We start from the raw sequence: 112,522 nt of genomic DNA, 5'->3' as shown, positions 1-112,522 counted from the left end.
GCCAGAGGCTTCCAGCACCAGCTTGCCCGCGTTCATGGCCACGGCCTCTTTCAGGGTCGGCGTGTCCATGTTGTCCAGCAGGACCACATCTGCGCCGCCGATTTCCAGCACTTGGGACAGTTGCTCTAGCGTGTCCACTTCGATCTCGACCCGCATCATGTGGCTGGCCTGCGCCTTGACGGCCTCAAGCACGGGCGCGATGCCGCCAGCGGCTGCGATGTGGTTGTCCTTGATCAGAATGGCGTCCGACAGGCTAAAGCGATGGTTGAACCCACCTCCGTGCAGAACCGCCTGCTTTTCCACCAGACGCAGACCGGGTGTGGTCTTGCGGGTGCAGGTGACGCGGCAATTGGTGCCTTTGGTCTCGGCCACATAGGTCGCGGTCATGGTGGCGATGCCGGTCAGGCGACCGGCAAAGTTCAGCGCTACACGCTCGCCCGACAGGATGCTGGCCGCGCTGCCTTCAATGGTCATCAGAACATCGCCCTTGGCGCAGGGCTGGCCATCCGCGATCAAGGTTTCGATCTTTAGCGACGGGTCCACCAAATGGAATGCGATGCGGGCGATCTGCATCCCCGACACCACGCCAGCTTCACGGGCATTCAGTCGCGCGGTGTAGGTCACATCGGCGGGGATCACCGTGCGGGTGGTGATGTCGCCATAGGTGCCAAGGTCTTCGGCAAGCGCGTTGCGGATCACAGGTTCCAGAACCAGATCGGGCAGGGGGGAATACATCGCTTACTCCTTGGCGTAGCGGGCGCGGATATCAAGAGCCTCGGCCAGCGTCATCTCTGTGCGCTCGCCGGTGGGGGCCGTTTGGGGAAAGTCCGAGCGGAAATGGGCGCCGCGGCTTTCTTCGCGTTTCAGGGCAGCGGCGGCGATCAGGGTCGCTGTGGCCGTCATGTTGGCCAGTGCGTCGCACTTGGGCTGGCTGAATTCGATCAGATAAATGCGGGCCAGCGCATCCTTCAGATCAGCGCCGTTGCGGACCACACCCACTTTGTCGGTCATGATCCGGCGCAGGTCCGCCACAAGATCTTCGCGCGGTGCGGCGATGGTGCCATTGTCTGCCAGATGCACCTCGGGTGCCAGAGCCGCCTTGCCAAGACCTGCCATGATCGAGATCGCGGCACGGCGGGCATAGACCAGCGCCTCGAGCAGCCCGTTCGAGGCCAGACGGTTCGCCCCGTGCAATCCGGTCGAGGCACATTCCCCGCAGCACCACAGTCCGTCCAGGGACGCACGCCCATGATCATCCACCTTGATGCCGCCCATGTGGTAGTGGGCCGCTGCGGCGACGGGGATGGGGTCCTTCACGGGATCGATGCCAGCGCGGGCGCAGGCCTCGGCCACGGCGGGGAAAAGGGTCAGGATTTCGGGGCCGATGGCCTCGCGCGTATCCAGCATAGGACGATAGCCCGCTTGGGTCTGCGCATAGATGCCACGGGCAACGATATCACGGGGCGCCAGCTCTGCGTCAGGGTGCAGACCTTGCATGAACCGCTTGCCGTCCTTGTTGATCAGGATCGCCCCTTCGCCGCGCAGGGCCTCGGTGGCCAAGGGGGCAGGGTCTTCGCCGCAGGCAATAGCTGTAGGGTGAAACTGCACAAACTCTGGGTCCGCGATCACCGCACCGGCGCGGGCCGCCATACCAATGACCTGACCGCGAATGCGGGGCGGGTTGGTTGTCAGGGCATAAAGCCCGCCCGAGCCGCCGCCCGCCATCAGATGCGCCGCGCCTTTGACCAGCACAGGCGCGCTGCGATCATCGCCCGATCCGGCAATCCAGACACCGACAACGCGGCCGTCTTCGACCTCAAGGCCCGTCGCCATATGGCGTTCCATGACCTGAACCGAGGGCGTTTCGCGGACTTGGGCCACCAGCGCTTTCATGATCTCGGCACCGGCCTGATCGCCGCGCACGCGCACAACGCGGGCAAAGCTGTGGGCGGCCTCACGACTCATGACGTATTGGCCGTCTTTGGTCCGGTCAAAGGGCGTGCCCAGAGAGGTCAGGGTCAGGATGTGATCGCGGGCCTCTTTGCAGACCGCTTGCGCCACACCCGCATCAACCGTGCCAGCGCCTGCAATCACCGTGTCACGGGCGTGGTCTTCGGGGGTGTCGCGGTCATCCATGGCCGCTGCGACACCGCCTTGGGCCCATGCGGAACTGGCCCCTTCACCAAGGTTCTCGGGCGAGATCATCAGCACGGGATGGGGCGCCAGACTGAGCGCCGCATAAAGCGCGCCAAGGCCAGCGCCGACGATCACCACACGATCGGTGGTCACAGCTGTCATGATAGGATCAGAGCCCCAGTTTCTTGGACATGTCGATCATGCGCTGCACTGCTACCCGCGCGCCTTCGGCAACGGCGGGATCCACCTCGATCTGGGTGGTCATGGTGTGCAGGCTGTACAGCACCTTTTCCAAAGTGATTTTCTTCATGTAAGGGCACATGTTGCAGGGGCCGACAAAGTCCACCTCTGGCAGTGCATCCGCGATATTCGACGCCATCGAGCATTCGGTGACCAGCATCGCCTTTTCAGGCTTGTTGTCGGTCACATACTTGATGATCCCGCTGGTCGAGCCGCTGAAGTCCGATGCCTCAACCACAGAGGGCGGGCATTCGGGGTGGGCGATGACGACAGTGCCGGGGTTCCATTCGCGGAACTCGTTGATGTCCTGCGCGGTGTATTGTTCATGCACGATGCACGAGCCTTCCCACCAGACGATGCGCTTGTTCTTGACGCGCTGCGCGACGTTCTGTGCCAGATACTGGTCGGGGGTCATGATGACGGTGTCCGCCTCCAAGGCCTCGACGATCTGCACCGCGTTCGAACTGGTGCAGCAGATATCGGATGCGGCTTTTACCTCGGCGGTGGTGTTCACATAGGTGACCACGGGCGCACCGGGGAACTTGCGGCGCATCTCTTCGATGCCGGCAGGGGTGATGCTTTCGGCCAGCGAACAGCCAGCTTCCATGTCGGGCATCAGAACAATCTTGTCGGGCGACAGGATCTTGCTGGTTTCGGCCATGAAATGCACGCCGCCCTGAACGATGACGTCGGCTTCGACCTTCGCGGCCTCGATCGCCAGTTGTAGGCTGTCGCCTACCACATCGGAGATGCCGTGAAAGATATCGGGCGTCATGTAGTTATGCGCCAGAATGACCGCGTTGCGCTCTTTCTTCAGCTGGTTGATGGCGCGGATATAAGGCGCAGCCATCAGAAAATCAGGCGGTGTCACCACGCGGTTCATCCGCGCGTAGATGTCCTGCATGCTATCGGCAAGGTCAGCCGAGGGCGTCAGGTCATAGGCTTCGGAAAGCTCCGAGCGCATCGCGTTCATATCCAGCACGAGTCGTGTCCTCCACAAGGATCCGGCCCGCGCCCCCGTTTTCGGGCTGGATGTCACAGGACATCTGGCGGGCATGAAAACCGATGTCCTTTTCTACAGGTCTTAAGGGCAGGGTCAACGGCGTCCAAAGGTCTAAAAGCGCCAGATCGTTGAACAATCGGTCAAGAAACGTCGATTTTCTGCCGAAATCCGGCCGCTTGTTTCCGATGATAGGCGCGAATGCGCGGGGTGTTGCATTCAGGGCAGGGTTGCGCAAATTCCCGTGTCCCTTGGTTCAGGCACTGGAAAATCCGGTACGGAAAGGGTTAACAGGGCGCCACCCTAGAAACTTTGCCGAAAGACCCAAGGCCGCGCCCGTGCAAATCCGTCTGGAAAAGGTCAATCATATACGCCGTCAGCGCAGCTATTGCGTGATCACCATGGGGCAGACGCTCTTTGGGGAATGGTTCGTGCGGCGCGAGTGGGGCCGGATCGGCACCCACGGGAAGTATTCGGTCATGTATCTGGGGACCTGTCAAGAAGCGCTGGAAACCTCCGAGGCGTTGAAGCTAGCGGTCTGCCGCAAGGGCTATGCACCGATACCGGTGCAGTTGCCCCTGTTCTGATAACAGAAGGTCAGTGCGCAAAGCGGCGGCGCGGGCTGATCCGCTGGGACCGAAGCGCCTTGATCTGCCGCAGGGCAACGGTGGGGCCGACAGTCGCGAACATATCCGCCAGCATGTTCATATCCGCCAGCGCACCGCGCAGCCGCCCCAGCTTTTGCCATTTGGGCGTGCTTTCCACCGCAGGCCATTCCACCACCGAAAGCCGCAGGTTCTGCTGGATCCAAAGCGTGTTCAGAAACACCTCTAGCCCGAAGCCCCGCAAATTTCGGATGGTTTCCGTATGGGCCGACAGCAGGGCGCGGGGCATGATCCGCTCGCCCGAGATATAATCGACCCCAAGCCAATGCCACAGACGCGGCGCGTTGCGGCGCAGGGACAGGGAAACATCCGCATCGCCTTCGGTGACGGGTTTTATCAGCGCGCTGATCTCTTGCAGGCCCAAGCCCTTCAGGTCGCTATCCAGAAACAGCAGCAGATCGCCTGTGGCCTCTTCGATGCCAGTGGCGATGGCGCTGGATTTGCCGCTGTTGCTCTCATGCCGGACCAATTGGAAATGACCATACAGCGCGCTGGTCTCTAGCGCCTGCGCGACGGTGCTATCGGTCGAGCCGTCATCGACCATGATGATCTCGGACAAGGAAGGGTGGTCCAATGCGACCTTCAGCACCTCGGCAATGCGGTTGGCTTCGTTGTAGGCGGGGATAATGCAGGTGATCCTCATAGGTCCTCTAGCGACATAGACGCGGCCCGCGCAGCCGCCACAGCAGCGCAAGGCCAATTGCGATGACAACGCCGACCGAGGCCCAAGAGATCCATTGATCAATGCGGGCATAGGCATTGCCCATGCCGTACCCCAGCCCCATGAACAAAGCGGTCTTGATCAAGGTCAGTGCGGTGTTGATCCATAGAAAGCGGCCAAGGGCCATGCGCCCCATCCCAGCGGCCAGCAAAACAGCGCCGCCCGCCGCGTGGGTCAGTTTCCCAAAGGCCAGCGTGCGTGCGCCCGCGTGATGGAAACGACGGGACAGTAGCCGTAGATGACCTTCGCGCAGGCCAAGCAGCCGCATCACCCGTTGCGCGACCCGTGCCGCGCCCCAGCGGCCCAGACCATAGAACGCCAGATCGCCCGCCAGATCGGCCAGCACCAGAACGACATAGAGCGCCAGCGGATCAAGCAGCCCGCCAAACGCCATCCATGCCGAGATCACGGTGATGATCGGCCCTTCCAGAAGGGCAATCGGGGCGATGATCAGCAGGCCGTATTGGGCGATCAGGGGTTCGATTGTGGTTAGATCTATCATGGGTGCGGGGCCTCTGGCCCTGCGGTGACGGCATTGCCGCGCCACTCGAATGACTTGCGGGCCCAAGTGCTGGCCCAGATCACCGGTGTCAGTACATCGCGCACCACATAGGCCACCACGTCGCGGGGTGACGCAGGCCAACCGGCGATGCAGGCCAAGGTCCACTCGGTCCCGTACCAAAGCGCCAGCAACGCGGGCAGGGTCCACGCGGGCCAAGCGCCGGTCAAGATTGCGGTAAGGGTCAGCAGAACGGGCACCAGCGGGCCTTGTGCGATCTCGGCCAGAAACAGGGGCAGAAAGCCGTCGCGGCGGATTTGCGACCAACGCATCTGCCGTCCCCACATGGCACTAAGGCTGCGGAGCCCGATGGGCTGCGCATATAGGCGCGGAGGCAGTTTGACCTTGAGGTCTTGGGCGCGGACCAGATGGGTCAGGGCCGCGTCCTCTGCCAGAAGGCGGCCAAGGGCAGGCAGGCCGCCACCCGCCTCTAAGGTTTGGCGTGCGATGAACAGGGTCTTGCCTTGGGCAAAGCCGTAGCCCACCTGATCGGCGGCCAGCTGCCAGCGCCCTTGCAGGGTGTTCAGGAAGGCGCACTCGACCGAAGCCCAGAAGTTGTCTGGCCGGATGCCTGCTGCCGGACCCGACACAGCGCCGATGCCATCGCGCCATTGGCCCATGAGTTCCGTCACATATGAGCGGGGCAGTAGCAGGTTGCTGTCGGTCATCAAGATCAGATCTGACGCGGCGGCGTGGTAGCCTTTGGCCAGATTGTTGACCTTGGGATTGCCGGTAATCAGGTCCTCGCCGATCAGCAGCGTCGCGGGCGCTTCGGGATGCTGCTGCATCAGGCGCTGGACCACGGCAACCGCCGGATCGTTTTTGTGGGCGGCACAAAAGATGATCTCGTGATCGCGGTAGTCTTGGCCGAAGGATGACGCCAGCGTTTCCGCATCAAACGGGTCTGCCCCGCACACGGGCCGCAGTAGCGATACCTTGGGGCCGCGGGCCACAGGCTGCGCCCGAGAGGGGAACAAATAGCGCCAAGCGGCCAGAGCACATGTCGCAACATGTAGCAGAACGGCGACAGCAAGGATGATCAGCAGGACGGTCATCAGGAAATCGCCTCGGGCAAGGGAGTGTCAGAACTTGCGGCGCGTCTTTCGGCCCGCGCGGCCTCGGCGACGGCGGTGAAATCCAACAGCCGCAGAGTGCCGCAGGTGTCCTCGATCAGGGCGGTCATTCCGTCTACCCAGTCGCCGCAATTGGCAAACAGCATCCCGTCATGGCTGCGCATCACGGGCCGGTGCGAGTGGCCACAGATCACGCCGTCCGCATCCTTTTCCCGCGCCAGCGCCAAGGCGCGGCGTTCGAAGGTGTAGCCCATGCAAAGCATCTTGTTGAAACTGCTTAGCAGGATCTCAACGGGGGTACGGCGGCTGTCGGGCAGGGCAAAGCGATCACGCCACCCCGCATCCAGCCAGCGCAGTAAACAGTCCATCCGGCTGCCAAGTCGGGTCATGAAGTGCTGACGCAGGATGCGCCCGTCGCATTGGTCGCCGTGGATCACAAGGAACTGCTGGCCGCTTGCAGTAGTGTGCAGGGCCTCATCAACCTGATGCCAGCCGATCTTGGGGGCATCGGCGCCTGTGCGCATGGGGGCGTCATGGTTGCCGGGCAGGTAGACCAGATTGCGCCCCCGACGCAGAAGCTGGCGTAGGGCGTTCAGCAAGGCATCGTGATCCTCGGACCAATGGATCTGCCCCCCATGCCAGAAATCAAGAATGTCCCCGACCAGATAGACGGTCTCAGCCTCGACCATCTGGAGCATCCTTGTCACCGCGTCGGGACGGGCCCCGCGTGCGCCAAGATGAATGTCAGAAAGGAAAAGACTGCGGCAATGGATACGTTGCTCGGGAGCGACAGCGACAAACGGGGTCATCTAAATTCCGGCCATTCTGCGAGTGCGAAAAGGTTGGCCGAGTTGTGTCGCTGTTACGTTTCGGAATTGTGACGAATGGCGCGGCGGCGGCTGGTGGATCGTCTTAATTCTGATTTATAAATTATTATCAGGTTGTTAACTTGTGTGAAGTTTTCGTAACGCCTGCCGGTTTTTGGCTGGGATCGCCGGTGGTGAAGCTCTTTCCGGCGATCCCTGTACTTGCGCTAGAGACGGGTCCAGCGGGCGTCATCCGCGCTAGAGCGGACAGAGGCCGCGATGAACCGCATGCCCTTCAGCCCGTCCTGCAAGGAGGGCAGGTGATCGGGGACGGACCCTGCAAGGATCGCATCGGCCGCATCGCTGTAGATCTGGGCAAAGGCCTCAAGGTAGCCTTCGGGGTGACCTGCGGGCACGCGGGTCTGTCCCTGAAAGCCTGCGCCGCCTGTGGTCAGGATGCGCGGGGCTTCGCCCAGCGGGGCAAAGCGCAGCTCATTGCAGCGGGTTTGGCACCAGTCCACGCTGGCCTTGTCACCGATGACCCGCACACGGATATCATTCTCATGGCCTGGTGCGACCTGTGACGCCCAAAGCATCCCCTTGGCCCCGCCCGACAGACGCAGCAGCATCTGCGCGTCATCATCCACCTTGCGTCCCTCGACGAAGGTGCTCAGCTGCGCGGCCACGGCCTCGATCTCAAGGCCCGAGGTGTAGCGGGCCAGATGGGCGGCGTGGCTGCCGATATCCCCGATGGCACCGCCGCCCGATTGGGCAGGGTCCACGCGCCAGTCCGCCTGCTTGCCAGTCACGGGCTCGGACAACCAATCTTGCACGTATTCCACATGTACCATGCGGATTTTGCCAAGCGCGCCTTCGGCCACCAGACGCCGCGCCTCGCGGACCATATGATAGCCCGCGTAGGTGTGTGTCAGAACAAACAGGGCTTTAGAGCCAGCGGCGATCTGCACCAGTTCTTCGGCCTCAGCCAAGGTGGCGGTCATCGGCTTGTCGCAGATGACGTGGATGCCCGCTTCAAGAAAGGCCTTGGCCATAGGCAGGTGCATGTTGTTCGGCGTCACGATGGACACCGCCTGAATGCCATCCTCGCGGGCGGCCTCGGCCAGCGCCATATCCCGATAGTCGCTATAGCTGCGGCTCAGGCCGATCTCATCGGCCGAGGCCTGCGCCCGCGCGGCGTTTGATGACAGCGCCCCTGCGACTAGATCGAACCGGTCATCCAGCCGCGCCGCCATGCGATGCACGGCGCCGATGAATGCGCCTTGCCCGCCGCCGACCATGCCTAGTCTGATCCGGTTCATGCGGTGATCCCCAGCATCCGGCGCACTGCGTCCCGATCCGTGCCTGCACCTGCGAAGTCGTCAAATGCATGGGGCGTGGGCTCGATGATGTGGCGGGCGATAAAGGGCGCGCCTTCAGCAGCTCCTTGGGCAGGGGATTTGATAGCGCATTCCCACTCCAGCACGGCCCAACCGTCATAGCCGTATTGGGTCAGCTTGCTGAAGATACCCGCAAAGTCCACCTGACCATCCCCAAGGCTGCGGAAGCGGCCCGCGCGGTTCGCCCAAGTTTCAAAGCCCGAATAGACCCCTTGGCGGGCGGTCGGGTTAAACTCGGCATCCTTCACGTGAAAGGCTTTGATCCGGTCATGGTAGAGGTCGATGAACCCCAGATAGTCCAGTTGCTGCAGGACAAAATGCGAGGGGTCGTAATTGATGCAGGCCCGTGCGTGGCTGTCCACCGCATCGACGAAGCGTTCAAAGCTGGCACCGTCCATGAGGTCTTCGCCCGGATGGATTTCGTAGGCGTAGTCCACGCCCTGATCCTCGTGCGCGTCCAGAATGGGTTTCCAGCGGCGGCCGAGTTCGGCAAAGGCCTCTTCCACCAGACCCGCAGGGCGCTGGGGCCACGGGTAAAGGTAGGGCCATGCCAATGCGCCCGAGAACCCGACCTGCACATCCAGCCCCATGTTGCGCGAGGCTTTGGCGGCCTTGACGCATTCGCCTGCGGCCCAAGCAGCCTGTTCCAGCGGCTTGCCGCGCAGCGCTTCTGGGGCGAACCCGTCGAACTGGGGGGCAAAGGCGGGGTGAACGGCCACTAACTGGCCTTGGATGTGGGTGGACAGTTCTGTGATTTCGACGCCTTTGTCGGCGCAGAGGCCCTTTAGTTCGTCACAATAGTCTTTGCTGCTGGCTGCGCGATCCAGATCGATAAAGCGGGGGTCGCAGGGCACCTGAATGCCCTTATATCCCAGACCTGCCGCCCATCCGGCGATGTTTTCCAGCGTGTCGAAGGGTGCGTCCGTCCCCGCGAATTGGGCCAGAAAGATCGCCGGTCCTTTGATCATTCCCATCAGACGGTTTCCTCTTGTTTCATCAGGGCGCGGGCGGCGTCCGGTGTCAGGGCCTCGGGGCGCTCGCACGTGGTGGTCATGGGCACGAAGGTGCCAGTTTCGCCGGATGTCAGGATGCCGGTCATCACCTCAACCACATGCAGGGCAAAGGCATCGTTGCAGCGGTGGGGGCGGCCCTCGGCAATCGCCAGCGCCATGTCTGCCAGACCCGCAGTTCGATAGTCGGCCACCTTGCCCCACGGAACCTCGCGGTTGGCGGGGCCCATAGGGTGATCCCATGCGGGCAGATCGGCGGGCTCTTTGCGGTTGGTCACGCGGACCTCTCCGTCAAAGAAGTTCGGATCGGGCACGTGGATGGTGCCTTCGGTACCGTACAGCGCCATCGGTTGCAGATCGTGCTGCCAGACATCCCAGCTAGAGACAAAGGTGATCACCGCGCCATTGGCGAACTCCAGCAGGGCGTGGATGGTGGTCGGGGTTTCCACGGGGATTTCCTCGCCCCGGCGGGGTTCCGAGCCGATGGTACGGGTGGGCGACGGGATCGACGACAGCGCCCCGACGCGGGCCACGGGACCCAGCAGTTGCACGAGGTTCGCGATGTAGTACGGACCTAGGTCCAGAACCGGCCCGCCGCCCTTCAGGAAGAAGAAGTCGGGGTTCGGGTGCCAGTCTTCCATCCCGTGGGACATGACCGCACAGGTGCCCGAAGTGATGCGCCCGACCATGCCGCTGTCGATGATGTGACGCGCCAACTGGTGCGAGGTGCCAAGGATCGTGTCCGGCGCAGAGCCTAGACGCAGACCTTTTTCGGTGGCCAAAGCCGCCAGTTCACGGCCCTCTTCCAAAGACAGGACGTAGGGCTTTTCCGAATAGACGTGCTTGCCTGCCTCTAGTGCGGCTTTGGTCACGGCAAAGTGGGCGGCGGGGATGGTCAGGTTCAGGACCAGATCGACTTCGGGGTCGGCCAGTAGCTCATCAACTGATAGGGCACGGACGCCGAACTCATCCGCCCGCGCTTTGGCCGCATCAAGGTTCAGGTCTGCAACGGCCACGTATTTCAGCCCGCGAAAGGCGGCTTCGCGTGACAGGTAAGAGCCAGAGATATTGCCCGCGCCTATGACGCCGATATTCAAGGGTTTGGTCATGCTCAGAGGCTCCGGTAATGGGCGATGGCCTGCTTGGCAAAGCGGTCCAGATCGCTGGGGTTGTCATGTTCTGCCACCAATACGGCGCAGCGGGTCTTTTCACGCAGGGCGGTCAGGATGGCGGGCCAGTCCACGGTGCCGGTGCCCGGATCGGCCCAACCGTCCTCATCGGTCTTTTCGCCTGCGGGGGCGATGTCCTTGAAGTGGGCGGCGGTGATGCGATCACCGTATTTGTTGATCCACGCGATAGGATCGGCACCGCCACGGACCACCCAAGCCACGTCCATCTCCCAATCGATCATGGGCGCGCGGGTTAGCAGGATGTCCATGGGCACGCCGCCGTCGGCCAGTGTCACCATCTCAAAGTCGTGGTTATGCCAGCCAAGGGGAATGCCGAACTCGGCCATCGCCGCGTGACAGGCAGCCAGACGGTCGGCCAGCGCCTCCCATTCGGCGCTGGTTTTGCCGCGCTGTTCGGGGGCGATCCACGGGGCGTAAACCGCCGTTGTCCCAAGTTTTGCAGCCAGTTTCGCCACACCTTCTGCATCCTCTTCCAGCATTTGCAGGGGAACGTGCAGCGTGGGCATAGTCAGGCCAGCGGCATCCAGCGCCGCGCGGGTTTCATCACCCTCGGCGAAGTTGCCTAAAAAGCCCTCGGCGGCGTCATAGCCATAGTCTCCCAGACGGGCGATGACATCCGTATAGGGCGTGAAGTTACGGGCCGAGAACAGTTGCAACGATAGTTTCATGGTGAGCTTTCCTTAAATACGCTGTTCGCTCTGGGCATCGAACAGGGATGCACAGTCGATATCGAAACCGATGGGCAAGGTCTGCCCCTCGTGAATAGTGGTTTGTCCGTCCAGACGGATGCGGAATTCGTCGCCGCCGATACGCGTCCACAGCAGGGTGTCGGCGCCCATCGGCTCGACCACCTCAATGGTGACCTCGGTCTGGCAGGCGCAGTGGCGGGCGTCATCGCCGATCTTCACGTGCTCGGGGCGAATGCCGAAGACGGTGTCGCCGCTGGTCCAAGGACCTTCGGACCACCCGTAGCCGGTCAGAGGCATACGGACAGGGCCCACAAACTCGCTGCCTTCAATCCGGCCTCGGATAAAGTTCATGGGCGGCGCGCCGATAAAGCCTGCCACATAGAGGTTCGCTGGGCGGTTGTAGATTTCCAGAGGCTGGGCAAGCTGCTGGATGACACCGCCGCGCATGATGGCGATGCGGTCCGCAAGGGTCATTGCTTCGATCTGGTCATGGGTAACGTAGATCATGGTGTTCGCAAGGCTCTGGTGCAGACGCTTGAGTTCCACCCGCAATTCGGCCCGCAGTTTGGCGTCTAGGTTCGACAGAGGCTCGTCAAAGAGGAACACGTCCACGTCCCGCACCAAGGCACGGCCGATGGCCACCCGCTGGCGCTGACCGCCCGACAAAGCGGCGGGCTTGCGGTCCAGTAGGGGCTGTAGGTGCAAGAGTTCAGCGGCACGGGTGACGCGGCGCTCGATCTCGTCCTTGGGAACGCGGGCGTTCTTTAGGCCGAACGAGAGGTTCCCTTTTACGGTCATCTGCGGGTAGAGGGCATAGGACTGGAACACCATACCGATGCCCCGTTCGGACGGTTCGGCCCAAGTGACGTTCTGCCCTTCGATAAAGATCTGCCCGCCGGTGGGCTCCAAGAGGCCCGCGATACAGTTCAGCAGGGTAGACTTGCCACAGCCAGAGGCGCCAAGCAGCACCAGAAACTCACCCTTGGCGATATCAAGGTTCAGGTCTTGCAGCACGTTCACCGCGCCAAAACTGAGTTGCAGATCACGGATCGAGACTGAAATCCCGTCCAGAGCGGTTTGGGTTTGGTCAAGCATAAGAGGGGTTCCTTTCCTCAGCCCTTCACCGCGCCGGCTGCGATGCCGCGGACGAAAAGCTTGCCAGAGAGCAGATAGATGGACAGGGGGACAAGGCCGGTGATCAGGGTGGCGGCCATGTTGACGTTGTATTCCTTCACGCCCTGCACCGAGTTGACGATGTTGTTCAGCTGAACGGTCATCGGGTAGGCCTCGGGCTTGGTGTAGATGACGCCAAAGAGAAAGTCGTTCCAGATGCCGGTGACCTGTAGGATCATCGCGACGGTAAAGATCGGCAGGGACATGGGGACCAGAACCCGAAAGAAGATTCCCCAGAAGCCTGCACCATCCACACGGGCGGCTTTGAATAGCTCTTCCGGTAGAGACGCAAAGTAGTTACGGAACAACAGGGTTAGGATCGGCATGCCAAAGATCGTATGGACCAGCACCAGACCCCAGACATCGCCCATCAGGCCCAGTTCGCGCAGGATGATCACGATGGGGTAGATCATCACCTGATAGGGAATGAACGCCCCGAACAGCAGGATGCCGAAGAAGATCTCGGACCCTTTGAATTTCCAGTTCACCAGAGCATAGCCGTTCACCGAAGCCACAATGATCGACAGGATCACCGAAGGCACCGTGATCTTGACCGAGTTCCAAAAGCCGCGGCTTAGACCGTCACAGTTCAGACCGGTGCAAGCCTCGGCCCAGGCTTTAATCCACGGCTGGAAGGTGACCTCAACGGGTGGGGCAAAGATATTACCGACGCGCACCTCAGGCATGCCCTTTAGCGAGGTCATCACCATCACCCACAGGGGAAGGATGTAGTAGAGGCTGATCAGGCACAGGATGCCGTAAATCATGATGCGGTTGCCCGACAGGCGGCGTTTGGGTTTGGCGCCCTCGGCACCTGCCAGACGGCGGGGGGCGGTGTAGGTTTGCGAGAGATCAACCACGCTTTTTCCCTCCGAATTCAAAGATGGCCCAAGGAATGAGGATCAGCAGAACCGACACCAGCATCATGGTTGAGGCTGCAAATCCCTGCCCAAGGTTCTGTTTGTTGAACATGGCGTCATAGACGTATTTGGCGGGCATCTCCGATGCGATGCCGGGGCCGCCGTTGGTCAGCGCCACCACCAGATCGTAAAGCTTCACGATGCCGGTTGCGATCAGCACGGTCGCTGTCATGAAGGCTGGGCGCAGGATCGGGATGACCACAAAGATATAGGTCTTCCACGCAGGCACACCGTCCACGCGGCTGGCCTTCCAGATGTCTTCGTCCACGCCGCGCAGGGCAGCAAGCAGGATAACCGCGACCAGACCGGTGCCTTGCCACAGACCTGCCATTAGCATTGCTGCCAGCACGGTGTCGGGGTTGTGCAGGGGGTCGAAGGTAAAGCTTTCCCAACCCCAGCCACGTACGATGCCTTGGACGCCGAAATCTGGGTTCAGGATCCACTGCCACACAAGGCCGGTGACGATGAACGACAGGGAATAGGGAAACAGGATGATTGTCCGGAAGGCGCCTTCGGCGCGAACCTTCTGGTCCATCAGGGCCGCGATCACGAACCCCAATACCAGCGAGAACACCAGCGCAACCACGCCGTAGATCGCAATATTCTCGACCGAGGCCAGCCAGCGCCTTGTGCCCCAAAGGCGTTCATATTGGTCAAAGCCCACAAACTGGGTGCTGGGCAGCAGCTTGGATTTGGTGAAACTGTGCACCACCGTCCAAAGAGAGCAGCCGATGAAGATGACCAAAGCGGTCATGATCATGGGGAGGGCGGCAATCTTGGCCATCGGGTTCGATATCAGCCGCCGCGGCCGCCGGGCGGGCGCACGGGCGTGGTCTGTCACAGACATGGCAGGTCTCCGGAAAATCGTGTCCGTCGGTCCGCCGCCATAAGCGGCAGCGGACCTTGGGGGAGGATCACTCGTCGTTCAGAATGATCTCGACGAAGGCCGCGTGGGCGTCTTCGGTGCTCATGTCGCTGCCGAAGAACTCGGCCATCAGATCCTGGATCTGACCAACGGCGTCGGGGGTGATCAGCTGGTCGGTGCCAGTGATGACCTTGCCAGCGGCCAGCGTTTCCAGACCCTTCTGCATGCAGGGACCGGCGGCTGCCAGATCCACGTCACCACGGACAGGCAGCGAGCCCTTTTTCAGGTTGAAGGCCACTTGGCTTTCGGGGCTGATCAGTACCTTTGCCAGCTCTTTCTGGGCGGCAGTGGTGTCTGCGTTGTCGATCAGGGGGAAGTAGAAGGCATCACCGCCGGTCGAGATGCTGGGTTCGCCGCCCATGCCGATCAGACAGTTGTAATCCTCGCCAGCTTTCTGGCCCGCCAGTGCGAATTCGCCCTGCGCCCAATCGCCCATGACCTGCGCGGCGGCTTCGCCGTTGATCACTTTTGCGGTGGCAAGGTTCCAGTCCTGCACATTGCCACCGGCGTACATGTCGCGGGCTGCGTTCAGTTCTTCGAAGACAGCTTTGACCGCATCGCTGTTCAGAGTGTCTTCGTCCTTGTCGCGGTAAACCGCGTAATACAGGTCCTCAGAGGTGCCCGACAGGAAGTTGTGGACCAGATAGGCCTCTTGCCAACCCTGCGCGCCCATGGCTAGCGGCAGAATACCAGCTTCGCGCAGCTTGGGTGCGGCGGCTTTCAGTTCTTCCCAGTTGTTGACGGGATCAATCCCGGCTTTCTCGAACGCGGCGTTCGAGGTCCACATCCATTGGATCGAGTGGATGTTCAGGGGCACACAGTACACGCGGCCATCGACGGTGCAGGCGTCCAGCAGGGACTTGGGCTGGATGATCTCGGCCCAGTTGCCTTCTTCTGCGATGTCGGTGAGGTCCAGCATCAGACCGGCCTCGATCAGTTCCTGCGCCTGCTTGCCGTGGTTCAGCTGGGTCGCGGCCATCGGGTCACCACCGATAATGCGGCTGATGATGACGGGGCGGGCGGTGTTGCCCGAGCCTGCAATCGCGCCGTCCACCCATTTGTGGTCGGTCTTGGCTTCAAAGGCTTTCGCCAGTTCCTGCACGGCATTCGCTTCGCCGCCCGAGGTCCACCAATGGGTGACTTCAAGGTCTGCGGCGTTTGCTGCGATGGGCATAGCGAGGGCGGCTGCGCCCGCCATGAGGCGGCGCATGATCTGTGTCTTCATAAGTGGTTCCTCCCGGTTTGACGCGACGCCCAAAGGTGCGCCGCAAAGCTGCGCAAACGATTCCGCAAACTCCTCTTTTGCGTGTTGTAATCGTTTACATCGCTAAGGGTGTCACAAGCTGCAGCATTTGGTCAATATAAAAATGTAATCCTTTACATTTGGGCGACAGAGGGTCAATTTGGCAAGGAAGAGGAAGGACCCATGTCAGTCAGCATCAAGGATATCGCGCGGATCTCCGGCGTCTCGACCGCCACGGTCAGTCGGGCGTTGTCAGACCCCGAACGCGTCAGCGAAAAAGCCCGCAAGGCGGTGATGGAGGCGGTGCAGACCCACGGCTACCGCGTGAACAGTCATGCGAGGTCTTTGCGCCGTCAGCGGGCGGATGCGGTATTGGCGGTGGTCCCGCATTTGGGCAACCCGTTCTTTTCCACGATCCTTTCCGGCGTCGAGTTTGAATTGCAGCAGGCCGGTGTTGATCTGCTGGTCGCCGACAGTCGTGCCAGTGATCGCGGGGGACGGTCTGTCTTTGCGCACCTGCATGCGTCGCGGGTGGACGGGTTGATATGTCTGGATGGCAACCTGCCAGCCTGCGCGCAGCAAGAGTTGTCGCAACCCGACGTGGCCGAGCGCGTGGTCTTTGCCTGTGAATGGATGCCCGATGCGAATTTCCCATCTGTGCGCAGCGACAATCGGGCAGGGGGCCGCCTTGCGGTCGAACACCTGCTGGAACTGGGTCATCGGGACTTTGTGTTCATGGCCGGTCCCCGCGAAAATATCCTGACAGCAGAGCGCCTTGCCGGTGTGCAAGAGGCTATGGTCAAAGCGGGTCTTTCCTTGCCTGATGACCGGATCAAAGGCCAGGATTTCACGCTGGAAGAGGGCTTTGCCGCCGCCGAATGGCTGGCCGCCCTAAGCCCGCGCCCGACGGCTGTGGTTTGCGCCTCTGACCAGATCGCGATTGGCCTGATGGCAGGGCTGGCGCAGCAGGGGCTGTCGGTGCCCAATGATGTCTCGGTCGTGGGTTTTGACGATATCGCCATTGCCGCCTACGCCAATCCATCCCTGACCACGATCCGGCAGGACCGCATCGGCCTTGGGCGATCTGCAGCGCGAATGCTGCTGGCGCGGATTGACGGGACGGCCCCTGAACATAAGGGCCTGTGCACCCTGCCGGTGACGCTGATGAAACGCGCCTCGACCGGCGCGGTGCCTGCATAACGGGGTCAACCTTGCTTGCCACAAAGGTTCTGGTGTAAGGGGCGCATCAAACGCTGCCCCTTTGACGGCTTTGCCTCGGGGCGTTTCATCAGCCGGAGAAGTCCCAGTGCCGCCCATCGACACCGCGCAAGTCGCCGCGTCCCGCCGCCTATCGGTCGCCCCCATGATGGATTGGACCGACCGTCACTGCCGTTTCTTCCATCGGCAGATCAGCCAGAACGCGTTGCTTTACACGGAAATGGTCACCGCGCCTGCGCTGGTGCGGGGTGGTGCGCTGCATCTGTTGGACTATGACACCGCCGAGCATCCGGTGGTCTTGCAGCTTGGTGGCTCTGATCCTGCCGAGTTGCGGCAGGCGGCGCGGATCGGGGCAGAGCATGGCTATGACCAGATCAACCTGAATGTGGGGTGCCCCTCGGATCGGGTTCAGTCGGGCTGTTTTGGCGCGGTACTGATGACGAAGCCCGAATTGGTGGCGGAATGTGTGGCGGAAATGCAGGCGGATTGCGCGGTGCCTGTGACCGTGAAATGCCGCATCGGCGTGGATGAACAAGAACCCCACGACGTGCTGCCCGCCTTTATTGAGACCGTCCGCGCCGCTGGCGTGACCGAGTTCATCATTCACGCGCGCAAGGCGTGGCTTCAGGGGCTGAGCCCGAAAGAGAACCGCGATATTCCGCCTCTCGATTATCCTTTGGTGCTGCAAATGAAGCAGCAGTTCCCCGATCTGATGATCAGTATCAACGGCGGGATTGATACGATTGCTGCGGCGAAGCCCTTTCTGGATCAAGGTCTGGACGGGGTGATGATCGGCCGTGCGGCCTATCACCAGCCCTATGATGTGCTTGCATTGGCAGAGGCCGAGATCTTTGGCCAAACCGCGCCCGACCGTGCCGAGGTGATTGATCGGATGCTGCCCTATATCGCCTGTCATCTGGAAAGCGGCGGCAAGCTGCACCAGATCACCCGCCACATGCTGGGTCTTTTCGCGGGCGTTCCTGGGGCCCGCCAGTGGCGCCGCTACCTGTCCGAGAACGCCCCCGCAGCCGATGCAGGCGTCCATACGGTGGAAGAGGCTGCAAAACGGGTCTTTGCATCCGCCTGATGGAAAGCCGCGCGGTCACCGCTTGCGCCACAGCAATGGGACCGCTACCCGTTAGCCAAAGAAAACGGGAGGGGCGCATATGGATGCCGGTTTGATTTTCTCGATGGTGGCGCTGCTGATGGTGATCGGCGGTTTTGCTGGCGTTTTGGCGGGGCTTCTGGGCGTTGGCGGCGGCATCGTGCTGGTGCCTGCCTTCTATTACGCCTTCGCGGGTCTTGGCTATGACAGCCCCGAGTTAATGCGTATCTGTCTGGCGACCTCGCTGGCGACGATTATTGTGACCTCGGCCCGTTCGGTGGCCAGCCACAACAAGAAGGGCGCAGTGGAATGGTCGATCCTCAAGACATGGGCGCCGGGCATTGCCGTGGGCGCGATCATCGGTGTGATGGCCGTGGCGCAACTGCGCTCTAGCGTGTTGCAGGGGATTTTCGGCGTCTTGGGCCTGTTCATCGGCCTTTATATGGCCTTCGGTAAAAACACGTGGCGCATTGGCGAGACGATGCCCACGGGCGTCATCCGCGCGACGTTGTCGCCGATGGTGGGCTTTCTGTCGGTGCTGATGGGCATTGGTGGGGGCAGCTTCGGCGTGCCCCTGATGACTCTGTTCGGTGTGCCGATCCATCGGGCGGTGGCAACCGCGGCAGGCTTTGGTGCGCTGATCGCGGTGCCTTCGGTGGTCGCCTTCCTGTTTGTCCCGATCACTGAGGCCGTGCGTCCGCCCTTTACCTTCGGGGCGGTGAACTTTGGTGCCTTTGCCATCGTGGTTTGCATGACCCTGTTCACTGCGCCGCTTGGGGTGAAGCTGGCCCACGCAATGGACCCCAAACCGCTGAAGCGCGTCTTTGCCTTCTTCCTTCTTGTGGTTGCGGGCAACATGCTGCGCAAGTCGTTGGGTCTGTGATCCGCTGATTTCACGGCCAAGAATGCGATAAGGGCGCCCCGATGTGAGGCGCCCTTTTTTATGTCTCAGACCAAGTTTTCAGACAAAGTCGAAGTGCTTGTTCAGGGGCAATTCGCGCACCCGCTTGCCGGTCAGATCGAACAGAGCGTTTGCCAGCGCCGCCGCCGCAGGAGGCGTTCCGGGCTCACCCACGCCAGCGATACGGCCACCGGCTTCGACGATCTGCACCGCGATTTGCGGCACATTGTGCATCCGCACGGCGTCGTAGTCGGGGAAGTTCCACTGATCCACTTCGCCCCCGTCGAAGGTGATTTCGCCCATGATCGCGGCCGAGAGCCCATAGATCAGACCGCCGCTCATTTGCGCTTCGATGTTGCGCGGATCAAGGGCGATGCCCGGGTCACAGGCGATCCATGCGTTGCTGATGCGGATCAACCCGCTCTCATCGCGTACTTCGATGACCTGCGCGACCGGAGTGCCGAAGGACATGCAGAAGGCCACGCCGCGCCCGACGCCATCGGGCGTTTTGCCGGTCCAGCCTGACATATCGCGTACAGTCTCGATCACGCGGGCTGAGGGAGCGTGCTCTTCTCGGGCCATCGCCAGTCGGAACTCTAGCGGGTCAGTGCCCGCGGCTTGGGCCATCTCATCCAGAAAGCAGTCGAACTGGAACCCGTTGTGGCTGGCCCCGACCGAGCGCCAGAACCCCACGGGCACCGACATATCCGACAGGTAGCCACGGATGCGGTAATTCGGAATGGCGTAGGGTTGGTCGGCGGCACCTTCCAGCATGGCGGTGTCAGGGCCACCCATCGCAATGCCGGTCATCCGCGCCATCGCTTGATGGGCGCAGGAAATCCCTGCGATCTTGCCGTCGACCATCACCGCTTTGCCGTCCTGCACTGCACCGCGATAGCGGGCGATGGTGGCGGGGCGGTAGAAGTCATGGCGCATGTCTTCTTCGCGGGTCCATGTCATCTTGACCGGCACACCTGGCATGGCCGCTGCGATCTTGGCGGCATAGACTGGCACGTCAATCTCACCGCGCCGCCCGAAGGCGCCGCCCATGATGGTGGTGTGGATGGTGACTTTCTCGCTGTCGATGCCGATCGCCGCTGCGGCCATGTCTCGTGCCGCGATCGGTGCCTGATGGCCGACCCAAATCACCAGAGTGCCGTCCTTGTAGATGGCCGTGGCGTTCATCGGCTCCATCGCTGCGTGGGCAAGGAAGGGGGCGCGGTATTCGGCCTCTAGCACGGTTGCGCCTGCGGGCAGGCTGTCCACGTCACCATCTTCGCGGCCCGTGGCGTTGGCGTCGGTGTCGAACGCGGCTTCAAGCCCCTGCCAGATCTGGTCCTGCTGGGGCGGGAAGGTGGCGTCCTCCCACGTGATCTGCACCGCATCGGCGGCTTGGAATGCCAGCCAAGTGTTGCTGGCCACGACGGCGATGCCGTCCTCAAGCGGGATGATCTTTTCCACGCCAGCCATCTTGGCAGCGGCGCTGTCATCGTATGAGGTCATCTTGCCTCCAAGGCGCGGATTGATCCGCACGGTGGCAAAACGCATCCCGTCCAGCTTGGTGTCGATCCCGAACCGGGCCGAGCCATTGGCCTTGGCTGGTTGATCCAGACGCGGCACCGATTTGCCGATATAGCGCCACTGGTCAGGGGTGCGCAGCGCAGGCTTGGCGGGCGAGACCTCTGCCGCGGCGACCGCCAGATCGGTGTAGGGCAGGCGAGTGGCATCGGGCGCAATCACCGCGCCGTTTTCGGTTTTGAGGTCCGATGCGCTTACCCCAAGCTGCTTGGCCGCCGCCTCTTTCAACGCCTCACGCGCCGTCGCGCCAGCCATACGGAAACGGTCCCAAGCATCCACGGTGCTGGTCGAACCACCGGTCACCTGAAGGTTCAGCAGCTTGCCTGCATGGCCTACCACATCACGGATGGTGTTTTGCAGGTCCGAGGCCGCATAGGCGTGGATCGGCAGGGCGTTCTTGAGCAATGCGCTGTTGTAATAGGCTTTGGCGGGCGGGCCGTGTTCGATGCGGATGTCCTGCCAGTCCAGATCCATCTCTTCGGCGACCAGCATGGCCAGCATGGAATGGACACCTTGGCCCATCTCGGCGCGGGGGGTGATGATGGTGACGCCGCGCTGGTCGATCAGCACAAAGGGGTTCAGGGTCGCGCCTTCCTCAGGGTGTAGCGGGTTTGGCGCGGGTCGGCTGACCACATAGCCCCCGATGGCGATGCCGCCGACAATCGCGGCAGAGCCGATCAGAAAGGCGCGGCGGGTTGTTTTTCCGATACCCATCAGGCTTCTCCCAATTTGGTGGCCGCGTCATGGATCGCGGCGCGGATGCGGGGATAGGTGCCGCAGCGGCAAAGGTTGCCTTGCATGGCCTCATCAATCTGGGCGTCAGTCGGGTAGGGCGTGGTGGCCAGAAGGTCTGCCGCCTGCATGATCTGGCCGGACTGGCAGTAGCCGCACTGGGCCACCTGATGATCGACCCACGCCGCTTGCAGCGCCGCCAGAGCCGGTTCGGGGCGCGAGGTGTCGATAGTGGTCACAGGCCCATTCACATCCCCCAGCGCCACCTGACAGCTGCGCTGCGCCACGCCATCAATATGCACGGTGCACGCGCCGCAGGCCGCAACGCCGCAGCCGAATTTGGTGCCGGTCAGGCCAATTTCATCCCGTAGCACCCACAGCAAAGGCACGTCGGGCGGCAGGTCAATCTCATGGCGGGTGCCATTTACAATCAGGGTGGTTGTCATCTTGGTCTCTCGATTCTGGCACAATGAAGGGGCTGGAATGAACTTTGTGACAAAGTGTATCCAAAATGTCAGCGTGTCAATTGACAGAATTGAGAGGTCGTGCAATCTGAGGTTCATGAAACACTCTGATCCCACGCCACCCATTCGCGAAATGCAAATCCTTGATGCTGCGATTGCTGCCTTTGCAAGCTATGGGTACCGACGTACCTCGATGGAGGATATTGCGAACGGGGCAGGGATGTCGCGGTCGGCGCTTTACCTGCATTACAAGAACAAAGAGGCGATCTTTCAGGCCATCGTCTCGGGCTATCTGTCCTCGGCGGCAGAGGGCATCAAGGCGGCGATGACCGGCTCTGGTTCGGTCCATGGCCAATTGCACGCAGCCTTTGTGGCCAAAGACGGGCCGGTGATGGCGCAGCTTTTCGACTCGCCTCACGGGGCCGAGTTGATGGACGCAGGGTTTGCCATAGGCACCGAATTGTTCGAGCAGTTCTCGGACCGGATGACCCAAGTGATCGCCGGTTGGATTTCCGCAGGTGTCGAGGATCAGCGGATGCGGTGTGACGGCTGCCCGCCCGATGTAATGGCCCACACGATACTGGCTGCATTGGTAGGCCAGAAGAAAGAGGCGACCTGCTATGAGGACTACGTGCAGCGCCGTGATTGTCTGGCGCGGATGTTCGCGGCGGCCCTGACGCAATAAGTCTGGCGTATCGCACTGTTCCCAAAAGGAAAAGCCGCACCCGAAGGGCGCGGCTTTGCTGTTTACGTGATTTTGGCGCTTACCAGAACGGGCGGATATCCTCGATCCGGCGGTAGTACTGGCTGACGTTCAGGGGCGTGTCGCATTTCGCGCCGCCCAGAGCAAAAGCCTGCGCCTGTGCCTTTTCCGCGCCGCCGATCATCACGGTAAAGCGCGATGCGGCCAGCAGTCCGTCGCCGCAGAAGGCACCGCTTGGGATTTCGCCGCGCGACACGTTCGAGACATAGACCGCCCCAAGACCCGTGGCCGCCCCGTTGCGGGGGCTGTCAAAGACCTCAAAGTTGACGCCTTCGCCGCCAGTGTCGGTGACCGACATGCCGCGCTCTTGTCCAAGGGTGCGGCCATTGGCATGGGCGGGCTGGATGCCGTCAAAGGCAGGCGCACCGGGGGTCAGGACATGCAGGTCCATATCCACTGGCTGTTCCCAGACCAGTGCAAGGCGCAGGGTGCTGGCAGCTTCCGGCCAGCGCACGCTGTGTTCGGTGCCGTCAGGGGCGGTGATTGTGGCATCCGCCTCCATCAAGGGAACCTGAACCGAGGCGTTGCCGGACGCGTCCGCCAGAGCCGAGAACGCGGTGTTCTGGTAGGTCAGCGACAGTTTTTCGCCAGTGGTGCAGCCGGTGAATCCCGCGGTCAGGATGCCGCCCGCCACTTGCGGTATGAAGCTGGCCGCGCAGCCGCTGGCGGCGACTTCGGGAACATCGGGGCGCAGGGGCACGACCGAGGCAATACGGGTGTCCGCCGCGCCGCAGGGGTTTTCCACCCGCTCCAGATGGATGTTCAGGGGCGAGAAGCCGATGATCACATTGGCGTGGGTGAATTGGCGTCCGCACGGCATGTCCACGCGCAGGGCGTTGTCCACGATCTGAGCGTTCGGGCGGGTCATGCCACCGTCGGCGGCCTTCAGTGTCACGCGAGCCTTGTCGCACACGGGGCTGAAAACCAACTGGACGCCCTCTGCGGTTTTGTCGAACCGATGGGACAAGGGCGCTTCGCAGGTGGCGGGGTCCAGCGGTTTGCGAGGCGAGGCATCGGCATTCACGCCCACAGGCATGATAGCCGTGCCCCGCGCGACGGCATTGTCGCTGAACCCCAGATCGCCGTTGGCAGCCGTCCCGTTTGCCGCTGGTGCGGCGGGGCTGGCAGGTGCGGCCAGAGCGTTCGATCCGGCGGCCCCCGCCGGATCAGTTTGTTGACTGTGGGCGGCGATGGGGGCCGCGCCCATCAGGAGGGCCGCCGCCAGCGCCCAAGCGCCAGCCGTGCGGGGGTTTTGCATGCGGATCATTGGGTCACCCATACTTCGACGCGGCGGTTCTTGTCGTAGCCGCTAGGATCGTTACAGGCGACAGGCGCCTCTTCGCTGCCCGAGGTCACCTGAATGCCCGCATTGCCGGGAACCAGCAGGTTCAGTTGGTCTGCGACCTGCTGCGCACGGGCTTGGGCGATATTACGGTTGGCCTCATAGCCGCCGGTGTTATCGGCGAAACCCACCAACAGAACTTTGCGGCTCGCGTTTTCGGGCTGCTTCATCCACGCGACCAGACGTTCCAAGTCATCTTCGGAACGGGCGTCCAGATTGGATTTGCCGGAAATGAAATGGAAGGTCGCGCTAAGACGCTGCTTGTCGCGGATATTCAGCATGTAGTCCCGCAGGGTGGCCGCGTCCTGGAAGGGCATGAACTGGATATTTGCCAGCGCATCTACCGCGTCCCAACCGGCGCGCACGTCCAGGTTCAGGTCCACAAAGCCCTCGCTGGCAACGATCGCCTGACCGTCGGTGCTGGCGTATTGCAGGAAGTCCTCGGTGTCCGCGTCGGTCTTGTTCGGCGCGGTGTACATGTAAAGGCGACGGGCCAACGGGTATTCTTCGGTCTTCACCGCAAAGGGGGTGGGCTGGTGGACGGCGTCACAGACCCGCAGGGCCAGCGGCTTGCTGTTGCGTACATAGCCAAGGCCGGTAAAGCCGATGGCGTTCACATCGCCGCGCACTGCGTCCGACAGGTTCGCGTTCGATTCAAAGCGCTGCGCGGCGCTGGCCAGCTGGGTCTCGCCAAGCGCAAGGCTCTGGAAAGTGTCGAAGGTGCCTGAGGCATCGTCGCGGGCATAGATGGTGATAGGCGCGTTCGGGCCACCAACCTGTGCCCAGTTGTTGATCTGACCCGAGAAGATCTGCTGCACCTGAACCATGGTCAGCTCGCGCAGGGGGTTTTCGGGATGGACGATGATCGCGATGCCGTCCAGCGCAACGATATGCTCGCCATTCGCGCCTTCTGCCAGCGGATCGCCAAGGCCCTTGTCGGCCATCGCCACCTGCTCGGAGGGTTTGATGGGGCGCGAGGCCATGGCGATATCGCTGTCACCGGCCAGCAGAGCTTTGAAACCGGTCGAGCTGCCGTGCGCGGCCAGCGTGATTTCCGAACGACCACCGGGCAGGGCAGCGTCCAGCGCGGCGGCGCGTTCATTCGGCTCGCCCAATTGCCATGCGGGGGCGCCCATGCCCTTAGCGCCTAGCCAACCTTGCAGCATCGCGGGTGCCAGACCTGCACCGATGGTGTTCGAGCCTGCCAGACGCAGCGCGGTCGGTGCGGGTTCGGGCTCGACCAGAGCGGCGACCACATCGGTCTGTTCTTCGGCGGGCGCTTCAACAGGGGCTTCTGCGACTTCTGCGGGGGCAGCAGCGGCGACTTCACCGGCGCAACCTTCGACGGGGCAGAGTTCTGCGATGAAGGTCAGCGGGTAGATGACGGGGCCGTATTTCGTCGCGACCTCGTACTTGCCGGTGTCGATTTCGACGATGCGACCGGTCTGATAGGTGCCGTCGTTCAGACGCAGGCGGGCCTCGACCGCGGCGCGGGTGCGGAAGTCATCCGAGCGGTCGGGGATGATGCTGATGTCGATACGCTCGCGCACCAGACGATCAAGGCTGCCATCGGCGCGGGCGGCTTCCAATGCGGTGTTGAAAGCCTCTAGCATCTCGGCGCCACCGGCCTCTTTGTGCGACACGATCAGGTGCAGGGTACGCTGTGCGATGTCAAAGGCACTTTCGCGGACCGTGCTGATGTCGAAATCGGCAAAGTTCATGACAAAGGCTGCTTCGCTCTGGTCCGAGAGAACCGCGAAGACCTCTCCGTCGACCAGCGACTGGAAACAGGCGTTCATATCGGGGGCGCTGATGCGGGTGAATTCGCCCTGTTCCTCACGCAGACGCAGCGAGGTGGCAAAGTCGTAGCCTGCAGGATAGCACAGGGTTTCGCCCTTCAGCCCGTCCAGCGAGGTCAGCTGTTCGCCGCTGGTGTAAACCCGTTCACCCACGGCCAGAACTGCATCCGAGTATTGAAAGTCCAGCGTGCGCTCGATGGTATAGTAATAGGGGAAAGCGCCGGTGAATTCATTGCTGCGGGCACCGCCTTCGGCATCGCTCCATTGGGCAGTGAAAATGACATCTGCAGGGATGCCTGCCGCCTTGAACAGATGTTCAAAGACCAAAGTTGCCAATCCGCGATCAGGCAACTGGCTGCCGGACAGCAGGCCATAAGGTTCACTGGTGGCAAAGGTCTTGGTGGCTTGGGCAACGGCCGCGACGGGCGTCAGGGAAGCACAGGCCAGAAGGCCAAGAAGAAGAGTTTTTCGCAATTGCATGATCGGGCAAGCCTTGTGGTCCGGATGGCTCCGGAAACTGTTAGTTGTAAAAAGAAGTCTGGACACTTGCTGTCCGCAAGCTGAGCGGCAGGTTCGCGCTATAGGTGAATTGAAAGAATGTCGGTCTCATCAATCGTTTTTCAAATGGCAACAATACGTACAGGTGTGTAAGCCCTTCGATCAAGGCAACATGGTTAATGAAATGCAACCATTAAGTGCATCACCGAAGTTTTGTGCATGATATGCAGGCAAATTGTGAAACTATCGTAACATGTCACAGGTTTGTGAGTTTTGCATCGCAATTTTGCAAGAAATCCTCGGGATTTCTGAACCTTAACCATGACCTGTCCACTTACATGAATTCAGCCACCGCAAGGGTGCGGACGGTCATTTCAGCTGACGAGACGCGACAAAATTAACACGGGGCAAGGGGGCAGGTTTACTGGGCGCTTCGTGGTCGCCCGAGTTATCCACAGAGTGATTCTAAGACCGATAGCGGAAACAAGAGCAAGTCCGGTTTCCTGCGAAGGCGGATTTTCGCGTTCAACCTTTTGGGGTAGTTCCGAAGCCGCAAGGGCGGGTCGTCGGTTGCTGCACAAAAAGAAACACACCGCGACCCATGCGGGTCGGGTGTGCGCTGTCTTTTGAAGAAAGTGTTGATTACGCGTTCTTGGCAGCTTTCGCCGCGTCGCGCTCAAGGCGACCTGTGCGCCCACCGCGGCGCATGGTCAGCAGGGACTGGCGCTCGGGCAGGGTGGCCATGACTTCGCGCCGTGCCTCGGGGGTCATGCGGGACCACGCGGTGATCTCGTCGATCGAGCGGTAGCAGCCGGTGCAGATCCGTGCCTCGGGGTGAACGACGCAGAGCTTAACGCAGGGGCTCTCGATCTCGTCCCGTTTCCAGATGGTGTCCGTCATTCCTCGCGCCCCATATGCCCCATGCGATCCAGCACACCTTGCAGAATATATCCGGCTGCCACGTGGTCGATGACCTCGGCGCGACGTCTGCGAGACGTATCCGCCTCCAACAGCGCTCTTTCGGCGGCTACGGTGGACAAACGTTCATCCCAGAAGGTGATCGGCAGGTCGGTCAAACGGCTTAGGTTGCGGGCAAAGGCGCGGGTGGATTGGCAGCGCGGTCCTTCGGTGCCGTCCATGTTGCGGGGCAGACCAAGCACCAACCCGCCCACATTGCGCTGGTTCACGATGGCCAACAGGCTTTCCGCATCCACCCCGAATTTCTTGCGGCGGATGGTTTCAAGCGGCGTTGCCACGCTGCGGAACGTGTCCGAGACCGCGACCCCGATGGTTTTGTCCCCAAGGTCCAGCCCGGCCAAGGCCCGCATCGAGGGCAGGGCGGCGACAAAGTCTTTCAGGTCTTCGTAAATCATTCAGCCACCCCAGCGGCTTGCGCGCCCTGACGGACAGTTGCCAGATCGTCGGGACGGTCAGCGAAACGCCCTTGGGCTTCGGTCCAGATCGCGCGGGCGCGGTCGGTTTCGCCCAGAACGCCATAGGCACTGATCAGCCGCGACCATTCGGCAGCGCTGCCGCCTTCGCTGGCCAGACGCTCTGACAGTTGCTCGACCATGCCGCGGATCATCGCCTGACGGTCTTCGTCGGTCATTTCGGCAGCGTTCGCCATATCCTCGGCGCTGGGGCCGCGCAGGGCGGGGGCAGCGGCCTCGGGCATGGTAAAGTCCACGCCGGCGGCCTCGGCCACTTGGGTAATCTGCGCACGGATGGGGGCGATCCACGGCGCATCGGCAGGGCCTTTGCGCAGCAGGTTGTTCCAGATGTTGAACGCCTGATCGGGTCGGTCGTTCTGGGTCAGCATCAGGCCCCAGTAGTACAGCGCCGTGCCGTTCTGACGGTCACGGCTGAGAGCGCCGCGCAGGGCCTCTTCGGCCTCGGGGCTGACGTAGCCGCCAGCGGCAAGGATCAGCATATCGGCCAGATCGGCGTAATCGGTGGCGCTGGCCTCATCGCCTTTGATCTCGATCACCCGCTTTTGGGCTGCATAGGCTTGGGTGAAGTTCCCCAGAACGGCTTCATTGCGGACCAAGAGTGCCTGACCTTGCAGATCGTCAGGACGCTGCGCCACAGCTGCGCGCAGCTTGCCCACCAGTTCGGTGAACTGGCTGTCAGCGCGGGGCATTTCCGGTATCGGCGGTGCGGCGGCCTCGCCCTCGGCCTGCGAGGGACGGGTTGCGCGGCGCTCTTCGGCCATCGCGATGCGGTCTTTCAGGGCCAGATCACCATAGCCGGGTGCCCCAAGGCGCCAGTAGGTGTAAAGCCCGCCACCAGCGAGGATCGCCACAACGATCACCGCCATCAGCGCCGTCGCCGCGCGGGGTTGCCCGCCGGTCTCAATCTCGGTCTTCATGGCGGTATCGGCGGCCAGAATGCGGCGGCCAACCTCGGCCTTCAGGCGCTCGGCCTCGTCAGGGCCGATGACCCCGCGTGCCGCGTCGCGTTCAACCTCTTTCAGCTGGGTGCGGTACACCTCAAGGTCATAGGCCGCAGGCGACACGTCCCCCGGTTTTCCCCGCAAAAGAGCAATCGCCAAAAGCGCGGCAACCAGAACGGCAAGGCCAAGTGTGATGATCCAGAAAAGCATGATCTCTCCCATTGTTGATCGCTATTTAGGCGTTGCCGCGCCGTTTCAAAACCCGAAATCTGCGATGCTGGGGCTTATGTCGCAATCGTGCGGGGTCACATGTCGCAGATGCGATGAATTGTGACGCTGTCAGTCGCGGTCTAAACTTGCGACAGGTCCATGACGGATAAGAACGGCCACACGTACGGATTCGAGGCTCATGAAACGTTATTCTGCCTTTGCCATTGCCCGCGAAGCGGCACGCCACCACACCGGATGGGAGCGCGCATGGCGCTCGCCCGAGCCCAAGAAAAGCTACGATGCGATCATCGTCGGCGCGGGCGGTCACGGGCTGGCGACTGCCTATTACCTTGGGAAGAACTTCGGCATCACCAATGTTGCCGTGCTGGAAAAAGGGTGGCTCGGGGGCGGGAACACCGGCCGGAACACCACGATTATCCGCTCGAACTACCTGCAAGACCCTTCGGCGGCGATCTATGAGAAAGCCCGCGATCTCTATGAAACGCTCAGTCAGGACCTGAACTACAACGTGATGTTCAGCCCCCGCGGCGTGATCATGCTGGCCCAGACCCACCATGAGGTGCGCGGTTATCAGCGCACCGCCCACGCAAACGCGCTGCAAGGGGTGAAAACCGAATTCATCGGCCCCGAGAAGGTCAAAGAGATCGTCCCGATCATCAATATCGACGGTCCGCGCTATCCCGTGCTGGGTGGCCTGTGGCAGCCTCGCGGTGGTACCGCCCGTCACGATGCGGTGGCATGGGGCTACGCCCGCGCCTGTTCCGACATGGGCATGGACATCATCCAGAAGTGCGAAGTCACCGGCGTGCGCCGCATCGCGGGCCGCGTTGTCGGGGTCGAGACCACCAAGGGCAGCATTGACTGCAACAAGCTTGGCATCGTCGTCGCGGGTCATTCGGGTGTGCTGGCCGATATGGCGGGATTCCGTCTGCCGATCGAAAGCCTTGCGCTTCAGGCGCTGGTGTCGGAACCCATCAAACCCTGCATGGACGTGGTCGTCATGGCGAACACCGTGCACGGTTATATGTCCCAGTCCGACAAAGGCGAGATGGTCATCGGTGGTGGCACCGACGGGTTCAATAACTACACCCAGCGCGGCAGCTTCCATCACATCGAGGAAACCGTCCGCGCCCTGATCGAGACCTTCCCGATGATCAGCCGCCTCAAGATGCTGCGTCAGTGGGGCGGGATCGTGGATATGACCGGCGACCGCTCGCCCATCATTTCGAAAACCCCGCTGGAGAACTGCTTTGTGAACTGCGGCTGGGGTACCGGCGGCTTCAAGGCCATTCCGGGCTCGGGTTGGGCGATGGCGGAACTGATGGCAAAGGGCTATTCGCCGCTGGCCAACGAATTCAGCACGGACCGCTTCAAAGAAGGCCGCTTCATCGACGAAAGCGTTGCGGCTGGGGTTGCACACTGATGCGGAACCTTTTTCCGATAGCCAGCGTTACCTGTGTGACTGACACACATACAGGAGCACTTCCATGGCTGCCCATGACAGCAACACCGGATCAACCGGCAACTCGAACAGCGTCCTCGCCTTCATCGTCGGCGCGCTCGTGGTGGCGGTCGTCGTGCTGGGGTTCGCGCTCTACCAAGGGTTCGAGTTCGGCTCGAATGACGACATCAACATCAGCATCGAAGGCGCAGGCCCCGCAGCTGAGCAAGCTGGCGAAGCCATCGAAGGCGCAGCAAACGCGATCGACGACGCTACCCGCGCAAACTAATACCGACTTGCCTTTCGGCCGGTCGTTCCAAGACGTGACGGCCGAAGCATACCGTCGCCGCTTTTCCATCATCGACTTACCTCGGAAAAGCGGCGGCGTGCCTACTCTTCGCACTTCGCACAACCGCACGAATGTCCGCCTGAATTGCAGCGACGGACCCCTTGCAATGCCCTTGATGTCCAAAGACATCGGGCACGCTGACCTATGTGCGCATCCCTCTCTCATTTCCAAAATACAGCAGGGCAAAATCCACGCCCTCGCCACGTCAATCGGAGGCCAATCATGCTGACACTCCAGTGCCCCTATTGCGGCGTCATGGCCGAGGAAACAGAACTTTCCGCAGGCGGCGAAGCGCATCTGAAACGCTTTGGCCCCGGCTCCTCTGATGCGGATTTCGAAACCTATATGTTCATGCGCGAAAACCCCAAGGGCGTGCATTTCGAACGCTGGCGGCATTCCAACGGCTGCGGCAAGTGGTTCCACGCAGCCCGCTGTACCGTGACGCTAGAGGTCTTCGGCACTTATACCGCACAAACCTCTACGCCGCCTGCGGACCTGCTGGACAAGATCCGCGCCGCACGCCCAGGCTTTAAATGGAGAGAGTTCGAATGAGCCTTCTTCTTGATCTAAATACTCAAATGATCCGGGTTTCCGGCAAAGACGAGGTCTGAGAATATGAGCACCAGACTTTCCAAAGGCGGTCGCCTTGTCGACACCTCCTCGACCGTTGCATTCCAGTTCAATGGCAAGACCCTGACCGGCCATGCGGGCGATACGCTGGCCTCGGCGCTGCTGGCCAATGACCAGATGCTGGTGGGCCGCTCGTTCAAATACCACCGCCCGCGCGGCATCGTGGCCTCGGGCGCGGAAGAGCCGAACGCACTGGTCAACCTTGGCCAGAACGGCAAGTTCGAGCCCAACCAGCGCGCCACCACGACTGAACTTTTCGACGGTCTGTCGGCGACCAGCCAGAACCACTGGCCCTCGCTGGAATTTGATGTGGGCGCGGTGAACCAGTATTTCACGCCCTTCCTGACCGCTGGTTTCTACTACAAAATGTTCATGCACCCGCGCCCTCTGTGGAAGCACGTATATGAGCCTTTCATCCGTCAGTCCGCAGGCCTTGGCAAAGCGCCCAAGGAAAAGGACGCGGACCGCTATGAACACTTCTACGCCTACGTCGATGTCACCGTGATCGGTGGCGGCGTTGCGGGCCTGCAGGCGGCTTTGGCCGCGGGCGAGGCTGGCGCGAAGGTTCTGGTGATGGAGCAGACCGCTGCTTGGGGTGGCCGCGCAGTTGTGGATGGCGGCACCATTGATGGCATGTCGGCGGAGACTTGGGTTGCCTCGGCACTGGCCCGTCTGGAAGAGATGCCCAACGTCACCCTGCGCCGCCGCATGATGGGGGCAGGGGTTTATGACCACGGCTACCTTCTGGGGTATGAGCGTCTGACCGACCACGCGCCCGATCAGGACGGTCCCCGTCATCGTCTGTGGCGCATCCGGACCAAGCAGATCGTCACCGCAACCGGCGCGATTGAACGGCCCATCAGCTTTGCAGGCAACGACATCCCCGGCGTGATGCTGGCCAGTGCGGTCCGTGACTACGCGGTTAACTACGGCGTGGCTGTGGGCAAGCGCACCGTTGTCGTCACCAATAACGATGACGGTTACCGCACCGCGATTGCCATGGTTGAGGCGGGTCAAGAAGTGCCCGCAATCATCGATGCCCGCGGCCAAGGCGCAGGCGATCTTGGCGAGAAGGCCCGTAAACTGGGCATCCGCGTGGCCCTTGGCATGGCGATCAGCAAGGTCAAAGGTGGCAAGCGCGTCGAAGGCGTTGAGCTGTGCCGGATGGAAGGCAACGGCGGCGCGATCCTAGAGACGATCAAATGTGATGCGGTTGCCATGTCGGGCGGCTGGTCTCCGGTCGTGCACCTGTGGTCGCACTGTGGTGGTAAGCTGCTTTGGGATGAGGTGGAGAACCACTTCAAACCTGATGCGACCCGCGCCCCCACCGGCGCTGATGGCAAGCCCTTCGTTTTGACCGCAGGCAGCGCAAGCGGCCCCTTGGGTCTTGGCGATGTGCTGGCTGACGCCGATGCCGCCGGCAAGATGGCGGCTGAGGCCGCAGGTTACGCGCCCGCGACCACACCCGCGCCCGCAGGCGATGCGCGGGATGAAAACCAGATGAAGCCCGTCTGGATGATGCCCGCCAATCCGGTCTATGAGCTGCGCATGAAAATGTGGTTGGACTACCAGAACGACGTCAAGGTCAGCGACGTTCAACTGGCGGCCCGCGAAGGCTTTGAAAGCGTCGAACACACCAAGCGTTACACCACGCTGGGTATGGCCACTGATCAGGGTAAGCTAAGTAACATCAACGGCTTGGCGGTTCTTGCTGATAGTTTGGGTGAAAAGATCCCGCAGGTAGGTACCACCACCTTCCGCCCCCCTTACACGCCCATCTCTATGGGTGCGATTGGCGGCGCGGCGCGGGACGATGTCTTCCAGCCGATCCGCAAAACCCCGATCCAGCAATGGCATGAGGATCAGGGCGCCTATATGGAGCCTGTCGGTCAGTGGCGCCGTCCCTACACCTTCCCGCGCGGCAATGAGAGCCACGCGCAGGCAGTCAGCCGCGAGATCACCAACACCCGCACCAATGTGGGTCTGCTGGATGCCTCGACGCTGGGGAAAATCATCGTGAAGGGTCCCGATGCAGGCAAGTTCCTGGATCTGCTCTACACCAACATGATGAGCACCCTGAAGCCCGGAAAATGCCGCTATGGCCTGATGTGCAACGAAAACGGCTTCCTGATGGATGACGGCGTTGTTGCCCGTCTGGATGAAGAGACCTTCCTTGTGCACACCACCTCGGGTGGCGCGGCGCATACCCACGCCCACATGGAAGAGTGGCTGCAAACCGAGTGGTGGGACTTCAAGGTCTACACCGCCGATGTGACCGAGCAATACGCCCAGATCGCCGTGGTTGGCCCCAAGGCCCGCATGGTTCTGGAAAAGCTGGGTGGCATGGATGTGTCGAAAGCCGCGCTTGGGTTCATGGACTGGACCCAAGGCAAACTGGGCGGCTTTGATGCGCGCATCTTCCGCATCAGCTTTTCGGGCGAGCTGTCCTACGAAATCGCGGTTCCGGCCAGCCAAGGCCGCGCCTTCTGGGATGCGCTGATGGCGGCGGGCGAAGAGTTCGGCATGATGCCCTATGGCACCGAATGTCTGCACGTCATGCGCGCCGAAAAGGGCTTTATCATGATCGGGGACGAAACCGATGGCACCGTGATCCCGCAGGATCTGGGGCTGCATTGGGCGATCTCGAAAAAGAAAGAGGACTTTATCGGCAAACGCGGCCAGCAGCGCACCTTCCTTGCCAGCGAGGAACGTTGGCAGTTGGTGGGTCTGGAAACCGTGGACGGCAGTGTGCTGCCTGACGGGGCCTATGCGGTTGTTCACGGCCACAACGAAAATGGCCAGCGCAACATGATCGGGCGCGTGACCTCGACCTACTATTCGCCCACTCTGGGCCGCGGCATCGCGATGGGTCTGATCAAGCACGGCCCCCAGCGCATGGGCGAGCTGGTAGAATTCGGCAAGGTGGATGGAACCACCGTGATGGCAAAGATCGTCGATCCTGTCTGGTACGACAAAGAAGGGGAAAAGCAGAATGTCTGAGGCAATCAGCGCACTGGCTGGTGCGAATAACCCCAACGGCTTTGCCGCAGTTGCAGAACTGGGCCTGCACGGAATGATCACCGTGCGGGGCGATCAGGCGGATGCTGGATTTGCCAAGGCGGTCTGCACTGTCGCTGGCGTCGAGGCACTGCCTGAGGTCCGCAAATGCGTCGGCACCCTTGAAGGCGGTGTTGCGTGGATGTCACCCGATGAGTTGATGGTTTTCGTGCCGTACAGCCTTGTGGTCGAAAAGCTGGAAGAGCTGAACGCGGCGCTGGATGGCAGCCATTTCCTTGCGGTGAACGTCTCGGACGCCCGTGCGGTCTTTGGCATCACCGGCCCTAAGGCACGCGAAGTCATCGCCAAGCTGGCCCCCGTAGACCTGTCGCCCGAAGCGTTCGGTGTGGGCGACCTGCGCCGCACCCGTCTGGCGCAAATCGCGGCGGCCTTCTGGATGAACAGCGAAGACAGCTTCCGTCTGGTCTGCTTCCGCTCGGTCGCGGAATACGCCTACAACCTGCTGGCTATGTCGGCCTCTGCAGGCAGTGAGGTGGATTACTTCTGACATTCCATGTCATGAGCATTTCAAGCAGAACCCGCCCTTTCAAAAGAAAGGGGCGGGTTTTTCTTTGGTGCGTTCTGGCTGGAAAACCTTACTGGTCCCATTCGGGCAAGGGGAACAGCCGGTCGTAGCCCCAGTTAAAGGCATAGGCGTAGAGCACGTAGAATATCCCTGTGGCCACGTCCATCGCGGCGGCCTCAGTCCATGAGACATCCAGATAGAACTTGATGAACGGGACCAGCACCAGCAGCAGGCCGCCTTCAAACAGCACTGCATGCAGGGCGCGGATACGTTGGGATTTCAGGGTGGTCCCATATCGGCGCATCATCGCGTGATCGAAAAGATGGTTGTAGACCATGTTCCAAAGGGCGGCGATGGCCGCACTGACCGCGCCGACGATACCTACTTGATGGACGGGCAGGGTAAAGACCCAAGCCCCCACAGGGGCAATGATCATCAGGGCGATGATTTCGAACAAAAGCGCGTGGCGCAAACGGTCCAGAGGCGTACGCATGGGGTGTCCCCGTGAAAGACAACGGGTCGTCCCGCCAAATCGCTTTTTCAAGAGGTCGTCCTCTAGCCTCATGGTGGCACCGCGAGTGGAAAGAGGCAAGGTGGCCCATCATTCGGACAGACTGCGCCACCGATGCGCGAAATCTGACTATTTTTGACAGCTTTGCGGGAACAACCGGACCCAAACCGCGTTGATCCGGTGTATTAGTAAAGAGAATCCAATGCTGGCACTTGACGTAAGCGCGGTGGCGGATCACCTAAGACGTATCTTTTTTTCACACGAATAATGGGGGCTACTATGGCTTTCGAACTTCCCGCACTTCCCTATGCTCACGACGCACTGGCCGATCTGGGCATGTCGAAGGAAACGCTGGAGTTTCACCACGACATCCACCACAAAGCCTACGTCGACAACGGCAACAAGCTGATCGACGGCACCGAGTGGGCGGACAAGTCGCTGGAAGAGATCATCAAAGGCACCTACAACGCTGGCGCAGTTGCTCAGAACGGCATCTTCAACAACGCATCGCAGCACTGGAACCACAACCAGTTCTGGGAAATGATGGGCCCCAAAGGCGCAGCTATGCCGTCGGAACTGGAAGCACGCATCGTTGACGCGTTCGGCTCGGTCGAGCAGTTCAAGACCGATTTCGCCGCAGCAGGTGCAGGCCAGTTTGGTTCGGGTTGGTGCTGGCTGGTGGTTGACACCGACGGCACCCTGAAGGTCACCAAGACCGAGAACGGCGTGAACCCCCTGTGCTTTAACCAGACCGCTCTGCTGGGTTGCGACGTGTGGGAGCACAGCTACTACATCGATTTCCGCAACAAGCGCCCTGTGTACCTGACCAACTTCCTGGACAAACTGGTGAACTGGGAAAACGTGGCAGAGCGTCTGTCGAACGCCTAAGTCATCGCGCCCTTTACGGGACGGATGTGGCGCCCTGCGGTTCTCCGCGGGGCGTTTTCTTTTGGCCGGTCTCTTTCCGTAGGATGGAAAAGTGCTGAATTCAGGGGCAAATTCCCCCGTGGTCCATTGCAAATTGCCGCCTCCGGCGCGAGGGTCCCAAGATTGGCAACCAGCCGGAACACCCCATGACCGAGACCACCCGCGGCGTCGCCGCCATGATCGCCGCCTGCACCGTCTGGGGCCTGTCGTCGCTGTATTACAAAATGCTGGCGGACGTTCCCCCGATCACCGTTTTGGCGCATCGGACCATCTGGTCGGCGGTCTTTTTTGCTTTGGTTCTGATGGTGCAGGGCCGGTTCCGCGTTCTGATGCAGGCTTTGGGGCAGGGGCGTCAGGTGGCCCATATCGGGTTGGCGGCGCTGATGATCTCGACCAATTGGTTCTTCTTTATCTATTCGATCAGCGTGGGCCATGCGACGCAGGCCAGCCTTGGCTATTACATCTTTCCGCTGGTTGCGGTTCTTTTAGGGTTCGTCTTCTTCAAGGAACGTCTGGGCCTTTGGCAACAGATCGCTGTGGCATTGGCCGCGCTGGCCGTGACCACCCTGACCATCGGTCTTGGGGTCGCGCCTTATATCTCGCTGGTGCTGGCGTTCAGCTTTGGCTTTTATGGAGTATTGAAAAAATCACTCAGCCTTGGCCCCGTGGTCAGTGTCACTGCCGAAGTGACGCTGCTGGTTCCTATTGCCATTGTGGTGTTAAGCATTGGCGGTTTGCATGTGACCGACCCAGCACATCTGGCATTGATGATCGGATCGGGGCCGCTGACGGGGCTGCCGCTGATCCTGTTCAGCTATGCCAGCCGCCGCATCCCCATGAGCACCGTCGGGTTGCTGCAATACCTGAACCCGACGCTCCAATTTCTGGTGGCCACGCTGGTCTTCCAAGAGCCCTTCGGCATCTGGTACGCCATCGCCTTTGCGATGATCTGGACCGCGCTGGCGATTTATTCGACAGCCACCTTGCGGGCCGCTTCGCGCAAGAAAGCCTCGGCCTGATCGACGGTCTCCACCACTGTGATATAGTCGAGGGTGTTCTGACCGGCGAAGCCTTCGGCAACCACATGGGTCATCAAGTCCATCAGCGGCTGCCAATAGCCATCGGTGCTGATCAGAATGATAGGCTTTTCATGCAGGCCAAGCTGGCGCCACGTCAGCACTTCAAAGAATTCGTCCAGTGAGCCCGCGCCGCCGGGCAGCACCACAATCGCGTCCGAGTTCATATACATGACCTTCTTACGTTCATGCATGTTCTCGGTGGCGATGAACTGACTGAGATCGCGCTTGCCGACCTCCATCTTCATCAGATGCAAAGGGATCACCCCAAGGGTTTCTGCCCCGTGTTTCTGTGCAGAACGGGCGGTGGTGCCCATCAAACCCACGTCGCCGGCCCCATAAACCAGGCGCCAACCATTGGTTGCAATCATCCGGCCTGCATCATCCGCACATTGGGTGTAGCTGGGTTTTGTGCCTGAACGTGCGCCACAAAAGACACAAACAGAAAACTTGGACATATGTCTCCCCTTCGGCGGCGGGTATTCGCCTAGACCTGCCTTATCCCCAACTGATAGCTTTCATCAACAGTCATAAGGCCACAGGCTTTGACTGGCAGGAGGAAGAAACAAAACGATGACACAAAATCGTAAAGTCGCGCTGGGTCTGAGTTCGGGTGTCGCAATTGCGGCGGTCATCGCGTGGATTTTGTCCCAGAACCTGCCCAAAAAGCCTGACACTGAGACCACCTCTGCCACTGACACAACTGCCGTCGCGCCCGTTCCAGAGGTCATGAGCGCGGCCCCCGATGCGACATCCCCTTCCAGCGAAGCGGCCGATGCCGCACCCGCAGATCAAATCGCCGTCGATCCCGACGCGCCGGAGGTTGATGAGGCACTGTCCTTTGATGTGGTGCGGGTCGAGCCGAACGGCAGCACGTTGATTGCCGGCAAAGCGCCAGCAAACAGCGATGTGTCGATCCTCGTAGACGGCAAAAGCCTGGGCAAGGCCAAGGCCGGATCGGACGGGAAATTCGCCAGCTTTCTGGACCTACCGCCCGAAGGCCGCGCCCGCGTCCTGACACTTGCAAGACTGGATGCCAATGAGGTGATCGAGGCGCAGGGCAGCCAGCGCGTGATCCTTGCGCCCCAGCGTGCGCCGCAACCGAAAACACCCGTTGCCGAAGCGCCGATCACTGACGCCGCCTTGCCTGATGATGGCGCAGCTGCGGTTCCGACCATGCAGGCCAATGCCCCGGCGCAGCCCGATACCACAGTTACCTCTGACACGTCTGACGCCGCACCTGCCAGCGCCGAGGTTGCAAGCCTTTCGCCCGATACCACGCCCGCCGTGCCGATCGCCTCGGACCTGCCCGGTGCGCCGACGGTTCTGCTGGCGGATGACAAGGGCCTGCGCGTCCTGCAACCCGGTGGCCACGCGCCCGAGGTTATGGACCAAGTCGCATTGGACGCCATCAGTTATGACGACGCCGGTGAAGTGCAACTGACAGGCCGCGCGCCCGCGGAAGGGTTTGTCCGCGTCTACGTCGACAATCGTCCCATCGCCACCGTGCCAGTTGGCGCGGACGGCGGCTGGCAATCCCCGCTGCCTGCAGTCCGCGCAGGCGATTACACCCTACGTCTGGATCAGATCGGCGCGGACGGCTCTGTCACCTCGCGTCTGGAAACCCCGTTCCGCAAGGAAACGGCTGATGCATTGGAAGGCGCCCCCCGTGACGCCAGCGGCGCAATCACCGCAACCGTTGTGCCGGGCTCGACCCTTTGGGGGATCGCGCAGGGCAAATACGGCCATGGCATCGAATATGTGCGGGTTTTCGAGGCAAACCGCGACAAGATCCGCAATCCGGACCTGATTTATCCGGGGCAGGTCTTCGATCTTCCCGAACAGTAGTCTGGTCATTGCCAAGCCCGCGCTCTAGGTTGCACCTCAGCCATCTTCCGTAGCCGGAGCGCCAATGCCCCCTGAAACCCGTGACAGCACCCCTTCCGCAGGCCACGCCAGCGGTCTTCAAACCCTGCGCCGCGTGGTGCCCTACCTGTGGCCCGAACAGCCCAAGTGGGTGCGCACCCGCGTGGTGTGGGCCTTGATCTCGCTCTTGGTGGCCAAGCTGATCGCAGTCGGCTCGCCCTATCTTTACAAAATGGCCGTTGATGCGCTGGCCCCCGAAGGGGAACTGCCGACGCTGGCAGGTATGGCAATCGGTGCGGTTGGCCTGACGATCCTTTACGCTCTGGCGCGGGTGCTAACCGTTGGCCTGCAACAGCTGCGCGATGTGTTCTTTGCCCCCGTCGGCCAACGGGCCGTGCGCCTTCTGGCGCTTGAGACCTTCAAGCACATCCACGCCCTCTCGCTGCGCTATCACCTGACCCGCAAAACCGGCGGCCTTAGCCGGATTATCGAGCGCGGGATCAAGGGCGTTGAATTCCTGTTGCGCTTCACACTGCTGTCGATCGGCCCCCTCACGCTGGAACTGCTGCTGATCTCGGTCGTGCTGATGTTCCTTTTTGATGTCTGGTACCTGCTGATCGTTCTTGCCACGGTCGCGGCCTATGTCGCCTTTACCTTCACGGTCACCGAATGGCGCGTGAAGCTTCGGCGCGAGATGAACAAGCAGGATACCGATGCCAACCAGAAGGCCATCGACAGCCTCTTGAACTTTGAAACCGTCAAGTATTTCAACGCCGAAGAGCGAGAGGCCGAACGCTACGACAGCTCGATGGCAGCCTATCAGCAAGCGGCGCTTAAGACCTCATACTCGCTGGCTTTCCTGAACGCGGGCCAGTCGTTCTTTATCTCCTGCGGTCTGGCAGGGGTGATGATCCTTGCGGCTCTTGGGGTGGCGGATGGGTCGCTGACCGTGGGCGATTTCGTCATGGTCAACGCCTACATGATCCAGATCACCAGCCCGCTTAACTTCCTTGGAACGGTCTACCGCGAAATCCGCCAGAGCCTTGTGGACATGGGAGAGATGTTCCACCTGCTTGGCCAACCTTCCGAGGTGCAGGACAAGCCCGACGCCTCTGGTCTGAAGGTGACAGAAGGCCTGATCGAGTTGGACAACGTCCGCTTCTCCTACGATCCAGAGCGGGAAGTTTTGAAGGGCATCTCGCTAAGCGTGCCGGCGGGACAAACCTTGGCGATCGTCGGGGCCTCGGGCTCGGGCAAGTCCACAATCGGACGGCTTCTGTTCCGGTTCTACGACGTCACCCAAGGGGCGATCCGTATTGACGGGCAGGATATCCGCGATGTGACGCAATCCTCACTGCATGCGTCGATCGGCGTGGTCCCTCAGGACACAGTGCTGTTCAACGACACCATTCGTTACAATATTGCCTACGGAAATCAGGATGCGACTGAAGCGCAGATCTACGCCGCCGCCCAGGCCGCCCAGATCCACGACTTCATCATGTCCCTGCCCAAAGGCTACGACACCCAAGTGGGTGAACGGGGCCTGAAGCTGTCGGGCGGCGAAAAGCAGCGGGTCGGCATCGCTCGGACCCTTTTGAAGGACCCGCCGCTGCTGATCCTTGATGAGGCCACCAGCGCCTTGGATACGGGTACCGAGCAAGGCATCCAAGAAGCCCTGTCCCGCGCCGCCGAAGGCCGCACTGTTGTCACCATCGCCCACCGACTATCGACTATCGCAGATGCCGATCAGATCGTGGTGCTGGAGGCAGGTGAGGTTATGGAAACCGGTACTCACGCAGAACTGCTTGCATTGGATGGGCGCTACGCCAGCCTGTGGCGCCGCCAAGCGGCAGAACGCCTTAACGACCACTGAGGGTTCAAGAGCTTCTCGCGTTGAGCGGTGAGTATTTAGGCAATAAGGAAGTCAGACTGTATACTTCTTTATTGCACTAAATACTCACTACTCGGTCAGCGACGTGCCGCAGTGTTATTCAGCGGCGCGCAGAGCGTTTTGGTCAGTCGTATCGGGACGGCTGCTGTCTTCGATCGTCCAGATGATCTCAGGCGCTTTGACCTTGCGGGCTTCGCGGGCGAGAATCCAGTCGCGGGCGGCGCGGCTGCCAGAACCGAAAGAGGCACGCTCGAGAGCGCGGGCGATCCAGCGCGCATAAGTGCCAAGCCAGATGCGCAGCGAGAGCAGCGACGGGGTTAGCACCAGCGTCAGGACCGTGGCGATGCCAAGTCCGAAGACCACCGCTGTTGCCAGCTGTTTCCACCACAGCGCCGTTGGACTGTCGATGGAATAGCCGCCGTTTATGAAGTCGAGGCTGAGGCCGAACATCATAGGGGCAAGGCCTGCCATCGTCGTGATGGTGGTCAACAGAACCGGCCGGATGCGGTCTTCGGCTGTGCGGGTGACAGCCTCGATCTGGGGCATATAGCGGGCGTATTCCTGGAAGGTGTCGATAAGAACGATGTTGTTGTTCACAACGATCCCCGCCAGCGCCACGATGCCCGTGCCGGTCATGATGATCGAGAAGGCTTGATCCATCACCAGCATCCCGATCAGAACGCCTGTGGTGGACAGGACCACCGCCAAGAGCACTAGCACCGAGTTATAGAAGCTGTTGAACTGAGCCAGAAGGATGATGAACATCAGACCTAGAGCGCCAGCAAATGCGTTCATCAGGAACGCGCCGCTTTCTTCCTGATCTTCTTGGTCGCCGGTCCATTCGGTCTCCATCCCGGCGGGCAGGTCGAAGTCCGCGAGGAACTGGTTCAGGATCTCGATCCGTTCGTTGCCGTTGACGGGCATCAGGTTTCCGCCATTGGTGAAGGCATCTGATATGGTTTGGTCGGTTTGCCCTTCGGCGCGCCAGTAGGTCTGGTACAGGTTCTCGCCCAACTGCAGCGCTTTGTCGTCCGAGCGTTCTGCCATCGGAATGTCCGAGGTCAGTTGCACGATCCCAAGGGTTTCACCGTTCTGGATCAGCTTGAACAGGCCCGGTGCCACATCTGCCTTGATGTCGAAATGACGCTTTTGTTCAACGCGGTTGATTTCGGCCAGCTGCGCGACGGGTTTGCGGGTGATGAAGTTGGCCAGCGGGACCAGACCGTCTGCGGTGCGCACCTTGAGCGTATCAAGAGTGGCCAGAACGCGATCTTCTTCGGGCAGGCGGACGCGGATGTCGATCTCTTCGTCGCTGCTGTCCACACGCATGGTATCCAGCAGCAAGCCATTGGTGACCAGTTGCACCATCGCGCCGACGGCGGCAACGTTCGCGCCGTAGCGGCCTGCTTTGGCCACGTCCACGTCGATCTGCCAGTCGATGCCGGGCAGGGGAAGGGTGTCTTCGAACTGGATGAGGCCTGGCGTTTCTTCAAACGCGGCGCGGATCTCCTGAGTGGTGGAGACCAGTTGGTCCCAGTTATCGCCTTTGATCCGCAGATGCACAGGCTTGCCAGAGGCGGGGCCCATGGCCAGATCGCGGACTTCGGTCTGGATGCCGGGGATCTGGTCCAGTTGCGCTTGCAGCTCTTCCAGAACCACGTTGCCGTCCAGATCGGGGCGGTCGGTACGCTCTTCCCACGGGATGGTTTCGAACTGGACCTGACCGATGGTGTCCGCAGGGGCCTGCGCGCCGCCGTTGTTTGTGTTCAGGCCACCTTGACCGGCAAAGGCAAAGACCGAGCGCACGCCGGGGTGGGCGATGATCGTGTCTTCGACTTGGGCGACGATGGCGTCTTGTTCTTCAAGGCTCATGTTGCCGCGGGCGCGGATGTAGACCTGTGCCTGTTCGGGCTCTGATTCCACGAAGAATTCCACGCCATTGTTGTTGGCGCCAAAGATCGCGAAGGTGGTGGCCACGAACCAGATCACGACGCCAATGACCACCAGCGGCATGATCGGGTTGCCTGCAATCATGTGGATGAACCAGCCGAAGGGCGAACGGCGATAGCCGCCGCGAATACGTTTTTGGCGATGCTCCAGCTTGACGCTATCCAGCGTGATGGTGGTGAAGGTCGCGCCCATCAGGAAAAGGATCGTACCGATGATGCGGGGACCCCACCCTGCGGCCTCGGGGCCCATCAGGTAGGCGGGGTTCAACAGCTGCATCAAGCCGATGAAGATCAGATAGATCGAGGGCAGCACCAGCAGCGCCCGTAGCCAGTAGGGGGCCATACGGCGCAGCCCGTCGCCCGAGCGGTGGAAGGTCCGTGCAATACGGCCCGAGACGCCGCCAAGCACTGGCAGGTAGATCAGCGCCACCACCAGCGAGGCCGACAGAACGTAGATCAGGGTGACCGGTAGCATCCCCATGAATTCCCCCGGAACACCGGGCCAGAACAGCATGGGCAGGAAAGCGCAAAGGGTCGTCGCGGTGGAACTGACGATGGGCCAGAACATGCGCTTTGCTGCCTCGACATAGGCGTGCATGGGGCCGACGCCTTCGCTGATGCGTTTGTCGGCGTATTCCACCACAACGATCGCGCCATCCACCAGCATGCCCACGGCCAGAATGAGGCCGAACATCACGATGTTCGAAATGGCGATGCCAGAGGCACCGAGGATCGCAAAACACAGCAGGAACGACGTGGGGATCGAAAAACCCACCAGCAGCGCAGGGCGGATCCCCAGCGAGGCCAGCACCACGATCATCACCAGTGCAATCGCCGTCAGGACCGAGCCTTCCAACTGGCTGACCATGCTTGCCACGGTGCGCGACTGGTCGTTTGATGTGCCGACGGATACGGCGGCTTTCATCTCGGCGGGCCATTCGGCGCGGGCGGCGGCGACAACCTGTTTCACTTCGGTGGCGGTGTCGATCAGGTTGAAGCCTTTGCGCTTAACCACCTGAAGGGCCACGGTTTTCTCGCCGTTAAAGCGGGCGGTGCCACGGCGGTCTTCAAAAGTCAGGCGGATGTCAGCGATATCGCCAAGGGTCACGACGCGGTCGCCGTTGGTCTTGACGGGCAGGTCATACACATCGCGCGGCTCATCGAAGGATGAGGGGATCTTGACGCCGAATGCGCCTTGGTCAGAGGTCACTTCGCCCGCCGCGATCAGTTGGTTGTTGTTGCGCACAACGCTGATCAGCTCGTCTGCGGTGACGTTGTAGCTTTCCAGTTTGAGGGGGTCGATGACCACCTCTAGCATCTCGTCGCGGTTGCCTGCGATGCCTGCTTCCAGCACCGCGTCCAGCTTTTCAAGCTGGTCTTGCAGGTCTTTGGCGACACGGTTCATGGTGCGTTCGGGCACGTCACCGGTCAGGTTCACGATGATGATCGGGAATTCGGAAAAGTTGATCTCGTTGATCGAGTACTTTTCGGCCCCTTCAGGGAAATTTGCTTCGGCGGTGTTCATCGCATCGCGCACATCGGCAAGAGTGCGGGATTTGTCCCAACCGAACTCGAATTCCAGCGCGATGCCCGCGTAGCCTTCGGATGCGGTGGCCGACATGGATTTCAGACCGTCCAGATCGGACAGTTCCGTCTCCATCGGTTTGACCAGCAGGGTTTCACTGTCCGCCGCCGAGATGCCCTGAAACGGCACCGAGACGAACAGGGCAGGAATTTCAATATCGGGCTCGCCCTCTTTAGGAAGGCCCACGTAAGAGAAGGTGCCAATCGCCAGCGATAAGGCGATAAAGGCCAGAATCATGCGGGCGCGGCTGGCGGCCCAATCAACGATGCCGGTCATTTGCTGGCCTCACGGTAGCTGGGGTTGATCGGAACGCCATCGGTGACAAACTCTTGCCCGACGACGATGACATCGCTTTCGGTGGGCAGGCCGCTGACCCAGACGCCGTTGATCGTGTCACGCAGCACATCCACCGGCATAAAACGGGTGATGTTGCCCGCGCCCACCACACGCACGCCCAAAGCGCCGTCATCATTCAGGGTCAGGGCGGACTGGGGCAGCAGGTGGGCCAAGGCCCCTTGGGCACCGATGGCGACCTCTGCAGTCTGGCCGTCGCGGATGGTCAGTTCGGGGTTTGCCACCTCAATCTCGACGCGGAAGGTGCGGGTGGTTTCATCGGCCGAGCGGGAAAGGAACACAACCTTGCCGGTGACCTCTTGGCCCGTGGTCAGGCGTGCGCCTGCGCGGGCGCCAAGCTGGATACGGTTCACTTCGGTTTCAGGGACAAAGCCCACCACCTTGATCGGGTCCAGCTGAATAACTGTGCCGCAGATTGACCCTGTTTGCATCAGGCTGCCGATCTCGGCGGTGTCGCTTTCCAGAACGCCATCGAAAGGGGCGGTGATGGTCAGGCGGTCGATTTCCTTTTCGGCCATGGCAACACCGGCGCGGGCGCTTTCGATGCTGGCGGCAACGGTGGCCAGACCACCTTGCGCGGCCTGCACGGCGGCCTTGGCGCTTTCTACCGAGGACTCAGAGCTTGCCAGACGGGTTTCGGACGCATAGCCGCCCTTGTTCAATTCGCGCGCCGCACGTGCGTTGATCTCGGCTTCATGCAGAACGGCCTGAGCCTCAGAGACGCGGGCCTCAGCCTCGGGGTGGGCAGCCTCGGCCTGAGCCAGACCCGCGCGGGCTTCGGCCAGTGATGCATCACGGGTGCCCGGATCAAGGCGGCACATCTCGGTGCCTTTGGTGACGAAGGCCCCTTTGCGCAGGGGTTCGGAAATCACCTGACCGTTGGTCTCGGCCCGCAGTTCAACCTGACGGTCGGCCTCGGTCTGACCCCGCAGGATGACGGCGCTACCAATTTCTTGTGCGGTGTAACGCTGCGCCAGAACAGCAATCGCTGTGCTTTCTTCTTCGGCAACGGCCTCTGCCGTATCGCCGTCATTGCCGTTGGCCCCCGCAAAAGCCATCAGTTCTTCGCGCTCAAATACCAGCATGTAGAGAAAGCCCGACACGATCAGTGCGGTCAAAATTTGCAGCAGTCTCATAATATCCCCGTTTTCCTTGTGCGATCGGGCCAAATGCGGCTGCCCAAGCGACTGAGGCCGACAGAATCAGCCTTGTTATTCCACATTTAATCTACAGGTTCTGAACCGTAGAGTTTAGATAAATAAATTGACCATTCGTGACACAGGCATGACCTCTGGTCTCATAAGTGGTGTGGCAAGGGCGGCTGGCAAGTTGCAGTACTTGGCAACCGGTTAGGCTTAGGGTTAGAGAAGAACAAAGAGTTACGGGGACATCATGAGCAATACCGACAGTTTTATTGACGAGGTAACCGAAGACCTGCGTCGTGACCGCCTTTTCGGCTATGTGCGCCGCTACGGCTGGATTGCAGCGTTGGCTGTTGTTGCTCTTGTCGGCGGTGCCGCTTGGACCGAATGGCAAAAGGCGCAGACCACGGCAGCCGCTCAGGCGGCAGGGGACGCGGTGATTGATGCCTCGACCGGCGAAGATGCAGCGGCCCGCGCAGCGGCGCTGGCTTCGATCACAGCGGCGGACCCGAAACTGGCGGCAGTGCTGAAGCAACTGCAAGCGGTTGAACTGCTGGATGCGGATCAGCGCGCTGATGCGGTGGCTGTCCTTCAGACCATCGCGCAGGACGGTGGCTTGCCCCGCGTCTACCGTGATCTGGCCGCCCTGAAGGCGCTGACACTTGCCCCCGAACAGGATCTGGACAGCCAGCGTCTGGGATATGAGGCACTGGCACAGCCCGGCGCGCCCTTCCGCCTGCTGGCTATGGAGCAACTGGCCTATCTTGAGGCTGGTGCCGGAAACACCGAGGCCGCCCGTGACGGTCTGCAACGCATCGTCGAAGATGCTGAAACCACCGCAAGCCAACGCCAGCGGATTGCCGACGCGCTGACCGCTCTGGGGGCCGTGCTGCCCGCAGATGGCGCGCAGTAAGCGCTGTTCTGGAACCCAATGCCGCGAAGGATGACACGATGACGATCTGCCGCCGCTCTGCACTGATTGCAGTTCTTGCCACGACCACGCTGCTGACCGCTTGCGCCGAACCCGAGATCATCCTGCCGGGCGATCGCCTGACGCTGGACGGCGAAGTGCCGCAGCTGGTCTTTGACGATCAGCCCCGCGCCGCAGCGATGCCCGCGGCACAGAACCTGAGCGCATGGCCCCAGGCCCATGTGAACGCCCGCAATAACCCCGGCAACCTCAGCGTCTCGTTCCCGCTGACGCAAGTGATGGCGGTGAATATCGGCCAGTCCGAAGATCGCGCCCACCGCATCACCGCCGAGCCGGTGGTTGCCGATGGCCGCATCTTTACCATCGACGCGCAGGCGACCGTTCAAGCGACCTCGACCAGTGGCGCGGTGCTGTGGACCCATGATCTGACCCCCATGCGCGATGACACCAAGCAGGGATCGGGCGGTGGTCTGGCCGTGGATGGCAATGTTGTCTTTGCTGCCAGCAGCTTTGGCGCGATCACCGCGCTGGATACCGCCACTGGTGCGGTTCTATGGCAGCAAGAGCTGGAGTCTGGTGCTTCGGGCACGCCCACGGTTTATGGCGATCTGCTGTATTTCGTGTCGGGCGCGAACCGCGCTTGGGCAATCGATAAATCCAATGGCCGCGTGCGCTGGCAGCTGGACGGCGTGGGCAGTGGTGCCTCGGTCGTTGGCGGTCCGGCCCCTGCGGTGACCGATCAACTGGTGATCTTCCCCTTCAGCAATGGCGATGTAATGGCGGCCTTCCGTCAGGGTGGCGTGCGCCGCTGGGATGCATCGGTTGCTGGCACCCGCAACGGTCTGGCCCTAAGCCAAATCAGTGCAATCACCGGCGATCCGGTGGTCGACGGCAACAAGGTCTATATCTCGAACCAGTCGGGCAGCCTTGTCGCGCTGGAACTGGATACGGGCAATCGCGTCTGGAGCGCACCTGAAGGGGCCTTGGGTCCTGTCGCTGTGACCTCGGATTCGGTTTACCTGATCTCTGACCGGAACGAGTTGATGCGTCTGGATGCCACCGATGGCACCCGCATCTGGGGGACCGAGCTGCCGAACTATCAGGCCAAGCGTCCGCGTCGCCGTGATGCGGTATTCGCGCACTACGGGCCGCTGCTGGTGGATGGTCAGATTGTGATCACCTCTAGCGACGGGTATCTGCGCAGCTACAACGCTGAAAGCGGTGCCCTGACCAGCGAAGTCGCGATCAACGGCGGTGCCGCTACCCCCCCTGTGGTGGTGAATGGCACGGTCTACGTTGTCTCGCGCAAAGGCCAACTCCTCGCTTTCCGTTGACGCAGCTTTGCTGTAAGGGAGGCGACTTGATCTGACGGAGTCGCACAATGACATTCTCGCTGGCCATCGTGGGCCGCCCCAACGTGGGCAAGTCCACGCTGTTCAATCGCCTTGTTGGGAAACGACTGGCGCTGGTGGATGACCAGCCCGGCGTAACGCGCGATTTGCGCGAAGGGGACGCACGCCTTGCGGACCTGCGCTTTACCGTGATCGACACCGCAGGTCTGGAAGACGCAACTGACGACAGCCTTCAAGGCCGGATGCGCCGCCTGACAGAACGTGCCGTGGACATGGCAGACATCTGTCTGTTCATGATCGACGCGCGGGTCGGCGTGACCCCCGTGGACGAAATATTTGCCGAAATCCTGCGCAAGCGGGCCAAGCACGTCATTCTGGCGGCGAACAAGGGCGAAGGCTCGGCTGCGGATGCGGGTGTGCTTGAGGCTTGGGGTCTGGGATTGGGTGAGCCGATCCGCCTTTCTGCCGAACACGGCGAAGGCATGAACGATCTTTACGTGCAGCTGCTGCCTCTGTCCGAGGAATTCGAAAAGCGCGCCGAAGAAGAAGCCCCCGAGACCGAGGTCGAAGTGGGCGACGATGAGGACGACTTTGACGCCGAGGCGGATGAAAAGGCCTTCCGTCCGACGGTTAACAAGCCGCTTCAGGTGGCCGTTGTTGGCCGACCGAACGCCGGTAAGTCTACGCTGATCAACAAAATTTTGGGCGAGGATCGTCTGCTGACGGGGCCGGAAGCGGGCATCACCCGTGACGCGATTGCCCTGCGCATTGACTGGAACGGCTTGCCCGTTCGGATCTTTGATACTGCCGGTATGCGCAAGCGCGCCAAGGTGCAGGACAAGGTTGAGAAGCTGTCGGTGTCCGACGGTCTGCGGGCGGTGAAGTTCGCCGAGGTTGTGGTGGTGCTGCTGGACGCGGCGATCCCCTTTGAACAACAAGATTTGCGCATCGCCGATCTGGCCGAACGCGAAGGCCGTGCGGTGGTTGTTGCGGTGAACAAGTGGGACATCGAGGATGAGAAGCAGGACAAGCTGAAGGAGTTGAAAGAATCCTTCGAGCGTCTGCTACCCCAGCTGCGCGGCGCACCGCTGATCACCGTTTCGGCCAAGACCGGCCGCGGGTTGGAGCGTCTGCGGGCGGCGATCGAACGCGCCCACGATGTGTGGAACCGCCGCGTCAGCACCGCGAAGCTGAACCGCTGGCTGGAAGGTATGGTTGCGGCGCACCCGCCGCCGGCACCCAACGGTCGCCGGATCAAGCTGCGCTATATGACGCAAGCCAAGACCCGTCCGCCGGGATTTGTGGTCATGTGCTCGCACCCTGATAAGATGCCCGAAAGCTATTCCCGATATCTTATCAATGGCTTGCGCGAGGACTTTGATATGCCCGGCACGCCGATCCGCCTTTATATGCGCGGGCAAGGGGACCGGAACCCCTATCAGAACAAGAAGAAGGCGCAGCCTTCGAAGCTGAAAAAGCACCTTGGCAAAGGACCGAAGACGTAAGGCCGGTTCGCCAGTGGTGTCCGCCGGGGGCTGTCTGCCCCCGGACCCCCGAAGGTATTTTAACCAAGATGAAAGGCGCGGGCGCGAGCTTGGCGCCTTTTTGTTTGGGCAGATTTAGGAAGGCAGTCGGATTAGCAGGAAGACCGCTGCGCGCACTGCGGGGATCAATCGCGTATCGAAGGTGAAACCTGCGAAGGCGCATGCGCTGAACTGCAGGGCGACGGTGAGTTCTTGTCAGAATGTGCTGGCCAGTGCGGAGGTCGCGCCGAAGCTGATGTAGGCGCCAGCGATAAGTGTGAGGGTCAGGGGAGCGATCAGCACCGAGGTCTGATCAGGGGCCAATAGGTGCAGCGGAACGCTGATCAGAAATAGGATCGCGCCGGTGCCAGCCGCTGATACAGGGCTCTTGAAGTGCCGGTTCAGTGATTTGCCGTTCGGGCGCATTATGTTCTTGCGAATTGAAAACGCCCGCCTTTTGCGAGGCGGGCGTCTTGTTGATCAGATCAGGGTGCCTTCGGCGGTCAGGGTGGTTTTCCCGCCCAAGTAGGGGTGCAGGACCTCTGGCAGGGTGATGCTGCCGTCTGCTTGCTGGCCGTTCTCTAGTACTGCGATGAGGCAGCGACCTACAGCGAGGCCCGAGCCGTTGAGGGTGTGCAGGAATTCGGGCTTGCCGCCGCCTGTGGGCTTGAAGCGGGCGTTCATGCGGCGGGCTTGGAAGTCACCGCAGACCGAGACCGAGCTGATCTCGCGGTATTTGTTCTGACCAGGCAGCCAGACTTCGATGTCATGGGTGCGGCGCGCACCAAAGCCCATGTCGCCGGTGCAGAGCGCAACGGTACGGTAGGGCAGGCCGAGGCGTTCAAGGATGCCTTCGGCGCAGGCGGTCATCCGGTCCAGTTCCCCGCGGCTGTCTTCGGGTTTGGTGATCGAGACCATTTCGACTTTTTCGAACTGGTGCTGCCGCAGCATGCCCGAGGTGTCACGGCCTGCGCTGCCGGCTTCCGAGCGGAAGCACTGGGTGTGGGCCACGTAGCGGCGGGGCAGGGTTGCCTCTTCGATGGTCTCGCCATTGACGAAGTTGGTCAGGGTGACCTCGGCGGTGGGCACCATCCACCAGCCGTTGGTGGTCTGATAGCTGTCTTCGCCGAACTTCGGCAGCTGGCCGGTGCCGTACATCATCTCTTCGCGGACCAGAACGGGGGTCCAAGCTTCGGTCAGGCCGTTTTCGTCCACATGGGTGTTCACCATGAACTGGGCCAGAGCGCGGTGGATGCGGGCGATGGAGCCGGTTAGCACCACAAAGCGCGAGCCGGACAGCTTGCCTGCGGTGGCAAAGTCCATACCGGGCACGACGCCTGCGATTTCAAAGTGTTCTTTGGCGTCAAAATCGATCTCGCGCGGGGTGCCCCAGCGTTTGATCTCGACGTTGTCTTCCTCATCGGCGCCGTCCGGCACATCGTCGAAGGGCAGGTTGGGGATGCCCATCAGCATCTCGGCCAGCTTGGCGTCTTCGGCTTTGGCCTCATCGTTCAGGCGGGCCACTTCGGCCTTTTTGTCGGCCACGAGGGTACGCAGGCGCTGGAATTCATCCTCATCGCCGCGGGCCTTGGCTGCGCCCACTTCCTTGCTGGCCTTGTTCTGTTCAGCCTGCGCGGTTTCGGCGGCCAGGATCTTTTCGCGGCGCGCGGTGTCAACGGCCAGGATCGAGGGCGAGACAGGCTCCATGCCCCGGCGGGCAAGTGCGGCGTCGAAAGCTGCTGCGTTCTCGCGGATGTAGCGGATGTCATGCATGGGTTTTGTCTCCTGAGTCGTCGCGGGTCTTATGCCCCAGATTTTCGCCAAGGTGTACCCAAGGCGTAAGGAGTTTGACCGTTCGCCTTTTGCGGTGTTGCGATTCGGTGCTTGCAGGGCGGGTGACGCAGGTGTCAGGCGCGAAATGCGGCAGCTTTCTGGCGGTCGTCCGGCAGATTACGGGACGTAAAGTGGGTCATTTTCTGGCATTTACCAAGTTTTCACCTTTTGAAGACGCAGGTTTTCTGAAATTTCGTTTAAAATCAGTTATTTGAGTGATACCTTTGGGGGGCCTCGCCATTTCTGGCTAGTCCAGAAAATCCTTTGGATATTTCAGTAATTTGTTAGCTCTGATTGCAGATATAAGATGTTTGCACGTGAGGATAGTAACCAATGCTTTTGTTAATGCTTTTCAGCATGTTGGGAATGGCTGGTGTCTACTCGTCAATTACCGGTGAGGGCATGTTCGGCGCCGAAGACGAGAACCTTGAGGGGTCCGAGGACAATGACGTTCTTGCGGGCTCGAAAGGCGATGACCTGATCAGAGGTGGCGGCGGGGAAGATTTGATCCTGTCGGGCGCCGGCGATGACACGATCGAAGGGGGCGACGGCGATGACATGCTGATCGGTGGCGAATTCCCTGATGTGGACACCAAGAACCTTGAAGGTAACGCGACCGCCGCGGCCGCGCTGGCGGATGCCATTGTCGGGGACATCATGGGGGTGATCACCGGGGGCTCTACCTCGATTGCCGATGGCACCGACTATTATGACGGTGGCGCTGGCGATGACATCATTCTGGATGGTCTTGCCGATGAGAATGACCAAGACACGCTGATCGGTGGCGACGGCGTTGATTTGCTGATGGACTTTGACGGCAGCTCGACCCTGCTGGGGGGCAGCGGCGATGACATGCTAATCGCGATGGAGACGCTGGACCGGACATTTGACGGTCAGGATATTCTGGATGGCGGTGACGGCAATGACACGCTGATCGGGGATCACGGCGATACTTTGATCGGCGGCGCGGGCGATGACTTTTTCTACACGGTCTACACCGGCGACGAAGATGTGCTGGAAATCGACGACTATGAAAGCGGCGAAATTATTTACATCGATTATGATGACTCTGACGTCATTTCTGCCTCGCGGGCGAATGTGTCCATCAGTATCCGCGATACCGCCGAGGGCGCGATGCTGTCGTACAATGGCGATGATCTGATGCTGGTGCGTGATGTTCTGGCGTCTCAGTTGTCGGGGAATGTCTACGCGACAGCGGGCGTCTGACCGCGATCTGCGCAAACTATCAGGACGAATGGGCAGGGTGCATGGGAAATGCGCCCCGCCGTGCCTTGCAAAGCATGCTTGCCGCGCATAGTTTCCGCCCGACACGCGGGAAAACCCGCCTACTTTGACAAGGAAGACCTCCAATGGAAGCATTCGCGCAGTTTGTGCCCCTCATCCTGATCTTCGCGATCATGTATTTCCTGCTGATCCGTCCCCAGCAGAAAAAGATGAAAGAACATCAGAATATGGTTCAGAACCTGCGTCGCGGCGATCAGGTTGTCACCCAAGGCGGCGTGATCGGTAAGGTTTCGAAAGTCAAAGACGACAACGAAGTGGAACTGGAAATCGCCGAAGGCGTCAAAGTTCGCGTCGTCAAGTCGACCATTGCGCAGGTTTTGAGCAAGACCGAACCGGCGAAGTCCGAGTAATTATTTCACCCAGACTTAAAGGGGCAGCGGATGCTTCAGATTGAGTTGTGGAAGCGCGTGCTGATCTGGGGCCTTGTGGCCATCGGTTTGGCACTGGCGCTGCCCAATGCGTTTTACAGCCGCGTCGAGCAGTCCAATGACGCTCAGGCGGCGATTGAAAAAGGCGCAGATACGCCGGAAAATCAGGAAAAGGCCGGTCTCTGGCCGTCGTTCCTGCCTTCCAGCATTGTGAACCTTGGTCTTGACCTGCGGGGCGGTGCCCATCTGCTGGCCGAAGTCCGGGTGGAAGATGTTTATGTCCAGCGCATGGAGGCCCTCTGGCCCGAGGTGCGCGATGCTCTGCGGGGCGAGCGTGCCGCCGTCGGTACCATTCGGCTTCAGGAAACAGACGCTGCTGACCAGCTGCGTGTGCGTATCAGCCAGCCCGAAGGCATCGACCGCGCGGTCGAGGTTGTTAGCGGTCTGGCCCGTCCTGTGACCTCGCTGACCGGTGCGGGTGCGAGCGATCTGGATGTGATCGCTCAAGGGGCCGACGTCATCATCACCTTGTCTGAGGCTGAAAAGCTGGCGACCGATGAGCGGACCTTGCGTCAGGCGCTGGAAATTATCCGTCGCCGTATCGACGAAGTTGGCACCCGTGAACCGACCATTCAGCGTCAGGGCACTGACCGGATCCTGATTCAGGTGCCCGGTATCGGGAGCGCCGCTGAGCTGAAGGCCATCATCGGCACCACCGCGCAATTGACCTTCCAGCCCGTCGTAAGCCGTGCCAACAGCGCCGATGCTGCCCCTGGTGTGGGCAACGAAGTGCTGCCGTCGCTGGACGAAAAAGATGTCTACTACATCCTAGAGCAAGCGCCGGTTGTCACTGGCGAGCAGCTGGTGGATGCGCAGCCGTCCTTTGACCAGAATGGCCGCCCTGCGGTCAGCTTCCGCTTTAATCCCCAAGGCGCGCGCAAGTTCGGGGACTACACCGCCGAGAATATCGGCAGCCCCTTTGCCATCGTTCTGGACGGCGAAGTCGTCAGCGCGCCGGTAATCCAAAGCCACATTCCGGGCGGGTCGGGCATCATCACCGGTAACTTTACCGTTGAGGAAAGCACCAATCTGGCGGTCCTTCTGCGGGCGGGCGCTTTGCCTGCCGGTCTGGATTTCCTTGAAGAGCGGACCATTGGCCCCGAACTGGGGCAGGACAGCATTGATGCCGGCAAGCTTGCGTCGGTCGTCGCGTCGCTTGCGGTGGTCGGCTTCATGGTGGCCAGCTACGGTCTCTTTGGCATCTTTGCCAACATCGCACTGGTGATCAACGTGGCGCTGATCTTTGGCCTCTTGTCGCTGATGGGGGCCACGCTGACCCTGCCGGGGATCGCGGGCATCGTTCTGACCATCGGTATGGCAGTGGACGCCAACGTGCTGGTGTTCGAGCGTATCCGCGAGGAACTGCGCACTGCAAAAGGTCCGGCCCGTGCGATCTCGCTTGGCTATGAAAAGGCTCTTAGCGCGATTGTGGATGCTAACCTGACCACCTTCCTGACGGCTGTGATCTTGTTCGTGATGGGATCGGGTCCGGTGCGGGGCTTTGCCGTGACACTGGGTCTGGGGATCGTTACCTCGGTCTTCACCGCCGTTTATGTCACCCGTCTGCTGGTTGTCCTGTGGTTCGACCGCAAGCGCCCCAAAACCATCGAGGTCTGAGATGCGTTTGAGATTTGTACCCGATGACACCAAGTTCGATTTCTTTGGCCGCGCAAAGCTATGGCTGGGGATTTCGATGGTCATGATCGTTCTGGCTTTTGGCAGCTTTATGCTGCGGGGCCTGAACTACGGGATCGACTTTCGTGGCGGCACGACGATCCGGACCGAAAGCGCACAGCCGGTGGATATCGGCGGCTATCGCAATGCGCTTGCGGGGCTGGCGCTTGGCGATGTGACCATCACCGAGGTCTTCGACCCCGGTTTCGGTCCTGACAAGAACGTCAGCATGATCCGCATTCAGGCGCAGAACGAAGAGGAATCCATCAGCGCCGAGATGATTGCCACCGTTGAGGCCGCACTGGCGGCTGATGTGCCTGACATCAAGTTCATCTCGGTCGAAAGCGTGGGGCCGAAGGTCTCGGGCGAGTTGATCCAGACGGCAGCTCTGGCGGTGATCGTGGCGATTGCCGTGGTGCTGGTCTACATCTGGATGCGCTTTGAATGGCAGTTCGCCGTAGGCGCGGTTGTGGCCCTGATCCACGACGTGATCCTGACGATCGGCGTCTTTTCGGAACTTCAGATCCGTTTCGATCTGGCGATCATCGCGGCGCTGCTGACCATCGTCGGCTATTCGCTGAACGATACGGTGGTTGTGTTTGACCGGGTTCGCGAGAACCTGCGCAAATACAAGAAGATGGAACTGAAAGAGCTGCTGAACCTCTCGATCAACGAGACCCTGAGCCGGACGTTCATGACCTCGTTCACCACGTTGATCGCGCTGATTGCGCTGCTGGTGCTGGGGGGCGATGTGATCCGAGGCTTCGTCTTTGCGATGACTTGGGGGATCGTGGTCGGTACCTACAGTTCGATCTTTGTGGCCTCGACCATCCTGTTGCAGTTGGGCGTCAAGCGCGACTGGTCCAAGGACAAGGACGGGCCAACAGGCAATCAGTTCGCCAACATCGACAGTTGATGCTAGAAAGCGCGGAACATGGTTTCCGCGCTTTTTTCTTTGTAGGAGCGCGCAGTTGAAAGGATCACACCCATGCGTATGAACGAGGTGGTTTTCACATCGGCCGTTCCTGTGGATGGCTACGGGCCGGGGTTCTTCCGCATTGGCGGACAAGTGGTCGAGGGCTCGGTTCTGATCAGTGATACCGGCGTTCGGGGCTGGGGCGGCTATGACGACGCCGAGCCGCTGCTGGCGCTGGTGGGGCAGGTGGATGTTCTGTTTATCGGCACCGGCGAAGAGGTGGCCCATATCCCCACCGGTCTGCGCAACCAGCTGGAAGAGGCGGGCCTTGGTGTCGAATCGATGACCTCGCCCGCGGCTTGCCGGACCTACAACGTGCTGCTTTCCGAAGGGCGCCGGATTGCCGCCGCCTTGCTGGCTGTTTGAGCGCGTGCGTTTGATGAATGGCGTGCAGGTGAGTATTTATTCGATAAAGAAGTCGAGGATTGGCTTCGCTGCCTGCGGCGGAATGTGCAGGCACGGGCGCTTTTCCTTTGCGGTGGGCTAGGATAGGTCTTTGACCATGGATCTGGTTCTGAACGATGTGACTGTGGCCCGTGGCGGCTTGCCGGTGCTGGAGGGGATTTCCTTCCGGTTGTCCGAGGGGCAAGCGATTGTCCTGCGCGGGCCGAACGGGGCGGGAAAAACCACGCTGCTGCGGACGGTGGCAGGATTGCAGCCTCCGATGGCGGGCTCGGTCGAAGGCGCCGAGGATCGTGTCGCCTATGCAGCCCATGCGGACGGGATCAAACAGGTTTTGACGGTGTCCGAAAACCTGCGCCTTTGGGCGGCAGTTTTCGGCGTGGCATCCATTGAAGCGGCGTTGGTGGCGTTCAATCTGGTAGAACTGGCGGATCGTCCAGCGGGATCATTGTCGGCGGGACAAAAGCGCCGCCTCGGGCTGGCGCGCCTCATGGTGACCGGACGCCCGATCTGGGTTCTGGATGAGCCAACTGTGTCGTTGGACGTGGCCTCGGTCGCGCTGTTTGCCGATGCGGTTCGGGGGCATCTGGCGGGCGGGGGCATGGCCCTGATGGCGACCCATATCGATTTGGGTCTGGAGGCGCAGGTCTTTGACGTGACCGGCTACAAAGCCAAGCTGCCCGCGGTCGATGATTTTGACGGAGGCTTCCTATGAAGGCGCTGCTGTTGCGCGATTTGAAGCTGGCCGTAAGGGCGGGCGGCGGTTTTGGTCTGGGTCTGGCCTTTTTCCTGATCGTGGTGGTGCTGGTTCCTTTCGGGGTTGGCCCTGAAAGCGGGTTGCTCTCGCGTATCGCCCCGGGCGTTCTGTGGATCGGCGCGCTGTTGGCCTGCCTTCTGTCTCTGGACCGGATTTTTGCGCTGGACTGGGAAGATGGCAGTCTGGACCTTCTGGCAACCGCGCCGGTCCCCCTTGAGGGGATTGTGACGATGAAGGCCTTGGCCCATTGGTTAACCACAGGTCTGCCTCTGGTGCTGGCCGCGCCTGCACTGGCCATTCTGCTGAATCTGCCTACCGAAGGGTTTGTCTGGCTGGTAGTCTCGCTTGGCGCCGGGACACCGGCGCTCAGCGTGATCGGGACCTTTGGTGCGGCCCTCACTGTCGGCATCAAGCGGGGGGGGTTGCTGCTGTCGCTGCTGGTGCTGCCGCTTTATGTGCCGACCCTGATTTTTGGCGCCGAAGTCGCGCGGCGCGGCGCTGAAGGCATGGCCACTCAGGTACCCGTGCTGATGCTGGCAGGGATCACATTTGCCGCAGTTGCGCTTTTGCCATTCGCTAGCGCCGCCGTTCTGCGTATAAACCTGCGTTAAGCAGCAAGAGCCACTGATCCGAAAGGAAAATCGCCCCATGTCGATTTGGGAATACGCGAACCCTAAGAAATTCATGGACACCACCGGACCGGTTTTGCCGTGGATCGGCGCATTGGCGGCGGTCCTTCTGGTCGTCGGCTTGTTCTGGGGGTTCTTCCTGACGCCTGACGACTACCGGCAGGGCTCGACCGTCAAGATCATCTATCTGCATGTGCCTTCGGCTTTTCTGGCCATCAACGCGTGGTTCATGATGCTGGTCGCCTCGCTGATCTGGCTGATCCGTCGCCATCACGTCAGCGCTCTTGCCGCCAAGGCCGCCGCGCCGGTGGGCGCCACGATGACTGTCATCGCACTGGTCACTGGCGCGATCTGGGGCCAACCCATGTGGGGCACCTGGTGGGAGTGGGACCCGCGCCTGACCTCATTCCTTGTTCTGTTTCTCTTCTACCTCGGTTACATGGCCCTCTGGGGCGCGATCGAGAATGATGACACCGCCGCCGACTTGACCAGTATCCTGTGCCTTGTGGGCTCGGTCTTCGCGATCCTTTCGCGCTATGCGGTAAACTTCTGGAACCAAGGCCTGCATCAGGGCGCATCGCTGAGCATGGATAAGGAAGAGAACGTGGCCGACGTCTTCTGGGTCCCGCTGCTGGTCTGCATGGGTGCCTTTGTGCTGCTGTTCCTCTATCTGGTGCTGACAGGCACCCATACGGAAATCAGAGCGCGCCGGACGCGGGCGCTTTTGGCACGGGAGCGCATGTCATGATCCCCGATCTCGGTAAATACGCAGATACGGTTCTGTCGGCCTACGCCGCCTCGCTGGTGCTAATGGCCGCACTGGTGGTGTTCTATATCTACCGCTCGCGCAAATCCCGCCGCGCACTGGAACAGATCGAACAAAGGATGCGCCGCGATGGCTAAAGTCTCACCGCTGATGATCCTGCCGCCGGTGATCTTCGCCGCATTGGCAGGCATGTTCTACGTGGGCATGTACAAGCAGGACAAAGAGCAACTGCCAACGGCTTTCGCCGGTCGCGAAGCGCCAGTCGTGGCCGTGACACCGCTTGCGGATAAGCCCATTTTTGATGATGCCACACTGCGTGACGGCCAGATCAAACTGGTGAACTTCTGGGCCAGCTGGTGCGCTCCTTGCCGGGTCGAGCATCCAAGCCTTACGCAACTCGCCGGCGAAGGCATCCCGATCTACGGTGTGAACTATAAGGACAAACCCGAAGCAGCCCTTAAATTCTTGGGCGAGCTTGGCGACCCTTACACCGCAATTGGCGCGGATGAGGCAGGGCGCATGGCGCTGGAATGGGGCGTTTACGGCGTGCCTGAAACCTATCTGGTGGACGGTGAAGGTAAGATCATCCTGCGGATTGCCGGTCCTGTCATCCAGCGCAATATCGAAGATACCCTGCGTCCCGCTCTTGAACAGCTGAAAGACAAGTGACCCGATCAAGGCTTCTTCTTGATCCAAGTACTCATGTCGGGGGCGCAAATCCCGTGCAAACTGCAAACTTCTTTATTGCATAAATACTCAAAAAACAGCGCGGCGCCTCCATCAAGAGACGCTGCTAAGTGTTTAAAAAGCCGAAAAAATCAGCCCTTGGCCAGATTGCGCAGCACATAGTGCAGAACGCCGCCGTTCTCGATGTATTCGATCTCGGGAGCCGTATCGATCCGGCATTTCAAGGTGATTGTCTTGGTCTCGCCAGAGCCATAGGTGATGTGGCACGGCACTTCGGCCAAGGGCTTCACCGTATCCAGACCTTCGATGCTGACGGTCTCATCACCCTTCAGCCCCAAGGTCTTGCGGGTGTCGCCGCCGGTGAACTCGAACGGGATCACCCCCATGCCCACTAGGTTTGACCGGTGGATACGCTCGAAATTCTCGGCGATCACGGCCTTCACGCCAAGCAGCGCGGTACCCTTCGCGGCCCAGTCGCGGGACGAGCCCGCACCATATTGCTCGCCGCCAAAAATCACCAAAGGCGTGCCCTGATCCTGATAGGCCATCGAGGCCTCATAGATCGTGGTCTGCGCCCCGTCCGGCCCTTTGGTGTAGCCGCCCTCAATCCCCTCCAGCATCTCGTTCTTGATGCGGATATTGGCGAAGGTGCCACGCATCATGACCTCATGGTTGCCTCGGCGCGAGCCATAGCTGTTGAACTCGCGCACGGGCACCTGATGGTCGCGCAGATACTGACCGGCAGGGGTGCTTTCCTTGAACGATCCCGCGGGCGAGATGTGGTCGGTCGTGACCATATCCCCAAGGATTGCCAGAACGCGGGCCCCTTCGATATTGCTGATGCTGCCTTTTTCGGGCGACATGCCTTGAAAGTAGGGCGGGTTCTGAATGTAGGTCGAACTCGGCGGCCAGTCGTAGGTCTCGCCACCCGAGACTTCGACCGCCTGCCATTTTTCATCGCCTTTAAAGACATCGGCGTATTTCGATTGAAAGCTCTCGCGGGTGACGGTCTTTTGCACCAGCTCGGCAATTTCGGCGTTCGAAGGCCAGATGTCTTTCAGGTAGACATCATTGCCGTTCTTGTCCTTGCCAAGCGGATCGGTGGCGATGTTCACATTCATATCGCCCACCAGCGCATAGGCCACCACCAGCGGCGGCGAGGCCAGATAGTTCGCCCGCACGTCGGGGCTGATCCGACCCTCAAAGTTGCGGTTCCCCGACAGGACCGAGGTCGCGATCAGATCATAATCGTTGATCGCCTTTGAGATCGGCGCATCCAGCGGGCCAGAGTTGCCGATACAGGTGGTGCAGCCATAGCCCACAAGGTTAAAGCCAATGGCGTCCAGATCCTCTTGCAGACCTGCCGCCTGCAAATAGTCCGAAACCACCTGCGATCCGGGTGCCAGCGATGTCTTGACCCAAGGTTTGCGGTCCAGCCCCAGCGCGCGCGCCTTGCGGGCCACCAGACCGGCCCCGATCATCACATATGGGTTCGAGGTGTTGGTGCAGGAGGTGATCGACGCGATCACAATCGAGCCGTCATGCAGCTGATATGCGCCGTCGTCGGTCTTGTACCAACCCTTCTTATGATGGCCGGTGTCGCCGGGGATATCGCGCGGCTCGGGTGCGCCGCCTTCACCTTCCCAGCGGACCTCTTCCTTGGCGCTGGCGTCTCTCCCGTCGCGAATCCCTTTCACAAACTGACCAAAGGCGCTGCCCGCGTCGGTCAGCGGGATGTAATCCTGCGGCCGCTTCGGCCCCGAGATCGCGGGCACGATGGTTCCCATATCCAGCGAGAGGGTCGAACTGTAGATCGGCGCATAATCCGCGCCGCGCCACATGCCGTTAGCCTTGGCATAGGCCTCGACCAGCGCGATGCGGTCCTTGTCGCGGCCGGTCTGCTGCATATAGCGCAGGGTCTCGGCGTCAATCGGGAAGAAACCACAGGTCGCACCATATTCAGGGGCCATATTGGCGATGGTGGCCCGCTGTGCAAGCGGCAGGTTGTCTAGACCCGCGCCATAGAACTCGACGAATTTATTCACCACGCCGTGGGCCCGCAGCATCTCGACGACCTTCAGAACAAGGTCGGTGCCGGTGGTGCCCTCGACCATCTCGCCGGTCAGCTCAAAGCCCACCACTTCGGGGATCAGCATCGAGATTGGCTGCCCCAGCATTGCCGCCTCAGCTTCGATCCCGCCAACGCCCCAGCCAAGAACAGCCGCGCCGTTTACCATCGTGGTGTGACTGTCAGTGCCCACCAGCGTATCGGGGTAGGCCACGATGTTCCCGTTCTGATCCGTGTCGGTCCAGACGGTCTGCGCCAGATATTCCAAGTTCACCTGGTGACAAATACCTGTTCCCGGTGGCACAACGCGGAAATTCTCGAACGCGGTTTGCCCCCATTTCAGGAACTGATACCGCTCCATGTTCCGCTCATATTCGCGGTCCACATTCATCTGGAAAGCCCGTGGGTTGCCGAATTCATCGATCATGACCGAGTGATCGATGACCAGATCCACAGGGTTCAAAGGGTTGATCTTCTGTGCGTCGCCGCCAAGAGCCTTGATCCCGTCGCGCATCGCTGCCAGATCGACCACCGCCGGAACGCCGGTGAAATCCTGCATCAGCACGCGGGCAGGGCGGTAGGCAATCTCGCGCGGGTTCTGGCCCCCTTGTGCGGCCCAGTCGGAAAACGCTTTGATGTCATCGACCGAGACCGAGAAGCCGTCGTCTTCAAACCGCAGCAGGTTTTCCAGCACCACCTTCAATGCTGCAGGCAGTTTCGAGAAATCGCCAAGCCCTGCGTCTTGTGCGGCGGAAATCGAATAGTAGGAAACAGACTGATCCCCGACGCTCAAAGTACTGCGGGTTTTTGCGGTGTCTGTGCCGGTCTGAATGGTCATTCTGGCCTGCCTTTCAAATGGTGGGGGTAAAGCTGGAAACATTATGTCTTGGACTTAAAACGCGGTTCGGCCTTTACAAGTTCCGCTGTATGCAAATGTATACGAAACTTGTTTCACGATGCTGTGTGCTGTAAAATCTCTCGCAATTCGTTGATTGGTTTTCACTTGGAAAATGGCGTAACACAGTTTGACGCATCAAGGATGAAGGGTTGGAATGAAACGGATCGGCGCGCTTTTCTCGGTCTTGGCCTGTTTTGCAGCAGCTCCGCAGGGGGCACAGGCGGAACCCGATCCGATCGTTATTGAACTGTTCACGTCGCAAGGATGCTCGTCCTGCCCGTCGGCGGATGCACTCTTAGCCAAGCTGGCCAGTCGCGATGACGTTTTGGCCCTGTCGCTGCACGTGGATTACTGGGATTACATCGGCTGGCCCGATGAATTTGCGATGCCGCAATTTACCAAGCGCCAAAAGGGCTATGCCCGCGCTATGGGCGAGCGGATGATCTACACCCCCCAGATGATCTTGGAAGGTCAGACTCATGTGGTTGGAAACCGCCCGATGGATGTGGCCGACGCGCTGATGCGCGTGTCTGAGACGCGGGGGGGATCGGACATGACCGCCAGCCTTGCGGGCGATCAGTTGACAGTCAGTGTCTACCAGATGCCCGCTGCGAAAGAGCCGATGTTGCTGCAACTGGTGTCTTACACCCCGAGCGAGACCGTGAAAATCGGCAGGGGCGAGAATGCGGGCAAAGAAGTGACTTACGTAAACGTCGTCACATCGTGGCAGGTGCTGACGGAATGGGATGGGCAGGGCACCCTGTCCATGACCTTGCCTGAGACGCCCGCTAATCAGCCTTTGGCGCTGATCCTTCAGCACCCCCGTCAGGGTGCAATCGAGGCTGCGGCCCTTCTGCGCTGACGTTCCTGTCGCCCCGGTTTCCAGCGGCGATGGACCCAGAACCACTGTTCCGGATGACGCTGGATTCGCGCTTCAAGCGTTTGTGTCATCGCAACGGTTTGCGCGACGGCATCCCCTGCGGTTAAGGGCGCATCGAATTCCGCTTTGAAGCCAAGGCCGTCCGGCTGGCGGATGCCAAAGAACGGCACCAGCAGCGCATCGGTTTTGGCCGCGATCTCTGCCGCCGACGTGAGGGTCGGCGCAGGTTTCCCAAGGAAATCAACAGGCACGCCGCCACTGTCGTAGATGTCGAATAGCAGAACAGCCATGCCGCCTTGCCGCATGTGCCGGACTAGACCCATCGTGCCGCGACGCCCCTGTTCAAACACCGGCCCGCACAGATCATGCATGTTCTGCGCGTAATGCTGGTTGAAATAGGGGTTCGACAGGGGGCGATAGAGCCCGCCAATCTGAAAACCCTGTTTGACCAGCGCGGCGCGGGGCGCTTCGAAGTTGCCGAAGTGACCGGTGACAAACAGCACCGGCCGTCCTTCGGCTTTGGCTTTGTGGATCGCGTCCAGCCCGTCACCGCTAAGCGTTGTACTGTCGGCCCGTTTGAACAGATCCTTGAGCGAATAATTCTCGATCGTGGTGCGGCCGAAGTTGTTGCAGCACCCTTCGGCAATCTGGCGCTTTTCGTCCTGATCCATTTCGGGCCAGACATAGTCCAGATTGCTGATCGCCCGATCCAGATACCCAGCACGGGGCGCGATCCAGCGCTGGACCACATGCCCCATCAGGGCCACGCGCTGTGCGTAGGGCAGCGCCAGCGCCGTGCGGATCAAGCCGCGCAAGGCACGGTCCTGAGCCCATTCGCTCCAAGTGCCTGTGATCTCGGTGCGCGCTGCGCTGTCGGTCATCGGCTTTGATCCATTCCGTCCTGTGTGACCCATTCACATAAAGAGCGATGGGTTTGTTCACAAGGCTGACCGGATGGTTAATTCTGGCGAACCCCTTGGCCGGGGACCAGCAGAGTAATCTCTCCTTCGTTTTGCAAGCGGCGCAGGGTCTTGATCGCCTGCGCCATCGCGTTTTCGGTCTGTGCGGTGTCGGGGGGCGTGATCTCGCGGGCGGTTTCGCGCAACTGGTCCGCAAGACGCTTTGACATGTTTTCCAGCAGGAAGTCACAGGCATCGCGATCCTGCCCTTCGTCTGTCCCTGCGATGATTGTGGCCATCATTTCATCCCCGACTTCGCGGGCAAGGGTGGGGGCATCCAAGGGTTTCAAACGCTCTGGCAGGTCAGAGAAGGTCAGAATTGCGCGACGCAGGGCCTGAGCGAAGTCCGCGTCATTCTCTTCAATGCCAGTCAGCACCTCTTCACGGGTCGAGGATTTCGAGACATCCAAAATCTCGCCCAAACGTTTCGCAGGAGGCGCCTCAAAGGCCCGTTGGGGGCTGCGGTCGATCTGGGTCGCAAGCGCCAGACCGATTCGATAGACCGCCTCAGGCGTCACTTTTTCGGTCTGTGAGACCGCATAGGCGATGCGCCGCGCCTCAGTCCCCGGCATCAGGCTTAGCAGGGTCGCGGCCTTGTCCACGGGCAGTTTAGAGATCGCGACCGCCGCGACCTCGGTGCTTTCGCGGCCAATGAGTTCCAGCAAGGCGTCATTTTCTAGGCCCGCGACACGGGCCCAAGGATCGCCTTTCTGGCGCACGCCTGCCTCACGCCGCAGGCGGGCCGAGGTTTCCGGACTAAGGCAGCCGTCCAGTTCATCCAAAGCGCCCGCAAGCCCGTCCGGGAAGGACAGACCCACAGCCTCAAGCTCTTCGGTGAATTCGGTGACCACCCCTGTCAGCGTTGTCTGATCGATCAGGCGTAATTGTCCCATGGCCTGTGTCAGGGCCTGTTGCAGATGTTCGGGCAATTCGGAAATCGGGATATCCGCCCCTTCGGACATCAGAAAACGCACGATGATTGCCGCCTTATGGCGACGGGTCAAAACCGCCGGAGCGCGGCTGGCATTGGGTGCGATTTGAGCCAGATCTTGGGTCATTGGGGCCTCGTCTTATACGTGGCCACCTTAGCTGGGGGTTCGTGAAGAAACCCTTACCGGAAAACAGATAATTCCGATCAGATCACAGTTGCAGGATCGGCGTGCGCGCGTCCAACTGTTCAAAGGCGCTGCGGTGTTGCAGGACGGTCAGGGCGTGACGGGTCAATTGGGACACAGACATCCGGCCATCCAGATGGGCCACGGGCAGGCCCATTTTCTTGATCCATCTCAGATGGTTCTTGCGGCTGCGCCCATCGAAACGCGGATTGTCGTAACGGCTGGCCCAACCCATGAAACATTCGTGGGTCAGATACATGTCGCCGCCTTCGCGGATGCGGTCGCCGTAGCGGGCAATCTCGCGCTCTTTCAGACGTTTCATGCGCAGGGCCGCAGGGGTGTAGACGAACAGCAGAAGATCGGCGTCCTCGACCAGCTCCTCGCCCCAACCCATGAGCGAGCCGGATATGATCCAGTCGCGGCCTTCGCAAGCTTGACGCATCGCGATCAGGCGCTCAGGCACGGTGGTTTTCTCGGAGTAGGGGACCGGAGTTTGTTTCCAGTAAAAATCGTCTGTGTCCAGAAGCTGCACATTTAGAGCCTCGGACAACGCTCGGCCCAGAGTCGTAACACCAGACCCGGCGGCACCTAAAATGTGGATTCTGCGAGACATAACATGACTCTCCACTTCGGATTTCAACGCGAGGCTAGACCTTTGGGGTCAAACCCTACCCGAAAGGTTACTTTGCAGGTGCAGCATAAAGCAACAATTTCTTAATCTTTGAGTAACAGTTTCTTTTAACCTTCTGGTCAAAGAAAAACCGCCGCGCTCAGGGTGAGCGCGGCGGCTAATGTCAGTCGGCTTCAGGCGAAACTCAGGCTTCGCCGAAGACGCGCTTGAAGATCGTGTCCACGTGTTTGGTGTGGTAGTCCATGTCAAACTTGGCGTTGATGCCGTCTTCGCCCAGAGCGGCGACAACTTCGGCATCGGCCAGCAGCATTTCACGGAAATCGACGCGATCTTCCCAGACTTTCAGGGCGTTGCGCTGCACCATCGAGTAGGCGTCTTCACGCGACACACCCGCTTGGGTCAGAGCCAGAAGCACGCGCTGTGACATGACCAGACCGGGGAATTTGTTCATGTTGTCCAGCATGTTCTGCGGGAACACCAACATCTTGTCGATCACACCGGTCAGACGGGCCAGCGCGAAATCAAGGGTGATGGTGACGTCGGGACCAATCGCGCGCTCAACCGAGCTGTGGCTGATGTCACGCTCGTGCCAAAGGGCGACGTTTTCCATCGCGGGGACAACGGCCATGCGCACCAGACGGGCCAGACCGGTCAGGTTCTCGGTCAGAACGGGGTTCTTCTTGTGGGGCATCGCCGACGAGCCTTTCTGGCCCATCGAGAAGAATTCCGCGCCTTCCAGCACTTCGGTCCGCTGCATGTGGCGGATTTCAATCGCGACGTTCTCGATCGACGAGGCGATCACACCCAGCACGGCAAAGAACATGGCGTGACGGTCGCGGGGGATAACCTGTGTGCTGATCGGTTCGGGGCTCAGACCCAGCTTTTCGCAAACATGCTCTTCGACGCGGGGGTCAATGTTGGCGAAGGTGCCAACCGCGCCCGAGATCGCGCCGGTGGCGATTTCTTCACGAGCGGCCTTCAGACGCGCAAGGTTGCGGTCCATTTCCGCGTAGAAGCGGGCAAAGGTCAGACCCATGGTGGTGGGCTCGGCGTGGATGCCGTGGCTGCGGCCGACGCGGACGGTGTTCTTATGCTCCATCGCGCGCTTTTTCAGGGCGGCCAGCAGGCCTTCCATGTCTTTGATCAGGATGTCGGAGGCGCGGACCAGCTGCACGTTCAGGCAGGTGTCCAGCACGTCCGACGAGGTCATGCCCTGATGCACAAAGCGGGCTTCTTCGCTGCCCACATGCTCGGCCAGGTGGGTCAGGAACGCGATGACGTCGTGCTTGGTGACGGCTTCGATCTCGTCGATGCGGGCCACGTCGAATTCCACGTCCTTGGCTTTCCAGACCGCGTCCGCGTTCTCTTGCGGGATCACACCCAGCGCGGCTTGTGCGTCACAGGCGTGGGCTTCGATCTCGTACCAGATCTTGAACTTGGTTGCGGGTTCCCAGATCTGGGTCATTTCGGGACGGGAGTAACGGGGGATCATCGGCTGGCCCTTCCTTGCGTTTAGCGTTGCGCGCGTCATAGACCTTGAAAGCCATATGAACAAGCGGAGGCGGGCGATGGGACCGCAGGCACTGACAGATTTCGCCGGAAACTGGCGTATTATGCGCGAGATTGCCGACCAGAAGGCGGGCCAAGTGGGCCGTTTGACCGGCGAGGCACGGTTTACGGCTGACGCCGAGGGGCTGGCCTATCACGAAAACGGATGGCTTGAGATGGGCGGTGGCCGGATGCAGGCGACCCGCGATTACCTGTGGCGGGAAGGTGCAGGGCGCGTGGATGTGCTGTTCGGCGATGGCCGGTATTTCCATTCGTTCGATCTGGGGCAGGCCGCGCCCGAGGCTGCCCATTGGTGCGATCCGGATCAGTATGACGTGACCTATGATTTCTCGGACTGGCCGCGCTGGCGGTCGGTCTGGATCGTCAAGGGCCCGCGTAAGGATTACCGGATGGAGACCCAGTTTAGCCCGCTGTGATCAGTCGATAAACTCGACTTCGGTGTTGATCGCAGCGCATCCTTCTAGAGTTTTATGAACTGGGCATTTATCTGCGATTTCAATCAGTTTGTTGCGAATGTTCATGTCGTTTGGAACGCCGAAAAGGCGGATCACGCGGGTAAAGCTGTCGATCCGTTCGCCAATTGGCAGGCCCGCGTCCTGCGCGTGAACCTTGTCGTGATTTACGGCAACTTCCACGTGGCGCAGGTCTACGCCGCGCTTGCGGGCGTACATGCGGATGGTCATCGATGTGCAGGCACCTAGACCGGCCGACAGGAACCCATAGGGCGATAACCCCTGATCTGTGCCGCCGTAGGCCTCTGGCTCATCCGCCAGAAGGTGGTGATTGGGGCCGGATTGGATGTCTTGCAAGAAACCTTCTGGATCGGCCTCGGCCACTTGAATGATGCCCTCAGGCGCACCGGGGGGCGGTGCTGGCGGGGTCAGATGCAGGTAACGGGTTGCCCAAGCCGCGATCATCGAGGCCGCGTATTCCGCGTCATGCTGGTCCGACAACAGGTGGTCCGAGCTATCCAGTGTCACAAAGCTTTTCGGATGCTTGGCGCGGGTGAAAATCTGGGTGGCATTCTGGATGCTGACCACTTCGTCTTTGGGGGCATGCAGAACCAACAGCGCTGCGCCTAGATGTTCGATGGCGTTTCGGGTGCGCGATTCGTCCAGCGATTCGACGAATTCTTTGCCGATCCGCAGGGTGCTGTCGCCGATCACAACCTCGGCGCTGCCTGTGGCTGTGATCTCGGGCAGGGCGGGTTCGAAATGGCGGGTCACATGGGCGGGGTCATAGGGCGCGCCGATGGTGGCGACCGCCTGAATGCCGGGAATGTCCGGTGCAACTGTCAGCACCGCGCTGCCGCCCAACGAATGGCCGACCAGCAGGCTTGGGGCCATGTCGCGCTGGGTCAGATAGGTTGCGGCGGCTTTCAGATCCTCAAGGTTCGTGGTCAGGGTTGTCGCCCCGAAATCCCCCTCGGATTGGCCAAGGCCGGTGAAGTCGAACCGTAGCACCGCAATGCCAGCGGCTGCCAGACGGCGGGAAATGCGGCTGGCGGCCAGCGAATCCTTGGTGCAGGCAAAACAATGGGCGAAAAGCGCGGTCGCCAGATGGGGACCTTTCGGCTGTTCAAGTCGCGCAGACAGCGTATAGCCCGCGTGTCCCGTGAAGGTCACTTTTTCCAGTGGCATGCGTTTCCCCGAAGTGGTTTCTTTACTAGCTGTTGCAAACGGCGCGCTTGGGCAAGAGGATTGAAACAAGAATGCCGATGAGGTGATCACTTTGCGGTGTTTCACCGGAATAAAAATAGAAGTGCCCGATGCAAGACCAACCGATCCTTCACAAATCTATCCCCTTTGAAGCGCAACCGAGCCTGCCCGGTATCCAGCCGTTGAAAGACGGTGACTGGTTGTGGGTGGACGAGGTTTATGCAGCCCAGATGGCTTTGCGGGACCAGTTGATCGCAAATCAGCCTGAGGCGGTTCACCACATGTCCGATGAGGCCAGCGAAGCGGCGCGGGAACTGCTGGCACTGGCACTGGATGAGCTGCGGAAGAAAGACGGTTTTATCGTTGCGGAGGAACAGGTTACGCGCCCTGATGGACGCAAGATTTCACTGGATTGGTCAGTGCCTTTGCTGACACTCGGGCAAATCTCGCAGGCTGATTACTGCATCCTGCAAAAGCCCGAAAGTTCGGACGAACACATTCTGACAGCCGCGATTCTGTGCTTTCCTTCCAGTTGGATGCTCAGTGAAAAGGCGGGTCGCCCGTTGACCGACATCCACATTCCGGTGCCTCAGTATGATGCGGAACTGGCCAAGCGTGTGCAGCGCCTGTTTGACGGGGTGCAGGTGGGGCGGCCCCTGTGGCGGGCCAATACCCTATGGCACAGCAATCCGACGCTGCATCAACCCAAGAGCAAGCTGAAGCCCCGCCGTCCCGAAGACGCGGGCGCAGCCTATCGCCGATCCGAGCGGCAGGTGATCTTTCGCTTGCCGGAAAGCGGCGCGGTTGTGTTCTCGATCCATACTTTCCAGATCGCCAACCCCGCTGGCTAAAGGGGGTTACCCCTGAATCTGGGCGGCCATGATGGCGATGGCCTTCTGGTAGACGCCTGCCGCGTTCCATTCCTGAATCACACGGAAATTCGGCTGGCCTTCCTGAAAGCCAGCCCCCCGCTGCCAGCCTTTTTGCGCAAGAAAGTTCGCGGTCGAGGCCATAGCGTCCGAGAGATTGTAGAAATCGATGCGCCCGTTGCGGTCCGAATCCACCCCGTAGCGAAGGGCGTTACCGGGTAGGAACTGGGTGTGTCCCAACTCTCCATGTTTGGCGCCTTTGGTTGCGCCGCTGATAGAACCGCGATCCACCAATTGCAGCGCGGCCAGCGCATGAGGCGCGAAGAAATCACTGCGGCGACAGTCAAAGGCCAAAGTCACAATGGCCGAAACCACCGGCGTGTCACCCATAAAGCCGCCAAAACCGGTTTCCATCCCGTGCAGTGCGATCAGGACACCTCCTGGCACTCCGTAGATCCGCTCTAACGCGTCATAGAAGGCCCGATCACGGGCCAGACGCTTGCGTCCCTGACTGACGATGGTGGTGGCGCCGCGGACCTGCATGAACTTCTCAAGGCTGTACTTGAAGCTTTTCTGGTTCCGGTCGGCCGAGATCGTTCCCGTGGAATAGCGCGCCTGCGCCAGTGCATCCAAACCGGCCTGACCCACACCGTTGCGAATGGCCAAGCGGGCAAAGTCAGCCTTCCACCCATCAAACCCCGCCGAGGTGTTGCTACAGGGCGCCGCAAAGGCGGGGGCGGTGCCAAGGGTCAGGATCAGGCCAAGGGCAGACAACAGTTTCATCGGGCAAAACCTATGGTGGAAAGGGCGTAAAATATATCGCCAGCTTAGCCCGCCTTGGCCACAGAACAACCCGCAACCGCCTTACACAAAAGGAAAAAGGGCGCCCGCGAGGGACGCCCTTTCATACAGTGCAATCCGGAAGGGATTAGCAGCTGTAGTACATTTTGTATTCGACGGGGTGAGGAGTGTGCTCGAACGAGTACACTTCTTCCATCTTCAGATCGATATAGCCTTCGATCTGGTCTTTGGTGAACACGTCGCCAGCCAGCAGGAAGTCCATGTCTTTCTGCAGCTCGTCCAGAGCCTCACGCAGCGAGCCGCAAACGGTGGGGATACCAGCCAGTTCTTCTGCGGGCAGGTCGTACAGGTTCTTGTCCGATGCTTCGCCGGGGTGGATCTTGTTCTTGATGCCGTCGAGGCCAGCCATCAGCAGAGCTGCGAAGGCCAGGTAGGGGTTCGCTGCCGGATCGGGGAAGCGAGCTTCGACGCGCTTTGCTTTGGGCGATTCGGTCCACGGAATACGGACGCAGCCCGAGCGGTTGCGTGCCGAGTAGGCGCGCAGAACGGGTGCTTCGAAACCGGGAACCAGACGCTTGTAGCTGTTGGTCGAGGGGTTGGTGAAGGCATTCAGCGCTTTCGCGTGCTTCAGGATACCGCCGATGAAGAACAGTGCCTCGTCCGACAGGTCAGCGTATTTGTCGCCAGCGAACAGGGGCTTGCCGTCTTTCCAGATCGACATGTTCACGTGCATACCCGAACCGTTGTCGCCCGCCATCGGCTTGGGCATGAAGGTCGCGGTTTTGCCGTAGGCGTGCGCTACGTTGTGGATGATGTACTTGTACTTCTGGATGTTGTCGGCCTGCTCAACCAGGGTTCCGAAAATCAGACCCAGTTCGTGCTGGCTGGTCGCCACTTCGTGGTGGTGCTTGTCCACCTTCATGCCGATCGCCTTCATGGTCGACAGCATTTCCGAACGGATGTCCTGTGCGTCGTCCACGGGGTTTACGGGGAAGTAGCCGCCTTTGAAGTCAGCGCGGTGTGCCAGGTTGCCGGTTTCAAACTCGGCGTCCATGTTCCATGCAGCAGTCTCTGCATCGATCTGGTACGACACTTTGTTCGGTGCGACCGAGTAACGGACGTCGTCGAACAGGAAGAATTCTGCTTCGGGGCCGAAGTAGGAAACGTCACCGATACCCGATGCTTTCAGGTAGGCTTCTGCTTTTGCAGCGGTACCGCGGGGGTCACGCTCGTAGGCTTCGCCGGTGTCGGGCTCAACGACCGAGCAATGGATCGCGATGGTTTTTTCGGCGTAGAAGGGGTCGATGTAGACCGAGTCAGTGTCGGGCATCAGTTTCATGTCCGATGCTTCGATCGACTTCCAGCCTGCGATCGACGAGCCGTCGAACATGAAGCCTTCTTCCAGAAAGTCTTCATCTACCAGATCGGCAACAACGGTCACGTGCTGCAGCTTACCGCGCGGGTCGGTGAAGCGGATGTCAACGTACTGGACGTCCTCATCTGCGATCAGCTTGAGAACAGCGTCTTTGCTCATGTTCCCTTTTCCTCTCTTTGGTGGGTTGGTTTTAAGACGGCGCCGGAATTACAGCGCGTCTTGGTCGGTTTCGCCGGTCCGGATGCGAATTGCACGCTCAACGGGGCTGACGAAGATTTTGCCATCACCGATCTTGTCGGTCTTGGCGGCATTGATGATCGCTTCAATCGCGGCGTCTACCTGATCGGCAGGCAGCACAACCTCGATCTTCACTTTGGGCAGGAAGTCGACAACGTATTCCGCGCCACGGTACAGTTCGGTGTGGCCTTTCTGGCGTCCGAAACCTTTGACTTCGACTACGGAGAGGCCTTGTACGCCTACCTCCTGAAGTGCTTCTTTCACTTCGTCGAGTTTGAAGGGTTTGATGATCGCCTCGATTTTCTTCATGGCCTGCCTCCTCATGTCGGGTTGGGTCACTTCAGATCATTTCTGTTTCAGGTCCACAATCGGATAGCTTATTCTAGCCTAGCGTGCCCCCGCCGAATTTATAGGCGCGTATAAAAAATGTGCAAGGTGATCAAGAATTGTGCAGTTTGAAAACTTTGGGGTGAATTGATGGGCGAAATCCTGACGGCTGCACAAATGCGCGCCAAAGAAAAAAGTATCATGGACAGTGGCGCAGCCTCGGGGCTGGAGCTGATGGAGCGGGCCGGTCGCGGTGTAGTTGATGCTGCGATTCATGCAATCGGCGATCTGACATCCTGCAATCATCATGCGGTTGTACTGTGCGGTCCGGGGAATAACGGCGGCGACGGCTTTGTCATTGCCCGTACCCTGTCCGAGATGGGCTGGACGGTTGAAGTGTTCTTTTGGGGCAAGGCCGAGGCTCTGTCCGGCGACGCCCGCCACATGCACGATCTTTGGACTGCTATAGGCGAGATTCGCCCGATGACGGCTGAGGCCGCAGGGCAGGGCGTCTGCCCGACATTTTTGTTCGATGCGATGTTCGGAATCGGGATCAGCCGCCCGATCCCCATCGACTGCGCCCGCGCATTTGAGACCGTCACAAAGCGCCAAACCGAGGACGGTATGAAGCGTTGCTTTGTGGTCGCGGTCGATTGCCCCTCGGGGCTTGATGTGGATTCGGGCGAGGTACTGGTGCCGATTCTGGAAGAGGACGCGGATGATGAGGCTGTCATGGCTTACTTTCCCGAGACCGTCCGCCCGCGTTTGCTGCCACTGCACACAGATCTATGTGTCACGTTTCATGCGCTCAAGATGGGGCATTGTCTGACAGAGGTCAGTGATCTTGCTCCAGCGGTGGTCGATATCGGTCTGGACGCTGATGCAGTGGGGCAGGTGCCGATTCCCGCAGGTGGTCCGACAGTGCAGGTGCCGCCGCCCGAACTGCCCACAAAGGCGTGGGTGCGGGCTGTCACCGCCATCGGGGCCGGTGGCCACAAGTATGACAGAGGGCACGCGCTGATCCTTGGCGGTGGTCCGGGTAAGGGGGGCGCTGCCCGTATGGCTGCCCGTGCGGCACTGCGCGTCGGCGCAGGGCTAGTGACGCTGGCTGTGCCGCCCGAAGCTGTGGCCGAGAATGCTGCGCAACTGAACGCCATTATGCTGTCCGAGGTTTTGGACGCCAAAGCGCTGGCTACAATGCTGGAAGATGATCGTCTTAGTGCGATCTGCGTGGGGCCGGGGCTGGGAGTTGGCCAGCGGACCCGTGATCTGGTTCTGACCGCACTTCGCATGACGGCTGAGGATGGACGGCGCGTGATTCTGGACGCCGACGCGCTCGGAAGCTTTGCTGATACGCCTGAGGATTTGTTTAAAGCCTGCCACGATGGTGTGACGATCACGCCCCATGAAGGCGAGTTTGCACGGCTTTTCCCTGATCTGGGCCAGCGTGTGCGCCGTAGCGACCCTTCAAAGCCCGCTTTGGGTAAGGTCGACGCAGCATTGCGTGCCGCAGAGCGTCTGGGGGCAACCGTTCTATTGAAGGGTGAGGCCACCGTTCTGGCCGATCATCGCGGCGCCAGCGCAATTCACAGTGCCTTGTATGATCGAAAAGCGCCTTGGCTTGGCACAGCAGGGGCTGGCGATGTGCTGGCAGGGCTGATCGCAGGGCTTTCCGCCGCGCAGATGGCGCAAATCTCGCACGCGATCGATCTGGCCGCTGTGGCGGCGTGGCTGCACGTGGAATGCGCCCGCAGCTTTGGCCCCGGCCTGATCGCAGAGGATCTGCCAGAGCAGCTACCAAAGGTTTTCAGAGATCTGGGGTTTTAGGCCGCAGGGCAGTGCAGCTCTAGCCCGTCCGCATAGACGATGCGCGGCTGATCAAAGTAAAGGCGGATCACCTGTAGGCGCGCATCCTCTACCTTTTTCAGGAATTCCCCATCGACCAGTGCAGCGGCGGTCATCAGGGCCTGTGCTTTTCCGGTCATCGCTTTGGAACGCCAGTCGCGGATCAACAGCTTCTGCCCGGCGGGCAGTAGCGTATCCTGTTCAGGGCGATCATGGCCGAGACTTCCGGCGCGGATTCGGATGGCGTCACATTCGATGGTCTCAATCTCAACCCGCGCAACAGCGACCATTCCCGCATCCCGCGTAATGATCCGGTCACCGGCCTTCAGAGATTCGACGTCAACAGCACCCTTTGCAGTTAATATCTGCGTGCCAGTGGCAATGCCCCAAGACCGTTGGATGTTCTGAGCCACATCGGATGCCAGTTTTGCGTCGAAATACATCGCCACCTCTTTAAAAAGCACTTCCCCCCAGAAGTGTCCTTAGAGAAACAAACTAAACGGGGCGAAATTAAGGCGGGGTTAAAAAAATTCATTTTGCCTCTCGCCACCGCCGCCGAGCTTTGCTAATCAGCACCTCCGATGCGGGTGTGGCGAAATTGGTAGACGCACCAGATTTAGGTTCTGGCGCCGCAAGGCGTGGGGGTTCAAGTCCCTCCACCCGCACCACGGATTTCCTCAAAATCGATATGATTTTTTGGCAAATGGCGCAGCTGCTTGGCATGTGCCTGTTTCTGTGCGCGGGTTTTATAGTTGGCGCGGTTGTCTGACGGCGCGGCTGTGACGGTTGGCGCAAAATGCCTTCAATGGACGTTAACCTTTCTGGCGCGCGGCGAAATTTTTCTTAATTAAAGGCGCTTTGCCTGCCCGTTAGGGGCAGTCGCAGGATTCGCCTTGATTACGCCGCACCGCAGCGCATTCCCTATAGGTAAGGGGCAGGGCGCAAATACGCCTTGCGCCCTTGGCTTCAGCGCCTTAGAAGGCCCGAAACCGATCCGGCGGGCACGTGCCTGCCTTAATTTCTATGGGGAAACGAATGCAGGTCACTGAGACGCTGAACGAAGGTCTGAAGCGCGGTTATGCGATCACCGTCACCGCAGCCGAACTTGATGCCAAGGTCAACGAGAAGCTGATCGAAGCGCAGCCCGAAATCGAGATGAAGGGCTTCCGTAAGGGTAAAGTCCCGATGGCTCTGCTGAAAAAGCAGTACGGCCAGCGTCTGCTGGGTGAAGCCATGCAGGAAACCATCGACGGCGCGATGAACCAGCACTTTGAGCAGTCGGGCGACCGTCCTGCCGCACAGCCTCAGGTCAAAATGACCAATGAGGACTGGAAAGAAGGCGACGACGTTGCTGTCGAGATGTCCTACGAAAAGCTGCCCGAGATCCCCGAAGTGGACCTGTCGGGCGTCAAGCTGGAAAAGCTGGTTGTCAAAGCTGACGACGCGCAGATCGACGAGACTTTGGAAAGCCTGGCAAAGAACGCTCAGGATTTTGACGATCGTGACGAAGGCGCTGCTGCAGAAGACGGCGACCAGATCGTATTCGACTTCCTTGGTAAAGTAGACGGCGAAGCCTTCGAAGGCGGCGCGGCTGAAGATTACCCGCTGGTTCTGGGTTCGAACAGCTTCATCCCCGGTTTCGAGGATCAGCTGGTCGGCGCGAAAGCTGGCGAAGAAAAAGACGTGACCGTGACCTTCCCCGAAGAGTACGGCGCAGCGCATCTGGCCGGCAAAGAAGCCGTGTTCGAGTGCAAGATCAAAGCGGTTAAGGCGCCCAAAGCAGCCGAGATCGACGATGAGCTGGCGAAGAAATACGGTGCAGACGATCTGGAAGCCCTGAAGGGTCAGATCCGTGAGCGTCTGGAAGCAGACTTCGCGAACACTGCCCGTCAGGTGACCAAGCGCAAGCTGCTGGACGCTCTGGACGGTCTGGTAACCTTCGAACTGCCCCCGAGCCTGGTCGAAGCAGAAGCCAAGCAGATCGCACACCAGCTGTGGCACGAAGAGAACCCCGAGGTTCACGACCACAACCACGGCGCCATCGAGCCGACCGATGAGCACAACAAGCTGGCCGAGCGCCGTGTGCGTCTGGGCCTGCTGCTGGCCGAGCTTGGCAACAAAGCCGAAGTCGAAGTGACCGATCAGGAAATGACTCAGGCAGTTATGGCGCAGGCGCGTCAGTACCCCGGTCAGGAACGTCAGTTCTTTGAATTCATCCAGCAGAACCCGCAGATGCAGCAGCAGCTGCGCGCGCCGATCTTTGAAGACAAGGTCGTTGACCACATCTTCGCTCAGGTTGAGCTGACCGATAAAGAGATCAGCAAAGACGAGCTGAAAGCAGCTGTCGACGCGCTGGAAGACGAAGTCGCCTAATTCAGGCGCACTGCGTTAGAGATTGAGGGCCGCTCCTGAATGGGGCGGCCCTTTTTTCATGCCATGAGCTTTTGGTGGATGCGTCGCAGTGAGTATTTCAGTCAAGAAGAAGCGGGTTCGCTGAGGGGCTTCTTCTTGATGAAAATACTCCATCGCACGCCTTCCGCCTGTGCGCCGACTGGATGGGCAGGGCCATGAGTATTTGGGCAATAAGGAAGCGGGAGGTAGTTGTGGGGAATGTGCGAGAAACGGTTTTGGCTGATGCTTGGGCTATTGCTGAAATTCATGTGGCTGCGCGGCGAGAAACCTACCGCGGATTGTTGCCGTCCAGCTTGTTGGATGGGTTGGAAACATCTGAGAAGCGAGCTTTGTGGTAGGAGGTTTTCTCTCTTGCGGCGGATCGGGATGATTTAGCGGTATGTGTGGCTGAGATGGGCGGGGAGCGTGTTGGCTTTGTCTCAATGCGCCCACAGCCAGATGGCGGGTTGAAGGCTGCCGGATTCGGGGCTGAGGTCTCGGCCCTATATGTGCTGAAGCGGGCGCAGGGATGCGGGCTTGGACGGGAATTGATGCGCTGGCTCGCGGTGCGAATGGCGGCGGCCGGATTGGGCGGCGTGGCCTTGTGGGTGCTGGAGAGCAATAAGGGCGCACGGGGGTTTTACGAAGCGCTGGGAGGCGCGCCTGTTGCCGAGCGCCTTGAGGATCGCGGTGGGGCAGAGGTGCGGGCCGTGGCCTATGGCTGGCGGGATTTGTCGACGTTGATCTGATCCGCCAATAAGAAACGCCGCGCAGGTGGGCTGCGCGGCGTCATAGCTTCGGGATTTGGGTAAGGCGATTGCCTTACTCCGAAGCGGTCTCTTCGTCGTCGTCCGAAGCAGCCGAGCCGAGGTCGTCGAACAGCTGCGAGACTTCGAATTCTGCAGCAGCTTCTTCTTCGGCAGCCAGTTCCTGGATCGACTTGCCCGAAGCCTGCAGTTCTGCTTCTTCCACCGAGCGGGCAACGTTCAGCTGAACGGTTGCCTGAACTTCGGGGTGCAGAACGACGTGTACGTCGTGCAGGCCCAGTTCTTTGATCGGTGCAGTCAGGACAACCTGCTTGCGGTCAACCGAGAAACCAGCTTCGGCAGCTGCGTCTGCGGCGTCACGGGTGGTGACAGAACCGTAGAGCGAACCGGCGTCCGATGCCGCGCGAATCACGACGAACTGCTGGCCATCCAGCTTTTCGGCCAGTGCAGCGGCTTCTTTTTTGGTTTCCAGGTTACGTGCTTCCAGTTGGGCTTTCTGGACTTCGAAAGCAGCGATGTTTGCTTTCGAGGCGGTCAGAGCCTTTTTCTGGGGCAGCAGGTAGTTACGGGCGTAGCCCGCTTTGACGTCAACGACTTCGCCCATCTGGCCAAGCTTTGCTACGCGCTCAAGAAGGATCACTTGCATTGTAGTATCTCCTTATTTCACGGCGTAGGGCAGCAGAGCGAGGAAGCGGGCGCGCTTGATGGCACGAGCCAGTTCACGCTGCTTCTTCGCCGAAACGGCGGTGATACGCGAAGGAACGATCTTGCCGCGCTCAGAGATGTAGCGCTGCAGCAGACGGGTGTCCTTGTAGTCGATCTTGGGTGCGTTATCGCCCGAGAAGGGGCACACCTTGCGACGGCGGAAAAACGGTTTGGTAGCCATGGTTTACTTCCTTTTCCTAAACCGCTCAGCGACGCTCACGGCGTTCGCTACGCTCGCCGCGCTCTTCGCGCTTCTGCATCTGGACCGAGGGGCCCTCTGCGTGCTCGTCGACCTTGATGGTCATAACGCGCATCACGTCGTCATGCAGACGCATCAAGCGTTCCATTTCCTGAACCGCTGCCGAGGGGGCGTTGGTGCGCAGGAAGGCGTAGTGGCCCTTGCGGTTTTTGTTGATCTTGTAGGCCATGGTCTTGACGCCCCAGTATTCGCTACCGACGACGTTGCCACCATTGTCCTTCAGGACGGTCGAGAAGTGTTCGATCAGGCCTTCGGCCTGAGCGCCGGAAAGGTCCTGGCGCGCGATAAAGACATGCTCGTAGAGAGCCATGTTATATCTCCGTTCATATACAAGCGCGTTTCATAGGGCGGGTTTGCATCCTTCGCCCCACCCACGAGAGGCCGCGCGGTTCAGTTATTTGCGAAGGAAGCGCCGATATACACGAGTTTGCTAAAATGACAAGCGCCGGTGACGGATGCGTTCAGCCTGTTGGCGCTAAATCTGAGGGCACGCAGAAATGTGGCAGGGATTGTTGCACCCTACCGCGCAAACTCCGCGTTCGCGCCTCATTGTTGCCTCGAAGGTTTAATCATCTGTTAACGAACCAAAAACTGTTTAGGGATAGGGACATGGTGGTTCTGAGTGAAACCGTTACAGGGCGCAATGCTGCGCCACCTATGAGTGATGCCTTGGAGGTCGAACCGACGATCTGGGGCTTTGTTGTGTATTGCGTGGGACAAAGGGACCGTGTGTTCCCGTTGATCCGGATAGCCGCGACCGTTTGTGGCGTGGGACTGGTCAGCGCCGCGCTTGGGTTATGGATATGGCCGGGACTGGCCATCAAGAACGAGATCCTGCTGGTCAAGCTTGGCATATCGTTAGTGTCGTTCTTTGCAGGGATGATCCTGCTGCAAGCCGGGCAGGGCACAGGGCGCCCAGAGGTGCAGCTGGATCTGCAACGTCGCGAATTGCGCGTGCTGCAACGGTCGCGCCGTGGGGCCAGCAAGCTGATTGCCTGCCACCCCTTTGCGCAGTTGGCCGACGTGCATTTCGACGATGGCGAGATGGTCGCGCTGGACCGCGCAGGCCGCGAAGTGCTGCGGATGCGGGTGAACGGGTCCATTGACCCCCATCGCTTTGGCGAGCGGATGCGCCGCGAGATCTGCGGCCTGGCCTAAGCGCCGTCATCGCAAGGATGAACAGATAACCGCAAAATCATCGGTTTTACTGTTCATCCGCTCACAGACCGTGTGGGCCAAACGCGAATTGCCCGAAGCCGCGCTTCGGGCAATCTTGGTTTCCGAGAAAGTACAACCCTCTCTGGAGACTTCATCATGAAATCGACTCTGATCGCAGCCCTGCTGGCCGCCACTGCAACCGTTGCCTCTGCTGCACCCGAAAAATACACCCTCGATTCCAGCCACAGCCAGATTGTGTTCCAGTACAATCACTTGGGCTTCTCGACCACTTGGGGGATGTTCTCGGGCTTTGAAGGCGAGATCATGTTTGACGCCGAAGCACCTGCAGACAGCTCGGTCACCGTTGAATTCCCCACCGCGTCGCTGATCACCGGCTGGGACGAGCGTACCACCCACTTTCTGACTGCTGATTTTTTTGATGCAGAAGCCGCGCCCGCCGTTAGCTTTGTTTCGACCGGCATCGAAGTGACCGGCGATAAGACCGCCAACATCACCGGCGATCTGACCATCAATGGCGTAACCAAAGCCATCGTTCTGGACACCGTGATGAACCAGATGGGCGATCACCCGATGGCGGGCAAGCCTTGGGTTGGTTTCAACGCGACCACCACTGTGCTGCGCAGCGAATTCGACATGGGCATGTACGCGCCCTACGTCAGCGACGAAGTCGCGATCCAGATCTCGATCGAGGCAATGAAGGCCGAATAAGGCCGGACTTACGGGCGTTTCCGGCAAATATCCCTGTTGGACCGCCCTATAACCGTATGTTTTATTGAAACTCCCCGCCGGTTCTGTCATCGGCGGGGAGTATTTGTTTTATATTAGTGTTCTCCGATAAGGCAGCGCCCGCGCGTGTATTTGTTTGCGCAATTTTGGGAGGCTGATCGGGATTTTACCCTGATGGAATTAATAAAATGGGGATAGGACATGAACAGTGTTGTACATCTGTGCGCGAATTTGCTGCGCGACGAGTATTTCTCGATCTTCGAGAACTTTAGCCGTCTTGAGGCGCAGTCGCTATGGTTGACCCTATGGGCGGTCAGCGTTGTTCTGGGAATTCTGGTGTTTGCGGTCTATCGCCGGTCGCCGGTGATGGTGTTGGTCTCGACCGTGGCGGCGGTGGCGTTCTGGAGCACCTCTGACCGCATGCAGCAGCAACAGGACAGCTATTTGCCCCGTATGGCCCAGATCGAAGGGATCTGTATGGCCGAGATGCAGGGACCGGCGATCTCTTTGACGCGGGACGAGGATGTTCAGGCCATGCTGGCACCCGATCCGATGTCTGGCGGCATGATGATGGTCCCGACTGAATTGCTGGCGATGCTGCCGGTCAACCAGCGTGACCTGCCTTATGCACTGGCCTTCGTGTTGTCGGCTGTGGTGTTCGTGCTGTTGCTGGCGGGAACCCTGCTGGGGCGCAGTCGCCGCAAGGCCGAGGTGGATACGAAAAAGGCGGCCTGAGCCGCCTTTTCCGAAACGTTGTGATCGCGGCGCTTAGCGCGTGGCGGTCAGGGCAACTGTGATCTGAACGTTAAAGCCAAGGTTGGCCTCATCTGTCATCCCGTCGCCAATGGCGAAGGCGCGGCGGTCTACGGTCATGGTGCCGTTGGCGGTCGCAGTGTCGCCGGTGATCTGCAGATCAAAGGGTAGGGTGGCTGCAACACTGGTGCCCTTGATGGTCAGGGTGCCTTGGGCTTCATGGCCGGTCTCTGTCTGCACCAGATCGGCATCGAAGACGGCGGTCTGGTAGGTCTCGGCATCAAAGTAGTCCGGTCCCATCGCCTGATCACTGACTGTCCCCAGCGTGAGCGAGGGGATCGAAATGGTGACGGTTGTGTGGCCTTTCACAGGGCCTTCCGCATCGGGGTCATAGGCGATCTCTGCGGTCCAGTCCTGAAACTGCCCCTCAACTGCGCTGCCCATCTGCTGGACGGTGATGGCGATCTGTCCCGATTGTACGGCCCATTCGCTGTCCGCTTGTTCTAGGGCAGGGGCGCTGGCGGTTGGTTCGGGGTGGGTGAAGGCTCCGGCGGCGACACCCGCCAGAACAACGCCCGCCCAGATCATCAATGCCAGAATCGGTGCGAAGATGTTGTGGTGTTGTTTGGGCAATGGCGGCACGGCGGGAAAGCCGGGCAGCATCCGCAGAAGGGTGGCATCGCGATCGATCACATGGTGCTTTACCGCGCCCGCGATATGCAGGATCAGCGAGACGATCAGCACTTTGCCGAAAATGTCGTGCAGCACCGAGGCGGTTTCAGACAAAGCGGCATCTTTCGCCACGAAGGGCAGGTTCTGACCAAAGGGCCACCAGATTGGCGCATAGCCGTCAACGGCGGCGTGATGCACCCAGCCTGTCAGGGGCACCAGAACCAGCGATCCGTAAAGCAGCCAGTGGACGGTCTCGGCCAGCGTGGCCTCTAGCGGTTTGTCTGCATTCAAAAGCCCAGGTTTCTTTTGGGTCATGGCCCAGAGGATGCGGATCAGGGCGACGAAAAATACCGCCACTCCGAGGGTTTTGTGCATAGAAAAGGCAAATGTCTTGGTCGCAAGCTCTGCGCTGGTCTCATAGGGCAGCTCTTCCGCGATCATCCCGAGGGGAATCAGCGTCAGGATCAGCAGGGCTGTGGTCCAGTGCAGGGTTTTCGCGACAGCGCCGTAGCGCATTTCGCTATTGGAAAGGGGCATGAGGGGGTCTCCGGTAATCTAGTCCTGATCCTAAGCATTTACGCGCGAGCGCCAATCTCAGTTCCCGCACAATATCTGTGCCGCTGCTTGTCGTAGGGGGAAGATGCGTCTATCCCTCGGCGAAACGCAGTTAAAGGGGATAACCAATGACACGTGCTTTCGTGTTCCCGGGACAAGGGGCGCAGACGATCGGAATGGGTAAGGCGCTGGCCGAAGCCTATCCCGCAGCCAAGGCGGTTTTCGACGAGGTTGATGAGGCTTTGGGCGAGAACCTGTCCGGTCTGATCTGGGAAGGTGATATCGAGACCCTGACCCTGACCCAGAACGCGCAGCCTGCGCTGATGGCGACCTCGCTGGCGGCCATGCGCGCGCTGGAAGCAGAAGGCATCGAGGTGTCTTCGGCAGCTTTCGTGGCGGGCCATTCGCTGGGAGAATATTCGGCATTGGCGGCAGCGGGTTCCCTGTCGGTGGCCGATTGCGCCCGTCTGCTGCGTCTGCGCGGCAGTGCGATGCAGGCGGCTGTGCCTGTGGGCGTTGGCGCGATGGCGGCCTTGCTGGGGCTGGACTTTGCAACCGCTGCGGCTGTGGCAGCAGAGGCGGCTGGCGACGAAGTCTGTCAGGCGGCAAATGACAACGATCCTTCGCAGGTCGTGATCTCGGGCCACAAGGCGGCGGTCGAGCGTGCTTGCGATCTGGCAAAGGAAAAGGGCGCCAAGCGTGCGCTGCTGCTGCCTGTGAGTGCGCCGTTCCATTGCGCATTGATGCAGCCTGCAGCCGACGCGATGGCCGAGGCTCTGGCCGGTGTGGAGATTAAGGCCCCAGTGGTGCCGTTGGTGGCCAACGTGCGCGCCGAAGCTGTGACCGAAGGCGGTTTGATCCGCGATCTGTTGGTCGAGCAGGTCACCGGTTCGGTCCGCTGGCGCGAGAGCGTGGCGTGGATGGCGGCGCAGGGCGTCACCGAAATCTGGGAAATCGGTGCGGGCAAAGCCCTGAGCGGCATGGTCAAGCGTATCGACAAGAGCGTTGCGACCCGCGCGGTTGGCACTCCTGATGATGTAAAAGCGGCTGTCGAGGCCGGTTGATCGGTAAGGCCGGGGGCTTTGCGCCCCCGGACCCCCGCAAGGTATTTGGACCAAGATGAAATAGGGTCCTGCGAGGAAGGAATTAAGAGATGTTTGATCTGAGCGGTAAGAATGCACTGGTCACCGGTGCCTCGGGCGGGATTGGCGGCGAGATCGCCAAGGCCCTGCACGCAGCGGGCGCGACCGTTGGTCTGAGCGGCACCCGTGTGGAGCCTTTGGAGGCGCTGGCGGCGGAATTGGGCGAGCGCGCCCATGTGTTGCCCTGTAACCTTGGTGATGCGGAAGCTGTGGAAGCGCTGCCGAAGCAGGCGGTCGAGGCCATGGGTAGCGTGGACATTCTGGTGAACAACGCCGGTATCACCCGTGACAACCTGTTCATGCGCATGTCGGATGAAGAATGGGCGCAGGTTCTGGATATCAACCTGACATCGACCTTCCGTCTGTGCCGTGGCGTTCTGCGCGGGATGATGAAGGCACGCTGGGGCCGGATCGTGAACATCAGCAGCATCGTAGGTGCCACCGGCAACCCTGGTCAGGGCAACTATGCAGCTGCCAAAGCGGGCATGGTGGGAATGTCGAAGTCGCTGGCCTATGAAGTGGCCGCACGGGGCATCACTGTGAACGCGATTGCGCCGGGCTTTATCGCCACTGCCATGACCGACAAGCTGAACGACAAGCAGAAAGAGGCGATCCTGACCCAGATCCCTGCGGGCCGTATGGGCAACCCCGAAGAGATCGCAGCGGCGGCTCTTTATCTGGCCAGCAACGAGGCGGGTTACGTGACCGGCACCACCATCCACGTCAACGGCGGCATGGCGATGCTATAAGCGCTTCTGCGCGGCCTTGTGCGAAAGCGTTTGCGTAGGCGATGCGATGTGCTATAGGCGGCGCAGATTTTTAGCCGGAGGTGTTTGTCACAGACGCTTCGGCTGTTCGACCGGCGGCGCTTGTCTCCGGAATGAGAGCCGCCCTTACGGGCAAAGAGACCGTCCACCCCTCGGGGCGAGGGCAACAATCGGGCGATAAGCCTAAGAAGTGATGAGGAATTGACATGAGCGATGTCGCAGAACGCGTAAAGAAGATCGTTGTAGAACATCTGGGCGTTGAAGAAGACAAGGTCACCGAGAACGCTTCGTTCATCGACGATCTGGGCGCAGACAGCCTGGACACCGTAGAACTGGTGATGGCGTTCGAAGAAGAGTTCGGCATCGAAATCCCCGATGACGCAGCTGAAACCATTCAGACCTTCGGCGACGCTGTTAAATTCATCAGCGAAGCTTCCTAAGTTTCTCTCTTTATGAGAGACGGACGGCGCCCCTAGCGGGCGCCGTTTTTGTTGGCGAATCAATCCTGCTATGCTGCCAATGAAAGCTGCGATTGCGGCACTGCAGCGTCGCGGAAAGCCGCAAAACCGGGCCCAGAATGTGGCCAAGGCCTTGCCCCGACAGGGAAAGGCGGGGTAATGAGCGGCAAAGCATCAACGAAGAAGGGCAGTCACATGCGTCGCGTCGTGGTCACAGGTCTGGGTATGGTTACACCGCTGGCATGCGGGGTCGAAGAAACTTGGACGCGTATTCTTGCTGGTGAATCGGGGGCGGCTCCGATCCAGAGATTTGATGCCAGCGCGCTGGCAACCACCTATGCTTGCGAGATTCCTTACGGGGATGGCACCAACGGGACCTTCAATCCCGACGAATGGATGCCCGCCAAAGAGCGCCGCAAGGTTGATGATTTCATTCTCTATGGTGTCGCCGCAGCGACTCAGGCTGTTCACGATGCGGGCTGGACCCCTGAGGACGAGGAAAGCCTGCTGCGCACCGGTGTGATGATCGGCTCGGGCATCGGTGGTCTGAACTCGATCGCCGAGACGGCGCTGCTGATCAAGGAAAAGGGCCCGCGTCGTGTGTCGCCGTTCTTTATTCCTGGCGCGCTGATCAACCTGATCTCAGGTCAGGTGAGCATTAAGTTCGGTTTCAAAGGCCCCAACCACGCTGTGGTTACCGCCTGTTCGACCGGTGCCCATGCCATTGGCGATGCGGCCCGTCTGATTCAGCATGGTGATGCGGATGTGATGGTTGCTGGCGGCGCGGAAAGTGCGATCTCGGAAATCGGGATTGCGGGCTTTAACGCCTGTAAGGCGCTGTCGACCAAGCGTCCCGATGCGCCGGAAGCAGCAAGCCGTCCCTATGACATCGACCGTGACGGTTTCGTTATGGGCGAAGGCTCGGGCGTTGTGGTTCTGGAAGAATACGAACACGCGAAAGCACGCGGTGCCAAGATTTATGCCGAAGTACTGGGCTATGGTCTGTCGGGTGACGCCTATCACATCACCGCCCCCAGCGAGGATGGTGAAGGCGGCGAGCGTTCTATGCGTGCGGCACTGAAAAACGCAGGTATCGAGGCATCGGCGATTGATTACATCAATGCGCACGGCACCTCGACCATGGCTGACGTGATCGAGCTTGGCGCGGTCGAGCGTCTGCTTGGGGATGCGGCTGGCAAAGCGACCATGTCTTCGACCAAGTCGATGACCGGTCACCTTCTGGGCGCGGCTGGCGCGATTGAGGCGATCTTCTCGATCCTGGCGATCCGCGATCAGGTTGCGCCGCCGACCATCAACCTGGACAACCCTGCGGTTGAAACCAAGATCGATCTGGCCCCCAACAAGAAAGTTGAGCGCGAGATCAACGTGGCACTGTCGAACAGTTTTGGCTTTGGCGGCACTAACGCGAGCGTACTGTTCGGGAAGGTCAGCTGATGTGGCGGAGTGTCGCCTCGAACGCGCTGACGTTTCTGGTTGTTGCGATCTTTCTGTTGGCTGGCGTGGTCCTATGGGGCAAGCGCCAGTACACGGCTGAGGGACCGTTAGAGGCGGCGATCTGTCTGCGCGTAGAGCGTGGCAGCAACTTTACCCGCGTCAGCGACTGGCTGGCCTCGGAAGGGGCGATCAGCAGCCCGCAGATCATGCGCATCGGTGCCGATTACGCGGACAAGACCGCGCAACTGAAGGCGGGCAGCTATCTGGTGCCCGAAGGCGCATCGATGGAAGAGATCGTCGATATCGTGACCCGTGGTGGTGCCAGCTCTTGCGGGACAGAGATTGTCTATCGCGTTGGTGTAAACTCGCTGCTTGGCGAAGTGCGCGAGATGGACCCCGCAACGGGCCGCTTTGAGGAAATCGCCGAGTACACACCCGGTGGCGACACCGAGGTGCCTGCGGAAGTGACCGAAGTCAAAAGCCGTGCTGATACGCGCTATCGCGTGGCGCTGGCCGAAGGTGTGACCAGCTGGCAGGTGGTAGAGGCGCTGAAAGCTGTGGACGTGCTGGAAGGCGAGATTGCGGCGGTTCCCGCCGAGGGCTCGCTGGCGCCGGACAGCTATGAGGTTAGCGTTGGCGACAGCCGTTCTAGCGTCATTGACCGGATGGTTCAGTTGCAAAACGACCGGATTGCATCGGTTTGGGCGACGCGGGTGTCTGATCTGCCGATCGCGACGCCGGAAGAGATGGTGACGCTGGCCTCGATCATCGAGAAAGAGACTGGTGTGGCATCGGAGCGCCCTCTGGTGTCCAGCGTCTTTGTGAATCGTCTGGAGCAGGGGATGCCGCTGCAAACCGACCCGACGGTGATCTATGGCGTGACCGAAGGAAAGGGCGTCTTGGGCCGTGGCCTGCGTCAGTCTGAATTGCGCCGCGAGACCCCCTGGAACACCTATGTGATCCGTGGCTTGCCGCCGACACCGATTGCGAACCCTGGTCTGGCCAGCCTGCAGGCCGCCGTAGGCCCCGCCCAGAGCGACTATTTGTTCTTTGTGGCCGATGGGACTGGCGGACATGCTTTTGCCGCCACACTGGCCGAGCATAACGCCAATGTAGCCAAATGGCGGGCCATCGAGGCCGAGCAAGCCAAGACAGCAAACTGATCGAAAGGCGCCCTCTGGGGCGCCTTTTGCATTTCGGGCGCCGCTATCGCGCCGCTGCCTCCGGCGGAGGTATTTTCCACCAAGATGAAAGAAGCTTACCGCGAGGTTGAGAGGCCGCGCGGGCTGACGGCGTGTCACTATGCGGTTTCGATTGCGGAGCGTAGTCTTGGACCCAAGCTGGACGGAACCGGAGCATTTTGAGGCAGGCGCCGGTTTTCTTGTGCGGGCTCACGCATGAGAGGCAAGAGACCATGAGCAATATCACTGAAACAGACCAGCCCACCGATCGTTTGCTGCGCGACATTCGCGCGGCCGCAGGACAAGTGGGCGATCTGATGAATGAAGTGATCACCCTTCAGGAGGGTATTCGCAGCGGAGTTGTGGATGCGCCGAAGGAGAGTGAGAAACGGTTGGCTGAGCTGCGTAAATGGCTGAGCCGTGCCTATGAGTTGGAGAACCAATATGACGTGCGAACAAGAGGACGGGCCGGTGGCGGAGCAGAGTTGGACCTTGCCGGGGCAAGGGCTTCGATCGGGCGCCGACTGGATCGCTTGCGCGCCGCACGGGGTGAGGGAGGCCTTTTTGGACAGTCTGACTGAACCGGAGCTGGTTGCTTTGCCTTGGCTGTTCGATTTCTGGGCGATGCCGCACCAGTTGCCGCCATCGGGGGATTGGCGGGCTTGGGTGATTATGGGAGGGCGCGGCGCGGGGAAAACCCGCGCCGGTGCCGAATGGGTGCGATCCCGTGTCGAGGGGGCGCGGCCTATGGATGCGGGGGACTGTTCGCGCATCGCCTTGGTGGGGGAGACCTTTGATCAGGTGCGCGAGGTAATGGTGTTTGGCGAGAGCGGGATCATTGCGTGCTCGCCCCCTGACCGGCGACCCGAGTGGGTTGCAGGACGGCGGCGTTTGGTGTGGCCGAACGGGGCTGAGGCGGCGGCATTCTCGGCCCATGATTTTGAGGGGTTGCGCGGGCCACAGTTTGACGGGGCTTGGGTCGATGAGTTGGCCAAGTGGAAGAACGCGCAGGATGCGTGGGACATGTTGCAGTTTGCGCTGCGGCTTGGAGACGACCCTAAGGTTTGTGTGACGACCACACCGCGCAATGTGGGGGTCTTGAAGCAGCTTTTGGCGGCGCAATCGACTGTGGTGACCCATGCGCGGACGCAGGACAACCGTGCCAATCTGGCGGAGGGGTTTCTGGCCGAAGTAGAGGCGCGCTACGGGGGCACGCGGCTTGGCCGTCAGGAGTTGGATGGCGTGTTGCTGGAAGAGGCTGAGGGCGCGTTATGGCGCTCTGGTGCATTGGCGGCGGCGCAGGTGGTTGAGGTGCCAGTGCTGGACCGTGTGGTTGTGGCTGTGGACCCGCCGGTGACGGGGCATTCGGGATCGGATCTATGCGGGATCGTGGTTGTGGGTGTGACCATGCAAGGGTCGCCGCAGGCTTGGCGGGCCTATGTGCTGGAGGATGCCTCGGTCGGGGCGGCGTCGCCTTTGACTTGGGCGCAGGCGGCGGTTGCCGCGTTTCACCGCCACGGGGCGGATCGGCTGGTGGCTGAGGTCAACCAAGGGGGCGATTTGGTAGAGACCGTCTTGCGACAGGTGGACCCGATGGTGCCTTACCGCAAGGTTCATGCATCGCGCGGGAAGGTGGCGCGGGCCGAGCCTGTGGCGGCGTTGTATGAGCAGGGACGAGTGCGCCATGTGTCCGGCCTTGATGAACTGGAAGATCAGATGTGCCGGATGGGGCCGCGTGGCTATGAGGGCAAGGGCAGCCCTGACCGTGTTGATGCGCTGGTCTGGGCTTTGACCGAGGTGATGATCGTGGGCGCGGCAACAGTCCGTCGCCCGAGCGTGCGCAGCCTTTGAGACCCACCGTACGGTGGTCCGAGAAACTTTTAACTTTTTGGCAAGATAGTGCTTTTCAACGACGCGGGACGGGCTCGGGTCGGATAAAACGGAGGGACAATGGCGGTATTCGATCTATTCCGGCGGCCGGCTTCCGAGGTAGCACCCGAGACCAAAGCCAGCGCGGCCGGTCCCGTGGTGCATTGGTCGGGCGCGGGACGCGTGAGCTGGACGCCTCGGGATACTGTGTCGCTGACGCGGGCGGGCTTCACGGGCAATCCGGTGGGGTTTCGCGCGGTGAAGGTGATCGCCGAGGCGGCTGCGGCGCTGCCGCTGGTCTTGCAGAGTGAGGATGCGCGGTTTTCGACTCATCCCTGGCTTGGCCTTTTGCAGCGCCCTAATCCGGCGCAGGGGCGGGCCGAGTTTCTAGAGGCGCTTTATGGGCAGCTGTTGCTGTCTGGGAATGGCTATCTGGAAGCGGTTGGCGAGATGGCGCCGCATGAATTGTATGTGCTGCGCTCGGACCGGATGCATGTGGTTCCGGGGGCGGATGGCTGGCCTGTGGCCTATGACTATGTGCTGGGAAACCGCAAGCATCGCTACGACATGACTGAAGGCAAGCCGGTTTGTCATATTCGCAACTTTCACCCGCAGGACGACCATTATGGACTGACGCCGCTTGAGGCAGCCTCGACCGCGGTGGATGTGCATAATGCGGCGGCGCGTTGGTCGAAGGCGTTGCTGGACAATGCGGCGAGGCCTTCGGGGGCGATTGTCTACAAGGGCGCTGAGGGTCAGGGCGCGATGAGTGCCGATCAATACGACCGTCTGGTGTCGGAAATGGAGGCCCATCACACCGGTGCCCGAAATGCAGGCCGTCCGATGTTGCTGGAGGGAGGTCTGGACTGGAAACCGATGGGGTTCAGCCCCAGCGATATGGAGTTCCAGAAGACCAAGGAAGCTGCTGCCCGCGATATTGCGCTGGTCTTCGGTGTGCCGCCGATGCTGCTGGGGATCCCCGGGGATGCGACCTATGCCAATTATCAGGAAGCGCATCGGGCATTCTATCGCCTGACGGTGCTACCCTTGGCCAGCAAGGTGCTAGCGGCCATGTCGAACTGGCTGTCGGAACTGACCGGCGAGGCGCTGACGCTTGGCCCCGATCTGGACCAGATTCCGGCACTGTCTGAAGAGCGTGAGGCGCGTTGGCGCCGTGTTGCCTCGGCCGAGTTCCTGACCGATGCGGAAAAGCGCGTGGCTCTTGGCCTGCCGCCCCGTCCTCAAGAGGAGTAAGCAAGATGCTGGAGAAAAAGTTTTGCCAGACCGAGGCTGCCCTGACCGCAGAGGGTGCGGTGATTTCGGGCTATGCCTCGGTCTTCGGGCAGGTGGATCGCGGCGGTGATGTGGTGGCTGCGGGCGCCTATAAAGCGTGTCTTGAGGACCTCCAGCGTTCGGGCCGTCCGGTGCGGATGCTGTGGCAGCACGATCCGGCGCAGCCTATCGGCGTCTGGGACGAGCTGCGCGAGGACGATCATGGCCTTTGGGTGAAAGGGCGCCTTCTGGACGGTGTCGAGAAGGGCCGCGAGGCGGCGGCGCTGATCGAAGCGGGTGCGATTGACGGGCTGTCTATCGGCTATCGCTGCACCAAAGCGGTGAAGGATCAGAGTGGCCACCGCATTCTGAAAGAGGTGGATCTGTGGGAGGTCTCATTAGTGACTTTCCCCATGCTGCCAACGGCGACAGTCGCCCGTAAGGGCGAAATGGCCGACCCGAATTGGCGCCACGTCGCCGATGCTTTCCGGGATGCCGCCAAGGTAATGCACGCCGGATAATCAATGACAGGAGAACGACGATGGATCTGACCGAGGCGTTGCCACGGAACGGAGAAGCTATGTCCGATACCCATGAGGTGCAATCGGCAATCTCGGAATTCTTGAACGCTTTCAGCGCGTTCAGGGGTGATATTGAAGCGAAGTTTGACAAGCAGGAAGAGAGACTGACCATGCTGGATCGCAAAACCATGACCGCTACCCGTCCCGCGCTGGCCGCTGCACATTCGGCAGATGTGCCCCATAAGAAGGCCTTTGACGCCTACCTGCGGACCGGCGACGATGACGGCCTGCGTGGTCTGGAACTGGAAGCCAAGGGCATGTCCACCGCGGTTGCCGGTGACGGCGGCTATCTGGTGGACCCCCAAACCAGCCAGCGCATTTCAAGCGTTCTGACCTCGACCGCATCGCTGCGTGCGATTGCCAATGTGGTCAGCGTCGAGGCCACCAGTTATGATGTGCTGATCGATCATGCGGAACTGGGTCACGGTTGGGCGAATGAGACCTCGACCATGGCCGAAACTGCTAGCCCGCAGATCGACCGCATCACCATCCCGCTGCATGAACTGTCGGCGCTGCCTAAAGCTTCGCAGCGGTTGCTGGATGACAGCGCATTTGATGTGGAAGGCTGGCTGGCGGGCCGTATTGCCGACAAGTTCGCTCGTGCCGAGGCAGCAGCCTTTGTCAGCGGCGACGGTGTCGAAAAGCCCAAGGGCTTCCTGACCCACGGGCGCGTGGACAACGACATCTGGACCTGGGGAAATCTGGGCTACGTTCCCACTGGCGCAGACGGAGAGTTCACGGGCGCTGAGAGCCTGATCGATCTGGTCTATGCGCTGGGGGCCCAGTACCGTGCCCGTGCGCAGTTCGTCATGAACTCGAAGACCGCAGGTCAGGTGCGCAAGCTGAAGGACAATGACGGTCGCTTCCTGTGGTCGGATGGTCTGGCCGCTGGCGAGCCTGCGCGTCTGCTTGGCTATCCGGTGCTGATTGCTGAGGACATGCCCGACATCATAACCGGTGCCTGCGCGATTGCCTTTGGTGATTTCCAGTCGGGCTACACCGTGGCCGAGCGTCCTGATCTGCGCGTTCTGCGCGACCCCTTCAGCGCCAAGCCCCATGTTCTGTTCTATGCGACCAAGCGTGTTGGCGGCGATGTCAGCGACTTTGCGGCGATCAAACTGCTGAAGTTCTCGGCCTCGTAAAGGCGGCCTGAACGGATGGGCAAGCCCTTGAGTAGGGGCTTGTCCGGCTCTGCGCTGTGTCTGCCGTCCGGCACATCCCCCGCATGAGGGCAGCGCATTCGCAGGGCCGCTTCTGAGGCAGTCGGAATTCGGAGAGGCATATGATCCTGAAAGAAGAAACCAAAGTTGCGCAGACGGCGTTGCCGCTTGAAGTTTTCAAGCAGCACCTGCGTCTTGGCACCGGATTTGCGGCAGATGCCGTGCAGGATGCGGTGTTAGAAGGCTACCTGCGTGCGGCGCTTGCAGCCATTGAGGGGCGTACGGGTAAAGCATTGATCGCGCGAGAGTTTTCCTGCCGCTTTGACGTTTGGCGCGAAGAAAGCGGGCAGTCGCTACCCCTTGCGCCGGTGAAACGCATTCTGGAACTGAGCGTTGTTGATGCGGATGACAATCTGACCATCGTTCCGGCGGAGCGTTATCGCCTAAGCCAGGATTTCCAGCGGCCCCGCATTCTGACCCGTGGTAGCTATTTGCCCACCATTCCGCAGGACGGCTTTGCCGAGATCTACTTTATCGCGGGTTTTGCCGAGGATTGGGCAGGCTTGCCCGAGGATCTGGCGCAAGCGGTTCTGCTACTGGCCGCACATTTCTACGAATTCCGCCACCACAGCGCCGAGGGCAGCTCGGAAATTCCCTTTGGCGTGGATTGCCTGATCGAGCGGTACCGGACGGTTCGCAGCTTTGGAAGGATTGGCGCATGCGCGGTGTGAATTTGACCCGCGAGCTGGTGCTGGAAGAGTTGGAGACCACGCCTGATGGCGCAGGTGGCACCCGCTCGGGCTGGGTCGCGTTGGGAACCCTTTGGGCCGATGTGCGCGCAGGTTCGGGACGCGAAGCCGGAGGGGCCGCGCAGGCTGTGTCGCGGACACGGTACCGCATCACGGTGCGGGCGGCCCCTCATGCAGCGGCGGCGCGGCCCAGACCGGACCAACGTCTGCGCGAAGGGGATCGCCTATGGCGGATCCTGTCCGTGGCCGAAACCGATCGGGCAGGGCGTTACCTGACCTGCCACGCAGAAGAGGAGGTGGCCGCATGAGCTATCGCGCATCCGCCGCTCTTCAAAGCGCCGTTTATGCCTGCCTCAGCGGCGATGAGACCATAACGGCGCCGGTGTTTGATGCGGCCCCTTCGGGCACCTTGCCTGAGACCTACGTGATCCTTGGCGCTGAAGAGGTGAAGGACCGTAGCGACGCCGAGGACTGGGGCGCTTTGCACGGGTTCGATGTGTCGGTCGTGTCCACGGCCGCCGGTTTTCTTGAGGCCAAGCAGGTGGCCGCCGCGATTGCGGTGGCTTTGGAAGACGGCGATCTGCCGCTGAGTTCGGGCCGGTTGGTCTGGCTAAAGTTCCTGAAGGGAAAGGCCCGCCGGACAGCAGACGGCAGACAGATTGATTTGCGCTTTCGAGCGCAGATCGCAGCACAGTGATTTTCTGGAAAGGCTAAGACATGGGCGCACAAGCGGGTAAGGATCTGCTGATCAAGGTGGATCAGAGCGGTGATGGCGTGTTCGAGACCATCGCAGGTCTGCGGGCCACTCGGATCAATTTCAATGCAGAAACGGTCGATGTGACCTCGCTGGAAAGCGAAGGTGGCTGGCGTGAGTTGCTTGGGGGCGCAGGGATGAAGTCGGCGTCGATCTCGGGCTCGGGCGTGTTCAAGGACGCGGCCACCGATGAGCGGGCGCGTCAGATTTTCTTTGAAGGGGAAACTCCTGCGTTTCAGGTGGTGATCCCCGATTTCGGTCTGGTGCAAGGGCCGTTTCTGGTCAGTTCTCTGGAATATGCGGGCAGTCATGACGGCGAGGCGACCTATGAGATCGCTCTGTCCTCGGCCGGTGCGTTGACCTTCACGGCGCTGTGATGGTGAACCCTTGGGCGGGCGAGGTGGCCTTGACGCTGGATGGCCGTGTTCATGTTTTGAAACTGACTTTGGGTGCATTGGCCGAGTTGGAGGCGCAGTTGCACGCCGAGGGGCTGATCGATCTGATCGAACGGTTTGAGGCGGGCAACTATCGCAGCCGCGATCTGATCGCCTTGCTTTGTGCAGGACTTCGGGGCGGCGGCTGGGATGGCTCGGCCCGCGATCTGGCTAGCGCGGAGATCGAAGGTGGCGCAATTGAGGCCTCGCAGGTGGCCGCACGGCTTCTGGCGCTTGCGTTTGGCCCTGTGGGGGGCAGCGCATGAGGTGCTTGGACTTTGGCGGATTGCTGAGGATCGCTCTGACCGAGTTGCGTCTGACACCTGATGCTTTTTGGCGCCTGACGCCTGCCGAAATCATGCAAATGACCGGGCGTGATCTAAACCAGCGCCCCATGGGGCGTCGCCGCTTGGAAGAGTTGGCGGCGGCCTTTCCTGACCAAGACAAAGGATAGGCACGATGGACAATCTGGACGATCTGGATATCGCCCTTGATCGCCTTGAGACCCGCTTTGACGGGGTGATGGGCATGACCGATGTTTTCGAGGCGGAACTGGCGCGGATGCGAAATTCGATTGCCGGAGCGACCGTAGATATCCGCCATTTGGACAGTGGCATTTCGCGGAACCTGCGCTCAGCGGTCGATGCGGTGGTGCTAGATGGCGCACGCCTGTCGGATGCGTTGGGCAACATGGGGCAAAGCATTCTGCGCAATGCCTATTCGTCGGCGGTGAAACCTGTGACCGATCATTTCGGCGGGCTGTTGGCCTCGGGGATCGGTTCGTGGATGCAGGGGATTCCGCCTTTTGCCAATGGGGGGGCGTTCACCCAAGGACGGGTGATGCCTTTTGCCAACGGCGGCGTTGTCAGCCAGCCGACAACCTTTCCCATGCGCGGTGCGACCGGCCTCATGGGCGAGGCTGGCCCCGAAGCCATCATGCCTCTCACACGCGGGGCCGATGGCCGCTTGGGGGTTCAGGCGCAAGGAGGCGGGCAACCTGTACAGGTGGTCATGAATATCTCGACCCCTGACGCGCAAGGTTTCCGCCGCAGCCAAAGCCAGATCGCTGCTGAAATGGGCCGTGCCATTGGGCGCGGCCAGCGCAACCGCTAATTCAGAAACGAACCGGAGGACCCGATGGCCTTTCATGATATCCGCTTTCCGGCCAACCTGAGTTTTGGCTCGGTTGGCGGCCCAGAACGCCGGACCGAGATTGTCACCCTTGCCAATGGCTTTGAAGAGCGCAACACGCCTTGGGTCCATTCCCGCCGTCGCTATGACGCGGGTTTGGGGTTGCGGTCCTTGTCCGACCTAGAGACCCTTGTCGCCTTCTTCGAGGCACGTATGGGCCAGCTGCACGGATTTCGCTGGAAGGATTGGGGGGATTACTCTTCGGCGATTGGCGGGCATGATGTCTCGGCGATGGATCAGGATATTGCCATCGGGGATGGTGAGACCGTCGAGTTCCCCTTGTGCAAAATCTATCGGTCGGGGCCTGCGTCCTACAGCCGCCCGATTACCAAGCCGGTCGCAGGGTCGGTGCGCGTAGCTTTGGGGGGCGATTCAGTCCGTGAGGGCGTGGATTGGGCAATTGATGGCCCTGCGGGCGTGATCACCTTCAACGCGCCGCCTGAGGCGGGTGTCGTGATCTCGGCAGGCTATGAGTTCGATGTGCCGGTGCGTTTTGACACGGACCGCATCCAGATCTCGATTGCGAATTTTCGCGCTGGCGAAGTGCCAAATGTTCCCGTGATCGAGGTCCGCCAATGACAGATATCATGGACCATATGAAGACCGGCGTCACGACTGTCTGCCGTGTTTGGACGATCACCCGCGCGGATGGTGTCGTTCTGGGCTTTACTGATCATGACACTGTCTTGGAGCTTGATGGGGTCAGCTGTCGGCCCACCTCAGGGATGAATGCTTCGGCGATTGAACAGTCCTCGGGACTGGCTGTCGATAACTCGGAGGCCCTTGGCATACTGAGTGATGACGCTATCCGCGAAGACGATATTCGTGCGGGCCTCTATGACGGCGCGACTGTACGCCTGTGGCAGGTCAACTGGGCGGACACTTTGCAACGGCAGTTGCAGTTCCGTGGTTTGCTTGGGGAAATCCGCCGACAAGGCGGCGCGTTCGAGGCCGAACTGCGCGGGTTCGCGGATCTTCTGAACCAACCGCGGGGGCGCAGCTATCAGCGCGGTTGCGGGGCGACCTTGGGCGACAAGGCCTGCGGAGTGGATACTTCGAACCCCGCGTTTGGCGGAGCCTATCAGATCGCCGAAGTCATCTCTGCCCGTGAATTTGTGCTGAAAGGTGGCGCTGATTTCGATGAGGGATGGTTTCAGCGCGGATCGTTTCAAGTGACATCCGGCAGTGCGGACGGGCAGCGCGGCATCATCCGATCGGATCACGGTCTGGATGGTCAAAGGCGGGTCACCTTGTGGGAGCCACTTGGCCGCGTTCCCCAGCGCGATGAGCAGGTGCGTCTGGTCGCGGGCTGTGACGGAGTGACCTCAACTTGCCGATATAAGTTCATGAATTTGATGAACTATCAGGGGTTTCCTGATCTGCCTGGAGATGAGTTTCTAAAGCAATATCCCTCGGGTGCGATCCCGATGACCGGAGGAAGCCGTCGATGATGAGCCTTTCAAAACAGGCAGTGACCGAAGCGCGCCTATGGATCGGCACGCCTTACCAACATCAGACGAGTTGCTGTGGCGCAGGCACTGATTGCCTTGGTCTTTTGCGCGGGGTTTGGCGTGCGCTCTACGGGGCGGAGCCTGCACGGGTGCCTGCCTATACGATGGACTGGTCTGAACCTTCGCGCCAAGAGGCGCTGCTGGAGGCTGCAACACAGCATCTGTGTCCAAAGCCTTTAGGCGATGCGGCAGAAGGCGACGTTCTGGCTTTTCGCATGATGGCGGGGGGACCGGCGAAACATGTGGGCATCCAGTCTGAAATCGGCGCTGAGCCCCGCTTTATTCACGCCTACAGCGGTCAGTCGGTGGTCGAGAACACCCTCACTGCATCGTGGCGCCGCCGCATAGTGGCGCGCTTTTCATTTCCTGAGGAGGTTCGCTGATGGCAACGATAATTCTCTCTGCAGTTGGCGGGACAATCGGCAACGCAATTGGCGGCTCGGTCCTTGGCCTGTCCACAGGCGCCATCGGGCGTGCTGCTGGCGCGATGATCGGGCAGGCATTGGATCGCCGTGTTTTTGCGCAAAGCTATTCGGCCTCTGAACAGGTCGAGGTCGGCCGCGTGGATCGCCTGCGCCTTGGCTCGTCATCAGAAGGTGCGCCCATGGCCCGTGTCTATGGCCGCACGGCGATTGGCGGGCAGGTGATCTGGGCCTCGCAGTTCAAAGAAACGGTGCACACGCGAACCTCTGTCACGACACAGGGGACGGGATCATCGGGTGGCGGCAAGGGAACGCGGCGACAAAGTAGCGGTTCGGTCAAAAGTCAGACGACCACCCATGAATACACATACTCGATCAGCCTCGCCATCGCGCTTTGCGAAGGCGAGATTGCGCGTGTGGCCCGTGTTTGGGCGGATGGTACCGAGGTGGATCAAAGCACCCTGAACATGCGGGTCTATCGCGGGGATTACAGCCAGAGCCCCGACGCCCTGATTGAAGCGATCGAAGGCGCGGGGTCCGTGCCCGCATACCGTGGCACCGCCTATGTCGTGATCGAGGATCTGCAACTGAAGGCCTACGGCAACCGTGTCCCCAGCTTCTCGTTCGAGGTCGTGCGCCCGGCACCGGCAGAGGTGCGCGGCGCGGGCGACATCGCACGTGATGTAGGGGCCGTGGCCCTTATTCCCGGTACAGGCGAGTATTCTTTGGCGACCACGCCGGTTCACTACGGGGCCGGAAACGGGCGTAGTCTTTCGGCCAATGTGAACAGCTACAGCGGGCGCAGTGATTTGGCCACGTCGACCTTGGCGTTGGTGCAAGAGGCGCCGGATTGCAAGGCCGTGTCCTTGGTTGTGTCATGGTTCGGCAATGACTTGCGCTGTGGCGAATGCCGCATCCGTCCGGTGGTGGAACAGAAAAACCATGAAGGCAGCGTGCCTTGGCAGGTCGCGGGCTTGAACCGTGCCAGCGCAGGCGCGGTGCCGCTGCTTGATGGCAATCCGGTGTACGGGGGGACCCCCAGCGACGCCTCTATCATCGAGGCGATCCAACATCTCAAAGCCCGCGGGCAAGAGGTGATGTTCTATCCCTTCATTTTGATGGAGCAACTTGCCGGAAATAGTCTTCCCGACCCTTGGGGCGATGGCGAACAAGCCGCGCTGCCTTGGCGCGGGCGGATCAGCTTGTCGGTTGCTCCGGATCGGGTGGGATCACCTGATCAGACTGCTGCGGCTGATGCAGAGGTTGCGGCATTCTTCGGCAATGCCTCGCTTGGGGATTTTGCGATCTCAGGTTCCGACGTGGTGTATTCCGGCCCCGAGGAATGGTCCCTGCGCCGCATGACATTGCACTATGCAAATCTGTGCAAGGCTGCGGGCGGCGTGGATGCCTTTTGCATCGGATCAGAGTTGCGCGGTCTGACCCAGATACGCGGCGCTGCGGGTTTTCCTGCGGTCGAGGCGCTGCGCCAGCTGGCGCGTGATGTGCGGACCGTTCTAGGCCCCGATACAAGAATTTCCTACGCGGCTGACTGGTCCGAATACTTTGGCTATCAGCCGCAGGACGGCAGTGGCGACAGTTACTTTCATCTAGATTCTCTTTGGGCCGATGAGGCGATCGATTTCATCGGGATCGACAACTACATGCCGCTGGCAGACTGGCGCGAGGGGACCGATCATTTGGACGCGTCCTGGGGTAGCCTTTACGATCTTGGCTACCTGAAGGCCAATATTGAAGGCGGCGAGGGGTATGATTGGTATTACCCCTCGTCTGCGGCGCGTGACGCCCAAAAGCGCCAGAAGATCACGGATGACCAACATGGCGAGCCGTGGGTTTGGCGCAACAAGGATATTCGTGGCTGGTGGTCGAACCTTCATCACGAACGAATTGGCGGCACGCGTCAGGAACAGCCTACGGATTGGCAGCCGTTCTCGAAACCGATTGTCTTCACCGAGATCGGCTGCGCGGCAATCGACAAAGGCCCGAACCAGCCCAACAAGTTCATCGATACGAAATCGTCGGAATCCGCGCTGCCCCATTACTCTTCGGGGCAGCGGGATGAATTTGCCCAGATGCAATATCTGCGGGCGATGCGCGACTATTGGTCTGACGCCGCGAATAACCCGACCTCGCCGGTCTATGACGGGCCGATGCTGGATGCGGATCGCATGTTCATCTGGGCGTGGGACGCACGGCCCTATCCGGCCTTTCCGAACTGTGGCGAGCTTTGGAGCGATGCGGAAAACTACAAGCGTGGCCATTGGCTAAACGGCCGGACAGGGCATCGGGCACTGGCCTCGGTCGTGGCCGAAATATGCGCCTCGGCGGGCGTGACAGATATCGATGTCTCGCAGCTTTATGGAGTGGTTCGTGGCTACCATGAGGACGCGCGCCAAAGCGCCCGTGCGGCCTTGCAGGCCTTGATGATGACCCATGGGTTTGATGCGTTGGAACGCGATGGCACGCTGGTTTTCCGGACGCGACTAGAGCGCAGCGCGATCTCACTTTCAGCGTCAGAGGTGCTGGAGGATGAGGCTGGCGATATTCACGCCGCCCGTTTGCCAGTGCAAGAACTGCCTGACAGCATCCAGCTTGGCTTCGTTGAGGCGGACGCGGATTTTGAAGTTGGCGCGGTCCAATCGGTTGTATCTGGCTATGGGGCCGAAAACCCTTCGGACAACGAAGTTCCGGTGGTTCTGACCCGCGCCGAAGCACGGCAGGTTGCGGACCGCTGGCTGTCCGAGGCCCGCGTTGCCCGCGAAACCCTGAAGTTCTCGCTGCCGCCGTCGCAGGGCGATATCGGTCCTGGCGATCTGGTAAGCATCGATCAGCGCCCCGGTGAGGTCTACAGGATTGACCGACGCACCGTTGCTGAAGGGCAAACGCTGGAGGCCGTTCGCGTTGAACCGACGCTCTACCGTACTGGTCCGGAAACCGAGCAGCAACGTTTCAGCCAGCCTTATGTGCCGCCACTGCCGGTTGAAACCCTGTACCTCGATCTGCCACTGACGCGCGGCGACGAGATACCCGATGCGCCTCATGTGGCCAGTGCAGGTGATCCTTGGCCGGGCGGTGTGGCGATCTATTCCAGTGTGTTCGACGCCGGCTATAGTCTTGCGGGAACCCTTGGTGCACAGGCCACGATGGGCGTTCTGGAAACAGACTTACCAGCAGCACCTGCGGCTGTGCTACAGCGCGATGTCGCGCTTGAGGTAACCCTTATCGCCGGTACTCTTGCCAGTGTCGAGCCTGAGGCGCTGCTGGCTGGCGCAAATGCTGCGGCAATCGGTGATGGCTCACCCGATGGATGGGAAGTGATCCAGTTCCAAAAGGCGGAACTGATTGCACCACAGCGATACCGCCTTGAAGGGCTGCTGCGTGGGCAGTTGGGGTCGGATCGGGGGCAACCTCTGGCGTGGGACGCCGGAAGTCACTTTGTCCTGCTGGATGGCGCTTTGGAGCAGTTGAACCTGCCCGTGCAGCGGGACCAACTGGTGCATCTGCGGGCAGGTCCCGTGGGGCGCAGCTATGACCATAGCAGTTACAGTCATGATCAACTGTCGTTCTCGGCTAGGGGCCTGTGCCCTCTGAGCCCGTGCCATCTGCGCTGGCTGCCGCAAGCGAACGCGGACCACGCATTAAGCTGGATAAGGCGCACCCGAATTGGCGGCGATGCTTGGGGCAGGGATGATGTGCCGTTGGCTGAACAACGCGAAGCCTACCGCCTGACGGTCGTGGTCGATGGCCAAACGGTGCGGTCTCAAGACCTGACAGACCCCTCGTTCCAATACACCGCACAGATGCGGGATGCGGATGGAGCAACGGATGGTTATCGCTTCGAAGTCGCGCAGCTGTCCGATCTGTACGGGGCGGGGGACGCTGCAAGCCTTCTGGTCCAGCCATAAACCCATGTGATGATGCTCATCTTGAATGAGCATCATTTCCTCACCGCCTTGTGTTTCCGGTTTCAATCCTATTTGTTATGGTGTTCGAAATGACGGAGGCCCCTATGGCAGAGAGTTTGTCAAAAATTGCGGCGGTGGACCCTGTGTGGAACCGCATCGTTGACGAAGCAGAGACCGCTATTCAGGAAGAGCCTCTTCTTGGTGGCATGATCCATTCGACGATTCTGCACCATGGTTCGCTTGAGCGGGCGCTGGCGTATCGGCTGGCGATGAAGCTTGGCTCGGGCGAGATGTCGGAACAGTTGCTGCGCGAGATCGCGGATGAGGCCTACGCCTCGGACGACGGCTTGGGCGCGGCAGCGCGGGCCGATATCACAGCGGTTTACGAACGTGACCCCGCTTGCCACCGTTACATTCAACCTTTGTTGTTTTTCAAAGGCTTCCAAGCGATCCAAAGCTATCGTGTGGCCCATTGGCTGTGGCGTCAAGGGCGCAAGGATCTGGCTTACTTCCTGCAGATGCGGATCTCTGAAAGCTTTGGTCTGGATGTGCATCCAGCGGCCCGTATTGGCCGCGGGATCATGATTGACCATGCCCATTCGATCGTGATTGGCGAGACTGCGGTGGTCGGCGACAACGTCTCGATGCTGCATTCGGTGACCCTTGGCGGCACCGGAAAAGAGACCGAAGACCGTCACCCCAAGATCGGCAACGGCGTTCTGATTGGTGCGGGTGCAAAGGTACTTGGCAACATTCGCGTCGGCGATTGCTCACGGATCGCGGCGGGGTCGGTAGTGCTTCAGGACGTGCCCCCGTGCAAGACCGTGGCAGGGGTACCCGCGCGGATTGTCGGAGAGGCAGGGTGTTCGCAACCGTCGCTAACGATGGATCACAATTTCCCTTCAGGCGGCCAAGCCTGAGTCAAAAATATCCCGATGGGGTCGTCAAAAAGCCTGCCTTGATGGCAGGCTTTTTTGTGTCTGGTGCTAAAAAACAAAACAGGCCAACGGTTTACGTTGACCTGCTTGCGTATGATTTGGGATGAGCGGCTATCCTTAAAACTTTACTAACGCGTCTGAGACAGCATTACAAAGCATCCTTAGGGTGGGTGATATACCCATTTGGATAGCTCTCAATCGTTAGGCCAACATCATCATCGGGTTCTCAAGGTTCTCTGCGATGGCTGTCAGCAGCTCGGCACCCAGTGCGCCATCGATCACACGGTGATCAACGCTCAGGGTAACGGACATGACCGTCGCAACCTCGATTTCACCCGCTGCGTTCACAACAGGTTTCTTGACGCCAGCACCGACCGCCAGGATCGCGCCGTGGGGCGGGTTGATCACAGCGTCAAAGTTGTCGATGCCGAACATCCCGAGGTTCGAGATTGCAAAGCTGCCGCCCTGATACTCGTGCGGCGCCAGCTTGCGGTCGCGGGCGCGCTTGGCCAGATCTTTCATCTCTGCGGACAGCGCCGACAGGGACTTCATCTCGGCGTCTTTCAGAACCGGCGTGAACAGACCACCTTCGATCGCAACGGCAACCGCCACGTCCGAGGGCTTCATTTCCAGCACGCGATCACCGGCCCAAACTGCGTTCGCAGCGGGAACGGCTTGCAGCGCCAGCGCCGATGCCTTGATGATGAAGTCGTTTACCGACAGCTTCACGCCGCGGCCTTCCAGCTGCTTGTTCAGCTGGCTACGGAACTTCAGCAGCGCATCCAGCTTGATGTCGCGACGCAGGTAGAAGTGCGGAATGGTCTGCTTGGCCTCGGTGAGGCGACCGGCGATGGTCTTGCGCATACCGTCCAACTTCTTCTCTTCGAACTGGCGACCCTCGTACATTTTGAGGACAGCTTCGGTCGAAGGACCGGTCGCAACAGCCGCAGCGGGTGCAGCGGCTTTGGGGGCCTCTGCCGCAGCAGCCGGAGCGGCGGCTTTGGGCGCAGCAGTTGCGCCTTCCACGTCCGCTTTCACGATACGGCCACGGGGGCCGGAACCGGTGATGGCGCTCAGGTCCAGACCCTTGTCTGCCGCAATACGGCGGGCCAGCGGCGAGGCAAATACGCGCTCGCCCGAGGCAGCCACGGGGGCCGCAGGGGCAGGCGCTGCAGCCGGAGCCGCAGCAGGTGCCGTCGCAGCAGGGGCTGCTGCAGGTGCGGGTGCTGCCGAAGCAGTCCCGATGTCGCTTGCGCTTTCACCATCGGCCAGCAGAACCGCGATAGCGGTGTTGACCTTCACACCTTCGGTGCCTTCAGCGATCAGGATCTTGCCGATCACGCCTTCGTCCACGGCTTCGAATTCCATGGTGGCTTTGTCGGTTTCGATCTCGGCCAGCAGGTCACCCGAAGATACGGTGTCACCTTCTTTCACCAGCCACTTGGCCAGCGTGCCCTCTTCCATGGTCGGAGACAAGGCGGGCATCAGGATTTCGGTAGGCATCTGTCGATCTCCTTAGCGGTAGGTGACTTGCTTGACGGCATCGATCACCTCAGCGGTGGTGACCAGAGCCAGCTTTTCAAGGTTCGCTGCATAGGGCATGGGAACGTCCTTGCCGGTGCAGTTGATGACGGGCGCATCCAGATAGTCGAACGCTTCCTGCATCAGGATCGAGCTGATGTGGTTGCCAATCGAACAGACAGGGAAGCCTTCTTCGACGGTCACACAGCGGTTGGTTTTCATGACCGACTTGATCACGGTGTCTTTGTCCAGCGGACGCAGGGTGCGCAGGTCGATGACTTCGGCGCTGATGCCTTCTTCTGCAAGCTTATCAGCAGCTTCCAAGGCGTAGGTCATGCCGATGCCGAACGAAACGATGGTCACATCGGTGCCTTCGCGCCAGATTTTGGCCTTGCCGAAGGGAACGGTGTAATCGTCCAGAACCGGCACGTCGAAGGACTTGCCGTAGAGGATCTCGTTCTCAAGGAAGATGACCGGGTTCGGATCACGCACGGCGGTCTTGAACAGACCTTTGTAGTCCGCTGCCGAGTAGGGCATCACAACCTTCAGACCGGGGATCTGCGAATACCATGCCGCATAGTCTTGGCTGTGCTGTGCGCCAACGCGGGCCGCTGCGCCGTTCGGGCCGCGGAACACGATCGGACAACCCATCTGGCCGCCGGACATATACAGGGTCTTCGCAGCCGAGTTGATGATGTGGTCAATCGCCTGCATGGCGAAGTTGAAGGTCATGAACTCGACGATGGGCTTCAGGCCAGCCATTGCCGAACCCACGGCCACACCGGCAAAGCCATGCTCGGTGATGGGGGTGTCGATCACGCGCTTCGCGCCGAATTCGTCCAGCAGACCTTGGGTGATCTTATAGGCGCCCTGATACTCGGCCACCTCTTCACCCATGATGTAGACGTCTTCGTCGCGGCGCAGTTCTTCTGCGATGGCGCTGTTCAGCGCTTCGCGAACGGTCATCGACTTGAATTCGGTACCTTCGGGGATTTCGGTCTCTGCAGGAACAACGATCTGGACCGGACCCTTGGGCGCGGCGGGAACGCTGGCAGCGGCAGGCGCGGCAGCAGGCGCTTCGGCAGCGGGGGCCGATGCTGCGGCGGCGTCAACGCTTTCGCCTTCTTCGATCAGAATGGCGATGGGGGTGTTGACCTTAACGCCTTCGGTGCCTTCGGCGATCAGAATCTTGCCGATGATGCCTTCATCAACAGCTTCGAATTCCATGGTCGCTTTGTCGGTTTCGATCTCGGCGATAATGTCGCCCGAGCTCACGGTGTCGCCTTCCTTGACCATCCACTTGGCAAGGGTACCCTCTTCCATGGTGGGCGACAGGGCGGGCATCAATACTTCGGTTGCCATAATTCTGTGTCCTCTCGCTTAGTTGTCGGCGTAGATATCGGTGTACAACTCGTCCAGCGAAGGCTCGGGGCTTTCTTTGGCGAATTCTGCCGACTCGTTCACGATGGCTTTGATGTCTTTGTCGATGGCCTTCAGGTCATCTTCGGTGGCGTGCTTGCCCGACAGCAGCAGTTCGCGAACATGTTCGATCGCGTCACGCTCTTCGCGCATTTTCTGCACTTCCTCGCGGGTCCGGTATTTCGCCGGGTCCGACATGGAGTGACCACGGTAGCGGTAGGTCTTCACTTCCAGAATGTAGGGGCCTTTGCCTGCGCGGCAGTGCGCAACGGCTTTCTCGCCCGCTTCTTTCACGGCCAGAACGTCCATGCCGTCTACTTCCTCGCCTGCGATGCCGTAGGCTTCGCCACGCTTCCACAGGGCAGGGGATTTGGTCGAGCGGGTCACCGAGGTGCCCATGGCGTACTGGTTGTTCTCGATCACGAAGATTACCGGCAGTTCCCATAGCTGCGCCATGTTGTAGGTCTCATAGACCTGACCCTGGTTTGCAGCGCCGTCGCCGAAATAGGCGAAGGTCACGCGGCCATTGCCTTTGTACTTGTCATGGAACGCCAGACCCGCACCCAGCGGAACCTGCGCGCCAACGATGCCGTGGCCGCCGTAGAAATGCTTCTCTTTCGAGAACATGTGCATCGAGCCGCCCTTGCCGCGCGAATAGCCACCTTCGCGGCCGGTCAGCTCGGCCATAACGCCTTTTGCGTCCATGCCGCAGGCCAGCATGTGGCCGTGGTCGCGGTAAGATGTGACGCGCTTGTCACCTTCTTCTGCTGCGGCCTCAAGGCCGACAACAACAGCTTCCTGACCGATGTAAAGGTGGCAAAAACCGCCAATCAGGCCCATGCCATACAGCTGACCTGCTTTTTCCTCAAACCGGCGGATCAACAGCATCTCGCGGTAATATCCCAGCAGCTCCTCGGCTGAAACATTCGGTTTTGCTGTAGTTTTCCGGGTGGCCATAATCCGTCCCCTCCCAATTCCAAGCAAATAGTTTAACGTTGAACTATCTATATCCTATCTCTTTTCGCGAAGCGAGAGAAAATATCCCCCCTAGGCCATGCAGCGTAGGAAAGGCAGGATTGTGCCAAGCGGGAGGGCGCTGGCGAAATCTCAGATTAAGGATTTTTCGAAAAACACCCGATCAAAGCCGTCGCTGGTGCGGCGGTCGATCTCGGTGAACCCGAGGTGCGGATAGATGGCAAGGTTCTCGGTCATCTTGGAATTCGTATAAAGCTGCACTTTGGGCAGCCTTTGGGCGCGGGCCTCAGCCTCGCAGTACTGGATCAGGGCTTTGCCGATGCCGTGCCCCGCATAGTCGGGGTGGATGGCGATATTCTCAAGCAGCATGGCCCCATTCTTGGGGTAGAAGACGATAAAGCCCGCCACGTGCCCGTCTTTTGTTGCCACATGGATCAGCCCCTCTGCGGTTTGCGCGTCATAGTCTGACAGCAAGGGCGCCGGTTTCTGCCCCATCAGCGGGATGTAGCGGGCATAGGCCGCCTCGGCGCAGGCGCGGATTTCGGAAGATTGATCGGTAGTCGCAAGTGTGATCGGCAACAGGTATGACCCTTAACGTGGTGCAAGATGCGCGCGGTAAATGCGCACCACGATCATGCCAATCAACGCCATCACTGCCAAGGTGGTCGCAACCGATTTCACTTGGGTCATCGCGCTGGCGACAGACACCAGCGCTTGCGGAAGCGCAGGGTGGATTAGCAGCATCGTCGCGATACCGATATTCTCGGCATAGTCCGCCAGCATTCCGATCACGCTGATGGCGATCCCAGCGCGTAGCAGCACAGAGCAGGGGGTCATGGCATTCAGCCAGCGCATCCAGTTAATCAGTGTCAGCGCCAGAAGGGCCGGATAGAGCACATCCAAGGGGATTTGCCGCGTTAGATAATAGCTGCGCCCGTCATTCCCTAGCGCCTCTAGCAGCGCCTGTGCGGCTTCATGACTGTAGCCTTTGAAACGCAAGTCAAAGGGCTGCATGTCTGTGAGATCCTGCAAATGGGTCAATGTGACCGTCACCATCAGCAGATATATCGCCGCCGAGATGCCAAGATAGATCAACGCTTTTCGAAAATAAAGGGGAGCCTCTGCCTGTCCCATCGTCAACGCTCCGGACTATGATGGGAGCAGGGTAGTATGCCCGCTAGGCGCGAGCAATTGTGCATGTCGTCGCGGATAGGATTAGCGGATGACCACTTCGTCGGCGCGCAGCATGCCCAGAACATCGCGGGCCTGCTGATCCAATAGGTCCAGATCCAGATAATCGTCAGAGAGGCGGCGGGTCAGATTTTCCATCTGTGCAACCTCTGCCTTCAGATCTGCCAGATCTTTACGCAGCAGATCGGTCTCTGCCTCGATCTCGGCGCGGCGGAAGATGCCGTAATCGCCCTGCACAGCGGCAAAGGTGAAATAGAGCCCCAGCGTAAAGGCTGCGGTGAAATACAAGAGAAGACCCACACCGGGGCGATTGTCTGTCATGCTCTGCTCTGCCTCTTATTCGGGCTTTTCAACCCTGCAACCAGCCTCTGACGGGCTTTTGGTGCAAAATGGCCTGTGGCAAGATTATGCCACAGGCCTCTATCAACATGAAACCCCCTCTTTCGGGGAGGGTCGGATTATCCCAGAGCTGCAACGCCGGGCAGGGTCTTGCCTTCCATCCACTCAAGGAAGGCACCACCTGCGGTCGAGATATAGGTGAACTCATCCGCAGCACCGGCCTGATTTAGTGCGGAAACGGTGTCACCACCGCCCGCGATCGACACCAGCTTGCCTGCTTTGGTCAGATCAGCTGCGGCCTTGGCCGCTGCATTGGTGGCGGTGTCGAAGGGGGCGATCTCAAACGCGCCAAGGGGACCGTTCCAGATCAGGGTTTTGGACGCCTCAAACACCGAGACGATCTTTTCGACCGCCGCAGCGCCTGCGTCCAGAATCATCGCGTCTTCAGGGCAGGCGTCGTTGGCGACGGTTTCATTCTTGGCACCCGCCGCGAATTCCCACGCAACCACCACGTCCGACGGCAGCACGATTTCGCAGCCTGCGCCGCTGGCCTTGGCCATGATCTCTTTCGCGGTGCCAGTCAGATCATGTTCGCACAGGGACTTGCCCACGTTGATGCCTTGAGCGGCAAGGAACGTGTTGGCCATGCCGCCACCGATGACCAGATAGTCGACCTTCTCAATGAGATTCGACAACAGGTCCAGCTTGGTCGAGACCTTGGCCCCGCCAACAACCGCCACCACAGGACGCTGGGGATTGCCAAGGGCCGCTTCCAGCGCCTTCAGCTCCATCTCCATGTTGCGACCGGCGCAAGAGGGCAGCAGATGTGCTACGCCTTCGGTCGATGCGTGCGCACGATGCGCCGCAGAGAACGCGTCATTGCAGTAGACATCGCCCAAAGTGGCCAGAAATTGCGCCATCTGCGGGTCATTCTTTTCTTCCATCGGGGTGAAACGGGTGTTCTCGATCAGGATGATGCTGCCTGCTTCTGCGGCGTCCAGCTGTGCCTGATCGGGCGTTTCGATGAACGTCACCTTGCGGCCCATGACCTGTTCCAGCGCGGGAACCACGTGGCGCAGGGACATCTCGGGGACGACCTGACCTTTGGGGCGGCCAAAGTGGGCCAGCAGAACAGGGGTGCCACCGGCGGCAAAGATCGAGTCGATGGTGGGCTTGATGCGCTCGATGCGGGTGGCATCGGTAACAACGCCGTCTTTCATCGGAACGTTAATGTCCACGCGGGTTACAACGCGCTTCCCGTTCAGGTCCATCTCGTCCAGTGTTTTCCAGGCCATAATCGTGGCTCCTCCTGTGCAACTACGGGCGTTTCTTCGCCCAACTGCGGGGCTTAGGTCAACGGCTATGCTTGGCAATTGCGCAAGTGGCCCTTAAGTCTGTGCCCAAAGACAATGAAAGGACCAGTCATGGCCGAGTATAAAGACCCCGAAAACACCATCCTGCTAGAGCTGAAAGACGGCACTGTTGTGATCGAACTGCTGGCCGACGTTGCCCCCAAGCACGCCGAGCGCATGAAAGAACTGGCCCGCGAAGGCGCATATGATAACGTGGCGTTCCACCGTGTGATCGATGGCTTCATGGCCCAGACCGGCGATGTTGAACACGCCAACATGGAAAAAGACTACAACCCTGGCCGCGCTGGCACCGGCGGTTCGGACAAGCCCGATCTGCCCGCAGAATTCAGCAAACTGCCCCATGACCGTGGCACCCTTGGCGCGGCCCGTTCGATGAACCCGAACAGCGCGAACAGCCAGTTCTTCATCAACTTCAAGGACAACCACTTCCTGAACGGCCAGTACACCGTTTATGGCCGTGTGGTGTCGGGCATGGAGTTTGTGGACAAGATCGCCCGTGGCGAGCCCCCCGCGAATCCCGACCGTATGATCAGCGTGAAAGTTGCCGCAGATGCGTAACGCGATTGCTCTGGCTCTGACCCTGCTGGCTGGCCCTGCGCTGGCCACCGGCCTGACCATTGAGGTCGAAGGCGAGGCAAACGGCACCATCCAGATCGACCTGTTGGAAGATGTGGCCCCCAAGCACGTTGCGCAGATCACCGCGCTGGCCAGTGAAGGCAAATACGATGGCGTGGTGTTCCACCGCGTGATCGAAGGCTTCATGGCGCAGACCGGCGACGTGCAGTTCGGCAAGATGGGCGATGGCTTCAACATGAACAACGCGGGCATGGGCGGCTCTGATCTGCCTGACCTGCCGGCAGAGTTCTCGGCCGAGAATTTTGACCGTGGCGTTGTCGGCATGGCGCGCTCGATGGACCCGAACAGCGCGAACAGCCAGTTCTTCATCATGTTCGCACCTGCGCCGCACCTGAACGGTCAGTACACCGTGATCGGTCGTGTGACCGAGGGCATGGATGTGGTGGACGCGATCAAGCGCGGCGGCGGTCGCAATGGTTCGGTCACCGGTCAGCCTGACGTGATGAAAAAGGTCACTGTCACCGAATAAGATTCGGTTGGCATTGCGATAATTCAGGGCGCGCAGCAGAAATGTTGCGCGCTTTTTCATTTCGAAATCTGAAAAACTTCGACAGAAAGGTCAGGAATACCCGTATAAGGAGATTTTTTGTTTCCGGATTGGGTTCAATATCGTTAGGGTTGTGTTGTTACCCTGTAACTGTGTACGAGTGGCTTCGATTTACTCTTTCTTAGCAAGCCTGAGTGTAGACCGAAGATGTAAGGTTGGTGCTTTGCACCGCGTAATCCCTGGGGGGATAGGAAAAGGTGGCGCCTCTTTGCATGAGGGTGCTGCCTTTTGCCTTTTTAGGGTCCTGTAATCACGGCTGAGGTCGCCATAGGCGGAAACAAAAACGGCGCCGTCTCCGGCGCCGCTATGTTTGTGATGGTGTTGACCTTAGCCCAGTTCAACGATTGCGTGGCGTTTCTTGCCCGCGCTCAGTTTCAAGGGGCTGGCCAGATCGGCAGCGGTGATCAGCTTGCCAGCATCGGTCACAGATTCGTCGTCGATCTTCGCGCCGTTGTCGGCGATCAAACGCTTGGCCTCTTTGCCGGTGGCCGCAAGACCCGAACGGACAAAGATCTGCACGACCGAAATGCCATCGCCCAGTTCCTCGGCACTCAGGGTCAGGCGGGGCAGGTCGCCGCCGGCGATGCCCTTTTCGAACACTTCCTTCGCCGTGGCTTCAGCGGCTTTCGCAGCCTCTTCCCCGTGCAGCAAGGCGGTCACTTCGTTCGCCAGAATGATCTTGGCTTCGTTAATCTCGGACCCTTGCAGGGCACCCAGACGCTCGCACTCTTCTACGGGCAGCTCGGTGTACAGCTTCAGGAACTTGCCGGTGTCCGCATCGGTGGTGTTGCGCCAGAACTGCCAGAAGTCATAGGGCGACAGCATCTCGGCGTTCAGCCACATGGCGCCGCCTTGGCTTTTGCCCATCTTCTTGCCGTCGCTGGTGGTCAGAAGGGGCGAGGTCAGGCCGTAGATCTCATGGTCCAGCACGCGGCGCGTCAGGTCGATCCCGTTCACGATGTTGCCCCACTGGTCCGAGCCACCCATCTGCAGCAGACAGCCGTAGCGGCGGTTCAACTCAAGGAAGTCGTAGGCCTGAAGGATCATGTAGTTGAACTCAAGGAAGCTCAGCGACTGTTCGCGGTCCAGACGGGATTTCACCGATTCGAACGACAGCATGCGGTTGACGCTGAAATGGCGGCCGATATCGCGCAGGAATTCTAGGTAGTTCAGCCCGTCCAGCCATTCCGCGTTGTTCAGCATGATCGCGCCATTGGGCGCATCGCTGTAATCCAAGTAACGGGCGAACACTTTGTTCATTCCATCGATGTTTGCCTGAATCTGGTCCGGTCCCAGCAGGGGGCGTTCATCACTGCGGAAGGACGGATCGCCCACCTTCGTGGTGCCGCCGCCCATCAAAGTAATGGGTTTATGGCCGGTTTTCTGCAGCCAGCGCAGCATCATGATGTTCAGCAGGTGACCCACATGCAGCGAGGCCGCCGTGGCGTCATAGCCGATATAGGCCGGGACAGTGCCCGCCATCAGCGCATCATCGAGGCCCTGATAGTCGGTGCAATCCGCCAAATAGCCACGCTCGATCATGATGCGCAGGAATTCAGACTTAGGATGGTAGGTCATTGCACTTGTCCCTTCTGCGGTTGCGAGGCACTCTATATGCCGGTTGTGTGCAGAGGAAAAGCGCAGTGAAGCAATCTGGTGCGCTCCGTGCCCTTGGTGCCATGTCAGGAACGTCTTTGGACGGGGTTGATGCGGCAGTTGTAGTGAGTGACGGGCATAGAATTCTTGAATTTGGTGACAGTGCTTATCGCCCTTATACCGACAAGCAGCGCGAGGTGCTGCGGGCGGCTTTGGGAAAATGGCAGGACGAAGATGTCTCTGACGCCGCTGAGGTGGTTGAGACCGTGCACGCGCAGGTGATGTCTCGATTCGAGGGAATCGAATTGGCGGGGTTTCATGGTCAGACCTTGGCCCATGATCCGCGCGGCCGCGGTACCCATCAATGCGGTGATGGTGGCGTGCTGGCCGAGTTGCTGGGGGTGCCAGTGGTCTGGGACTTTCGGTCGGCGGATGTACAGCTTGGCGGTGAAGGTGCGCCGCTTGCGCCGTTCTTTCACTTTGCCTGTGCCAAATACATCGGCGCGACCGAGCCGTTGGCCTTTCTGAACTTAGGTGGTGTG

At 60.4% G+C, this 112,522-nt stretch carries 110 protein-coding genes, 1 tRNA gene and 1 pseudogene (2 of these 112 cut by a window edge); 62 read left to right on the top strand and 50 right to left on the bottom strand.

Annotated elements, in window-relative coordinates:
* The 3 genes in view from nadC to nadA are tightly spaced (at most 7 nt apart) and all read right to left on the bottom strand, a layout consistent with a single transcriptional unit that may run on beyond the window.
* Positions 1-735: the 5' portion of a carboxylating nicotinate-nucleotide diphosphorylase gene (gene nadC, locus CLV74_RS09805; protein WP_106264054.1), read on the bottom strand. Its footprint begins 111 nt before the window's first position; only the first 735 of its 846 coding nucleotides appear in the window; the start codon lies at positions 733-735; its stop codon lies off the left edge, out of view.
* A 3-nt stretch (positions 736-738) separates the two neighbouring features.
* Entirely contained in the window at positions 739-2,298 is a 1,560-nt protein-coding gene (locus tag CLV74_RS09800; protein ID WP_106264052.1) for an L-aspartate oxidase, read from the bottom strand.
* Between the two features lie 7 nt (positions 2,299-2,305).
* A complete protein-coding gene (gene nadA, locus CLV74_RS09795; protein ID WP_425430976.1) occupies positions 2,306-3,349 on the bottom strand; it encodes a quinolinate synthase NadA in 1,044 nt (347 codons plus the stop codon).
* Positions 3,350-3,714: 365 nt separating this feature from the next.
* On the opposite strand from nadA, the gene CLV74_RS22800 reads away from it, so the two are divergent.
* Complete coding sequence (locus CLV74_RS22800; protein WP_170108013.1) at positions 3,715-3,963, top strand: WGR domain-containing protein; 249 nt, start codon at positions 3,715-3,717, stop codon at positions 3,961-3,963.
* A 10-nt stretch (positions 3,964-3,973) separates the two neighbouring features.
* On the opposite strand, the gene CLV74_RS09785 is transcribed toward CLV74_RS22800, so the two are convergent.
* The 12 genes from CLV74_RS09785 to CLV74_RS09730 form a co-directional block, all read right to left on the bottom strand.
* On the bottom strand, positions 3,974-4,684 hold the full coding sequence (locus CLV74_RS09785) for a glycosyltransferase family 2 protein (protein ID WP_106264048.1): 711 nt from the start codon (positions 4,682-4,684) through the stop codon (positions 3,974-3,976).
* Between the two features lie 7 nt (positions 4,685-4,691).
* The gene (locus tag CLV74_RS09780) at positions 4,692-5,264 is read right to left on the bottom strand and encodes a DedA family protein (RefSeq protein ID WP_106264047.1); all 573 of its coding nucleotides are present in this window, start codon (positions 5,262-5,264) and stop codon (positions 4,692-4,694) included.
* Positions 5,261-6,376, bottom strand: a complete 1,116-nt coding sequence (locus tag CLV74_RS09775; protein ID WP_106264046.1) for a glycosyltransferase — start codon at positions 6,374-6,376, stop codon at positions 5,261-5,263. The genes CLV74_RS09780 and CLV74_RS09775 overlap by 4 nt, the downstream gene beginning before the upstream one ends.
* On the bottom strand, positions 6,376-7,203 hold the full coding sequence (locus tag CLV74_RS09770) for a UDP-2,3-diacylglucosamine diphosphatase (RefSeq protein WP_106264045.1): 828 nt from the start codon (positions 7,201-7,203) through the stop codon (positions 6,376-6,378). Before CLV74_RS09770 ends, CLV74_RS09775 begins: the two co-directional genes overlap by 1 nt.
* Positions 7,204-7,427: 224 nt before the next feature.
* Positions 7,428-8,519, bottom strand: coding sequence for a Gfo/Idh/MocA family protein (locus CLV74_RS09765; RefSeq protein ID WP_245888503.1), 1,092 nt, complete (start codon positions 8,517-8,519; stop codon positions 7,428-7,430).
* Positions 8,516-9,574: a sugar phosphate isomerase/epimerase family protein gene (locus CLV74_RS09760; protein WP_106264245.1), complete on the bottom strand. Its 1,059-nt coding sequence runs from the start codon at positions 9,572-9,574 to the stop codon at positions 8,516-8,518. The genes CLV74_RS09765 and CLV74_RS09760 overlap by 4 nt, the downstream gene beginning before the upstream one ends.
* Positions 9,571-10,716, bottom strand: coding sequence for a Gfo/Idh/MocA family protein (locus CLV74_RS09755; RefSeq protein ID WP_106264044.1), 1,146 nt, complete (start codon positions 10,714-10,716; stop codon positions 9,571-9,573). Before CLV74_RS09755 ends, CLV74_RS09760 begins: the two co-directional genes overlap by 4 nt.
* Before the next feature lie 2 nt (positions 10,717-10,718).
* A complete protein-coding gene (locus CLV74_RS09750) occupies positions 10,719-11,465 on the bottom strand; it encodes a sugar phosphate isomerase/epimerase family protein (protein ID WP_106264043.1) in 747 nt (248 codons plus the stop codon).
* 12 nt (positions 11,466-11,477) lie between these two features.
* Positions 11,478-12,581 (bottom strand): ABC transporter ATP-binding protein, encoded by a 1,104-nt coding sequence (locus tag CLV74_RS09745; protein ID WP_106264042.1) that lies wholly within the window; start codon positions 12,579-12,581, stop codon positions 11,478-11,480.
* Positions 12,582-12,598: 17 nt separating this feature from the next.
* On the bottom strand, positions 12,599-13,519 hold the full coding sequence (locus CLV74_RS09740) for a carbohydrate ABC transporter permease (protein WP_106264041.1): 921 nt from the start codon (positions 13,517-13,519) through the stop codon (positions 12,599-12,601).
* Positions 13,512-14,426 (bottom strand): carbohydrate ABC transporter permease, encoded by a 915-nt coding sequence (locus tag CLV74_RS09735; RefSeq protein WP_106264040.1) that lies wholly within the window; start codon positions 14,424-14,426, stop codon positions 13,512-13,514. Before CLV74_RS09735 ends, CLV74_RS09740 begins: the two co-directional genes overlap by 8 nt.
* A 67-nt stretch (positions 14,427-14,493) precedes the next feature.
* Positions 14,494-15,729, bottom strand: a complete 1,236-nt coding sequence (locus tag CLV74_RS09730; RefSeq protein WP_106264039.1) for an ABC transporter substrate-binding protein — start codon at positions 15,727-15,729, stop codon at positions 14,494-14,496.
* 201 nt (positions 15,730-15,930) lie between these two features.
* Between CLV74_RS09730 and CLV74_RS09725 the strand changes: the two genes are divergently transcribed.
* From CLV74_RS09725 to CLV74_RS09715, 3 genes are all read left to right on the top strand, one after another.
* Positions 15,931-16,947, top strand: a complete 1,017-nt coding sequence (locus CLV74_RS09725) for a LacI family DNA-binding transcriptional regulator (RefSeq protein WP_106264038.1) — start codon at positions 15,931-15,933, stop codon at positions 16,945-16,947.
* A 106-nt stretch (positions 16,948-17,053) separates the two neighbouring features.
* The gene (dusA, locus tag CLV74_RS09720; protein ID WP_281260655.1) at positions 17,054-18,052 is read left to right on the top strand and encodes a tRNA dihydrouridine(20/20a) synthase DusA; all 999 of its coding nucleotides are present in this window, start codon (positions 17,054-17,056) and stop codon (positions 18,050-18,052) included.
* A 79-nt stretch (positions 18,053-18,131) separates the two neighbouring features.
* A complete protein-coding gene (locus CLV74_RS09715; RefSeq protein ID WP_106264037.1) occupies positions 18,132-18,953 on the top strand; it encodes a sulfite exporter TauE/SafE family protein in 822 nt (273 codons plus the stop codon).
* A 78-nt stretch (positions 18,954-19,031) separates the two neighbouring features.
* Here CLV74_RS09715 and CLV74_RS09710 read toward each other — a convergent pair whose 3' ends face one another.
* On the bottom strand, positions 19,032-21,266 hold the full coding sequence (locus tag CLV74_RS09710; protein ID WP_425430975.1) for a xanthine dehydrogenase family protein molybdopterin-binding subunit: 2,235 nt from the start codon (positions 21,264-21,266) through the stop codon (positions 19,032-19,034).
* The gene (locus CLV74_RS09705; protein ID WP_106264035.1) at positions 21,263-21,727 is read right to left on the bottom strand and encodes a (2Fe-2S)-binding protein; all 465 of its coding nucleotides are present in this window, start codon (positions 21,725-21,727) and stop codon (positions 21,263-21,265) included. The genes CLV74_RS09710 and CLV74_RS09705 overlap by 4 nt, the downstream gene beginning before the upstream one ends.
* Before the next feature lie 115 nt (positions 21,728-21,842).
* On the opposite strand from CLV74_RS09705, the gene CLV74_RS23375 reads away from it, so the two are divergent.
* Complete coding sequence (locus CLV74_RS23375) at positions 21,843-22,430, top strand: TetR/AcrR family transcriptional regulator (RefSeq protein WP_146134923.1); 588 nt, start codon at positions 21,843-21,845, stop codon at positions 22,428-22,430.
* Positions 22,431-22,509: 79 nt separating this feature from the next.
* Here the strand turns inward: CLV74_RS23375 and CLV74_RS09695 are convergent, their stop codons facing one another.
* The 5 genes from CLV74_RS09695 to ccmI form a co-directional block, all read right to left on the bottom strand.
* Complete coding sequence (locus tag CLV74_RS09695) at positions 22,510-23,775, bottom strand: hypothetical protein (protein WP_106264034.1); 1,266 nt, start codon at positions 23,773-23,775, stop codon at positions 22,510-22,512.
* On the bottom strand, positions 23,772-26,129 hold the full coding sequence (locus tag CLV74_RS09690) for a substrate-binding domain-containing protein (protein ID WP_106264033.1): 2,358 nt from the start codon (positions 26,127-26,129) through the stop codon (positions 23,772-23,774). Before CLV74_RS09690 ends, CLV74_RS09695 begins: the two co-directional genes overlap by 4 nt.
* Positions 26,130-26,789: 660 nt before the next feature.
* Positions 26,790-27,047 carry a DUF1289 domain-containing protein gene (locus CLV74_RS09685; RefSeq protein WP_106264032.1) on the bottom strand — a complete coding sequence of 86 codons (258 nt, stop codon included), beginning with the start codon at positions 27,045-27,047 and terminating at the stop codon, positions 26,790-26,792.
* A complete protein-coding gene (gene ruvX, locus CLV74_RS09680; RefSeq protein WP_106264031.1) occupies positions 27,044-27,520 on the bottom strand; it encodes a Holliday junction resolvase RuvX in 477 nt (158 codons plus the stop codon). The genes CLV74_RS09685 and ruvX overlap by 4 nt, the downstream gene beginning before the upstream one ends.
* Positions 27,517-28,749 carry a c-type cytochrome biogenesis protein CcmI gene (gene ccmI / locus CLV74_RS09675; protein WP_106264237.1) on the bottom strand — a complete coding sequence of 411 codons (1,233 nt, stop codon included), beginning with the start codon at positions 28,747-28,749 and terminating at the stop codon, positions 27,517-27,519. The genes ruvX and ccmI overlap by 4 nt, the downstream gene beginning before the upstream one ends.
* A gap of 199 nt (positions 28,750-28,948) precedes the next feature.
* On the opposite strand from ccmI, the gene CLV74_RS09670 reads away from it, so the two are divergent.
* The 5 genes from CLV74_RS09670 (at position 28,949) to CLV74_RS09650 (ending at position 34,755) form a co-directional block, all read left to right on the top strand.
* The gene (locus CLV74_RS09670) at positions 28,949-30,193 is read left to right on the top strand and encodes a sarcosine oxidase subunit beta family protein (RefSeq protein WP_106264030.1); all 1,245 of its coding nucleotides are present in this window, start codon (positions 28,949-28,951) and stop codon (positions 30,191-30,193) included.
* A gap of 64 nt (positions 30,194-30,257) precedes the next feature.
* Entirely contained in the window at positions 30,258-30,500 is a 243-nt protein-coding gene (locus CLV74_RS09665; RefSeq protein ID WP_106264029.1) for a hypothetical protein, read from the top strand.
* A gap of 282 nt (positions 30,501-30,782) precedes the next feature.
* Entirely contained in the window at positions 30,783-31,112 is a 330-nt protein-coding gene (locus CLV74_RS09660) for a sarcosine oxidase subunit delta (RefSeq protein ID WP_106264028.1), read from the top strand.
* A 63-nt stretch (positions 31,113-31,175) separates the two neighbouring features.
* On the top strand, positions 31,176-34,190 hold the full coding sequence (locus CLV74_RS09655) for a sarcosine oxidase subunit alpha family protein (protein WP_106264027.1): 3,015 nt from the start codon (positions 31,176-31,178) through the stop codon (positions 34,188-34,190).
* Positions 34,183-34,755, top strand: a complete 573-nt coding sequence (locus tag CLV74_RS09650) for a sarcosine oxidase subunit gamma (RefSeq protein ID WP_106264026.1) — start codon at positions 34,183-34,185, stop codon at positions 34,753-34,755. Before CLV74_RS09655 ends, CLV74_RS09650 begins: the two co-directional genes overlap by 8 nt.
* A gap of 88 nt (positions 34,756-34,843) precedes the next feature.
* On the opposite strand, the gene CLV74_RS09645 is transcribed toward CLV74_RS09650, so the two are convergent.
* The gene (locus CLV74_RS09645) at positions 34,844-35,266 is read right to left on the bottom strand and encodes a PACE efflux transporter (RefSeq protein WP_106264025.1); all 423 of its coding nucleotides are present in this window, start codon (positions 35,264-35,266) and stop codon (positions 34,844-34,846) included.
* 297 nt (positions 35,267-35,563) lie between these two features.
* Between CLV74_RS09645 and CLV74_RS09640 the strand changes: the two genes are divergently transcribed.
* Together CLV74_RS09640 and rarD are read left to right on the top strand one after the other, a co-directional pair.
* Positions 35,564-36,172, top strand: a complete 609-nt coding sequence (locus CLV74_RS09640) for a superoxide dismutase (RefSeq protein ID WP_106264024.1) — start codon at positions 35,564-35,566, stop codon at positions 36,170-36,172.
* A 185-nt stretch (positions 36,173-36,357) separates the two neighbouring features.
* Positions 36,358-37,230: an EamA family transporter RarD gene (gene rarD, locus CLV74_RS09635; RefSeq protein ID WP_106264023.1), complete on the top strand. Its 873-nt coding sequence runs from the start codon at positions 36,358-36,360 to the stop codon at positions 37,228-37,230.
* Here rarD and CLV74_RS09630 read toward each other — a convergent pair.
* Positions 37,179-37,745 (bottom strand): LOG family protein, encoded by a 567-nt coding sequence (locus tag CLV74_RS09630; protein WP_106264022.1) that lies wholly within the window; start codon positions 37,743-37,745, stop codon positions 37,179-37,181. The genes rarD and CLV74_RS09630 overlap by 52 nt on opposite strands.
* 115 nt (positions 37,746-37,860) lie before the next feature.
* On the opposite strand from CLV74_RS09630, the gene CLV74_RS09625 reads away from it, so the two are divergent.
* Together CLV74_RS09625 and CLV74_RS09620 are read left to right on the top strand one after the other, a co-directional pair.
* On the top strand, positions 37,861-39,135 hold the full coding sequence (locus CLV74_RS09625) for a LysM peptidoglycan-binding domain-containing protein (protein WP_106264021.1): 1,275 nt from the start codon (positions 37,861-37,863) through the stop codon (positions 39,133-39,135).
* Between the two features lie 64 nt (positions 39,136-39,199).
* Positions 39,200-41,026 carry an ABCB family ABC transporter ATP-binding protein/permease gene (locus CLV74_RS09620; RefSeq protein ID WP_106264020.1) on the top strand — a complete coding sequence of 609 codons (1,827 nt, stop codon included), beginning with the start codon at positions 39,200-39,202 and terminating at the stop codon, positions 41,024-41,026.
* 114 nt (positions 41,027-41,140) lie between these two features.
* Here CLV74_RS09620 and CLV74_RS09615 read toward each other — a convergent pair whose 3' ends face one another.
* Together CLV74_RS09615 and CLV74_RS09610 are read right to left on the bottom strand one after the other, a co-directional pair.
* Positions 41,141-44,854 carry an efflux RND transporter permease subunit gene (locus CLV74_RS09615; RefSeq protein WP_106264019.1) on the bottom strand — a complete coding sequence of 1,238 codons (3,714 nt, stop codon included), beginning with the start codon at positions 44,852-44,854 and terminating at the stop codon, positions 41,141-41,143.
* Positions 44,851-46,068 carry an efflux RND transporter periplasmic adaptor subunit gene (locus CLV74_RS09610; protein WP_106264018.1) on the bottom strand — a complete coding sequence of 406 codons (1,218 nt, stop codon included), beginning with the start codon at positions 46,066-46,068 and terminating at the stop codon, positions 44,851-44,853. The genes CLV74_RS09615 and CLV74_RS09610 overlap by 4 nt, the downstream gene beginning before the upstream one ends.
* Before the next feature lie 256 nt (positions 46,069-46,324).
* Between CLV74_RS09610 and CLV74_RS09605 the strand changes: the two genes are divergently transcribed.
* Genes CLV74_RS09605 through der form a run of 3 tightly spaced genes read left to right on the top strand, consistent with a single transcriptional unit; the run spans position 46,325 to position 49,862 of the window.
* Positions 46,325-46,987, top strand: coding sequence for a hypothetical protein (locus CLV74_RS09605; RefSeq protein ID WP_106264017.1), 663 nt, complete (start codon positions 46,325-46,327; stop codon positions 46,985-46,987).
* Positions 46,988-47,025: 38 nt separating this feature from the next.
* Positions 47,026-48,339: a PQQ-binding-like beta-propeller repeat protein gene (locus CLV74_RS09600; RefSeq protein ID WP_106264016.1), complete on the top strand. Its 1,314-nt coding sequence runs from the start codon at positions 47,026-47,028 to the stop codon at positions 48,337-48,339.
* A 47-nt stretch (positions 48,340-48,386) separates the two neighbouring features.
* Positions 48,387-49,862, top strand: a complete 1,476-nt coding sequence (gene der, locus CLV74_RS09595; protein WP_106264015.1) for a ribosome biogenesis GTPase Der — start codon at positions 48,387-48,389, stop codon at positions 49,860-49,862.
* Positions 49,863-50,096: 234 nt separating this feature from the next.
* Here the strand turns inward: der and CLV74_RS09590 are convergent, their stop codons facing one another.
* Both CLV74_RS09590 and serS read right to left on the bottom strand, forming a co-directional pair.
* Complete coding sequence (locus CLV74_RS09590; protein WP_106264014.1) at positions 50,097-50,306, bottom strand: hypothetical protein; 210 nt, start codon at positions 50,304-50,306, stop codon at positions 50,097-50,099.
* Positions 50,307-50,360: 54 nt separating this feature from the next.
* Positions 50,361-51,653 (bottom strand): serine--tRNA ligase, encoded by a 1,293-nt coding sequence (gene serS, locus CLV74_RS09585; protein ID WP_106264013.1) that lies wholly within the window; start codon positions 51,651-51,653, stop codon positions 50,361-50,363.
* 393 nt (positions 51,654-52,046) lie between these two features.
* Here serS and CLV74_RS09580 point away from each other — a divergent pair, with 393 nt between their 5' ends.
* From CLV74_RS09580 to CLV74_RS09535, 10 genes are all read left to right on the top strand, one after another.
* Positions 52,047-52,940 carry a calcium-binding protein gene (locus tag CLV74_RS09580; RefSeq protein ID WP_106264012.1) on the top strand — a complete coding sequence of 298 codons (894 nt, stop codon included), beginning with the start codon at positions 52,047-52,049 and terminating at the stop codon, positions 52,938-52,940.
* A gap of 143 nt (positions 52,941-53,083) precedes the next feature.
* On the top strand, positions 53,084-53,368 hold the full coding sequence (gene yajC / locus CLV74_RS09575; RefSeq protein ID WP_106264011.1) for a preprotein translocase subunit YajC: 285 nt from the start codon (positions 53,084-53,086) through the stop codon (positions 53,366-53,368).
* A gap of 30 nt (positions 53,369-53,398) precedes the next feature.
* Positions 53,399-55,063: a protein translocase subunit SecD gene (gene secD, locus CLV74_RS09570; RefSeq protein WP_106264010.1), complete on the top strand. Its 1,665-nt coding sequence runs from the start codon at positions 53,399-53,401 to the stop codon at positions 55,061-55,063.
* 1 nt (position 55,064) lies between these two features.
* Positions 55,065-56,036, top strand: coding sequence for a protein translocase subunit SecF (secF, locus tag CLV74_RS09565; RefSeq protein ID WP_106264009.1), 972 nt, complete (start codon positions 55,065-55,067; stop codon positions 56,034-56,036).
* 72 nt (positions 56,037-56,108) lie between these two features.
* Positions 56,109-56,462, top strand: a complete 354-nt coding sequence (locus CLV74_RS09560; RefSeq protein WP_106264008.1) for an Mth938-like domain-containing protein — start codon at positions 56,109-56,111, stop codon at positions 56,460-56,462.
* A gap of 136 nt (positions 56,463-56,598) precedes the next feature.
* Positions 56,599-57,213, top strand: a complete 615-nt coding sequence (ccmA, locus tag CLV74_RS09555) for a heme ABC exporter ATP-binding protein CcmA (RefSeq protein WP_106264007.1) — start codon at positions 56,599-56,601, stop codon at positions 57,211-57,213.
* Positions 57,210-57,866: a heme exporter protein CcmB gene (gene ccmB, locus CLV74_RS09550; RefSeq protein WP_106264006.1), complete on the top strand. Its 657-nt coding sequence runs from the start codon at positions 57,210-57,212 to the stop codon at positions 57,864-57,866. Before ccmA ends, ccmB begins: the two co-directional genes overlap by 4 nt.
* 37 nt (positions 57,867-57,903) lie before the next feature.
* The gene (locus CLV74_RS09545) at positions 57,904-58,632 is read left to right on the top strand and encodes a heme ABC transporter permease (RefSeq protein ID WP_106264005.1); all 729 of its coding nucleotides are present in this window, start codon (positions 57,904-57,906) and stop codon (positions 58,630-58,632) included.
* Positions 58,629-58,787: a heme exporter protein CcmD gene (ccmD, locus tag CLV74_RS09540; RefSeq protein WP_211299025.1), complete on the top strand. Its 159-nt coding sequence runs from the start codon at positions 58,629-58,631 to the stop codon at positions 58,785-58,787. Before CLV74_RS09545 ends, ccmD begins: the two co-directional genes overlap by 4 nt.
* Positions 58,780-59,319: a DsbE family thiol:disulfide interchange protein gene (locus CLV74_RS09535; RefSeq protein ID WP_106264004.1), complete on the top strand. Its 540-nt coding sequence runs from the start codon at positions 58,780-58,782 to the stop codon at positions 59,317-59,319. Before ccmD ends, CLV74_RS09535 begins: the two co-directional genes overlap by 8 nt.
* 149 nt (positions 59,320-59,468) lie before the next feature.
* Here the strand turns inward: CLV74_RS09535 and acnA are convergent, their stop codons facing one another.
* Positions 59,469-62,243, bottom strand: a complete 2,775-nt coding sequence (acnA, locus tag CLV74_RS09530; RefSeq protein WP_106264003.1) for an aconitate hydratase AcnA — start codon at positions 62,241-62,243, stop codon at positions 59,469-59,471.
* 214 nt (positions 62,244-62,457) lie between these two features.
* Between acnA and CLV74_RS09525 the strand changes: the two genes are divergently transcribed.
* Positions 62,458-63,165: a DUF1223 domain-containing protein gene (locus tag CLV74_RS09525; RefSeq protein ID WP_106264002.1), complete on the top strand. Its 708-nt coding sequence runs from the start codon at positions 62,458-62,460 to the stop codon at positions 63,163-63,165.
* Here the strand turns inward: CLV74_RS09525 and CLV74_RS09520 are convergent.
* From CLV74_RS09520 to purB, 4 genes are all read right to left on the bottom strand, one after another.
* Positions 63,129-64,064, bottom strand: coding sequence for a lysophospholipid acyltransferase family protein (locus CLV74_RS09520; RefSeq protein ID WP_106264001.1), 936 nt, complete (start codon positions 64,062-64,064; stop codon positions 63,129-63,131). The two genes, CLV74_RS09525 and CLV74_RS09520, sit on opposite strands and share 37 nt — an antisense overlap.
* Positions 64,065-64,141: 77 nt before the next feature.
* On the bottom strand, positions 64,142-65,200 hold the full coding sequence (locus CLV74_RS09515) for a FliG C-terminal domain-containing protein (protein WP_106264000.1): 1,059 nt from the start codon (positions 65,198-65,200) through the stop codon (positions 64,142-64,144).
* Between the two features lie 82 nt (positions 65,201-65,282).
* Positions 65,283-65,870: a P-loop NTPase family protein gene (locus CLV74_RS09510; RefSeq protein WP_106263999.1), complete on the bottom strand. Its 588-nt coding sequence runs from the start codon at positions 65,868-65,870 to the stop codon at positions 65,283-65,285.
* 202 nt (positions 65,871-66,072) lie between these two features.
* Complete coding sequence (gene purB, locus CLV74_RS09505) at positions 66,073-67,380, bottom strand: adenylosuccinate lyase (RefSeq protein WP_106263998.1); 1,308 nt, start codon at positions 67,378-67,380, stop codon at positions 66,073-66,075.
* 76 nt (positions 67,381-67,456) lie between these two features.
* Between purB and CLV74_RS09500 the strand changes: the two genes are divergently transcribed.
* Positions 67,457-67,873: a DUF6314 family protein gene (locus CLV74_RS09500; protein ID WP_106263997.1), complete on the top strand. Its 417-nt coding sequence runs from the start codon at positions 67,457-67,459 to the stop codon at positions 67,871-67,873.
* Here CLV74_RS09500 and CLV74_RS09495 read toward each other — a convergent pair whose 3' ends face one another.
* A complete protein-coding gene (locus CLV74_RS09495; protein WP_106263996.1) occupies positions 67,874-69,097 on the bottom strand; it encodes a bifunctional alpha/beta hydrolase/OsmC family protein in 1,224 nt (407 codons plus the stop codon). It lies immediately after the preceding gene.
* A 128-nt stretch (positions 69,098-69,225) separates the two neighbouring features.
* Here CLV74_RS09495 and CLV74_RS09490 point away from each other — a divergent pair, with 128 nt between their 5' ends.
* Positions 69,226-69,966: a heme-dependent oxidative N-demethylase family protein gene (locus CLV74_RS09490; protein WP_106263995.1), complete on the top strand. Its 741-nt coding sequence runs from the start codon at positions 69,226-69,228 to the stop codon at positions 69,964-69,966.
* Between the two features lie 6 nt (positions 69,967-69,972).
* On the opposite strand, the gene CLV74_RS09485 is transcribed toward CLV74_RS09490, so the two are convergent.
* The 3 genes from CLV74_RS09485 to CLV74_RS09475 all read right to left on the bottom strand — a co-directional run bounded on the left by CLV74_RS09485 (position 69,973) and on the right by CLV74_RS09475 (position 72,706).
* A complete protein-coding gene (locus CLV74_RS09485; protein ID WP_106263994.1) occupies positions 69,973-70,767 on the bottom strand; it encodes a lytic murein transglycosylase in 795 nt (264 codons plus the stop codon).
* A gap of 145 nt (positions 70,768-70,912) precedes the next feature.
* Positions 70,913-72,319, bottom strand: a complete 1,407-nt coding sequence (gene glnA / locus CLV74_RS09480; RefSeq protein ID WP_106263993.1) for a type I glutamate--ammonia ligase — start codon at positions 72,317-72,319, stop codon at positions 70,913-70,915.
* 48 nt (positions 72,320-72,367) lie between these two features.
* A complete protein-coding gene (locus tag CLV74_RS09475) occupies positions 72,368-72,706 on the bottom strand; it encodes a P-II family nitrogen regulator (RefSeq protein WP_106263992.1) in 339 nt (112 codons plus the stop codon).
* 168 nt (positions 72,707-72,874) lie between these two features.
* Between CLV74_RS09475 and CLV74_RS09470 the strand changes: the two genes are divergently transcribed.
* On the top strand, positions 72,875-74,551 hold the full coding sequence (locus tag CLV74_RS09470; RefSeq protein WP_106263991.1) for an NAD(P)H-hydrate dehydratase: 1,677 nt from the start codon (positions 72,875-72,877) through the stop codon (positions 74,549-74,551).
* Here CLV74_RS09470 and CLV74_RS09465 read toward each other — a convergent pair.
* The gene (locus CLV74_RS09465) at positions 74,548-75,012 is read right to left on the bottom strand and encodes a Hint domain-containing protein (RefSeq protein ID WP_106263990.1); all 465 of its coding nucleotides are present in this window, start codon (positions 75,010-75,012) and stop codon (positions 74,548-74,550) included. The two genes, CLV74_RS09470 and CLV74_RS09465, sit on opposite strands and share 4 nt — an antisense overlap.
* 140 nt (positions 75,013-75,152) lie before the next feature.
* On the opposite strand from CLV74_RS09465, the gene CLV74_RS09460 reads away from it, so the two are divergent.
* From CLV74_RS09460 to CLV74_RS09450, 3 genes and pseudogenes are all read left to right on the top strand, one after another.
* Positions 75,153-75,237 (top strand) — tRNA-Leu (locus tag CLV74_RS09460).
* Positions 75,238-75,604: 367 nt separating this feature from the next.
* The gene (tig, locus tag CLV74_RS09455) at positions 75,605-76,942 is read left to right on the top strand and encodes a trigger factor (protein ID WP_106263989.1); all 1,338 of its coding nucleotides are present in this window, start codon (positions 75,605-75,607) and stop codon (positions 76,940-76,942) included.
* 416 nt (positions 76,943-77,358) lie between these two features.
* Positions 77,359-77,709: pseudogene (locus tag CLV74_RS09450) on the top strand (N-acetyltransferase family protein); the annotation flags it as partial.
* Positions 77,710-77,782: 73 nt separating this feature from the next.
* Here CLV74_RS09450 and rplI read toward each other — a convergent pair.
* From rplI to rpsF, 3 genes are read right to left on the bottom strand one after another with little or no spacing between them, the layout of a single operon-like run.
* Positions 77,783-78,373, bottom strand: a complete 591-nt coding sequence (gene rplI / locus CLV74_RS09445) for a 50S ribosomal protein L9 (protein ID WP_106263987.1) — start codon at positions 78,371-78,373, stop codon at positions 77,783-77,785.
* A gap of 12 nt (positions 78,374-78,385) precedes the next feature.
* Positions 78,386-78,613, bottom strand: coding sequence for a 30S ribosomal protein S18 (rpsR, locus tag CLV74_RS09440; RefSeq protein WP_013961325.1), 228 nt, complete (start codon positions 78,611-78,613; stop codon positions 78,386-78,388).
* Between the two features lie 25 nt (positions 78,614-78,638).
* A complete protein-coding gene (gene rpsF / locus CLV74_RS09435; RefSeq protein WP_106263986.1) occupies positions 78,639-79,001 on the bottom strand; it encodes a 30S ribosomal protein S6 in 363 nt (120 codons plus the stop codon).
* 299 nt (positions 79,002-79,300) lie between these two features.
* On the opposite strand from rpsF, the gene CLV74_RS09430 reads away from it, so the two are divergent.
* The 3 genes from CLV74_RS09430 (at position 79,301) to CLV74_RS09420 (ending at position 81,331) form a co-directional block, all read left to right on the top strand.
* Positions 79,301-79,849 carry a hypothetical protein gene (locus CLV74_RS09430; protein WP_146134921.1) on the top strand — a complete coding sequence of 183 codons (549 nt, stop codon included), beginning with the start codon at positions 79,301-79,303 and terminating at the stop codon, positions 79,847-79,849.
* A gap of 156 nt (positions 79,850-80,005) precedes the next feature.
* A complete protein-coding gene (locus CLV74_RS09425) occupies positions 80,006-80,578 on the top strand; it encodes a YceI family protein (RefSeq protein WP_106263984.1) in 573 nt (190 codons plus the stop codon).
* A gap of 219 nt (positions 80,579-80,797) precedes the next feature.
* Positions 80,798-81,331 (top strand): hypothetical protein, encoded by a 534-nt coding sequence (locus CLV74_RS09420; protein ID WP_106263983.1) that lies wholly within the window; start codon positions 80,798-80,800, stop codon positions 81,329-81,331.
* A 33-nt stretch (positions 81,332-81,364) separates the two neighbouring features.
* On the opposite strand, the gene CLV74_RS09415 is transcribed toward CLV74_RS09420, so the two are convergent.
* Complete coding sequence (locus tag CLV74_RS09415) at positions 81,365-82,558, bottom strand: cytochrome b/b6 domain-containing protein (protein ID WP_106263982.1); 1,194 nt, start codon at positions 82,556-82,558, stop codon at positions 81,365-81,367.
* A gap of 146 nt (positions 82,559-82,704) precedes the next feature.
* Between CLV74_RS09415 and fabD the strand changes: the two genes are divergently transcribed.
* The 22 genes from fabD to cysE all read left to right on the top strand — a co-directional run bounded on the left by fabD (position 82,705) and on the right by cysE (position 102,365).
* Positions 82,705-83,640, top strand: coding sequence for an ACP S-malonyltransferase (gene fabD / locus CLV74_RS09410; RefSeq protein ID WP_106263981.1), 936 nt, complete (start codon positions 82,705-82,707; stop codon positions 83,638-83,640).
* A gap of 89 nt (positions 83,641-83,729) precedes the next feature.
* Positions 83,730-84,467: a 3-oxoacyl-ACP reductase FabG gene (gene fabG / locus CLV74_RS09405; RefSeq protein ID WP_106263980.1), complete on the top strand. Its 738-nt coding sequence runs from the start codon at positions 83,730-83,732 to the stop codon at positions 84,465-84,467.
* A 224-nt stretch (positions 84,468-84,691) separates the two neighbouring features.
* Positions 84,692-84,925, top strand: a complete 234-nt coding sequence (locus CLV74_RS09400; protein WP_106263979.1) for an acyl carrier protein — start codon at positions 84,692-84,694, stop codon at positions 84,923-84,925.
* A gap of 213 nt (positions 84,926-85,138) precedes the next feature.
* Entirely contained in the window at positions 85,139-86,398 is a 1,260-nt protein-coding gene (gene fabF, locus CLV74_RS09395; RefSeq protein ID WP_106264232.1) for a beta-ketoacyl-ACP synthase II, read from the top strand.
* Positions 86,398-87,561, top strand: a complete 1,164-nt coding sequence (gene mltG / locus CLV74_RS09390) for an endolytic transglycosylase MltG (protein ID WP_106263978.1) — start codon at positions 86,398-86,400, stop codon at positions 87,559-87,561. Before fabF ends, mltG begins: the two co-directional genes overlap by 1 nt.
* A gap of 251 nt (positions 87,562-87,812) precedes the next feature.
* Positions 87,813-88,160, top strand: a complete 348-nt coding sequence (locus CLV74_RS23140) for a hypothetical protein (protein WP_245888502.1) — start codon at positions 87,813-87,815, stop codon at positions 88,158-88,160.
* Positions 88,144-89,430 (top strand): DNA-packaging protein, encoded by a 1,287-nt coding sequence (locus CLV74_RS09385; protein WP_245888501.1) that lies wholly within the window; start codon positions 88,144-88,146, stop codon positions 89,428-89,430. The genes CLV74_RS23140 and CLV74_RS09385 overlap by 17 nt, the downstream gene beginning before the upstream one ends.
* A gap of 99 nt (positions 89,431-89,529) precedes the next feature.
* Positions 89,530-90,702 carry a phage portal protein gene (locus CLV74_RS09380; protein ID WP_106263976.1) on the top strand — a complete coding sequence of 391 codons (1,173 nt, stop codon included), beginning with the start codon at positions 89,530-89,532 and terminating at the stop codon, positions 90,700-90,702.
* Between the two features lie 5 nt (positions 90,703-90,707).
* A complete protein-coding gene (locus CLV74_RS09375) occupies positions 90,708-91,241 on the top strand; it encodes an HK97 family phage prohead protease (RefSeq protein WP_106263975.1) in 534 nt (177 codons plus the stop codon).
* Positions 91,242-91,261: 20 nt separating this feature from the next.
* Entirely contained in the window at positions 91,262-92,443 is a 1,182-nt protein-coding gene (locus tag CLV74_RS09370) for a phage major capsid protein (protein ID WP_106263974.1), read from the top strand.
* Between the two features lie 140 nt (positions 92,444-92,583).
* Positions 92,584-93,192, top strand: coding sequence for a head-tail connector protein (locus CLV74_RS09365; RefSeq protein ID WP_106263973.1), 609 nt, complete (start codon positions 92,584-92,586; stop codon positions 93,190-93,192).
* Positions 93,180-93,518 carry a head-tail adaptor protein gene (locus tag CLV74_RS09360; protein WP_106263972.1) on the top strand — a complete coding sequence of 113 codons (339 nt, stop codon included), beginning with the start codon at positions 93,180-93,182 and terminating at the stop codon, positions 93,516-93,518. Before CLV74_RS09365 ends, CLV74_RS09360 begins: the two co-directional genes overlap by 13 nt.
* Positions 93,515-93,907, top strand: a complete 393-nt coding sequence (locus CLV74_RS09355) for a DUF3168 domain-containing protein (protein ID WP_106263971.1) — start codon at positions 93,515-93,517, stop codon at positions 93,905-93,907. The genes CLV74_RS09360 and CLV74_RS09355 overlap by 4 nt, the downstream gene beginning before the upstream one ends.
* A gap of 20 nt (positions 93,908-93,927) precedes the next feature.
* Positions 93,928-94,341: a phage major tail protein, TP901-1 family gene (locus CLV74_RS09350; RefSeq protein WP_106263970.1), complete on the top strand. Its 414-nt coding sequence runs from the start codon at positions 93,928-93,930 to the stop codon at positions 94,339-94,341.
* Positions 94,341-94,664, top strand: coding sequence for a gene transfer agent family protein (locus CLV74_RS09345; RefSeq protein ID WP_106263969.1), 324 nt, complete (start codon positions 94,341-94,343; stop codon positions 94,662-94,664). Before CLV74_RS09350 ends, CLV74_RS09345 begins: the two co-directional genes overlap by 1 nt.
* Positions 94,661-94,852, top strand: coding sequence for a rcc01693 family protein (locus tag CLV74_RS09340; RefSeq protein WP_106263968.1), 192 nt, complete (start codon positions 94,661-94,663; stop codon positions 94,850-94,852). Before CLV74_RS09345 ends, CLV74_RS09340 begins: the two co-directional genes overlap by 4 nt.
* Positions 94,849-95,511, top strand: coding sequence for a phage tail tape measure protein (locus tag CLV74_RS09335; RefSeq protein WP_170108018.1), 663 nt, complete (start codon positions 94,849-94,851; stop codon positions 95,509-95,511). The genes CLV74_RS09340 and CLV74_RS09335 overlap by 4 nt, the downstream gene beginning before the upstream one ends.
* A 24-nt stretch (positions 95,512-95,535) precedes the next feature.
* Positions 95,536-96,168 (top strand): DUF2460 domain-containing protein, encoded by a 633-nt coding sequence (locus tag CLV74_RS09330; RefSeq protein WP_106263966.1) that lies wholly within the window; start codon positions 95,536-95,538, stop codon positions 96,166-96,168.
* Positions 96,165-97,040, top strand: coding sequence for a DUF2163 domain-containing protein (locus tag CLV74_RS09325; RefSeq protein ID WP_106263965.1), 876 nt, complete (start codon positions 96,165-96,167; stop codon positions 97,038-97,040). The genes CLV74_RS09330 and CLV74_RS09325 overlap by 4 nt, the downstream gene beginning before the upstream one ends.
* The gene (locus tag CLV74_RS09320; protein ID WP_245888500.1) at positions 97,040-97,483 is read left to right on the top strand and encodes a C40 family peptidase; all 444 of its coding nucleotides are present in this window, start codon (positions 97,040-97,042) and stop codon (positions 97,481-97,483) included. The genes CLV74_RS09325 and CLV74_RS09320 overlap by 1 nt, the downstream gene beginning before the upstream one ends.
* Positions 97,483-101,445 (top strand): baseplate multidomain protein megatron, encoded by a 3,963-nt coding sequence (locus CLV74_RS09315; RefSeq protein ID WP_106263963.1) that lies wholly within the window; start codon positions 97,483-97,485, stop codon positions 101,443-101,445. The genes CLV74_RS09320 and CLV74_RS09315 overlap by 1 nt, the downstream gene beginning before the upstream one ends.
* 104 nt (positions 101,446-101,549) lie before the next feature.
* Positions 101,550-102,365: a serine O-acetyltransferase gene (gene cysE / locus CLV74_RS09310; protein WP_106263962.1), complete on the top strand. Its 816-nt coding sequence runs from the start codon at positions 101,550-101,552 to the stop codon at positions 102,363-102,365.
* A 219-nt stretch (positions 102,366-102,584) separates the two neighbouring features.
* Here cysE and CLV74_RS09305 read toward each other — a convergent pair whose 3' ends face one another.
* The 7 genes from CLV74_RS09305 to CLV74_RS09275 form a co-directional block, all read right to left on the bottom strand.
* On the bottom strand, positions 102,585-103,886 hold the full coding sequence (locus tag CLV74_RS09305) for a pyruvate dehydrogenase complex dihydrolipoamide acetyltransferase (protein ID WP_106263961.1): 1,302 nt from the start codon (positions 103,884-103,886) through the stop codon (positions 102,585-102,587).
* Between the two features lie 12 nt (positions 103,887-103,898).
* Entirely contained in the window at positions 103,899-105,266 is a 1,368-nt protein-coding gene (locus tag CLV74_RS09300; RefSeq protein WP_106263960.1) for a pyruvate dehydrogenase complex E1 component subunit beta, read from the bottom strand.
* 18 nt (positions 105,267-105,284) lie between these two features.
* Complete coding sequence (gene pdhA / locus CLV74_RS09295) at positions 105,285-106,280, bottom strand: pyruvate dehydrogenase (acetyl-transferring) E1 component subunit alpha (RefSeq protein WP_106263959.1); 996 nt, start codon at positions 106,278-106,280, stop codon at positions 105,285-105,287.
* Positions 106,281-106,430: 150 nt separating this feature from the next.
* Complete coding sequence (locus CLV74_RS09290) at positions 106,431-106,877, bottom strand: GNAT family N-acetyltransferase (RefSeq protein ID WP_245888499.1); 447 nt, start codon at positions 106,875-106,877, stop codon at positions 106,431-106,433.
* A gap of 12 nt (positions 106,878-106,889) precedes the next feature.
* Positions 106,890-107,432, bottom strand: coding sequence for a hypothetical protein (locus CLV74_RS09285; RefSeq protein ID WP_106263958.1), 543 nt, complete (start codon positions 107,430-107,432; stop codon positions 106,890-106,892).
* A gap of 81 nt (positions 107,433-107,513) precedes the next feature.
* Positions 107,514-107,810, bottom strand: a complete 297-nt coding sequence (locus CLV74_RS09280; RefSeq protein ID WP_106263957.1) for an FtsB family cell division protein — start codon at positions 107,808-107,810, stop codon at positions 107,514-107,516.
* A 137-nt stretch (positions 107,811-107,947) separates the two neighbouring features.
* Complete coding sequence (locus tag CLV74_RS09275) at positions 107,948-109,123, bottom strand: phosphoglycerate kinase (RefSeq protein ID WP_106263956.1); 1,176 nt, start codon at positions 109,121-109,123, stop codon at positions 107,948-107,950.
* Positions 109,124-109,252: 129 nt separating this feature from the next.
* Here CLV74_RS09275 and CLV74_RS09270 point away from each other — a divergent pair, with 129 nt between their 5' ends.
* Positions 109,253-109,759 (top strand): peptidylprolyl isomerase, encoded by a 507-nt coding sequence (locus tag CLV74_RS09270; RefSeq protein WP_106263955.1) that lies wholly within the window; start codon positions 109,253-109,255, stop codon positions 109,757-109,759.
* Positions 109,752-110,306, top strand: coding sequence for a peptidylprolyl isomerase (locus tag CLV74_RS09265; protein ID WP_106263954.1), 555 nt, complete (start codon positions 109,752-109,754; stop codon positions 110,304-110,306). Before CLV74_RS09270 ends, CLV74_RS09265 begins: the two co-directional genes overlap by 8 nt.
* A 405-nt stretch (positions 110,307-110,711) precedes the next feature.
* Here CLV74_RS09265 and tyrS read toward each other — a convergent pair whose 3' ends face one another.
* Positions 110,712-111,962, bottom strand: coding sequence for a tyrosine--tRNA ligase (gene tyrS, locus CLV74_RS09260; RefSeq protein ID WP_106263953.1), 1,251 nt, complete (start codon positions 111,960-111,962; stop codon positions 110,712-110,714).
* A gap of 65 nt (positions 111,963-112,027) precedes the next feature.
* On the opposite strand from tyrS, the gene CLV74_RS09255 reads away from it, so the two are divergent.
* On the top strand, positions 112,028-112,522 hold the start of the coding sequence (locus tag CLV74_RS09255; protein WP_106263952.1) for an anhydro-N-acetylmuramic acid kinase. The gene runs 597 nt beyond the window's last position; the window shows 495 of its 1,092 coding nt (coding positions 1-495); it begins with the start codon at positions 112,028-112,030; the stop codon falls past the right edge of the window.

The organism is Donghicola tyrosinivorans (genome assembly GCF_003003355.1).
Lineage (GTDB): Bacteria > Pseudomonadota > Alphaproteobacteria > Rhodobacterales > Rhodobacteraceae > Donghicola > Donghicola tyrosinivorans.
The sequence above is the reverse complement of the archived record's forward strand: the minus strand, read 5'-3'. Positions and strand labels throughout refer to the sequence as shown.

Coding starts and splice junctions, on each gene's coding strand:
- CLV74_RS09800 (WP_106264052.1), bottom strand. CDS start 2,298: ATGACAGCTGTGACCACCGATCGTGTGGTGATCGTCGGCGCTGGCCTT.
- nadA (WP_425430976.1), bottom strand. CDS start 3,349: ATGAACGCGATGCGCTCGGAGCTTTCCGAAGCCTATGACCTGACGCCC.
- CLV74_RS09785 (WP_106264048.1), bottom strand. CDS start 4,684: ATGAGGATCACCTGCATTATCCCCGCCTACAACGAAGCCAACCGCATT.
- CLV74_RS09780 (WP_106264047.1), bottom strand. CDS start 5,264: ATGATAGATCTAACCACAATCGAACCCCTGATCGCCCAATACGGCCTG.
- CLV74_RS09775 (WP_106264046.1), bottom strand. CDS start 6,376: ATGACCGTCCTGCTGATCATCCTTGCTGTCGCCGTTCTGCTACATGTT.
- CLV74_RS09770 (WP_106264045.1), bottom strand. CDS start 7,203: ATGACCCCGTTTGTCGCTGTCGCTCCCGAGCAACGTATCCATTGCCGC.
- CLV74_RS09765 (WP_245888503.1), bottom strand. CDS start 8,519: ATGAACCGGATCAGACTAGGCATGGTCGGCGGCGGGCAAGGCGCATTC.
- CLV74_RS09755 (WP_106264044.1), bottom strand. CDS start 10,716: ATGACCAAACCCTTGAATATCGGCGTCATAGGCGCGGGCAATATCTCT.
- CLV74_RS09750 (WP_106264043.1), bottom strand. CDS start 11,465: ATGAAACTATCGTTGCAACTGTTCTCGGCCCGTAACTTCACGCCCTAT.
- CLV74_RS09745 (WP_106264042.1), bottom strand. CDS start 12,581: ATGCTTGACCAAACCCAAACCGCTCTGGACGGGATTTCAGTCTCGATC.
- CLV74_RS09735 (WP_106264040.1), bottom strand. CDS start 14,426: ATGTCTGTGACAGACCACGCCCGTGCGCCCGCCCGGCGGCCGCGGCGG.
- CLV74_RS09730 (WP_106264039.1), bottom strand. CDS start 15,729: ATGAAGACACAGATCATGCGCCGCCTCATGGCGGGCGCAGCCGCCCTC.
- CLV74_RS09725 (WP_106264038.1), top strand. CDS start 15,931: ATGTCAGTCAGCATCAAGGATATCGCGCGGATCTCCGGCGTCTCGACC.
- CLV74_RS09715 (WP_106264037.1), top strand. CDS start 18,132: ATGGATGCCGGTTTGATTTTCTCGATGGTGGCGCTGCTGATGGTGATC.
- CLV74_RS09705 (WP_106264035.1), bottom strand. CDS start 21,727: ATGACAACCACCCTGATTGTAAATGGCACCCGCCATGAGATTGACCTG.
- CLV74_RS23375 (WP_146134923.1), top strand. CDS start 21,843: ATGAAACACTCTGATCCCACGCCACCCATTCGCGAAATGCAAATCCTT.
- CLV74_RS09695 (WP_106264034.1), bottom strand. CDS start 23,775: ATGATCCGCATGCAAAACCCCCGCACGGCTGGCGCTTGGGCGCTGGCG.
- CLV74_RS09690 (WP_106264033.1), bottom strand. CDS start 26,129: ATGCAATTGCGAAAAACTCTTCTTCTTGGCCTTCTGGCCTGTGCTTCC.
- CLV74_RS09685 (WP_106264032.1), bottom strand. CDS start 27,047: ATGACGGACACCATCTGGAAACGGGACGAGATCGAGAGCCCCTGCGTT.
- ruvX (WP_106264031.1), bottom strand. CDS start 27,520: ATGATTTACGAAGACCTGAAAGACTTTGTCGCCGCCCTGCCCTCGATG.
- ccmI (WP_106264237.1), bottom strand. CDS start 28,749: ATGCTTTTCTGGATCATCACACTTGGCCTTGCCGTTCTGGTTGCCGCG.
- CLV74_RS09670 (WP_106264030.1), top strand. CDS start 28,949: ATGAAACGTTATTCTGCCTTTGCCATTGCCCGCGAAGCGGCACGCCAC.
- CLV74_RS09665 (WP_106264029.1), top strand. CDS start 30,258: ATGGCTGCCCATGACAGCAACACCGGATCAACCGGCAACTCGAACAGC.
- CLV74_RS09660 (WP_106264028.1), top strand. CDS start 30,783: ATGCTGACACTCCAGTGCCCCTATTGCGGCGTCATGGCCGAGGAAACA.
- CLV74_RS09655 (WP_106264027.1), top strand. CDS start 31,176: ATGAGCACCAGACTTTCCAAAGGCGGTCGCCTTGTCGACACCTCCTCG.
- CLV74_RS09650 (WP_106264026.1), top strand. CDS start 34,183: ATGTCTGAGGCAATCAGCGCACTGGCTGGTGCGAATAACCCCAACGGC.
- CLV74_RS09645 (WP_106264025.1), bottom strand. CDS start 35,266: ATGCGTACGCCTCTGGACCGTTTGCGCCACGCGCTTTTGTTCGAAATC.
- CLV74_RS09640 (WP_106264024.1), top strand. CDS start 35,564: ATGGCTTTCGAACTTCCCGCACTTCCCTATGCTCACGACGCACTGGCC.
- rarD (WP_106264023.1), top strand. CDS start 36,358: ATGACCGAGACCACCCGCGGCGTCGCCGCCATGATCGCCGCCTGCACC.
- CLV74_RS09630 (WP_106264022.1), bottom strand. CDS start 37,745: ATGTCCAAGTTTTCTGTTTGTGTCTTTTGTGGCGCACGTTCAGGCACA.
- CLV74_RS09625 (WP_106264021.1), top strand. CDS start 37,861: ATGACACAAAATCGTAAAGTCGCGCTGGGTCTGAGTTCGGGTGTCGCA.
- CLV74_RS09620 (WP_106264020.1), top strand. CDS start 39,200: ATGCCCCCTGAAACCCGTGACAGCACCCCTTCCGCAGGCCACGCCAGC.
- CLV74_RS09615 (WP_106264019.1), bottom strand. CDS start 44,854: ATGACCGGCATCGTTGATTGGGCCGCCAGCCGCGCCCGCATGATTCTG.
- CLV74_RS09610 (WP_106264018.1), bottom strand. CDS start 46,068: ATGAGACTGCTGCAAATTTTGACCGCACTGATCGTGTCGGGCTTTCTC.
- CLV74_RS09605 (WP_106264017.1), top strand. CDS start 46,325: ATGAGCAATACCGACAGTTTTATTGACGAGGTAACCGAAGACCTGCGT.
- CLV74_RS09600 (WP_106264016.1), top strand. CDS start 47,026: ATGACGATCTGCCGCCGCTCTGCACTGATTGCAGTTCTTGCCACGACC.
- der (WP_106264015.1), top strand. CDS start 48,387: ATGACATTCTCGCTGGCCATCGTGGGCCGCCCCAACGTGGGCAAGTCC.
- CLV74_RS09590 (WP_106264014.1), bottom strand. CDS start 50,306: ATGCGCCCGAACGGCAAATCACTGAACCGGCACTTCAAGAGCCCTGTA.
- serS (WP_106264013.1), bottom strand. CDS start 51,653: ATGCATGACATCCGCTACATCCGCGAGAACGCAGCAGCTTTCGACGCC.
- CLV74_RS09580 (WP_106264012.1), top strand. CDS start 52,047: ATGCTTTTGTTAATGCTTTTCAGCATGTTGGGAATGGCTGGTGTCTAC.
- yajC (WP_106264011.1), top strand. CDS start 53,084: ATGGAAGCATTCGCGCAGTTTGTGCCCCTCATCCTGATCTTCGCGATC.
- secD (WP_106264010.1), top strand. CDS start 53,399: ATGCTTCAGATTGAGTTGTGGAAGCGCGTGCTGATCTGGGGCCTTGTG.
- secF (WP_106264009.1), top strand. CDS start 55,065: ATGCGTTTGAGATTTGTACCCGATGACACCAAGTTCGATTTCTTTGGC.
- CLV74_RS09560 (WP_106264008.1), top strand. CDS start 56,109: ATGCGTATGAACGAGGTGGTTTTCACATCGGCCGTTCCTGTGGATGGC.
- ccmA (WP_106264007.1), top strand. CDS start 56,599: ATGGATCTGGTTCTGAACGATGTGACTGTGGCCCGTGGCGGCTTGCCG.
- ccmB (WP_106264006.1), top strand. CDS start 57,210: ATGAAGGCGCTGCTGTTGCGCGATTTGAAGCTGGCCGTAAGGGCGGGC.
- CLV74_RS09545 (WP_106264005.1), top strand. CDS start 57,904: ATGTCGATTTGGGAATACGCGAACCCTAAGAAATTCATGGACACCACC.
- ccmD (WP_211299025.1), top strand. CDS start 58,629: ATGATCCCCGATCTCGGTAAATACGCAGATACGGTTCTGTCGGCCTAC.
- CLV74_RS09535 (WP_106264004.1), top strand. CDS start 58,780: ATGGCTAAAGTCTCACCGCTGATGATCCTGCCGCCGGTGATCTTCGCC.
- acnA (WP_106264003.1), bottom strand. CDS start 62,243: ATGACCATTCAGACCGGCACAGACACCGCAAAAACCCGCAGTACTTTG.
- CLV74_RS09525 (WP_106264002.1), top strand. CDS start 62,458: ATGAAACGGATCGGCGCGCTTTTCTCGGTCTTGGCCTGTTTTGCAGCA.
- CLV74_RS09520 (WP_106264001.1), bottom strand. CDS start 64,064: ATGACCGACAGCGCAGCGCGCACCGAGATCACAGGCACTTGGAGCGAA.
- CLV74_RS09515 (WP_106264000.1), bottom strand. CDS start 65,200: ATGACCCAAGATCTGGCTCAAATCGCACCCAATGCCAGCCGCGCTCCG.
- CLV74_RS09510 (WP_106263999.1), bottom strand. CDS start 65,870: ATGTCTCGCAGAATCCACATTTTAGGTGCCGCCGGGTCTGGTGTTACG.
- purB (WP_106263998.1), bottom strand. CDS start 67,380: ATGATCCCCCGTTACTCCCGTCCCGAAATGACCCAGATCTGGGAACCC.
- CLV74_RS09500 (WP_106263997.1), top strand. CDS start 67,457: ATGGGACCGCAGGCACTGACAGATTTCGCCGGAAACTGGCGTATTATG.
- CLV74_RS09495 (WP_106263996.1), bottom strand. CDS start 69,097: ATGCCACTGGAAAAAGTGACCTTCACGGGACACGCGGGCTATACGCTG.
- CLV74_RS09490 (WP_106263995.1), top strand. CDS start 69,226: ATGCAAGACCAACCGATCCTTCACAAATCTATCCCCTTTGAAGCGCAA.
- CLV74_RS09485 (WP_106263994.1), bottom strand. CDS start 70,767: ATGAAACTGTTGTCTGCCCTTGGCCTGATCCTGACCCTTGGCACCGCC.
- glnA (WP_106263993.1), bottom strand. CDS start 72,319: ATGAGCAAAGACGCTGTTCTCAAGCTGATCGCAGATGAGGACGTCCAG.
- CLV74_RS09475 (WP_106263992.1), bottom strand. CDS start 72,706: ATGAAGAAAATCGAGGCGATCATCAAACCCTTCAAACTCGACGAAGTG.
- CLV74_RS09470 (WP_106263991.1), top strand. CDS start 72,875: ATGGGCGAAATCCTGACGGCTGCACAAATGCGCGCCAAAGAAAAAAGT.
- CLV74_RS09465 (WP_106263990.1), bottom strand. CDS start 75,012: ATGTATTTCGACGCAAAACTGGCATCCGATGTGGCTCAGAACATCCAA.
- tig (WP_106263989.1), top strand. CDS start 75,605: ATGCAGGTCACTGAGACGCTGAACGAAGGTCTGAAGCGCGGTTATGCG.
- rplI (WP_106263987.1), bottom strand. CDS start 78,373: ATGCAAGTGATCCTTCTTGAGCGCGTAGCAAAGCTTGGCCAGATGGGC.
- rpsR (WP_013961325.1), bottom strand. CDS start 78,613: ATGGCTACCAAACCGTTTTTCCGCCGTCGCAAGGTGTGCCCCTTCTCG.
- rpsF (WP_106263986.1), bottom strand. CDS start 79,001: ATGGCTCTCTACGAGCATGTCTTTATCGCGCGCCAGGACCTTTCCGGC.
- CLV74_RS09430 (WP_146134921.1), top strand. CDS start 79,301: ATGGTGGTTCTGAGTGAAACCGTTACAGGGCGCAATGCTGCGCCACCT.
- CLV74_RS09425 (WP_106263984.1), top strand. CDS start 80,006: ATGAAATCGACTCTGATCGCAGCCCTGCTGGCCGCCACTGCAACCGTT.
- CLV74_RS09420 (WP_106263983.1), top strand. CDS start 80,798: ATGAACAGTGTTGTACATCTGTGCGCGAATTTGCTGCGCGACGAGTAT.
- CLV74_RS09415 (WP_106263982.1), bottom strand. CDS start 82,558: ATGCCCCTTTCCAATAGCGAAATGCGCTACGGCGCTGTCGCGAAAACC.
- fabD (WP_106263981.1), top strand. CDS start 82,705: ATGACACGTGCTTTCGTGTTCCCGGGACAAGGGGCGCAGACGATCGGA.
- fabG (WP_106263980.1), top strand. CDS start 83,730: ATGTTTGATCTGAGCGGTAAGAATGCACTGGTCACCGGTGCCTCGGGC.
- CLV74_RS09400 (WP_106263979.1), top strand. CDS start 84,692: ATGAGCGATGTCGCAGAACGCGTAAAGAAGATCGTTGTAGAACATCTG.
- fabF (WP_106264232.1), top strand. CDS start 85,139: ATGCGTCGCGTCGTGGTCACAGGTCTGGGTATGGTTACACCGCTGGCA.
- mltG (WP_106263978.1), top strand. CDS start 86,398: ATGTGGCGGAGTGTCGCCTCGAACGCGCTGACGTTTCTGGTTGTTGCG.
- CLV74_RS23140 (WP_245888502.1), top strand. CDS start 87,813: ATGAGCAATATCACTGAAACAGACCAGCCCACCGATCGTTTGCTGCGC.
- CLV74_RS09380 (WP_106263976.1), top strand. CDS start 89,530: ATGGCGGTATTCGATCTATTCCGGCGGCCGGCTTCCGAGGTAGCACCC.
- CLV74_RS09375 (WP_106263975.1), top strand. CDS start 90,708: ATGCTGGAGAAAAAGTTTTGCCAGACCGAGGCTGCCCTGACCGCAGAG.
- CLV74_RS09370 (WP_106263974.1), top strand. CDS start 91,262: ATGGATCTGACCGAGGCGTTGCCACGGAACGGAGAAGCTATGTCCGAT.
- CLV74_RS09365 (WP_106263973.1), top strand. CDS start 92,584: ATGATCCTGAAAGAAGAAACCAAAGTTGCGCAGACGGCGTTGCCGCTT.
- CLV74_RS09360 (WP_106263972.1), top strand. CDS start 93,180: ATGCGCGGTGTGAATTTGACCCGCGAGCTGGTGCTGGAAGAGTTGGAG.
- CLV74_RS09355 (WP_106263971.1), top strand. CDS start 93,515: ATGAGCTATCGCGCATCCGCCGCTCTTCAAAGCGCCGTTTATGCCTGC.
- CLV74_RS09350 (WP_106263970.1), top strand. CDS start 93,928: ATGGGCGCACAAGCGGGTAAGGATCTGCTGATCAAGGTGGATCAGAGC.
- CLV74_RS09345 (WP_106263969.1), top strand. CDS start 94,341: ATGGTGAACCCTTGGGCGGGCGAGGTGGCCTTGACGCTGGATGGCCGT.
- CLV74_RS09340 (WP_106263968.1), top strand. CDS start 94,661: ATGAGGTGCTTGGACTTTGGCGGATTGCTGAGGATCGCTCTGACCGAG.
- CLV74_RS09330 (WP_106263966.1), top strand. CDS start 95,536: ATGGCCTTTCATGATATCCGCTTTCCGGCCAACCTGAGTTTTGGCTCG.
- CLV74_RS09325 (WP_106263965.1), top strand. CDS start 96,165: ATGACAGATATCATGGACCATATGAAGACCGGCGTCACGACTGTCTGC.
- CLV74_RS09320 (WP_245888500.1), top strand. CDS start 97,040: ATGAGCCTTTCAAAACAGGCAGTGACCGAAGCGCGCCTATGGATCGGC.
- CLV74_RS09315 (WP_106263963.1), top strand. CDS start 97,483: ATGGCAACGATAATTCTCTCTGCAGTTGGCGGGACAATCGGCAACGCA.
- cysE (WP_106263962.1), top strand. CDS start 101,550: ATGGCAGAGAGTTTGTCAAAAATTGCGGCGGTGGACCCTGTGTGGAAC.
- CLV74_RS09305 (WP_106263961.1), bottom strand. CDS start 103,886: ATGCCTACCGAAATCCTGATGCCCGCCTTGTCTCCGACCATGGAAGAG.
- CLV74_RS09300 (WP_106263960.1), bottom strand. CDS start 105,266: ATGGCAACCGAAGTATTGATGCCCGCCCTGTCGCCCACCATGGAAGAG.
- pdhA (WP_106263959.1), bottom strand. CDS start 106,280: ATGGCCACCCGGAAAACTACAGCAAAACCGAATGTTTCAGCCGAGGAG.
- CLV74_RS09285 (WP_106263958.1), bottom strand. CDS start 107,432: ATGGGACAGGCAGAGGCTCCCCTTTATTTTCGAAAAGCGTTGATCTAT.
- CLV74_RS09280 (WP_106263957.1), bottom strand. CDS start 107,810: ATGACAGACAATCGCCCCGGTGTGGGTCTTCTCTTGTATTTCACCGCA.
- CLV74_RS09275 (WP_106263956.1), bottom strand. CDS start 109,123: ATGGCCTGGAAAACACTGGACGAGATGGACCTGAACGGGAAGCGCGTT.
- CLV74_RS09270 (WP_106263955.1), top strand. CDS start 109,253: ATGGCCGAGTATAAAGACCCCGAAAACACCATCCTGCTAGAGCTGAAA.
- CLV74_RS09265 (WP_106263954.1), top strand. CDS start 109,752: ATGCGTAACGCGATTGCTCTGGCTCTGACCCTGCTGGCTGGCCCTGCG.
- tyrS (WP_106263953.1), bottom strand. CDS start 111,962: ATGACCTACCATCCTAAGTCTGAATTCCTGCGCATCATGATCGAGCGT.